Raw genomic sequence first — 115,343 nt, 5'->3', positions numbered from 1 at the left:
AGGATCATCAGCGGGATCGACTGCACGCCCATGCGGCCGGCGACCTCCGGATTGTCCATGATGTCCATCTTGGCGATGGTCACGCGGCCGTCCAGTTCGTCGCTGATCTCTTCCAGCGCAGGAGCGATCATCTTGCAGGGTCCACACCAATCGGCCCAGAAATCCACCAGCACCGGCACATCGGAATCGAGGACGTCGGTCTGGAAGCTGGTGTCGGTAACGGTCTTGGTGGCCATGAAAGGATGCTCCTGTCTATCGTTGGAAGGTGATGTAGGCGCGCATGGGCGGCAGGCAAGCGGCCATCAGGCCAAGCTTTCCTTCGTTGCAGGCAATGTTCCCGCCGACGCGACCGGGTCCAGCGCGTAGAGCACGGGCACCTGGGTGTAGAGGACGGCCGCCTCGACCCGGCGACCCGGGTAGATCTCCGCCAGCGCGGCCACATAGGCCGCCATCTGACGCCGCGTTGCCGCGGGGATCGCGGCGGCGCTGGCAGGCGGGCGGCGGGCGGTCTTGAAGTCGGCCACCAGCACCCGGGTCGGCGTGACCAGCAGGCGATCGGCGGTGCCGGCGATCACCTGGCCATCCACCGTCGCCGCCAATGGCACCTCCGCCAGCGCATCGGGGCCGAACAGCTCCGCCCAGGCGGGTTCCGCCAGCACGGCCAAGGTCGTGGCCAGCATCTCGTGCTGCATCTCCGCCGGCAGATCGGCGGCATGGCGCGCCAGCCACCGGGCGCCCTGCTCTGCCCGCATGGCGACCGGCACCGCCGGCAGACGTTCCAGCAGGCGATGGATCACCACGCCGCGCCGGGCGGCGAAGCTGGGCTGGCCGGGCGGCAAGGGCGGGTCGGCACCTTCCTCGCTGCCGGCGGCAGAGGGTGCCAGCGGACGGGGCGGACGCGGCTCCGTACCGACGGCGCGCAGTGCCCATTGCGGCGGCATGAAGGGCATCGGCAGCTCGGCCTGCCGACGTTGCAGGCTGCGCGGCGCCTCGGGCGGATCGCCCCAGTCACGCCGGCCACCCCAGACCGGATCCGCCGTCTCGTCGCCGAACATCAGCGGCGACAGGCGGGCATACCAGCTGTCCGCCGCCGGCTCCGTCTCCCGCTTGCCCAGAGCGCCACCGATGAACAGCGCCTCTTCCGCACGGGTCATCGCGACATAGAGCAGGCGCCAGTGCTCCTCCCGCTCCTCGGCGCGGGCCTGCGCCTCGGCGGCGGCGATGCGGCCGACCTTCAGCTCTTTCGGCGGATCGGGCAGCGGGATGGCCCGTGTCAACCCACCACCGGGTACCTGCTCTGGCAGGACCAGGTCCCGCATCGGGCTGGCATCCGGGTTGCCCGTCGCATCGGCCAGGATCACGATCGGTGCCTGCAGCCCCTTGGACCCGTGCACCGTCATCACCCGCACCAGCCCGCCGGAACCGGCCTGATCGCGCTTCAGCTCCCCCTCGCCCGCATCGAACCAGCGCAGGAACGCGGTGAGACCCGGCACCTGCGTGGCGGAAAAGGCCAGCGCGGCATTCAGCAGCTCGTCGATCGGATCGTTCGCCTCCTGCCCCAGCCGGGCGACCAGCCGCGCCCGGCCCTGCCACGGACCCAGCAGCAGCCAGTGCAGCAGGACATGCGGCGGTTCGAAATCGGCGCGCGCAAGGAGCGCCTCCAGCTGCACGCGCAAGGCCAGCACATCGGGATGGTCGGACCGACGCAGATGGTCCCACAGCGAGCCCTTGCTGTCGCCCCGCCAGCCATGCTGCAGCAGCTGTTCCTGGCTCCAGCCCACCAGCGGGCTGACCAGCAGGCAGGCGAGGCTGAGATCGTCCAGCGGCTGCGTGGCAAAGCGCAAGGCGGCCAGCAGGTCCTTCACCGCCAGCGGCGCGCCCAGCCGCAGCCGGTCCACGCCCGCGACCGGGACGCCGGCCGCATGCAGGCGCGCCACGATCAGCCCCGCCAGCTCGCGCCGCTTGCGCACCAGCACCATGAAGTCGCCCGGCCCGGCCATGCGCGGCGTGCCCTTCACCAGCGGGTAGAGGCCGATCATCGCCTTGATCTGCGCGGCGATCCGGTCGGCCATGCGGCGCTCCGGCGCGGAGAGCCAGCCTTCGCCGCCCTCGCCTTCCTCGTCCGGCTCCTCGTCCTCGCCGGGTTGCGCGATCACCGGACGCCACAGCGTCACCATGCCGGCGCGCTCGTCCCCCACATGCGGCGTCGGCGGACGATCGAGGCCCATGCTCTCGTGCCCGATCAGGCCGATCGCGGCATCCACGAAGTCCAGCACCGGCTGCGCGGTGCGATAGGACCGGCCGAGCCCGAGTTCGACCAGTTCGCGCGCGTCGATCCGTTCGGGCAGCAGGCGGACATTGTCGACCCGGTCGAGCATGGCCCGGGCAAAGCGGTTCTTCGCCTCCCGGAAGTTCTCGGGACTGGTGCCCTGGAAGCGGAAGATCGCCTGCTTGTAGTCCCCGACGACGAAGATGGTGCGCAGCTTGTTGTCATGCTGCCCCTGCCCCGCGAAGAAATCTTCCGTCAGCGCGCCGATGATGGACCACTGGCTGCTGTTGGTATCCTGCGCCTCGTCCACCAGGATGTGATCGAACCGGCGATCGAGCTTGTAGCGGATCCATTCGCCCATGCTCTCCACCGTCAGCAGCGCGGCGGCGCGGCGGATCAGGTCGTCGAACTCGATCAGCCCTTCCCGCATCTTGGCGGCATCCCACGCGAGCGCAAACCGGCGGCCGAGCGACAGTGCCGGCACCAGCATGTCCGCCAGTTGCAGCAGCGCGGCGCGTTCCTGCACCCGCTCGATGCTCGCCAGCACGCGCGCTGCGGTGGCTTCGTAATTCGCGTCGAGCCTCTCCAGCGACTTCAGGGAACGAGGCTTGCCATCCTTGGTGAACAGCGCGGCTTTCAGCGCCTCGAAGCCCTCTGCCCGCGCCGCGCCATCGCCGCCCTGCCACAAGGTGATGGCGTCGACGCATTTCAGCCCGGTCGCTGCGCCCCAGCTGCGATTTACCTCCAGGCAGCGCTGCAGGGCAGCGCAATCGAACAGTCCATCCGCGCACAGTTCGGCCACGCTTTCCGGTCCGGCACCGGCCGGCAGACCCAGCGCCTGATCGATCCGCGTACGCAACGGCTCCTGCCAGGCGCCCGGTCCCCACCACAGGTCACGCGCGGCGGCGCAGCGCATCAGCCAGCTGCGGGCCTTGTCCGGCCCCAGCCGCAGCGACAGGGCCTCCAGCGCGCCAACCGGCTCGGCATCGCCAGACGCCTGCCATTGACCCAGCAGGTCGGCCAGCACCTGCCGGCCCAGCAGGTCGCGATCGCGATCCTCCATCGGCTGCGTGCCAGGGGCCATCTCCGCCTCTTCCGGAAAGGCACCCAGCAGCCACTGTGAAAAGGCGTGGATCGTATCGATGCGGAGGCCACCGCCCGGCGAGTCCAGTACCGCCGCGAAGCGGGTGCGGGCGCGGTCGCGGGTGGCATCGTCCGTCGGGGCGCCGATCGCCTCCAGGTCGCCGAACAGCACCGTCTCCTCCAGCCGCACCCAGCGGGCGAGCACGGCATTGACCCGCTCCGCCATTTCGGCCGCCCCGGCCTTGGTGAAGGTGAGGCACAGGATCTGTTCGGGGCTGACATCGGGCTGCAGCAGCAGCCGCAGCACGCGGGCGGACAGGACCTGCGTCTTGCCCGTGCCGGCACTGGCGCTCAGCCACACGCTGTCCGCCGGGTTGACCGCGCGCGCCTGTTCGCCGCGCAGGGGATGGACCTTGCTCACAGCTCTCCCATCCATTCGTCCAGCCGCATCAGCTGGTCATAGGTGGCATAGCCCGGCGCATCGGGGTTGAGCCGCGCCGTGAAAGGTTCGTCGCCCAGGATCCAGCGGCTCAGCGCCTCGTGTAGGTAGCGTTCCGCTTCGGGCAGGAAGTCGTCCGGCGGGATGCCGCTGCGCTTGGACCCGACCAGCAAGGGCGTGACCACCGCACCGAAGCCTGTCTCGCTGGTCCGGGCCTTGGCCATCGTCCAGTATTCGAACGCGGTCGGCTCACCCTGCAGATCCGGAAAGCCGCCGGCCCGTGCCATCAGCCCCAGCGTGCCCAGCTGCAGGGCATAGCCGGCCTCGACCTCCCTGCCGCTGGGCGGCTGGCCGGTCTTGTAGTCGATGATCGCCAGCTCCCCGCCGGGGAGGCGGTCGATCCGGTCGACCTTGCCGAAGATGGTGACGCCGCGCACCGCCATTTCGCCCCACTCCTCGAACAGGATCGGCGCGCGTTCCGGGTGGCGGGCGATCTCGGCCCCGGCCCATTCCAGCGCCTTCAGCAGCCGGGGCCGCCATAACGCCAGCATCAGCGGGTGCTGACCCATGCGCGCCAGTTCCGCCTCCGCCACCTGCGGCAACGGATTGCCGCTCCTGTGCCATGCCTCCAGGATCGCGTGAGCCGCCGTGCCACGCCAGGCGGCGTCGGGTTCGGCATCCAGCGGTTGCAGCTCCTTCAGCCGCAGGATGGAGGAGGCGTAGAACTGGTATGGGTCGGACCGCAGGCGATCCAGCGCGGTCACGCTGATCCGCACCTGCCGCTGTTCGGGTGATGGCCGGGGCTGGGGACGCGGATGCGGCGGCTTCTGGCCGGTCTGGTCCAGCTTTCGGGCCAGTTCGGGGATGCGCAGCTCGTGATGCCGGGGCAGCAGGTCCTCACCCAGCAGCGCCTGCACGCGCAGCCAGAAGCGGCTGGCGATGGCCGGCCCGCCGGCATCCCGTTCCGCGCGGCTCAGTACCACCTCGGGCGCGCCCAGTGCCCCGGCAAGATCATGCGCGGCCAGACCGATGCGGAAGTCCGCGCCCGGCACACCCAGCGCACGCAGCACGGCGGGTGCCAGCAGCGGGTCGGTGGAGGGCGTGGCCGGCCAGACACCTTCGTTCAGCCCGGCGCAGATGACCAGGTCCGCCCGGCCCATGCGTGATTCCAGCAGGCCGTAGATGGTGACACGCGGGTGCCCGCCATAGGCTGGCCGCACCGCCACCCGCTCCATCGCCTCCCGCAGCACGGCAGGCAGTTCGGCGGCATCCAGCACCGTGCCGACCACGCGGGCCTGCCCGCGCAGATCCTCCACGAATGCCGCCAGTGCGCGCCCGTCCTCCCGGCCCCACAGCGTCTCACCGGCCAGCGTCTCGCCTGCGCCGATCAGGCGGTCGAGCAGGTCCGCCAGCGGTGCCGACCCCGGCTGCACCAATGGTGTCAGCATTGGCTCCAGTTCCGCCCACCAGCGGTCGAGCCGTGCCTCTTCGGCTACGGCTCCGATGGCATCCAGCCCCGGCGCACGGCGCGGACCCCGCAGTGCCAAATCCAGCCGGCGTACCCGCTCCAGCCATTTCGCCCGTGTCGCGGGATCACCGGCCCGGACCAGCGGATGCTGCAGCAGCCCGATCAGCGGCACGGGCGCGGCACTCTCCGCGCCGACCTGCGCCAGCAGCAGGAACAATCGGCCGGCGGCGGTCTGCGGCAGCGGCCGGCCCGCGGAATCGTCGGCTTGGATGTCCCAGCGGCGCAGATGATCCACCACCCGCCCGGCCAGTCCGCGATCGGGCGTGACCACCGCCACGCGCCGGGCCGGTACCTCCAGCGCCTCGCGCACCAGCAGGGCGATGGCCTGCGCCTCCTCTTCCGGATGCGCGGTCTGCATCAGCCGCACGCCGGCCATGCGGCGCTTTTCCGGCAGCAGGTCGATCCAGCCCCGGCTGGCCGACGGCGGCAGGAACAGGCTGCTGAGCGCCTGGCTGCGCGCCGGAGGTGCCGCGCCCAGGCCGGCGCGGTGCCAGGGCTGCACCTCTTCCCGGCCCACGCCCATGCGATTCAGCAGCAGCTTCAGGTGATATTGCGGGTGCGTCACCGCGTCACCCCGCGCCATCGGCGGCTGAACGTCGGGTGCACCGGCATGTCCCAGCTCGTCCCACACATGGTCCGCGAGTGCGAGATCGAAGTCGGGCAGCACCACGCTGCCCTGCGGCAATTCGCTCACCACGCGCAGCAGCCGCGCCAGCGCCGGCGCCGCGCTGGTCACGCCCGCCGCCACGATCGGCGTTACCGGCGGATTGCTGCGCCAGCTGTGCGCGGCGTGGCGGAACAGCAGGTTGCGGCGGGTGGCGGCATCCACCTGGCCGCGCTCGTCCAGCTCGAACCGCCACATCTGCTGCACGCGGGCGAACAGCGCCAGGCTCTTGCGCCAATGCTCCGCCAGGTCGCCCAGCGTATCGAGCACCAGGTCACCCAGCAGCTCCTCCGGCGCGATCTCCTCTACCAGCAGGCGGTCCATCGTGCGCGCGGTTTCATGCGCCAGCCGCAACAGCGCGGCGCCGGGCAGGCCAGGCCGCTCGCCCGCGATCAGTTCGGCAATGCGCAGCCAGCGGAACGTGGGATCGGCGGCCGGCGGGATGTCCGCATCCGCCGCCAGCGGATCGAGCAATGGCCCGAGCGCCTCGTCCAGATCGAGATCGCCGACCACCACCATGCGTGGCAGCAGCAGCCCGGCGCGGCGTTGTCCGTCAGGCCCCTTGCGGCCGCCATGTTCGCCAAAATGACGGATGAACGCCTCCGTCACGGTGCGGATGGCGCGGGTGCTGGGCAGCAGCAGGGTCAGCCGGGCCAGGCCCAGCTCCGCATCGGCGTAGCGCGGCACCAGGCCGGCCACCAGCGCATCGGCAAAGCCGCGGTGGGCGGCAATGGCATGGACGCGCGGCGCAGTGCGGCTGGGCGCACCACCCGGGCTGGCCTGGTCCAAGGCGGTCAGCCGCCCGCCAGGATCGCTTCGGTCGGCGCGATCGCCTGCGGTGTGCCGACCTCGAACCACTCGCCGGCGAAGGCCATGCCGAACAGGCGCCCGTCCTTGATGGCGCGATCCCACAGCAGGTTCGTGGAAAACGCCCCGCCGGGCGCGTCGCGCAGCAGGCGCTTGGACACCAGCTGCACGCCGGTGAACACGAAGGGGGCAACCCGCGCGGCCCGGCGACGGCTGAGCCGGCCAAGCCCGTCCATGTGGAAATCCCCGGTGCCAACGAAATTGTGCGTGCGGGCGTGGCCGGTCACCAGCAGCAGCGCATCCATCCGTTCCGGATCCCAGGCGCGCGACAGTTCGTGGAAGGCGTCATACGGCCCGTCCAGCCAGATGTTATCGCTGTTCATGCAGAAGAACGGATCGGGCAGCAGCCCGGCCGCATGGGCCAGCCCGCCGCCGGTTTCCAGCAGTTCGGCCCGCTCGTCGGAGATCACCACCTGCGGTGCGGTGCGAGACTTCACATGGGCCTCGATCGCGTCGGCCAGATAGTGCACGTTCACCACGGCGCGCGCGATGCCCGCGGCGGTGAGCCGGTCCAGCGCATGATCCAGCAGCGGCTTGCCGGCCACACGCACCATCGGCTTGGGCTGGCTGATCGTCAGCGGCCGCATCCGCTTGCCCAGCCCGGCGGCCAGCACCATGCAGGTGTCGGATGCCAAGGTCGGCAGCAGTCCCGTTACCGGCGCATTCATTGCAGTTCCCCGCCTTCGGTGTCGCGTATTTCCTGCGGTATGTTGGCCGCGAACCAGGCGGCGACCGGCGCCAGCGCGGGATGGTCCAGATCACGCTCCAGCGCGGCCCAGACCCGCGGGATGAAGGCGAGGTATCGCGCCTTGCCGTCACGCTTCCACAGGCGGGCGAAGATGCCCACGATCTTGGCATTCCGCTGCGCACCCAGCCGGGCATAGTCGGCACGGAAGGCGTCATCTGCGTTGGCCGCGGCGCAGTAGCGATCCAGCATCGCCGCCTCCAGCGCGGGCGGGACATCGCGGCGGGCATCCTGCAGCAGCGATACCAGGTCGTAGGCACGATGGCCGACCAGCGCGTCCTGGAAGTCGATCAGCCCCTGCGCGCCGCCGTCCAGCAGCATGATGTTTTCGGCGTGATAGTCGCGCAGCACGGTGACGCCGGGCGCCTGCCGGGCCAGCAGCGGCTCCAGCACCTGCTCCCAGGCGGCGTGCCAGCCTTCGGTATCTACGGTCAGGCCCATCGCCGGGCAGTACCATTCCACGAACAGCGCCGCCTCCCGCTGGTAGACGGTCAGGTCGTATGGCGAGAACGGGCCGGCCGGCTGCCGGTGCAAGGCCACCAGCGTGTCGATCGCCGCGGCATAGACATCGCTTTCGTCCTGCACGTGATCGTCCAGCCAGTCGCGCATCCGCGCCTCGCCGAAATCCTCCAGCAGCACCAGCCCCTGCTCCGCCCGGGCGGCCAGGATGCGGGGCGCGCGCTGCCCGTGTTCCGTCAGCCACCCGGCGACATGCAGGAACGGGCCCGGGTCCTCGTGCGGCGGCGGCGCGTCCATCAGCATGGCGGTGCGGCCGTCACCGGCACGAATGCGGAAGTAGCGGCGGAAACTGGCATCGCCGGCCAGCGGCTCCACCGCCGCGCCGGACCAGCCGGCGTCAGCAAGAAAATCGTCGAGGCCCGCAGGCAGAGCATCATTCATGGGGCACGGCCATGCCAATCCGCGCCCGGTTCCACAATCGCCCTTCTTGCCTCACCCACTGTTTCGAGCCGGATGGACAGGCACGCAGGTTCATGCGTGAAGCCGCCGGCATGGTCGGGCCATTCGGCGATCAGCGCCGCGCCGGTGCGGTAATCGTCCAGCCCGATCTCCGCCGCCTCGTCGGGCGAGCGCAGGCGATAGAAGTCGGCGTGCACCAGCGGCAGCCGGACATTCGGCGGATCGTATGTCTCGACGATGGTGAAGGTCGGTGACGGCACCTCCCCCAGATGGCCGGCGGCCGCGATGATCGCGCGCGCCAGCGTGGTCTTGCCGGCGCCCAGCCCACCTGTCAGCGCCACCACGTCATCCGCCCGCAACACCGCCGCGATCCGCTGGCCGAGCGCGCGGGTGGCGGCTTCGTCCGGCAGGTCGATCGTGCGGGTCATGGCAGTACGATGCTGGCGATCGTACCGCGCACGCCATCCGATCGCAGGCGCAACTGGCCGTCCTGCGCCTCCACCAGCAGGCGCGCGCGGGACAGCGCCCGGCCGGCTTCGCTACGCGCAGGCGCGCTGCCCAGTGCTTCTTCCATCACGCCCGGGGATAGCGGCACACCGTCATGCGCCAGCACGATACGCTCCGGCTTGCGCGATCCGGCCAGGGTCACCTGGATTCGGCCGCCGTCCCGGCAGTCGGTGATCGCGCGCGCCAGCAGGATCGCCAGCGCATCGGCCAGCTGCTGGGGATCGGCCTGCACCTCGCCCGCGCTGCGGTCGCCGCGCAGGTCCAGCTTCAACCCGCGGGCGACGATCGCCTGTTCCTGTGCGCGGACGCCCCCGGTCACGAATGGCAGCAATTCGATAGTCTCGCGGGCGCCGGACATGACCGGGCCGGTCTCCACCTGAACGGCACGGTCGGCCTGTTCCACCAGATCGGCCCGTTCGCGCAGCACATCCTCGCGCAGCTTCTGCCCGGTGACATCGATCGCGGTCAGCAGGCCGTTGCCATCCGGCAGCGGGATCCCGGCAAAGGCCAGGGTACGGCCATCCGCCAGCAGCACCTGCCCGGCCCGCATCCGCCGGTCCAGCGTGGCCGCGCGCACCACATCGGCGATCGCAGCGACCTGCGCCGGGCGGGCCAGACGGTCGGCGATCGCCTGCAGCACGCTGTCGAAGCGCGGCGCCGAGGGATCGGGGCCGATCCCGGCAGGCAGCAGGTCTTCGGGCAGATCCCACAGCAGGCCGAACCGCCGGTTCCACAATTGCAGCCGGCCATCGGGCGCGACCACCGCGACCGCTTCAAACAGGTTGTCGACCATGGCGGTGCGCACACGCAGCAGCGTGTCGCGCGCGGCCAGCACCGCCAGCTGTTCCGACCGGTCCTCCGCCACCAGCACCAGTCCGCCATCGGGCAGCGGCAGGCCGAGCACCTTCAGATGCATGCCGCCCTTCACCGCCCAGTCCGCGCGCATCGGCTCGCCCGCCTGGAACCAGCCGGCCAGTTCGCGGCGGAACGCAGGGAAGTCGCGCATCTCCGGCAGACGGCCGGCGTCGCGCATCCTGTCCAGCACGCGATCCAGCGGCAGGCTGTCCTGCACGGCGGCGACATCCAGCCCGAAGACGCGGGCGAAGGGCTCATTGATGAAGTCGACGCGGCGGGCGGCGGAGAACTGCGCCACGCCCAGCGGCAGATGATCCAGCAACGCGCGCTGGCTGGACTGGAAGGCAGCAAGCTCGCGCGCCAGCAGTTCGCGGTCCTCCACATCCAGCGCGTAGCCGGCGACGTTGCCGGTGGTGCCGATAGGCAGGTCGGTCACCTTCAACGCGCGCCGATCACCGGCGATGGTCGCCTGCACCCGGCGTGAAAGCGGCGCGCCCTTCTCCGCGGCACGGGCGGCGGATGCGCGGGCGTTCATGCCGTCGACCGGCTCGACCAGTTCCAGCCCGCGTTCGATCGCGGTGCCGGCGTCGGGCGCACCCACCGCATCGGCATAGGGCTGGTTGACAAAGCGCAAGGCGCCATCGCCGCCGCGCACCCACATCGGCAGGGGAGCATGCTCCACCAGGCCGACCAGGGCGGCGAAGTCGGCCGAGGCTTCGGCCGCCTGCCGGCGGGCGGCGACCAGTTCGGCGTCGCTGTCGGACACGTCGAACCACCACAGCAGCGCCGTTCCTTCCGGTGCGACGGCCGGGTCGGCCAGCTGCCCCTGCACGGACAGGCTGCGCAAGGTGCCACCGCGGGCCTGCAGCACGAGGGAGAAGGAAGCGGCGCTCTTCTGCGTGCGGCGGACCTGTTCGGCCAGGCTGTCCACATCCGCCGGATTGAGGCCGGTCGCGTGGCGGCCGAATTCCGGCAGATACTCCGGCAGCCGGTCGAGGCCCAGCCAGGAGGCCAGGCGTTCCGGCCCTTCGATCCGGCCGTCCGACCGGACAAGCAGCGGCAGCGCCGGCGCGGTGTCGATCATGCGCGTCAGGCGCCGCACATTGGCGCGTGCGCTGCGTGCCTGCCGTTCGCGCGAGCGGGCCCCCAGCGCAATCCACGCCGCCCCCACGCTCCAGGCGGAGAGCAGCAGGCCGACGAGGACCAGCGCGAGCGGCGACAATTGCATCGGCCGCCAGCGCTATGGGCGCAGGCGGCGCGATGCAAGCGTCACGGACCTAGTAGCGGTAATGGTCCGACTTGAAGGGACCGCTGACCGGCACGCCGATGTAATCGGCCTGCTTCTGGCTGAGCGTGGTCAGCTTCACGCCGAGCTTTTCCAGATGCAGGGCGGCGACCTTCTCGTCCAGGTGCTTGGGCAGGACGTAGACGTCGTTCTTGTACTGCTCCGCCTTCTGGAACAGCTCGATCTGGGCCAGCACCTGGTTGGTGAAGGAGCAGCTCATCACGAAGCTGGGGTGGCCGGTGGCGCAGCCCAGGTTCACCAGGCGGCCCTTGGCCAGCACGATGATCTTCTTGCCGTCGGGGAAGGTGACGACGTCGGTGCCGGGCTTCACTTCCTGCCAGTCGTAATTGTCCAGCGCGCTGATCTGGATCTCACTGTCGAAGTGGCCGATGTTGCAGACGATCGCCATCGGCTTCATCGCCTTCATGTGCTCGGCGGTGATCACGTCCTCGTTGCCGGTGGTGGTGACGAAGATGTCGCAGCGGGTCACCGCTTCTTCCATAGTCACGACCTCGTAGCCTTCCATGGCAGCCTGGAGCGCGCAGATCGGATCGATCTCCGTCACCATCACGCGGGCGCCGCCATTGCGCAGCGAATCGGCGCTGCCCTTGCCGACATCACCGAAGCCGGCGACGCACGCGACCTTGCCGGCCAGCATCACGTCCGTCGCGCGGCGGATCGCGTCGACCAGCGATTCCTTGCAGCCGTACAGGTTGTCGAACTTCGACTTCGTGACGCTGTCGTTCACGTTGATCGCGGGGAACGGCAGGCGCCCCTGCTTGGCCAGCGAATACAGGCGGTGGACACCGGTGGTGGTCTCCTCGCTGACGCCCTTGATCGCCTGCACCGTGCGGGTCAGGTAGCCGGGCCTGGCCTTCAGGAAGGCGTTGAGCGCGCGGACGAACTCGATCTCTTCGGCATTGCTCGGCTCGAACAGGGTCTCGCCCGCTTCGACCCGGGCGCCCCACAGCGCAAACATGGTGGCATCGCCGCCATCGTCCAGGATCAGGTTGCAGGTCAGGTCCTCGTCCGCCTCGCTCGACCAGTCGAAGATGCGGCCGACATAGTCCCAGTAATCGGCCAGGCTCTCGCCCTTGATGGCGAAGATCGGCGTGCCGCCCGCGGCGATCGCGGCAGCGGCGTGGTCCTGCGTCGAATAGATGTTGCAGGTGGCCCAGCGGACCTCCGCACCCAGCGCCGTCAGCGTCTCGATCAGCACGGCGGTCTGGATGGTCATGTGCAGCGAGCCGGTGATACGGGCGCCCTTCAGCGGCTGCTCCGCGCCATATTCCTCGCGCACGGCCATCAGGCCGGGCATCTCGGTCTCGGCGATCTCGATCTCCGCCCGGCCGTAATCGGCGAGGCTGATATCCTTGATGACGTAATCCTGGGTAGGCGCAATGGTGGCCACGTGGACGAACTCCTGCTGAAATGGCTGGGGGCGCTGCCGGGGCTCCACGCGGCGCCGTGGTGCGGAGCCCCTTAGCGCGGTGAGCACACCCTTGCAAACCGCCGGTTGTCTGGCGGGCGTCACCCATTATGTGCGGTCGCAACATCAAAGGAGTTACAATCGTAATGACCATTGCCAAGGGCGATCGCCTGCCAGACGTGAAGCTGACCAAGGTTACGCCGGACGGGCCGGACGCCATCCAATCCGCCGATTACTTCGCCGGCCGCAAGGTCGCGCTGTTCTCCGTCCCCGGCGCGTACACCCCCACCTGCTCCGCCCGGCACCTGCCCGGCTTCGTGGAGAGGGCGGCCGAGCTGAAGGCGAAGGGCGTGGAAGAGATCGCCTGCACCGCGGTGAACGATGCGTTCGTGATGGGCGCATGGAACGAAAGTGCGGGATCGTCCGACATCACCATGCTGGCTGACGGCAATGGCGAGTTTGCCGAGGCGCTGGGTCTGGTCATGGATGGCAGCAAGTTCGGCATGGGCAAGCGCGGGCAGCGCTTCTCCATGATCGTGGACGATGGCGTGGTGACTGAGCTGAACGTGGAACAGCCGGGCGACTTCCAGGTCAGCACCGCGGAGTACATGCTGGGGCAGCTCTGACCGCAGCCTGATCACGGGTCCGGCAGATGCCGGGCCCGCTCTGATCAGTAATCGACGTAATAATCCTTGCGGAAGTCGCCGCCGCCATAGGCCCGGCGCATCGTCCAGGGCAGCGGCTGGTCCGTCCAGTACGCGGCACTGGCCGGCAGACCCATCGCCAGCAGGCTTTCGGACGCGACATACATGCTGCCGGCATTGGAATAGATGTCGCCCAGCGCCGGCTGATGCCGTGCGAAGCCGATCGTCAGAAAGCCGTCGGCATTGAAATTGCTCGGATCGGCGAAGATCCGCCGCTGCGCCGCCATCGTCGCCGCGCGCACCTGACCCGCCGGCAGGCTGTCCGGCAGCTTGCCGAGCCAGGCCAGTTGGCCGAGCGGCTGGTGCACGGCGGTGCGATAGGTCAGTGAGCGCCCGATGGCAGGATATGCGCCATCCGGCCCGATCATCCGTTCCAGGTGCTCGCAATATCGCTGCGCCCGACGGATCGTGAGTTCATGCTGCTCCGCCAGGTTCAGGCCGTTCAGCCGTGCCTTGCCGCTGCCCAGCGTCGCGAGCGCGGACAGGATCTGCACCAGCATCGGCTGGATCACGTAGCTGTTGTAGTAGTCGAAGTGGAACCGGCTGCCATCGCCGTACCAGCCATCACCGACATACCATTCCAGGAACTTGCGGATCGACAGGGTGACCCGCATCGGATCCCAGTCCTCCCCGATCGAGAACAGGAACGCCTCGTTCATGGCGGCGAACAGCAGCCAGTTGGTGTATGGAGGATCGATCTGGCGCAGCGCCTTCATCTCGGCAACAAGGCGTTGTTTCGTGGTGGCGGATAGCGGCTGCCACAAGGCATCGGGCGCACGCAGCAGTGCGCTGGTCAGATAGGCAGAGTCCACCAGCACCTGCCCTTCCCCCTGCCACGTCAGGTAATCCGGGCTGGCGGGATCGACCGCATGATCCAGGCTGCTCAGCGCCTGATCGCGCAGTCTTGCACGCAGGCGGCCTTCGGGCGAGCCATCATCCGGCAAGGCGAGCCAGGGGGCGATCCCATCCAGCAGGCGGCCGAACGCCTCCAGGTAGCTGACGCCGAGATTGCGCCCGTCCCAGGTCGGGCTGACCTCCGGTGTCCACTCCTGCCGCAAACGTCCGCGTGCCATCCTGTCGAGCACGGGCTGCGCCATCCGCTGCAGCAGGTCGAGCGAGAAGGCCCGGTCGGCTGCGCCAGCATGCAGCGGCGCATCGGGCGGGTTGATTTCGGCCCCGGCCGCCACGCCGGCGGCGCCGATCATGGCCGCACCACCCGCGGCACCACCCAGCACCTGACGACGGTCTAACATGGCTGTTCTCTCCCGGCTGTTGCAGGTCGGGCTCTATCAGCCAGCGTGCGCCTGCCAAGAGGATCGCACCTATGGATCGCGTGGCAGGTTCCACCGCGATGACGGCGTGCGAAACGTGACCGACCAGCGGGGCCGGTCCAGCTCAACGATGCTGTGCTCCCACGCGTGGCGCGCTTCTCCGCTGAGATGATAGGCGGCGCGTGGCACCAGCGGAACGGACACCCGCTCGAACCCGCCACCGTCCCTGCGTCTCCGGAACCGCATGTCCGCGTGAGCGCCGAGCGACAGGCCGACCACATGCTCGTAGATCGGCCGGTCGCGGTGCCAGCCGATGCCGGCCCCCGGATCGTAGCGGATCAGCAATGCCTGGATCAGGGTTGCCGGATCGAGGCCGGCGAATGCGGCCATGCGTGCACGGACCGGCAGCAACCAGTCCGGGATCGGTTCGGCACGGGCCACCTGCTGCGTGTCGAAATCATAGTTCCAGCCGAACGAGACGGTCAGCCGCTTGCCCTCCCAGCCCTGGAACCTGAAGGGTGCCAGATCGGTGCCATCGATGCCGGCGATGAGCATGGCCTCTTCCCCGACCGTCACGAGGTCCGCCACCGTATGCAGGCCGGGAAGCAAGGGTGCGCCGAACAGGTCCATCATGCGGCCAAGATCGTGTGGCATGGCCGCGTTTCCAGCCATCGGGCCGGTCGGAATGCGAGAAAATGCTGCGGTGCACTTTGGCAGCAGGCCCAGCCCTGATAGGGGGCGCGCATGATCACGATCAACGACCTCACCGTGCGGCTTGGCGGCAACACGATCCTGGATGGCGCCAGTGCCTCCATCCCGCCCGGTGCGCGGGCCGGCATCGTCGGGCGCAACGGCGCTGGAAAGTCGACCTTGATGAAGGTGCTGATCGGCGAGCTCGATCCCGATGCGGGATCGATCAACGTGCCGCGGCGCGCCCGGCTGGGCTACATCGCGCAGGAGGCGCCCGATGGCGCAGCCACGCCGTTCGACACCGTGCTGGCCGCCGATGTCGAGCGCACCACCCTGCTGGAAGAGGCCGAGACCTGCGAGGATTCCGACCGGCTGGGCGACCTGTATGACCGGCTGCTGGCGATCGACGCCTACACCGCCCCGGCCCGCGCCGGCCGCATCCTGCAGGGTCTGGGTTTCGACGAGGACATGCAGGCGCAGCCGCTGAGCAGCTTTTCCGGCGGGTGGAAGATGCGCGCCGCGCTGGCCGCCCTGCTGTTCTCCGCGCCCGACATCCTGCTGCTGGACGAGCCTTCGAACCACCTGGATCTGGAAGCGACCCTGTGGCTGGAGAACTTCCTGAAGTCCTACCCCGCCACGCTGATCATCATCAGCCACGAACGTGACCTGCTGAACAATGTGGTCGACACGATCCTGCACCTGCAGGGCGGCAAGATCACGCTGTACCCCGGCGGCTATGACGATTTCGAGCGGCAGCGGGCCGAGCGTTCGGCGCATCTGGCGGCGGCTGCGGCATCGCAGGATGCGCAGCGTGCCCGGCTGCAGGACTACGTGGCCCGCAACAGTGCGCGTGCTTCGACCGCCAAGCAGGCGCAGTCCCGCGCCAAGATGCTGGCCAAGATGCAGCCGATCGCCGAGCTGGCCGACGATCCCAGCCTGAGCTTCGACTTCCCCGATCCCAGCGAGCTGCGGCCGCCGCTGATCACGCTGGACTTGGCGGCGGTCGGCTATGGCGAGACGCCGGTGCTGCGGCGGCTGAACCTGCGGATCGATCCTGCCGAGCGGGTCGCGCTGCTGGGCCGCAACGGCAACGGCAAGACCACGCTGGCGCGCCTGCTGGCGGCGCAACTGCCGCCGCTGGAAGGCGCGATGAACGCATCGGGCAAGATGCAGGTCGGGTACTTCACGCAGTATCAGGTGGAGGAGCTGGCATCCGACGACACGCCGCTGGACCATATGACCCGGGCGATGACCGGCAAGACCGCGGGCGCGGTGCGGGCGCAGTTGGGGCGGTTCGGCTTCTCCGGTCATCGGGCGACGCAGCAGGTGGCGAAGCTGTCGGGCGGGGAGCGGGCGCGGCTGGCGCTGGCACTGATCACGCGCGACGCGCCGCACATGCTGATCCTGGACGAGCCGACCAACCACCTCGACGTCGACGCACGCGAGGCACTGGTGCAGGCGCTGAACGCCTACGAAGGTGCGGTCATCCTCATCAGCCATGACCGCCACATGGTGGAGCTGACGGCCGACCGGCTGGTGCTGGTGGATAATGGTACCGCGCAGGAATATGCCGGCAGCATGACCGACTACATCGACTTCGTGCTGGGCCGCAACCAGCCGAAGGCCGAGGGTGGCGCCAAGCCCGCCAAGAAGAGCAAGGCCGATCAGGCCCGCATCCGCGAGCAGGCCAAGGAGGCCAAGCAGCAGATGGCGGAGCAGGAGAAGCGGATGGACCGCCTGCAGAAGCAGATCGCCAGCCTGGACGAGCGGCTGCTGACCGCCGGCGCCAAGGCGGGCGAGCTGGGCAAGGAGCGGGCGACGCTGGCGCGCGAACTGGCCGACATCGAGGCCGGCTGGCTGGAGGCGAGCGAGCGGCTGGAGACGCAGGCGGCCTAGCACCCGCGACCTTGCGTCGGCGCCGCAACAGTCTAGGCCGCGGCGATGGACTTCGACGATCTGCTACTGCGCTACTTCGGCTCCGCCGACCTTGCGTCCGTGCCACCCGGGGCACAGGTCGCGGGGATCGAGAAGATGCAGGTGGACCTCGGCCTGGAGCAGGACCGGGCAAAGCGGTTCGCCCTGTGGTGCGTGCTGCATCTGCTGGATGCCGCGCCCGACCTGGACGTGGCCTTCAAGGATGCGGCTGACCGCGATGCCGCCCGCAACTTCATGGATCTGGTAGCGGCGACCGGGCAGGAGCAGGATTGATGCAGCTGGACCCGACCCGGTTCGACCACGCGGCCTTCCTGCGTGATACCTGGCAGCAGCGCCCGTTGCTGATCCGCAATCCGTGGCGCGGCTGGGCCAACCCGCTGGAGCCGGACGAACTGGCCGGGCTCGCCTGCGAGAGCGAGGTGGAGTCCCGCCTGGTGACCGGCGGCACGGGCGCGTGGCAGATGGAACAGGGCCCCTTGCAGGAGGAGCGGTTCGCCACCTTGGGATCGGCGCCCTGGACCCTTCTGGTACAGGCTGTCGACTACCACGTACCGGCTGTGGCCGCGCTGCTGGAGGCATTCCGCTTCGTCCCCAACTGGCGGGTGGATGACGTGATGGTCAGCTACGCCACGGATGGCGGCGGCGTGGGTCCGCATTTCGACCAGTATGACGTGTTCCTGATCCAGGGTGCCGGACGCCGGCGCTGGCGGATCGGCGGCCGCCATGACGACACGTCTCCGCTGCTGCCCCATGCCGACCTGCGCCTGCTGGCCGGGTTCGAGGTGCAGGAGGAATGGGTGCTGGAGCCTGGCGACATCGTCTATGTGCCGCCCGGTATCGCGCATGACGGGATTGCGGTGGGCGATGATTGCATGACCTACTCCATCGGCTTTCGCGCGCCATCGCGGGCGGAACTGATGGATGGCTGGTCGGAAAGCCTGCTGGACGGGCTGACCGATGATGACCGGTACGCCGACCCGGCCTTGCCGTTGCAGGACAATCCGGGCGAGATCACCCCCGCCGCGCTGGCGCAGCTGCATGCGATGGCGACCGCCGGCCTGCTGGACATGGACGGGTTCGCCCGCTGGTTCGGCCAGCACAGCACCAGACCGAAATATCCGGAGATCGACTGGCAGCCCGAGCAGCGCATGGACCAGAGCGATCTGGCGGAGATGCTTCCCGCCGGCGCACTGGAGCGCAACCCGGCCGCGCGCTTCGCCTTCGTGCGGCAGGGGGAAACGGACGTGCTGCTGTTCGTGAACGGCCGGTGCATCCCGTGCGAAGGCGCCGCTGCGACCTTGGCGGAGCGGATCTGTGGCGAGGATCACCTGCTGGTAGAGCCGGCCGCCATTGCCGATCCGGCCGCGGCAGAGCTGCTGCTGGCGCTGGTCAACGAAGGCGCCGTCGCCTTCGACGGGTAGCTCAGAGGCGTCCGCCCGGTACTGCGATCTCGCGCCATTGACCCGGCGCGATGCCATCCAGCGTCCAGTCGCCGACCGACCAGCGGACCAGCCGCAGGGTCGGATGGCCGATCGCCGCGGTCATGCGCCGGACCTGCCGGTTGCGACCTTCGTGGATGGTCATCGCCAGCCAGCTGTCGGGCACGCTCTTGCGCACGCGGATCGGCGGGTCGCGTGGCCAGAGGGCGGGATCGGCCAGACGATGGATCTCTGCCGGGCGGGTCGGCCCGTCCTTAAGCTGCACGCCACGGGCGAGGTGCTGCAGGGCGGCGGGGTCCGGCTCCCCTTCGACCTGGACCCAGTAAGTCTTGCCCATCTTGAAGCGGGGATCGGCGATGCGCGCCTGCAGCCGCCCATCATCGCACAGCAGCAGCAATCCTTCGCTGTCACGATCCAGCCGCCCGGCCGGGTAGACACCGGGAATGTCGATGAAGTCCGACAGCGTGGATCGCGCGGTTCCGCTGCCGTCGGTGAACTGCGACAACACCCCGAAGGGCTTGTTAAACAGGATCAGGCGCGCCACCCGGCTGCTCTACCGCTGTCATGAGCCCGCTGTCGAGCGGCGCGGTCGATTCCCGCGTCACCAGCTCGAACGGCAGGCAGACGCGATGCGGGGCGTCGCCGGGGGGCTGACCGCCGGACACCGCCTGCAGCACGAGATCGAAGGCGGTGCGCGTGATCATGCGCGCAGGCGCGCGGACGGTGGTCAGGGTAGGCCAGACGGTGGTCGCCAGCACGCTGTCGTCGAAGCCGGCGATCGAAAGGTCGCCCGGCACCGCCAGCCCGCGGCGATGCGCCACCGCAAGCGTCGCGGCGGCCATGTCGTCATTGCTGGCGAAAATGGCACTGGGGCGGTGAGCGGCCCCCAGCAACGCCTCCGCCGCGGCCAGGCCGGACTGGTATGTGTAAAGTCCCTCACCCACCAGCCCCGGCGGAACAGGGATGTCCGCGTCGCGCATGGCCTGATGGTACCCGGCCAGCCGCAGCGTGCTGGAAGCATGATCGGGATGGCCGGTGATGAAGCCGATGCTCCGGTGCCCCAGGTGGAGGAGGTGCTGCGTCATGGCATGAGCCGCCGCCTGATCGTCTATGCCGACGGATACGACTTTGGCATCCGGCCGCACCGATCCGGAAGCCACGATACCCAGCCCCCCTGCCCGCAACAGCGTGACCAGCACCGGATCGTCGGCCAGTGGCGGCGCCAGGATCACGCCGGTGACCCGTCGTTCGACCAGGTCGGCCACCACCTGAGCATCCTGGTCCGTGGCATGGACCTCTCGTACCTCCAGGTTCGCGTGAGCCTTCGCCGCGCGGTCCAGCAGGTGCAGCAGAAACACGCCCAGCGTGCCCGGGTTCGGGAAGCGGTGCAGCAGGGCGATCCGCTGCGGCGCGCCCATGTTCAGCGCCCTGGCCAGCGGATTGGGCGCGAAGTTGAGAGCTGTGATTGCCGCTTCCACCAGCCGGCGTGTTTCCGGGCGCACGGCGCCGTGGCCGTTCACCACGCGTGACACGGTCATGTGCGAAACGCCCGCCGCTCGTGCGACATCCTGCATGGTGGCGACCCGCGCCGCTTTCCTCCCGTCCATCGTGGCGCCGTACATCCTTTCCCGCCGCACGGCATTTGCGAATTGCCACGCCTGCATGTTCACGTTAACATCGTGACAGATCGACACATAGAGGTCGAGTGACAGGAGAGGATAAGATGCGATCCACCGCCATTGCCCTTCATCGGGCTGCCACCCTGACGGCCGTGTTGCTGGCCAGCACCGCCTGGCCCGCCCTCGCGCAGACGAGCCCGAGCCAGGGCCCGCCGGCACCCACCGCCTCCTCCACCAGCAGCACGCAGCAGAGTGCCGATCCACAGCAGACCGACGGCGCCGGCCAGACTGCGCCCACCGCGATCGACGACGACTCGCCCGCTCCTGCCGACCCGTCTGCCACGGGCAACAGCGAGATCGTGGTTACCGGCTTCCGCGCCTCGCTGCAGAGCCAGACCGCGGCCAAGCGTGATTCGATCGGCTTCAACGACAGCATCTTTGCCGAGGATATCGGCAAGTTTCCCGACACCAACATCGCCGAGTCCGTGAACCGCATCCCCGGCGTCACCATCGCGCGCGAGGTCACCGGCGAGGGCACCAGCGTCGCCATTCGCGGCCTGGGCACCAACTTCACCCGCGTACTGCTGAACGGCGCGCCGGTAGCGGTAGCATCGGTGCGGTTCGACGCGCAGAGCACCAATCGCGAGGTCGATCTGGATTTGCTGCCGACCGAACTGTTCACGCAGCTGACGGTCAGCAAGTCGCCGGTTCCAAGCCAGGTGGAAGGTGGCGCGGCCGGTACCGTGAACCTGCGTTCCGCGCGGCCGTTCGACAATCCGGAGGCCTATCTCAGCTATGGCCTGCAGGGTTCCAAGGTCAGCCAGTCCGACAAGTACGGCTATCGCGCCTATGCGCTTGCCAGCAGCACGTTCGGCGACTTCGGCGTCCTGGTCGGCGGCACCGCAGTGCGCAACCAGTTCAACGTGCAGGGCTACGAGACGATCGGGTGGACCAACCCCAATCTCAGCGCCGCACAGCGGCCCGGCACCACCCGCAACACGACCGGTGGCGGCAACTGGACCATTCCCGCGACTGTGCCCACGCGCCCGGGCGCCGGCCTGACCCCCGGTGCGACGATCGACCAGGGCTTCCTGCTGGCCAACAATCCCGGCGCGACCATCGAGCAGATCGACAACGGCCTGATCCCGCGGCTCAGCCGCCCGCGGGTCGAAGACGGATACCGCCAGCGTTACAACGCGATCGCCTCCTTAGAGTGGCGGCCGAGCGACGCGCTGCATTTCTACATCGATGGCCTGTATGGCGAACGCAAGACGGAGTTCGAGCGCAGTTCGATGAACTGGGTCGGCCGCAACGGTGCCGCCATCCCGCTCAATACGACCTACGACCAGCAGAATTGCGCGACGGGGTGCGTGGTGACCGCCGGCACCTACGCAAATTCGCAGTTCTTCCTGGAATACCGCCCCTATCTGGACGAGGTGGATTTCTGGGGCGTCAATCCGGGTATCGACTTCATCGTCAACGATCTGCTGAAGGGCGATTTGCAGGTCAACTGGTCGCGCAGCAACTTCCGCCGGGAAAGCCCGACCGTGCTGGTCATCACGCCGGCGAACAGCGGCATCGTGGTGGATTACGCCAACGACGGCACGATCCCGCAGGTGGACAGCAATGTCGACCTGAACGACCCCAGCCTGTTCGGCTGGGCCGGCGGTGGCCGCGTCAACCTGAACGGCGAGGAGCGCCGGACCGAGACAAAGGGCGTGCGTGGCAGCCTGCTGTTCGGCGACGAGACACGCTTCAGCGTGCGGGTGGGCGGCGCCTATGATGACGTGCAGCGCCAGATCCGGCCGTTCGACAACACCAATCCGTGGCAGAACCTGATCTGCGGCAACAATCCCAGTGTCACCCTGCCCGGCCCCAACCGACAGCCACCATGCGATGGCGCCAATGCGCCCGGACCGCAGGTGCCCGGTGTGGCGATCGCGCCCGGTTATCCGACCTACCCTGCCTATGGCACGGTGGGTACCGCGGGCGTCCCGCCGCTGAGCTGGGGCGGATCGGTGGTCCCCACGGCGGCCGTGCCCAGCTATCTGCGGCCGGGGGACAGCGGCTTCGTCACCGTCGACTGGGACAAGTTCCGTGAAGCCACCAATTACGACGAGCTGCTGGCCGGCGCGACGGAGACCGGTTCGGGCAGCAGCGGCGCCAATGGCGGCCGGATCCGTGAAAAGGTGCTGGGGCTGTTCGTGGAAGGCAACGGCATTGTGGAGTTCGGCGACGACAAGACGCTCCGGCTGAATGGCGGCGCGCGCTGGATCCGCACGCGGCAACAGATCATCGGGCGGGTTACCGGCGTGGACCCGCGCAACGTGCGTGGCCCGCTGGTTTGCCCGGGCGCATCGCCCGGCTTCACGCTCGATGGATCGTGCTACCCCGCCGTGGTCAGCTTCGTGGATGACCAGCAGCGTTACGACAACTTCCTGCCATCGCTGAGCGCGGCGCTCAGCTTCGGGCAGGAGGCGGTGCTGCGCGCGTCCGTTTCGCAGACCCTGACCCGGCCGGACCCGAACTCGCTGTTGCCCGGCGCGTCGTTCACGTCACCATCGGCCGACATCGGGACCGTTGGTAATCAGTCACTTGATCCGTACATCTCCGACAATATTGACCTCGGGTTCGAATATTACACCGGCGGAGAGGGCGTGATCGCCGTGGCGGCGTTCCGCAAGTCGATCACCGGCTTCACCGTGAACCAGAACTCCACGGTGCCGCTGTCCTTCCTGGCGCCGTACGGCATCACCTTCGCCACCCTGACCCAGCAGCAGCAGCTGGCGCTGACGGATCGTGCACCGGGCGTGGCGCCGGAGAACATCCCGGTCGTGATTACCCAGCAGGTCAATTCGGACGGCAAGCTGATCGTGAACGGGCTGGAGTTCCAGCTGACCCAGCCGCTGGATTTCGCGACCGAATGGGCCGGCATCACCGGCTTCGGCTTCCAGGGCAACCTGACGATCATCGACCAGAAGGGTCAGGGCCAGGGTGCGCCCGCCGTAGCCTTGGGCGTGGCGCCGACCACCTACACCGCGACGGGCTATTACGAAGGCAACGGGCTATCCGCCCGGCTGACCTATGTCTTCAATGAAGGGTCGCAGGGATCGAACCCGAACCAGAACGGCATTACCGAAGCAGCCATCTTCGGCCGTGACTTCGGCCAGCTGGACTTCTCCGGCAATGTGGATCTGGCGGAGATCTTCGGGCGGGAGCAGTTGCCGACGGTGACGGTGAACGTGATCAACATCACCAACGAGCCGATCTCGAGCTACTTCCAGTTCCCGAACGCAACCTTCAACGAGTACAAGCCGGGTACGACCTTCCTGGTCGGCATCCGCGGGCGCCTGTGATCGCCTGATCCAGCAGCGGCCGGGCTCGACCCGGCCGCCTCGCCTGCAGGACTAGCGGGCAGGTGACTCCAGTCCGAGCGCGTCACGCATGATGTAGAACAGATCGGTCTGGTCGATCAGGCCGGCCACGTTCGCCGCCTGGGGGCCGTAGGCGGCGATACGCAGCTGGGTGCCGGTATGCGCCTGCGACCCTTCCTCCGCCGTGGCGTAGTTCACCGTCATCACCGCATCGTCATGCGTGATCAGCGACCGGGTGAGGCCGGGCGAGCGGGTGTCGTTGCCGACGATCTGGCTGGTATGCGCATGATCGGCGGTGACGATCACCAGCGTGTCGCCCTGCTCCCGCGCGAATTGCAGCGCCACCTGCACCGCCTCGTCCAGGTCGACCGTCTCGCCAATCTGGCCGCACGGATTGGCGGCATGGTCCTGCTTGTCGATGGAGGCGCCCTCCACCTGCAGGAAGAAGCCGGCCGGCCGGTCGCGCAGCAGCGCGATCGCCTTGGTGGTCATGTCGGCCAGGGTCGGGATGTCGGCCGTGCGCTGGGCGTTGACTTCGCAGCGGATCGGCGCTTCGTCCAGATTGCCGCGGCGGGCCGCCACCGGTCCCGTCCAGCGGACCGGCATGGTCCCGACAGAGAACAGGCCCAGCAGCGGGCGGGTCGCATCGGCCGCATCCACCGCCGCCAGCCCGGCCGCATTGCGCACGACGTGGTATCCCCGATCAGCCGCCTGCTGGAACAGGGTCTTGCCTTGCCATTCGCCGGCGGTCGCCGTCTCGTCGAAGCTGCGTGCGCCGCCGCCCAGCACCAGGTCCGGCCGCAGTGCCAGCAACTGTTCCGTGATGGAACCCGCGCCGCCATTCTCCAGCGCGTTGCCGGGACAGGTCGCGCTGGTTGCCACAGGTCCGTAGCAGCTACGACTGGTGACATGCGCGACCAGCGCCGCTGGCGTCGCGTCCTGGATCTCGGCCGTGGTCACGTCGCCGGTGGCAAGGCCTGCCGCCTTCGCCAGTTCGAGGATGCTGGAATGCGGGGCGCCGTTGACGTCGACGCCGATCGCGCCGTTGTAGCTCTTGACCCCGATCGCCCAGGCGGTCGCGCTGGCGGCGGAGTCCGTCACGTAGTTGGGCTTGTGATCGTCCTTGTTGAGCGAATAATGCGTGTAGGCCCCGGTGACGGGCAGCGCGTCGATCCCTGCGAAGTAGCCGCCGGCCCCCACCGCATAGTTGCGCGCCACGGTGATCTCGGAATCGCCCATGCCGTCGCCGATCAGCAGGATCACGTTGCGGGGGCGCGCGCCGTCGATCAGCTGCCGGAACTGCTCCGTCCGGTCGCCTTCGATCCGGCGGGCACCGCCCGGCTGCGTCAGGTCACCGTGCGCGGCACGCGACAGATCCGGCGCGGCCTCCTGCGCCAGAGCGGGCGCGGTCAGGAGGGCCGTAGCGAGAAGGAATGTGCGGAAAAGCATGGCTGGCGTCCTCATCAGAACTGCGCCCGTACGCCCAGGCTGTACCGGGCGCCGGAGAATTCGTACATCGTGGGGAAGGAAGGATCCATGGTGTAGCCGGTGGTCGCCTCCTCCGTGACGTTGATGCCCTGCGCCTCCAGGCGGAAGTTGGGCGTCAGCTGGTAACTGACCGCAACGTCAACCTGCCCGTATCCGTCGCGATAGACCGGGTAGTTGTTGTTCTGGATGTATTCCACATACTCGCTCTTGCGGTTGTAGGAGGCGCGCGCCGCCAGTGGCCCGTTGTCCCAGTACAGCGTCACGTTGTAGGTATTGTCGGCCAGGCCGATCGGCGATGTGTCGATGCCGAGATCGGACTGTCCTGTCAGCGAGCTGTCGAGCACCGTGTAGTTGGCGTTGAGGCCCAGTCCGTCCAGCGCCGGCACGAACATGCCGAAGGGCAGCACCGCCGCCAGTTCCACGCCCTTCACCGTGAAGGAACCATCGGCATTGACCGGCTGGTAAACTTCGAAATCGTACACGCCGTCGATCGTGCCGTTGGCATTGTACTTGGTGACGCCGGGCACGGTCCCGGTCAGCTGGTTGTTGATGACGCCCTTGATCTTCTTCCAGAAATAGGACGCGGACAGCAGCCCGCCGCCCGGCAGGTAGTACTCCAGCCCCGCTTCCCACTGGTCGGCGAAGGTCGGCCGCAGGCCGGGATTGCCATCATTGAAGCGAAAGCTGTTGAAGTTGGCGGTGCGCTTGTAGGCGAGATCGGTCAGCGCGGGGCGGATCAGCGTCTGCGAGGCAGCAGCGCGCAGCAGCAGGTCGGGCAGCGGTTCGGCCTGTACGTTCATCGATGGCAGGAACTTGTCGTAGCGGCCGTCGCTCGCCACGGGGGCATCGGTGTAGCCTGTCGAACCGTCGGTGTTCTGGACCTGCTGGAACCCTTCGGACTCAACCTTGGTGTTGACGTAGCGGACGCCACCATTGACGAGCACCGGCACGCTGCCGAGATCCCATTCCAGGTTCGCCTGCGCCCAGGCGGCCCAGGTTTCTTCCTGCACCTTGTAGTAATTGCCATCTCCGAAAGGTGTCTCGAACCCGTCCGGCCGGAAGAAGTCGCGGGCATAGCTGTTGGACACCTGCGCCCAGTTCAGGTCGCGCGCCTGATAGGCCTTGCCGCCGGTGATCGCGGTGACGTCCTCCAGCGGGCTGTCGGCCAGCGTACGCCGGTTCAGATAGGCGGTGCTGCCGCGGGTCGGGCCCTGGATCTTCTCCTCGCCATACTGGCGTTCATTGGTCTTGGACGTGAAGCGCACGCCCAGATTGACCCGCTCCAGCACGCCGTCAAAGAAGTGCGACACATCCGCCTGCGCGGCGTACTTGTCGTCCTGGATCTGCTCCCGCGTGGTCTCGTACGCTTCGAACAGGTAGCTGCCGGGCGCGTTGTACATGTCGATCGTGTTCGGATCGTCGCTGGGGATCGTCTCGCCCCCTGTGGCGGTGTAGCGGGTGCGCGACGGCGCATAGGCGACATGCTTGAGGTTGGAGAAATCGACCGACTTCTCCGCCCCGGAATAGCCGCCCAGCACGTTGATGGCCCAGCGCCCCGGCGTCCAGTTCAGCTCTCCGCCGAACTGCCTGTAATCGGTGCGGTTGAGGTACTCCTTGCTGAGGAATTCGTGCTGCGTGCGGGTGTAGGACACGTCGCGCAGCACCACGATGCCGTCATTGGCCAGCGTCGTGTCGTCGTAATCATGGATGATGCCCAGAGTGGAGGTGCTGGAAGCGGAATAGCCGGCGACGTCATATTCATCGACATCGGTGTCGTAGGCGCCGACGAATCCATCGAAGCTGAGGCTGAAATCGTCACCTGGCTTGTACTGGATGGAGCCCGACAGGCCGTAGCGTTCCTGATCGTCCAGGAACACGCGATCACCCACCTTGTCCAGGAACACGACCCGGTTGACCCCGTCCGGATTGCGGACATTGTCGAACACGATGCCGGCGTCACGCTGCAGAACGGCCAGCGCCTGCCGCGTCTGCGCATTGTTGCGGTCGGTCCAGCGGGAGATCGGGCGGAAGTTGATGCCGGAATTGCTGTCGGTCCGGTTGGTGCGCTGCTGGCTGGCGAACGATACCAGCACGCCGAAATCGCCGAACGTGTCACTGGCCAGCACGCTGAACAGCGGGTCGACCTTTTCGGAAATGGTGTTGTAGGCGCCCTCCAGCGTGCCGACCACCCGCAGGCCCGGATTGTCGAACGGCCGGGCGGTGCTGATCGCGACCGAGCCGGCGATGCCGCCCTCCTCGTCCGACGCGACGGGCGACTTGTGCACGGTGACGGTCTGGATCAGTTCGGACGCAAAGATGTCGAACTCGACATCGCGACCGCCGCTGCCGGACGCGGTCGCCAGCTTGTTGATGGACACGAAGGTGTATTCGGATGGCAGACCGCGCACGTTGACGCGCGTGCCCAGGCCGCGATCCCGTTCGATGGTAACGCCTGGCAGGCGCTGCAACGCTTCGGAAAGGTTCTGTTCCGGGAAGTCCGAGATGTCGGTGGCGACGATGCTGTCCGAGAAGCCGATCGTGTTGCGCTTGATGTCGATCGCTTCGAGCAGGCTGCCCTGGTAGCCCGTAACCATGATGACGTTGTCGTCGGCCGACCCGTCTTCGCCGTCGGCTTCCACCTGGTTGGCTGCCGGAGCGGAGACATCCTGCTGCGCGAAGGCCGGCAGCGTGGTGGCGACGAGCAATGCGCTGCCAGCCAGCAGGCGCGCGATCGCGCCGCTTCTGTTCGAAGATGTCATGGCTTGCGTATCCCTGCCTTGTTCTTGGACCGCCCCGTCGCCGGGCGGTCGCTCGACCCCGTGTTGCGCCACGGCCGGTGGGACCGGTTTGTTACCTCCACGTTACGAAACTTGTGCACTGCAGCAACAATCGCAGGGTACTGCGGCCAGGCAGGCGACGAGCCGTCCCCGTGGCAATGCCGGCGGCACGCCCTATAAAGCGTCTTCGGAAAGCAATTCGTTCAAGGCAGACACGTTGGCCCGCAAGCATCCCAAGCATGGACCTTATGAAGACCCCGCCGAGGACGAGGCACCTGCGCCCGCCGTGCCGTGCTGGCTGTGCGGCCGGCCAACGGGCGAGACGATCGTGTGGCACCATCCTGTGCCCAAGAGCCGCGGGGGGCGCGACACGGTGCCGATGCACCCGATCTGCCAGCAGACGCTGACCGCCAACTTCACCAATTCCGAACTGCAGCGTCACGGGATGGATGTGGATGGCCTGCTGCTCAACCCGGCCGTGCGCAAGTTCGTGGACTGGGTGGCGAACAAGGATCCGGACTTCACCGCCACCATCACGAAGAAGAAGCGCTGATGAGCGTCGCCTTCCGCCGCGAAAGCGACGAGGAGCATCTGGAGCCGAAGTTCGAGCTGCCGATCCCGGCCGGGCCCAACCTCGTGACCGCGCGCGGGCTGCGACTGATTGAAGCGCGCATCGCCGAACTGGAAGCTGATGCGGCAAAGGCGGACGATCCGGCGGCCGTCACCAGCCTGCAGCGCGACCTGCGATACTGGCGTGCGCGGCAGGTGTCTGCCGAACTGGCGCCGGTGCCCGCGGGCGAGAAGGTGGAGTTCGGTACGGAGGTGCGTTTCAGCCTCAACGACAATCCCCGCACCCTGCGGATCGTGGGCGATGACGAGGCGGCGCCTGCTGCGGGCCTGATCTCCTTCAACGCGCCGTTGAGCCGGGCGATGCTGGGCGCCGAGGCAGGCGACCTGCTGCCGTTCGGCGGGATCGAGGATGCGATCGAGATCCTGAGCGTGGCTGTGGCTGCGGACTGATCACCGGGGCAGCAGGCCGGGCACCTCGCCCAGCAGGTCGCGTGCCAGGAAGCCGACCGGGCCGATCCTGACAGCACAGGCATGGCCGGCTTCGGCATGCAGCCAGACGCCCCAGGCGGTTGCCGCCAGCGGATCGGCCCCGCGCGCCAGCAGCCCGCCGATGATCCCCGCCAGCACATCGCCGGAACCGGCGGTGGCCAGCCCGGCACACTCGCTACGGAAGTGCAGCAGCGCACCATCCGGCTCGGCGATCACCGTTTCCGGTCCCTTCAGCGCCACGATCGCGTCGAACCGCTCGGCCATCTTCTGCGCGACCGAAGCCGGGTTGGCGGTGACCTCCGCCTCGCCCAGACCGGAAAGCGCGGCCATCTCGCCGGCGTGCGGTGTCAGCACCAGCCGTTCGGCATAGCCTCGCAACTGGTCACGCAGCGGCGCGGCGCATGCCACGGCCGCCGCGTCCAGCAGCAGGGCCGTGTCGGGGGCCGACACGAGGCCCAGTGCCGTAATCAGCCGCGCGGCCGCCCCTTTGTCGGCCATGCCCGGCCCTAGAACTACCGCGTTGTGCGCCACCACCTGCCCGGCCAGCAGCTCCGGCGGACCCGGCATCAGTTCACCGTCCTGTTCCGGCAGTCCGATAATGCCGGCCTCCGGGAAGAACATGCCCAGCATGGCGGCGTGGGACTGCAGGGTGGCGATGCGTACCCGGCCGGCACCGACCCGCAGGGCTGCCTCGCCGGTCAGGCGGATGGCGCCGGGCAGGCGCTGCGCCCCGCCGATGACCAGCACCCGGCCACGGCTCTTCTTCGTGCTGTCTGCCGCAACTGGCGGCAGCGGGTGATCGCCGCGCCAGACTGCATCGAGCGAGGTCATGCCGGAGGCAGCCGGTGGCGCGGCTCGGCAGTGGGCAGCGCCTCCTCGCCGTCCAGCGCGGCGGTGGCGTTGAAGCGGGTCAGCACCATGCCGCCATCCTTGCCCCCCGCCGCGTCGAAGCGATATTCGGTGATCGCGCAATTGCCGATGTTGCCCGTGCGGTCGATCGCCAGGATCTGTTCCTCGTCCATGCCCTCCAGCACGTAGCGCAGGCAGAGCACGACCACCTGGTGCGCGAAGATCATCACCGGACGTCCGGCATGATGCAGCGCAACCGTGTCCATCAGCGATCGCAACCGCAGGATCACGTCGCACCAGCTCTCCCCGCCGGGTGGGCGATGGTAGAACTTCCCCAGGCTGCGGCGCGCTTCCGCCTGCTGCGGCTCGTGCCGCGCGATCCCGGCGGTGGTAAGCCCGTCGAGGATGCCGAACTCCTTTTCGCGCAGCCGCTCGTCCAGGCAGATCGGCTCGGCAGCATCGCAGCCACCCGCCTCCTGGAACAGGCGTGCCGTGTCCCGCGCACGCAGGTAGGGCGAGGCGAGCAGCACTTCCGGACGTTCCTCGACCGGCCGGCGCGCGAACCACCGGCCGAGTGCCGCCGCCTGCTCGCATCCGTTCGGCGACAGCGGCACGTCCATGTCACGCAGCGTCACGTCGATCCGCTCGGCCCCGGCGGCATAGGCGGCGGCGCGCGCGACATTGCCGGCACTTTCGCCGTGGCGGATGATCCACAATCGGGATGGCCAGGATGCGATCATCCATGTCCAACGACGCAGGCCGGCCATGGTTGCGGCCAGCAATCGGAGGGTCGCCGATCAGACCACCGGCATCTGCTCCACGCGCCCGTCCCGCCCGAAGATCCGCAGGTATCGCGCAATCTCGGCCGGATCACCGGTCGCCTTGGCCGGATTGTCGGACAGCTTCACCACCGGGCGGCCATTGGCGCTGGTTACCTTGGCCACCAGTGAGATCGGCTCCAGACCGGTACCGCCCGCAGGATCGCAGCCACGAAAATCATTGGTGAGATTGGTACCCCAGCCGAAGCTCATCCGTACCCGGCCTTGAAAATGGCGGTAGGTCGCCTGGATGCTGTCGACGTCCATGGCGTCGGAGAAGATGAGCAGCTTGGTGGCGGGATCACGGCCGTGCGCCTGCCACCAGGCCATGATCTGCTCGCCCCCTTCGATCGGCGGCATCGAGTCCGGGCGGAACCCGGTCCAGTCCGCCAGCCATTTTGGCGCATCGCGCAGAAAGGCGGTGGTGCCGAACGCATCGGGCAGCACGACCAGCAGATTGCCGTCATAATGCGCCTGCCACTCCTCCAGCACCCGGTACGGCGCTGCTGCGACACCGGCATCGTCTTGCGCCAGAGCCGCCAGAACCATGGGCAGTTCATGCGCATTGGTCCCGATCGCCTCCAGATCGTTGTCCATCGCCAGCAGGACGTTCGAGCTGCCGACGAAGCGGGAGCCCAGCCCTTCCCGCAACGCCTCCACACACCATCGCTGCCACAGGAAGCTGTGTCGGCGGCGGGTGCCGAAGTCGGAGAGGACGAGGTCGGGAAGCGTGCGCAACTGCTCGACCTTGCTCCACAGCTTCGCCTTGGCGCGGGCATAGAGCACATCGAGCTCGAAGCGGCCCTTGCCCTTCAGCGCCATGCGGGACCGCAGTTCGTTGAGGATCGTGAGTGCCGGGATCTCCCACATGGTAGTATGGGTCCAGGGACCACTGAAGGTCAGCTCGAACTGTCCATCCACTGTCCGGAGTTCGTAATCGGACAGCTGAAAGGTCGCGAGCCAGTCGATGAACTCGGGCGCGAACATGCGCCGCTTGCCGTAGAAGTTGTTGCCCGCCAGCCAGATCAGCTCCTTCTTGGAGAACCGCAACGTCCGGGCATGGTCGAGCTGCTCGCGCAGCTCCGCTTCATCGACCGTCTCCGCCAGCCTGACGGATGTGGTGCGGTTGATCAGCGAGAAGGTCGCCTGCACCTCCGGATGCAGGTGCCGGATCATCTGCAGCATCGGCAGCTTGTAGAAGTCGGTGTCCAGCAGGCTGCGCACGACAGGGTCGAGGCGCCAGCCATGGTCATAGACGCGGGTGGCGATGTCGGTGACGGGCACGATCGATCCTCGACGGTAACAGGGAAAAGGCGGGCACTGCCGTCGCCGGCAATCCCCCGGCATGACAACGCCACGACCGCAGCAAAGGGCCGGGTCTTCTGCAAGCTGGTCGTGCTACCGGCCGGCGTGCCCGGCCGTCTTCGCACGCCGAACAGCCCGGCGACGAACCATTCGCCGCCTTCCGAGTTTACGATGCGAGCCATGCACGCCCGTAGGAGTCGATGATCTTGATAGCTGCCAAATCCGACATGATGGATGACGGCCGCGCAACCATGCATCCGTCGCTGGCGGAGATCGCGGCAGGCCTCGCCGGCATGGCACTGGTCGGGTTTGGCGGCGCCATCCTGCTGCTCCGGACAGGGCTGCCGCCTGCGATGCCGGGCCTGCTGCTGACCGGATGGTCCGCGCTCGCCGGCTTTGCCGGCTTCGGCGCGGCCTGGGTGCTGCGCCGCCGGGCCCCGGCATTCTACGGCGTCCGTCCGGTTGCCCGGCGTTGGCTGCTGATCGGTGCAGGCGCCGGGATCGTCGCCTTCCTGGCGAAGGGATTGCTGGTCCTGCTGGGGGGGTCCGCGATCGGACTGCCGGCCAGCCCGCAGGAGATCTACGCCACCGGCGGCAGCGGAGGAACCGCGCAACTGGTCACGGCAACGATCCTGCTGGGCATCCTGACGCCGGTAGGGGAGGAGTTCCTGTTCCGCGGCGTTGTGACGAACGGGCTGCTGCGGTTCGGCGCGCTGGTCGGGGTGGTTGGCGGGGCGGTGATCTTCGCCCTGATGCATGGCATCAACATCGTCCTGCCGGTTGCCCTGCTGCTGGGGCTGGTTGCCGGCGACCTGTTCCGGCGTACCCGTTCGGTCTGGCCCGGCACGATGGCGCACATCGTCTACAACCTGCCGACCATCCCGGTCATGGTCATGGCGCAAGCGGCCTGACCTCGGCTGATCCTGTCACGGCATACACACATGGAGAGCACAGCATGAAGACGAGCGGCAACACCATCCTTGTCACCGGCGGAGGCTCAGGCATCGGCGAAGCGCTGGCGCAGCGGTTCCATGATGCCGGCAACACGGTCATCATCGCCGGACGACGACGGGAGGCGCTGGAAAGCGCCATTGCCGGCCGTCCGAACATGCACGCGATCGAGCTTGACGTAGAGGACGCGGCAGGAGTGGCCGATTTTACCCGGCGCCTGCTGGCGGATCATCCCGCGGTGAACGTGCTGTTCAACAATGCAGGCATCATGCGGACCGAGCAGCTGGACCGGACCCGCAACCTTGCCGATGCGGAGGCGACGATCGCCACGAACCTGCTTGGCCCGATCCGGCTAACCAACGCGCTGGTCGATCATCTGGTGGCCCGGCCGGACGCCGCGATCATCAATGTCAGCTCCGGCCTGGCGTTCGTGCCGATGCTGGCAACGCCGACCTACAATGCGACCAAGGCCGCCATCCACTCCTATACCGTGTCGCTGCGAGAGGCGCTGCGCGGCAAGGTCGAAGTGATCGAGCTGGTGCCGCCCGCAGTCCAGACCGGCCTGACGCCTGGGCAGGAGACCCGCAAGGGCTACCTGCCGCTGGAGGCGTTCGTGGCGGAGGTGATGAGCCTGTTCTCCCAGGTACCCACCCCGCCCGAGATCCTGGTGCAACGGGTCAACTTCCTCCGCAATGCCGAGAAGGAAGACCGGTTCGGGCAGGCGCTGGCCGCACTTAACCACCCGGCGAGGGAAACCGGAGGCGACTGATCGGTGGCGCAACGTGGCGCCACCGCAGCGGTTCAGCGGCGGGAGTCCTGGAGGAAGCCCGATGCCATGATGCGGAAGGCTGCGATGGCATCGGGCAGCTGCCGCTGCGGATCCTCGCTCGACGCCAGCCACAATGCCGCGTTCAGCGCGGCGCCGTTCAGCAGGCGCGCGGCGGCCTCCACGTCAACCCGCTGCATGGTCCCATCCGCGATCAGGTCGGCGACAGCAGAACGCGTCAGCGCGAGGCAGGCATTCTGGCTGGGCCAGAGCGACGGATCGCCCAGGATCGCCGGACCGTCCAGCAGCACGATGCGGCGGATCTCCGGCTCCAGCGCCATCTCGATATAGGCCGCCGCTTCGGCCAGCAGAGCGTTCCACCTGTCAGGCTGCGCAGCGCCAGCCTGCTGGGCCCGTGCAGCCATCTCGCTGTCGATCTGCTCGACCACGACGGCAAGCAGGCCCGCCTTGCCGCCGAAGCCGTGATACAGCGCGCCGCGGCTCAGGCCGGCATCGGCGGTGAGGTCGTCCATTGATGCCGCGACATAGCCGTTGGCGGCAAAGGCCTTGCGCGCCGCGGTGACCATCCGGGCGCGGTTCTCCTGCGTGCTCTGCGCGCGCCTGCCGGCACTCATCTCGCTCTCCAAACCAGATACATGATGTATGTGGCATTGACCGGCCTGCTCGCAACACCTATTCACATACATGACGCATGTGACATGACGGCGGAGCATTTCTGATCGTCGCCGTCGCACAGAGAAAGGAACATCGATGTCAGACCGCCAGATCATCTTCCCGCCAGATCGCCATGCCCTGTACGAACAGCACGGCTACTCGGCGGCAATCCGGTCCGGCGACCTGCTGTTCGTCTCCGGCCAGGTCGGCAGCCGCGCGGACGGCTCGCCCGAGCCGGACTTCGAGGCGCAGGTGCGTCGCGCCTTCGCCAATCTGCAAGGCGTGCTGCAGACGGCCGGATGCGGGCTCGACGATCTGGTGGACGTCACCACATTCCACACCGATCCCGAACAGCAGTTTCCGACGGTGATGAAGGTCAAGAACGATATCTTCGCCCGACCGCCCTTCCCCAACTGGACTGCAGTAGGCGTGACCTGGCTGGCGGGCTTCGATTTCGAGATCAAGGTGATTGCCCGGATCCCGCAGGCCTGACGGCAGAGTGCGGGCGCGGCCGGAAACTTCCATGGAGGAGATCCGCGATAGCTTCCGGCGCACCTGCTTCTAGCGCCAGGGCTGAACATCCTGACCGCCGAAGATGACGGGCCGCGGCAGGTCGAAGATGAAATACGGGTTCAACAGCGGCAGCGCGCCTGCCGCATCGAGCCGCGCCTGATGGTCGGCATCCAGCACGATATCGAGCGCGGCCAGGTTCTGGTGCAGCTGTTCCGCCCGGCTGGCACCGATCAGCACTGACGAGACGCCCGGCCGGTTCACTAGCCAGGCCAGCGCGACCTGCGCCATCGGACGCCCGAGCTCCGCCGCGACCGCGCGCACGACATCGACCACGGCGAAGTTCTGCTCCGTGAACAGCATGCCGCCGAACGGATTGTCGCCGTTCAGCCTTCCGTCGCTGCCACCTTCCGGCACCCCTCCGGCGCTATCGGGCAGGCTGCCGGCACCGCCTTGGCTCGCCAGCTTGTCCCGCCCGTATTTGCCGGTGAGCAGCCCTGCGCCAAGCGGGCTCCACGCGACCGTCCCCAGCCCCAGCGACCGCCCCGCAGGCACCACCTCCAGCTCGACCCCGCGATCGATCAGGGAATAGCTGTACTGCAAGCCGACCGGCTGCGGCAGTCCGTGAGCACGGGCCAGCGTCGCGATCTGCGCGACGTACCAGGCAGGCGCATTGGAGAAGCCGTAATACAGGATCTCGCCCCGGCGTACCGCATCGGTCAGCCCGCGCAGCACTTCCTCCGGCGGGGTGGTACGGTCCCACACATGGGTCCAGTACATGTCGATGTAGTCGGTGCCGAGCCGCCGCAATGATCCTTCGATGCCGTCGCGGATGTTGCGGGCGCTATTGCCGCCGGCCAGGGGTGTGCCCTGCGTCCGGGCGAAGCCGGACTTGGTGGCGATCACCAGCCGGTCTCGCAGGCCGCGCTCGGCGACGAGGCGGCCGAGCATCTGTTCGCCCGCGCCGCCGGAATACACATCGGCAGTATCGACGAAATTGCCGCCCGCATCGACATAGGCTTCGAAGATCGCGCGCGATGTTGCCTCGTCCGTACCCCAGCGGCCGGTGCCAAAGGTCATGGTACCCAGTGCAAAAGGGCTGACCGCCAGACCCGACCGGCCCAGGGTGCGATAGTGTGTCAGGTCCATTGTTGAATCTCCGTTTTCAATAACGGGAAGGTAGCGGGTGACGTGCCCCGCGATTAGAGGGTGCAACCGGCAAGGCCTTGTGAAGGACATGCAGCAATGAAGCGCGGTGAACTGGATGATCTGGCAGCCTTCGCCGCGGTGGCACGAGCCCGCAGCTTCACCCGGGCCGCAGCCGAGCTGCGCCTGTCACCCTCGGCACTCAGCCACGCGATGCGTGGGCTGGAGCAGCGGCTGGGGGTCCGTCTGCTTGCCCGCACCACCCGCAGCGTTGCGCCGACGCCGGCGGGGGAGCGTCTGCTGCGCTCGCTCGATCCCGCGCTGGCGGAGGTCGCACGCGGCCTGTCGGCCTTGGCCGACTGGCGCGGGGCGCCATCGGGCACGCTGCGGGTCACGACCTTCTGTTCGGCCGCACGAATGGTGCTGGCACCCGCCATGCCCCGGTTCCTGCAAGATCATCCCGATATCCTGCTGGAGGTGATCGTGGACGATCGCCTGATCGATCTGGTCGCAAACGGGTTCGATGCCGGCATCCGCTTCGGCGAGTCGGTCGAGCGGGACATGGTGGCCGTCCGCGTCGGACCGGACCTCCGTACGGTGGTGGTGGGCACCCCCGCTTACTTCGAACGAAATCCGCGACCGGCAACGCCGGCCGACCTGGCGCAGCATCGCTGCGTCAATTACCGGCTGCTCGGCGGCGGCGGCCTGCTGCCGTGGGAGTTCGAGCATGACGGCCGCGAGGTACGGGTCCGGCCGGAAGGGCAGCTGATCGTCAATGACGAGATACTGTCGGCGGCGGCGGTGCGGGGCGGCGCCGGGCTCGGCTACATGCTGGAGGCAGATGTCGCTGACGAGATCGCCGATGGGCGGCTGATCCAGGTGCTGGACGAATGGTGCCCCAGCTTCGCGGGATGCTACCTGTATTACCCCAGCCGGCAGGTCACGCCGGCCCTGCGCGCGCTGATCGACGCATTGCAGGTGCCCGCTGCGTGACGGCGGACGTAGTGCTACTGGCGCACGTCCAGCCGGTCGAAAGTGATTGCATGGCCCTGACTGCCAGACCGTTCGCCGCGCTTGTTGACCCAGTACCAGCCGTCTCCGACGACAGAGGCGCTGATCGTGTAGGTTCCGCGGGGGAGGAGCGGGGTCACGAAGCGGGCACTCGATACCGGATATTTCGAGTACATGTCGATCGTCGCCGACAGCACTTCGTCTCCCTGATCATCCCGCAGGCTCACGCGTGCATAGCCGCCGTCGGGCCGTGCCACGCTGTAGAGGCTGGCTTGCGTGCCGGTGAAGGTCAGCGAGAATGATGCCGTCCGGTCGTCAGTCACGCGATGGGCCGGCAGATCAGCGTCCGCCTGCCGCCACGCACCGGCAAAGCGCACGCGCGGATCGTCATGCGTGATCGTCTCGCCGATCTCCGGCCCCGGCATCACCACGCCATTCGCGGTATCGATGCGCCAGGCCTCGCGGAATGCCGGCATGGCTATCCGGTCATTCTCCATGATGAGCGGCTGCCACACATAGGTTGCGGCGCTGGCCTGACGCGGATAGGACCAGCGATCCCCCATGAACATGAAGGTAGTCTCGCGCTCGCCGGCGATCGGCAGCACAAAGGTCACCTGCGAATTCCAGGTCAGCGTTCCTTCCGGCGCGACGAACCCCTGCCGTGTCCAGGGACCAGCCAAGTCACGCGCAGTAAAGTAGTAATTGTCGTTCCGCTCCCACCCCGTCAGGTTCGATCCCAGGAAGTAGTAGGTGTCGCCCTTCCGGAACATCGCCGGGGACTCGAAGCCGTGTGCCATGGCGACGTTCACCTGCTCCCGCACGCTCCGGTAATCATCTGCCAGACGGTAGATGTCGCCGCCATGCAGTAACACATAGCCCGCGCCATCATGGTCCTGGAACGTGCCCATGTCCCATTTCCTGATCGGGGCCCCGTCGAACAGCAGTGGCCCCTGGTACGTGTAAGGCCCGGTCACGTCCTTTGCGGTGGCATAGCCGACAAACTGCCCGCGATAGTCGATGGCGTCGGCATGCATGAACATGACGTACTCGCCGGTTGTCGGCGAACGCATGACCTTCGGCCGCTCGCCTACGGTTTCCGGCCCCAGCGCACCTGACGGCTGCATCGGCAGGGCCACGCTTTCGAAGCGCCAGTTCACAAGGTCGGTGGAAGAGTAGCAGTTGAACCCGGCAAAGGCGTTGGTCATGTCCCGGTGCGCTTCACCGAACAGGTAAAAGGTGTCGCCTACCCTGATGATGCCGGCACCATGGGCGCTGACCGGAAGGCCGCGCTGATCGAACCAGGGCGTTCCGGAATGCACCGCGTCGTAGCGCGCGGCCTCTTGCCCCAGGGCGGACTGGGACAGGGTCGCCAACACCATCAAGCCGCTGCTGAGCAGGCATGTCCATGGCTTCGTCATGCCGTCGCGCACCTCGAGATATGGAACCAGGCGGAAGCTATCACTTCAGGAAGCCGACCTGCCGCAGCCATGCCTCGCACAATTGGGGCCAGATCGCCACCGGCAGGTCCTGCGTGTCGAGCGCGAAGCCGTGCGGCGCATCGGCGAAGACATGCAGCTCGGCATTGGCGCCGGCACGCTCCCACGCGGCATGCAGTCGGCGGGCATTCTCGACCGGCACCACGGGATCGTTGCCGGCATAGGTGATGAAGCATGGCGGCGGTCCGGCACGCAGCTGCGCATCGGGTTGCAGCCGGTCATACATGGCCTGCTTCTCGACCGGCGGCAGCGGTGGCTTGTCCGCGATGATCGTGCGGCCAGCGGCGTTGGTGGAAATCGGGGCATAGCCGATCACCAGCACGTCCGGCCGTGTGTCATGTTCTGCATGAGGGCCGGTCCGCTCCGTCCATTCCGCCGGATAATCAGCCGCCAGACAGGCCGCGAGGTGCCCGCCGGAGGACAGGCCGACCACGCCCAGCTCCGCCTGCCCCATCCCGCGGATCAGGCGCATTGCCTGGCGCGCATCGTCCAGCGGAGCGGCCGGACCGTGGTCCGCATCGGGGAAGCGGTGGATCAGGACATAGGCGTGATAGCCCAGCCCGGTCAGCCAGCGTGCCACGGCCACGCCTTCACGACCGGCCATCAGCGCGGTGTAGCCGCCCCCGCCAAGCACCAGCATGGCCCGCCCGTTCGGCTGCGCCGGAGTAAAGCCCAGCAACACCGGATGAGCGACCGCGGCGACCACCGCCTGTTCCGGCGTTGCGGCACCATCCTGCAGGGTGAAGGCGCCGGCCGGCGCCTCCCCGTCCCACACGGGCCAGGCCGCATCTGCGCCCAGCATCGCCGGATCGGCGGTCACTTCACCCACTGCACGTCAGCGCCCAGGTTGACGAAATTGTCCACGAAGCCGGGATGCGCGCGCCGGATGGGGTCAGCATCCAGGATGGTCGACTCCCCTTCGATGCTGCTGGCAACCATCAGCAAGGCAATGGCGACGCGGATGATGTAGGGGCTGGTGACGGTCGCCGGCGCCAGCGGTGCGCCGCCAAAGGTGATCAGCCGGTGCGGATCGCACAGCAGGGTATGTGCGCCGAAGAGGCTCAGTTCCGTGTGCCAGGTCAGGCCGCCTTCATAGACCTTGTTCCAGAACATCATCTGTCCCTCGGCCCGCGCGCCCAGCGCGATGAAGATCGGCAGCAGGTCTGCCGGAACGTAGGGCCAGGGCGCGGCCTCCACCTTGGTGATCAGGTGACTGGTGAAATTGCCTTCCACGCGCAGCCGCTCCGGCGCCTGCAGCCGGGACCAGCCATCCTCGTGGCGCACCTCGGCACCGAACTTGGCGAAGGTGCGGTCGATCAGCATGAAGTGTTCGGGATGAGCGTTGCGCACCGCAATGTCGCCGCCGGTTACCGCCGCCAGCGCCAGGAAGGTCGCAACCTCGTGGAAATCTTCGATGAAGGTATAGTCGGCGCCGGTTAGTTCGGCTGTGCGCTCCACCGTGACCATGGACGTGCCCTTGCCGTCGATCCGGGCTCCGCACTGCTCCAGGAAGGTGCACATCTCCTGCACATGCGGCTCGCATGCGGCGTTGACGATCTGCGACGATCCGCTGACCGTAAGCGCGCTGAGGATGAAGTTCTCGGTCGTGGTGACGCTGGCATATTCCAGCCACATGCGCGCGGGTTGGCCTGCGGCACCAGCGCGGAAGATGATCTGCCCGCCGGTCTGGCTGACCTCGGCACCGAAGGCGCGGAACACCGCGACATGCGGGTCGATCTCGCGCGCGCCCAGCGTGCAGCCCTTCACCTCATGCTCCAGGCGGGCCTCGCCCAGGCGATGCAGCAGGCCCGGGATCATCATGATGGAAGCGCGCATCGCTTGCGGCAGGGTGCCCTTGGCCCCTGCGGGGATCGTCGAATGATCGATCTCCAGCACCTTGGCTTCCTTGTCCCAGGCGATCGTGCTGCCAAGCTCGCCGAAGAACGCGACGATCCGGATCACGTCGGTGATCTCCGGCACGTTGCGCAAGGTCACCGGCGCATCGGTCAGCAGCGTCGCGCACAGCACCGGCAGCACCGCGTTCTTGTTCGCCGAAGGTTCGATCCGCCCCGTCAGCGGCTTCCCGCCACGCACCAGCAGCGCCGTCATTTGCAATCCTTCTTCATGTTTCGCGGGCCGATCAGTAACCCATCAGATCAAGCACTTCCTGCCGGCTCTTTGGATCCGATCGGAAGGTGCCCATAACCTTGCTGGTGATCATGGCAACACCCGGCGTACGTACGCCGCGCGCGGTCATGCAGGCATGGCTGGCTTCGATCACCACCGCCACGCCCTGGGGCTGCAGGTGGTCCCAGATGCATTGTGCAACTTCTGCCGTCAGCCGTTCCTGCACCTGCAGGCGGCGGGCATAAGCGTGCAGCACACGCGCCAGCTTGGAAATGCCGACCACCCGATCGGTGGGCAGGTAGGCGATCGCCGCCCTGCCGATGATCGGCGCCATGTGATGTTCGCAATGGCTCTGGAACGGGATGTCCTTCAGCAGGACGATCTCGTCATATCCGCCGACTTCGCGGAACACCCGGGACAGGTGAACGGCGGGATCCTCGCCATAGCCCTGGCAATATTCCTTCCACGCACGGGCAACACGGCGGGGCGTGTCGCGCAGGCCCTCGCGTTCGGGATTGTCGCCGGCCCAGCGGATCAGCGTGCGGACGGCATCCTGCACGTCTTCGGGCACGACGATCTTGCCCTGTGGTTCTTCGTCGTCTGATCCCAGCAGGCTGCTCATGCCCGCCTGCGTCTGCGGAGTCTCTTCATGGACCCAGCCAATAGGCTGCCCGCACGGAAAAGACCACGCCTGCGCGGTGTGATGGCAAACATCTCGGCCGGTTCTTCGGGGTCGAGCATCTGACGGGTCGCCAGGTCGATCTCCAGCTCGCTCAGATCCTGCCGCTGATAGGGTCGCAGGGTATGCACCCGGTCAGGACCCAGCCCGCTGATCATGTCCGCCATCGACCCGCTTTCCTCCAGCAGGCGGGCAACCTCGTCCGGCTGCAGGTCCAGATGCTCCCCCAGCAATCCCAGGCGGACGGAGCGGATCGTGTCGCCGCAACCTTCGTTGCCCGGTCGCGTGCAGTCGATGAACACGTCGCATTCACTGTCCAGCCCCATGGACCGGTTGTTCCAGTTGGCGGAGCCGATGCGGATGATCTGGTCATCGATGATCGTCAGCTTGGCATGGACGTAGATCGACGTCTCGCCGGCATAGGGAATGAACAGGTGAAAGCGGTTCTTGTGGTCCGCCTCCTTCACCGCGCGGAACAGCAGGTCGCGCGCCGGGTCCATCGCCTTCGCCTCGACCCAGCCATCGGCAGTCGCCGGCATGACCAGCACGATCTCGGGCGGATCCGGCTCCGCCATGCGCAGGCAGATCGCCTCCGCGATGCGCCGGCTGGCGAAGTACTGGTTCTCCGCATAGATGAAGTGGCGCGCGCCGGCGATCTGCGAGAGGATCAGTTCTTCGATCTCGCTGATGCCTTCATCGTCCTTGTACGCAGCGCGGGTGCGGGCAATGCCGACCTCGACATCGGTGAAATGCGCGTCCAGCGGATCGGGCCAGGCACTTTCGGCGCAGTTCTCCACCGGCTCCAGCTCGCCCCCGCCCGCCCGGCGCCAGCGGTCACGCGCCAAGTCCTGCAGCGTGCCGGCGATCGGCCCTTCCATGATCATGGTGATGTCATGCCATGGACCATGCAGCGAACCCCAGGGCCGCCGCCGGCGCTTGTCCCGTTCGCGATGTTCGGGTGTGTCCCAGCGGCGATCGGTCATGTCGATCCCGCCGCAGACGGCCACAGTGTCATCCAGGATGACGATCTTCTGGTGATGGCTACACCCGATCGGGTGCGCGTTGTCGAACTTGAAGTCGATCCGCCGATGCGGGAACCAGCGCGCCAGATCGAACAGCATGGTGCCGCGCAGACCCAGCTTCAGCGCGCCGAAGCCCCATTTCAGGATCTTGAGCTCCAGCTCCGGATTGTGCCGCACCAACCAGACGAAGAAGCTACCCAGCCGGCTGGGATATTGCCGCTTGATGCCCTTCTGATACCAGCGCCGGCCGCGCAGCAGGTGGATCCGCGTGTCGAAGTCCCAGCCGATCAGGAGCACCCGACGACGCGCCTTCAGCATGGCCCGCTGCATCAGATCGAAATAATCGGCCGCATCCACGACCACCCGCACACGGCTGGCCTTGGCAAAGCGCCACACACCCGGTTCTACCGGTGCATCGTCGAACGGCTCTGCCACATTAACCCCTGTCAGTTCGCGATTGTGCGATAGCGGTTTATCGCCTGCGCGGTTCCGGCATCCGGCCCTTGCCGGTGGCGCGCACCACCGCCAGCAGCCCCAGGCCAACGAATGTCGCCGCACCATCGGCCAGCCAGTCCAGGCCGCTGCCCTGCCGGTTCAGCATTGGCAGGCCCCATTGCGCAACCTCGATCGCCAGGCCCAGCAGGATCATCGCCATCGCGATCGTGCGCAGCCGGGTTCCCGCGTAGGCCAGCCCAGCCAGGATGGTGAGCGTAAGGAAGGCAATCATGTGTTGCCACTTGTCGGAGAGGCCAGCGACCGGCACCGGCGTGGCCAGCGGCCACAATGCCATGGTGATGGCGAAGATGGTCGCAGCCCAGAAGAGCAGGCGGAGCAGGCGCGTCATGCGCGGCTGCGTAGCGGAGCGAGCCGTTGCGCGAAAGGGCGCATGTTGCAGTGCGGCAGGATTGGCGATGGGGCGGGCGGCAAAGAAGTGGAAACCCTGTGCTCTTGCAGCGTTTCATCCCTGACGAAACCGCGTTACGGCGGCGGCGGCGGGTCAGACCCGTCATATCCCGGGAGACGCAGCTTTGCCTGTCAAGGTTCAACGCCGCACCGTGCTGGCCGGTTCGCTGGCCACGGTGGCAGCAGTCGCCTTCCCGTTCGTTGCGAACACTCAGCAGGAGACCAATTCCATGAGCACCTTCACCCTGCCTCCCTTGCCGTACGCCTATGATGCGCTGCAGCCGGCCATCGATAAGGAAACGATGACCTTTCACCACGACAAGCACCACCAGGCCTATGTCACGGCGCTGAACGGCGCGGTCGAGGCGGATCCCGCTCTGCAGGGCAAGTCGCTGGAAGAGCTGGTCGCGGTTGCCGGCACGCTGGCACCCGTGGTGCGCAACAATGGCGGCGGTCATTGGAACCACTCCTTCTTCTGGGAGATCATGGGTCCGGATGGCGGTGAGCCCAGCGCCGAGCTGACCTCTGCGATCAACGAAGCCTTCGGCTCGCTGGACGAGATGAAGGCCAAGTTCAAGGAAGCCGGCACGAAGCAGTTCGGCTCCGGCTGGGTGTGGCTGATCGTGGGTGCCGACGGCAAGCTGGCGATCACCTCGACCCCGAACCAGGACAATCCGCTGATGGATGTGGCGGGCACCAAGGGCACGCCGATCCTGGGCAATGACGTTTGGGAGCACGCCTACTACCTGACCTACCAGAACCGCCGCGCGGATTATCTGGAAGGCTGGTGGCCGGTGGTGAACTGGACCAAGGTCAGCGAGCACTTCGCGAACGCGAACGCCTGATCGATGCAGGATCCCCGGCGCCTACGGTGCCGGGGATCTTCCCGGTTGCATCAAATATCTGCCAACATGTGGATATCGCGCATTCACGATCAGCAAGATGCCAGCAAGCGGCAACAGTCCGATCATCGATGCCGCATCGAAGCCTAGTCGCGATCCCAGCCACGCCACGTTCACATACTGACAACACTTGCCGAGCACGACGCCGGCGCCGACGATCGCGATGGTTTCAGCCAGCGCAAGTAACGCCGGCCGAACCTTCACCGAAAATTATCGGCGTAAGCCTGGAGCTTCAGCCGCTTGGGCGGGGTGTGATGCACGCTGGCCTCGATCCCGTACTTCTCGGCGTAGGCGATGGCCGCCTCGCACGATTCGAACTTCAGGCTGACCTGCTGCTGCGTGTCGCCGCTGCCGGCCCACCCCATCAGCGGGTCCGGCTTCTTCGCTTCGGCGGGGACAAAATCCAGCACCCAATTGTCGGTGTGGGCCTTGCCGCTCTGCATCGCGCTCTTGGGTTTTTCGTAGATACGGGCCTGCATGGTGCTGCCATTCCCTGAAAAGTGATTCCGATCAAGACCGTTCGAAGGCGTTCCGTGTCCTCAGACTCGGCTTTTCCGCCCATGGTTCCACCGGCCAGCGATGGCGCGGGTAGCGGCCCTTCATGTCCTTGACCACGTCGGCCCAGCTTCCGCGCCAGAAGCCGGGCAGGTCGCGCGTGGCCTGGATGGGTCGGCCTGCAGGGCTGGTCAGCTTCAGCAGCAGCGGCGTTGTGCCGATCAGCGGATGACGTTCCAGTCCGAAACAGGCCTGCACCCGCACCTCCACGCTGGGGGCGTCATCCCCGGCATAATCGATGGCGTGATGCGAGCCGACAGGGCTGACCCACTCGCGCGGGGCGACCCGATCGAGCCGCTGGCGATCGTCCCATGACAGGCTGTTCAGCAGCGCTTCCGCCATCCGGCCCGGCGCCACGTCCAGGTCACGCCGGCCCTGCAGCAGCGGGGCGAGCCATGCCGCCGCGCCCGCGCGCAGAGCATCGGGCCGAAGTGCCTCCAGCCCGGCATATCCACCCCGCGCCAACAGGGTTCTCGGCAGCATTTCCACAAGCTTTTCCACAGCCTTGTCCAGCAACAGCGCATGAATCGCGGCGGGGTCAGGCTGCGGATCAGGCCCGGTGGCGAGCGTGACCGCCCCGATCCGCCGCTGCAGCCGTGCCTCGACCCGCTCACCCGTCCAGTGCAGCACCTGCCGCCGCTCGATGCGGTCGGCCAGCCATTGCTCCACCTCCGCTGTTTCCAGCGGCAGGGCGGCGGTGATGCGCGCACCCTTCGCCAGACCGGTTGCGTCGCCGATCGCCAGCCACTCGCTGCGGGCCAGCGGCGATATCGGATCGAGCACGAAGCCGCGCCCACCCGCCGCCAGCCAGTTCTCGCCGGACGGATCACGCCGTCGGGCCAGGTTGTCGGGCTGCGCCAGCGCCAGCAGGATGCCCGGCGGGTAATTGCCCGCTTGCGTCTCGGCCTGAAGCTTGCGCGCCATGGCGGCCCAGCGCCCGGCCAGCTTGCGGCTGGCCTCTGCCTTGCCGCCGCGTTCCGTGGCGAAGCGCGACAGGCGCTGCGCCAGATCCTCTCCCCGTCCACCAAGGCCCCGCTCCTGCAGCAGCAGTGCCAGCCGAGCGGCGTCCTCCGCCTGGCCGCGCCGCGCACCGTGCAGGACCATCGCCGCCTGCCAGGGGGCCATCGGCAGGGTGGCGACCCGCCGGCCAAAGGCGGTAAGCTGCCCCGCCGCGTCCAGCGCATCCATCGCGTGCAGGCGCGCCTGCGCGGCCTGCAACGACGCGGCCGGCGGCGGGTCGAGCCAGGGCAGGCTCGCCGGATCGCCCGTGCCCCAGCGCGCCAGCGCCAGCACAAGCGGCGCCAGATCGGCCACCAGCATCTCGGGCGGATCGAACGGCGCCCGCCCGGCATGGCCAGCCTGCTCCCACAGGCGATAGGCAACGCCCGGTCCCTGCCGCGCCGCACGTCCGGCACGCTGGGCGGCGGCGGCCTGGCTGGCGCGGGTGGTGACCAGATGCGTGACACCTGCCGCCCGGTCGAACTCCGCCCGGCGCGACAGGCCGCTATCGACTACGACGGCCACGCCATCCAGCGTCAGCGATGTCTCGGCGATGGTGGTGGCCAGGACTATGCGGCGTCGCCCGTCCGGATCACGGCGCAAGGCGGCGCTCTGCAAGGCGGGTTCCAGTTGGCCGTGCAGCGGCAGCACCGGCACACCGGGCAGGCGCTCCTCCAGCCGTTCGCGCACGCGCTCGATCTCGCCCACGCCGGGCAGGAAAGCGAGCAGGTCGCCCTCCTCCGCCCGCCACGCGGTCAGGATCGCGCCCGTCATCGCCTCGTCGGGGCGCAACTCGGCGCGGGCACCCAGCCACTCGATACGCAGGAGATGCGCCCGCCCCTCGCTCTCGATCACCGGCGCGCCTGCACCCAGCAGCCGGGCGAAGCGGGCACCGTCGATCGTGGCGCTCATCACCAGCAGGCGCAGGTCCGGGCGCAGCACGGCCTGGCTTTCCAGCGCGAGTGCCAGGCCCAGATCGCTGTCGAGGTGCCGCTCATGCGCCTCGTCGAACAGCACCGCGCTGACGCCGTCCAGCTCCTGGTCGGCCAGCAGGCGGTTCACGAAGATCGCTTCCGTCACGACCAGGATCCGCGTGGCAGCGGACTGGCGGCTGTCCAGCCGGGTGAGATAACCGACGCTCTGACCCACCGGCTCGCCGAGGCTCTGCGCGATCCGCTCCGCCGCGGCGCGTGCGGCCACGCGGCGGGGACTCAGCAGGATGATCGTGCCGCTGCACCACGGCTGATCCAGCAGCGCGGGGGCAACAGCCGTGGTCTTGCCTGCACCCGGCGGCGCGATCAGCACGGCGGAGGACCGTTCGCGCAACACCGCCAGCACGTCCGGCAGCACGGCATGGATCGGCAGGTCGTGCATTTACCGGCCCAGCAGGCGCTGCACGTCCGCCAGATCAGCCGGTTTGTCCACGTCCACCGCCGCCAGCCCGTCCGCCGCCGGAACCAGCGCGATACGGCAGCCGATGCGCCCGCCCAGCCGGCGCAACGCGTCCGCCAGGGTCAACCGCCCGGACAGGTAGCGCAGCAGCAGACCGGGGCCGAGCCGGGCGACGATCCGCCACGGCCGCTTGCGGTCCGCCTCCACCCGTGTCCATTCGGTGACGGCGGCGCGCGCGGATGGTCCGCGCAGCAGGAACAGGTTGCAGCCGGACCAGTGACCATCGGCAAAACGCAGATAGGTGCGGCGACTGCCCGGCAGCGCGGCCTCGATCGCGTGCCGCTCCGCCAGCATGATCGCGACGTCGCTGCCCTGCGGCGCCCCTTCGATCAGTTCCCGCACCCATGCCGGGCGCAGCAAGGCATGGTCGGCGGTGGTGACCAGCAGCGGCGTACCCGCAACGTCCAGCGCGGCCAGCACGCTGCCGCTGGGGCCGGGCGCAGGTGCGATCACCTCCGCCCCAAGCTGCCCGGCAAGCTGCGCCACCGGTCCGGGCGCGCAGCTGACGAGGATGCGCGGGCAGCCTGCCGCCTGCAGGGCGCCGATCACGCGCGCCAGCATCGGCGCGCCACCCACCTCGATCAGCGCCTTGTGCGCCACGCCCAGCCCTTCGGCGAAGGGATCGCCGCCGGGCCGCGATCCGGCAAGGACCAGCGCAGTCACGCTCATGCCGCGGCGCTCGCACGGCGCAGGACGACGAAGACCAGCAGGCTGAGCAGAAGGTACGCGATCGCGAAGCCGAGTGCCACGGCCCAGCCGATCCCCACCGCCCCCATTCCGGCCAGCTGCAGCACCGCCGCCACCAGCGCCAGTCCGGCCAGCGCGCGGGCGAGCAGCGGCAGGAAAGCATGACCCAGCGAATGCAGGATAGGCTCGTAGGTGGCGCCGGCCAGGTCGAAGGCGGCACCGACGATCAGCGGGATCAGGACGACGCCGCCACGCGCGAACTCCGCCCCGCCGACCAGCGCCAGCAGGTCCGCACCAACCAGCAGGGCCAGGACGGTCACGATGAGCCCAGCCCCACCGGCGATCGCCGTCACCTGCAGCACCAGCCGGCGGAAGCCTGCAATGCCGTTGGCGAGCCGGGCTCGTGCAAATTCCGGGTACACTGCGCGGCTGAGCAGTTGCGAAATCTTGCTGAAGCCTTGCGCCAGCTGGTCTGCCAGCCGGTAGATGCCGGCTGCGCTCGGCCCCAGGAAGTGCCCGACCGCCAGCAGCGGTCCCTGCTTGAACAGCGCATCCAGGAAGGAGCCGGCATAGGTGATGCCGAAGAAGCCTATCACACCCGGATGTTCGCGCAGCGTCAGCGAGAAAGGGCCGAAATTCCGCCGACGCAGGGCATACGGGGCAATCCGGGCGGAGGCGACCCAGTATACCAGCGCGTTGAGCAGGTCGATCAAGGCCCAGGCGATCAGGTAATTGCGCACCGCTGGCGCCGTCACCATGATCGCGAGTGCAGCGACCAGCCGGCCGACCGGCACCAGCGCCTCGACATAGGTCGCCATATCGAACCGGTCGAGCACGCGAACAATGCCGTTGGGTGTCGTCTGCCGCGCCCACAGCAGCACGCAACTGAACAGGAACGCGATGTCGACGAAGTCCGGATTGAGGTCCAGCAGGTCGGCAAAGCCGTAATAGATCACGCCGGCAAGCACGCAACCCAGCGTCGCACCGATCGCATCGATCGTACCGCATAGCCACACCAGCCGCCCGAACCTAGCCCAGTCCTGGCGGTGCACCGCCTCCGCCCCGAAACGGACCAGTGTCTTCCAGGTCTGGAAGCCCACGATCGCAACCAGCGCCTGCCCGGTGCCGAAGATCAGCGCGAAATGGCCGAAGCCGCGCACGCCCAGCGACTGGGACAGCACGGCGAGGTACGCCAGGCTGCACACGGCGCCGAAGCCTTTTCCACCCAGGATCCAGCCGAGATTGCCGAGGATGTTGGACAGGCCCTTGCGCGGCAGCGGGGCGGCGGGGGTCTGCATGGCAGAAGCCTTGGACCAGCTTGGCGCAAGATACAAGTTGGCCCGGGCGGCACCCTTGCGCTAGCGGGCCCCGGTCATGAGCCGCATCTGCTTCCTGTTCAATCACGACCAACTCCACCAGGTTGCGCACAGCCTGCCGATCGCACTGACGCTGGCGGAAGGCGGCGGGGCGGAGGTCACGCTGGCCGTGGCGAGCGATGCGCTGGCGGCGCATGTCCGCCGCCTGGCCGGGGACCGGCTGGCGGCGTGCCGGCTGGTGCAACTGACGCTCGCCAGCCCGGTCACGCGGATGCTGGCCCGCACGCTGGACCGGGTGCTCCCTGCACACAAGATCCTGCTCTATCGGGAGAACGTCGCGTTCTTCCGCCAGTTCGATGCGCTGGTCGTGTCCGAGAAGACCACCCTGCTGCTGAAGACCCGCTACGGGCTGGACAAGCTGAAGATCATCCACACCCGGCACGGCGCCGGCGACCGGGCGATCGGCTTTGGCCGGGAAAGCGCCCTGTTCGATCTGGTGCTGGTTTCCGGCCCCAAGATCGCGCGCCGCCTGGTGGCGGAAGCAGGCGTCGATCCCGCGCGCATCCGCATGGTTGGATATCCCAAGTTCGACCTGTTTGCCGATGCGTCGCCCGTGGCACTTCCCTTCCCTGACCCTTCGCGCCCCGTCGTCCTGTATTCACCGCACCCCTCACCGGGTCTGTCGAGCTGGTATGGCATGGGGCAACAGGTGCTGGATGCCTTTGCTGCCAGCGACCGTTTCAACCTGATCTTCGCCCCGCATGTCATGCTGTTCCAGCGGCACTGGACCGTGACGATCAGCCCGCCTGCGCTCCGTCGCGTGCGGCAGCCGCGCATCATGCACGCGTCAAACATCCTGATGGACCCGGGTAGCCCGGCCAGCAGCGACATGAGCTACACCAACCGCGCTGACCTCTACATCGGTGACGTCAGCAGCCAGATCTACGAATACCTGCTCCGCCCGCGCCCCTGCGTTGCGCTGGATGCGCACGGCGCGGACTGGCAGGGCAACCCCAATTACACCCACTGGCAGGCCGGCCCGGTGGTCGGGCCGGGTACCGACATCATCGCGGCGGTCGAGCAGGCGATGGCAACGCACGCGGACTACCTCCCGGTGCAGCAGGCCCTGCTGGCGGATACGTTCAGCGTGACCGATCGCCCCTCCGCGCAGCGATCCGCGGAGGCGATCACCCGCTTCATGGCAGGGGAGAGCGCCTGTGACTGATCTGGCCGGCCGCCGCATCTGGGTCATGGCCAAGGGCTATGCGGCGGAGGAAGGCGGCATGCAGACCTATGCCGAAGGCGTCGCCCACGCCTATGCCGCAGCAGGCGCGAAGGTAACCGTGTTCACCCAGACGAAGCTCGGCCAACGGCAGGGACAGCATGGCGCGGTGCTGCTGGTCGATGTGGGCGCGCACCGATCCGCCCTGCTGCCATGGCGCCTCGCGCGCGCGATGCGCCGGCAGGCGGGGGAGGAGGGCGCGCCGCATCTGGTGCATGGAACCACCTGGCGCACCTCGTTGCTGCCGATGCTGCTGGACCTGCCCTATGCCACCACCTTTCATGGACGCGAGTTCATGTATGGCGGCACCCTGCGGCTCGCGTTGATGCGGCGCATCGCGCGGCATGCGCGCATGGTCTGCGCGGTCAGTGCGTACAGCGCCGGAAAGCTGCGGGAACGGTTGGGAGCAGCCTGTCCGCCGATTACCGTGGCATGGAACGGCCTGGGCGAGGATGAGCCGCTGCCAGCACCGACGGAGCCGAACGATCTGCCGCTGGTCTTCTCCCTGTGCCGGCTTGAGCCGCGCAAGAACATCGCCGCCTGCGTGACGGCGCTGGCCGGCCTGCGCGATCAGGGACTGGCGTTCCGCTACGTGGTCGGCGGGCGCGGTCCGGCGCTGGACGAGGTGCGCGCGCTGGTCGCCCGGCTGGGTCTGGCCGACCGGGTGGAGGTCGCCGGCTTCATCCCGGCGGATGAGACCGCGCGGCTTTACGCCGCGGCCGACATCTTCCTGCACCCGCAGGTGGCGGCTGATGGCGGACGCGATTTCGAAGGGTTCGGCATCGCCATCGCCGATGCCATGGCCGCAGGCTGCGCCGTCGTCGTCGGCGCCGAAGGGGGCGCGATCGAGCTGATCGAGGAAGGCGTCACCGGGCTGGCAATCGATGGCAATGATCTGAAGGCACTCGAGGCCGCGATCCGGAGCCTCCTGGTCGATGCGCAACGCCGTCGGCAGATGGCGCAGGCGGCACAGGCCCATGCCCGCGCCACCTTCCGCTGGGACCGGCATATCGAACACATCCTGGCGGCCGCCGGTCCGCCGTTCAGCGGCTGAAATCCACCACCTGCCAGCCGCGTGCCCGCGCCTGGGCGGCCTTGCGCGGGTTGCGGGTGACGAAGACCGCCTCGTCCGCCCGGTCCAGCAGCGGGCCATCGGCGAAGCTGTCGCTGTAGAAGCGAATATGCGCCCCGGCGTAACCCTGCGCTGTCAGCCATTCCTCCACCCGCGCCAGCTTTTCCGGCCCGTAGCAATTGGGCTGGTCGCTGCCCTGCCCCTGCCACTCGCTGGCGACAAGATGCTCTATGCGCAGCCCGGCCGCGATGTGCCGGGCATAGAAGGCGTAGGCTGCGGTGGCGATCACCACCGTGCGTCCCTCCTGCCGGTCGCGGTCCAGGGCCGCGCGGGCACCTGGCGCCAGGTCCGCGATCCGGATGACGGCGAAGGCGGCGGCAACCTGGTCCAGCCGCGCCGGCGCGGGCCGCCCGACGAGCAGCCGCATGCCCGCATGTTTCAGCGCGGTTCGCCTGACCAGACCGGCCTTGTACGCCGCCATCAGCAGCAGCCAGACAGGCGCGAACACTAGCCGCCACGGTGCCAGCTGCGCCGCCGCGAACAGCAGGAACGGCGTGAAGGTCGCGCGCGCCAGCAGCGTGCCGTCGAGATCGTAGATGGTCAGCTTCATGCGGGCGTGCACTGCCTTGCGGCCGCCCCATCGGCAAGAGTGCCGTGCAGGCGGTAAAAGCGCCACTGCCTCCTTGCCCTGACGGGCAAACGGGCTAGATAGGCGGCAATACTTTCCTCGGAAATACAATCAGGGACGCGCGCGCACCGCCATGGCAACCTTCACCCTCCCCAAGAACAGCAAGATCACGCCCAAGGGGAAGGCGCACACCGTGCAAGGCGCCAGCCGCGTGCAGAAATTCCGCATATATCGCTGGGATCCGGATAGCGGGCAGAACCCCCGTTACGACACGTTCGAGCTGGACCTGGACCAGTGCGGGCCAATGGTGCTGGACGCGCTGGTCAAGATCAAGAACGAGATCGATCCCACGCTGACGTTCCGCCGCTCCTGCCGCGAAGGCATCTGCGGGTCGTGCTCCATGAACATGAACGGCAAGAACGGCCTCGCCTGCACCACCTCGATCGAGGATCTGAAGGGCGAGATCCGTATTACCCCGCTGCCGCACATGGACGTGATCAAGGACCTGGTGCCTGATTTCAGCCATTTTTACGCTCAGTACGCCTCCATCCGGCCGTGGCTGCAGACCGCGACCACCACACCCAGCGGCAAGGAACGGCTGCAGACGCCGGAGCAGCGCGAGAAGCTGGATGGCCTGTACGAGTGCATCCTGTGCGCCTGCTGCTCCACTGCGTGCCCCAGCTACTGGTGGAATTCGGACAAGTTTCTCGGCCCGGCGATCCTGCTGCAGGCTTATCGCTGGCTGGCCGACAGCCGCGACGAGATGGCGGGCGAGCGGCTGGACCAGCTGGAGGATCCGTTCCGCCTGTATCGCTGCCACACGATCATGAACTGCGCCAATGTCTGTCCCAAGGGGCTGAACCCGGCGAAGGCGATCGCCGAGACCAAGAAGATGCTGGTGGAACGCGCCGCCTGAGGCTGCGCGCACGATCTTGGCCGGAGTACTCGAAGAATATCGCGCCCTGATTCAGCGGGGCGAGCTGCGCGAAGATGCGGAGCAGGCCGCCGCGGCCGGGAAGCTGGATGCGCTGCAGTGCGAGCTGGTGCGGGAGGAGACCGAGAGCGGCTGGCTCCGTCGCCTGCTCGGCGGGCGGCGCGCCCGGGCACGCGGCGTGTACATGTGGGGCGGCGTCGGCCGCGGAAAGTCCATGCTGATGGACCTGTTCCACACCACTCTGGCCATTACCGAAAAGCGCCGTGTCCACTTCCACGCCTTCATGCAGGAGGTGCACGGCCGCCTGCGCGAAGCGCGCCGGTCAGAGACGGGGGACCCCATTCCGCCCGTCGCCGCCGCCATCGCGCAGGATCTGCGCGTGCTCGCCTTCGACGAGATGGTAGTAAACAATTCGGCCGACGCCATGATCATGAGCCGGCTGTTCCGCGCGCTGATCGTGGATGAAGGGGTGACGATCGTCACCACCAGCAACCGTGCGCCGGCCGACCTGTACAAGGACGGGCTCAATCGCGAGCACTTCCTGCCGTTCATCGCCCTGATCGAGCAGGAGCTGGACGTGCTGACACTGAACGGCCCGACCGATTACCGGCTGGACCGGGTCGGCGGGCTGGACCGCTGGCTGTGGCCCCTGGGCGATGCGACGACGGAGCGGCTGCGCCAGGCCTTCTTCCGCATGACCGACTACCCGCCGGAAGATGCCGAGCATGTTCCCTCCTGCGAGCTGGAGGTGAACGGCGGACGCACCCTGCACGTACCCAAGTCGCTGAAGGGCGTAGGTGTGTTCTCGTTCAAGCGGCTGTGCGTGGAACCGCGTGGCGCGGCCGACTACCTCGCGGTCGCGCGCGAGTTCCACACCGTGATCATCGCCGGCATTCCGCAGCTGGGGCCGGAGACCCGCAACGAGGCGGCGCGCTTCGTCACGCTGATCGATGCGCTGTACGAACATCGCGTCAAGCTGTTCGCCGCCGCCGCCGTGCCGCCGGCGGAGCTGTACCGCCAGCCGGCCAAGGCCGATGGCGGCAGTTTCGAGTTCGAGCGCACGATCAGTCGCTTGGAAGAGATGCAGAGCGACAGCTACATGGCGCTGGGCCACGGCACCGAGGACTGATCGCCCGGTATCGCAGCCGGTTTACCGCACGAACAGGCTGGCCAGTTCCACATGCGTCGACCAGCGGAACTGGCCCACCGGGCGCAGCTCCGCCAGCCGGTATCCGCTCGCCACCAGCAGCGCGGCATCCTTGGCCCAGCTGGCCGGGTTGCAGCTGACATAGACGATCCGCGCCACGCCGCTTTCCGCCAGTTGCATGACCTGCTCTCTGGCGCCGGCGCGCGGCGGATCGAGCAGGACGGCGTCGAACCGCGCGAGTTCTTCGGGCCGCAACGGGCTGCGGAACAGGTCACGATGCAGCGCCTCGACCAGCAGGCCATGGCGGTTGGCGGCGGCGCGGCAGGCCAGATGCGCATCTCGCGCCGCCTCGACCGCCGTGACCCGCGCGCCATCAGCCGCCAGCGCCAGCGCGAAGGTGCCTAGGCCGGCGAACAGGTCGGCCACCTGCCCTGCACCCGCCAGCCAAGCGCGTGCCGCAGTCACCAGCGCCGCTTCGCCATCGGGCGTCGCCTGCAGGAACCCGCCCGCCGGGTAGTGCACCGGCGTGCCGCCCAGTGTGACGGTGACAGGCTGCGGCTCTCGGAACGTCTCCGAGCCATAGCCCTGATCCAGCACCAGCCGTGCAAGGCCAAGCTCCTCCGCAAAGGCGATCAGCGTCTCTGTCTGGTCCAGCCCTTCGATGGTCAAGCCCTTGATCGTGCAGTCCAGGCCCTGGTCCGTCAGCGTCAGGGTGATGTCCGCCATGTGCTTGCCGCCACGCTTGCCCAGCATCCGGCGCAACGGTGCCACGGCCGCGAACAGCTCCGGCGCCAGCACATGGCATTCCCGCATGTCGATGATGCGGTGGGAGGCCGCTTCCCGGAAGCCGACCGAACCGCCGCTGGCATGCAGCGTGGCGCGGCGGCGGGTGAGCGGCGGGCTGAGATGCGGTGGCGAGACCACCTCCGGCGCCAGCGCCTCCGCCGGCAGGGTGACGCGGTCGTGCACGAAGCCGGCCAGTGCCGTCTCGTCCAGATGCTGCAGCTGACACCCGCCGCACCGGCCGAAATGGCGGCAGGGCGGAATGGCGCGGTGCGGCCCCGGCCGCACGGTACCATCGGGCAGGACGGTGTCGCCGGGCGCGGTCAGCGGCAGGTGACGGCCGGTGGTGGTGACGCCATCGCCCTTTGCGGCCACCCGGAGGATTGTCTCGGTCATGCGGCCTGCTCCCACGCTGCGGGCAGAGCCGCGATCAAAGTATCCGGCAGCAAGGCCGACCCGGCCAGACGCGCCGCCGTGGCATGGAGCCAGAGGCCCTCCTCTGCCGCTGCGAGCGGTGCCGAACCGTTCGCTAGGCGGCTGGCGACCAGACCTGCCAGCACGTCGCCGGTTCCAGCGACCGACAGCCAGCTGGTCGCAGGCTTCGTGAACACCAGTTCGCCTGCCGGCCCGGCAATGATCGTATCGGCGCCCTTGGCAATCACCACGGCATTCGCTGCCGCAGCCAGGCCCTGCGCCTGCGCGATCTTGCCTTCAGCCACCACGGCGAACGCCCGGCACAAGGCGGCCATTTCGCCGGCGTGCGGCGTTAGCGCCAGCGGCGCATCACGGCCCTGCAACGCCGCCGGGGTCAGCAGGTGCAGCGCATCGGCGTCCAGCACCAGCGGATGATCCGAGGCAAGCGCCGTGCGCAGCCGTTCGGCGGCATCCGTCCCACGCTCCAGGCCCGACCCCGCGAGCACCGCCGCGATCCGCTCGTCTGCCAGCGCGTCCGCCGCCGGCCCCGTCAGCACCACCAGATCGTCCGGCACGCCCTCTGGCCGCTCCGCCGCGAGCAGCCGTACATAGCCGGCCCCGCCGCGCATGGCCGCGCGCGCAGCCAGCAGGCTGGCGCCCGGCATCGCGCCACCAACCACTGCCAGCAAACCGCGGCTGTATTTGTGAGCATCGGGCCGAGGCGCGGTCAGCTCCGGTCGGCGGGCCAACCGCCCCGCCCCGCTCACGGCGTCGATGCCGATTTCCACCAGCCGCCGTTCGCCCATCGACGCGCCTGCCGGCATCAGCCAGTGCGCCCGCTTCCATCCGCCAAGCGCCACCGTCAGCTGGTAATCGGGCATTCCGTCACCCAGCGCCTGCCCCGTATCACTGTCGATCCCGCTCGGGAGATCGATGGCGATGCGGAACGGATGCGCAGCTGCCAGGCGCTGCAGCATCTGTGAAAGCTCCGGCGAGAGGGCCCGCGTCAAGCCGGTACCGAACAGGCAGTCCACCAGCACGGCGCCGGCCGCATCGGCCACCGGCACCCCGCCCCAGCGGCGGCACGCCTGCTGCGCAGCTTCGGTCGCGGGTGGCAGCGGCGCGACCACCTGCACCGGCAGGCCACGTTCCGCCAGCACACGCGCGATGACATAGCCATCCCCGCCATTGTTGCCCGGCCCGCACAACACCGTTACCGTGCGCCCGGCGGCGACGCGCCACACCCACTCGGCAGCGCCCCTGCCGGCATGCTCCATCAGCGCAGACACCGAAGTGCCGGCGGCGATCAGCACGTCTTCCGCCGCGCGCATCTGCGCGGCGGTCAGGACCTGGTCGAACAGGATCAGCGACCCCGCTTCAGTTGCGACAGGTCGCGCACCGCACCGCGCGCGGCGCTGGTGGTCATCGCGGCGTAGGCCTGCAGCGCGAGCGAGACCTTGCGCGGACGCACCTGCGCGGGTGCCCAAGCAGCGTCACCCTTCGCCTCCATCGCGGCGCGACGATGGGCCAGCTCCTCGTCGGTCACCAGCAGGTTGATCGTCCGGTTCGGAATGTCGATCGCGACCGTGTCGCCTTCCTCCACCAGTGCGATGGTACCACCCTCGGCAGCTTCGGGGCTGACATGGCCGATGCTCAGCCCGCTGGTCCCGCCGGAGAAGCGCCCGTCGGTGATCAGCGCGCAGGCGGCACCCAGCCCCTTCGACTTCAGGTAGCTGGTGGGATAGAGCATTTCCTGCATCCCCGGCCCGCCCCGCGGGCCTTCATAGCGGATCACCAGCACGTCACCCGCGACGATCTGCTCTGTCAGGATCGCAGTGACGGCCGCGTCCTGGGATTCGAACACCCGCGCCGGGCCGGTGAAGGTCAGGATGCTGTCATCCACGCCGGCGGTCTTCACGATGCAGCCATCCAGCGCCATGTTGCCATACAGCACGGCCAGCCCGCCATCCTGGCTGAAGGCATGCTCGGCATCGCGGATCACGCCCTCGCTGCGATCCAGGTCCAGGCTTTCCCACCGGCGGCTCTGGCTGAAGGCCACCTGCGTAGGCACGCCGCCAGGTGCCGCGGCATAGAATTCATGCACCCGGTTGTTGCGGGTGCGGCCGATATCCCAGTCGTCCAGCGCGTCAGCCATGGTCGGGCTGTGCACCGTCGGCAGCGCGGTGTTGAGGAGGCCGGCCTTCTCCAGCTCGCCCAGGATGGCCATGATGCCGCCTGCGCGATGGACATCTTCCATGTGCACGTCGTTCTTGGCCGGGGCCACCTTGCTGAGGCACGGCACCTGGCGGCTGAGCCGGTCGATGTCGCGCATGGTGAAATCCACGCCGGCCTCGTGCGCGGCGGCCAGCAAATGGAGCACGGTGTTGGTGGACCCGCCCATGGCAATGTCCAGGCTGATCGCGTTCTCGAACGCGGGGAAGCTGGCGATAGTGCGGGGCAGGACGCTCTCGTCCTCCTCCTCATAATAGCGCCGCGCCAGTGTCACGATCAGGCGACCAGCGCGCTCGAACAGCTGCTTGCGGTCTGCATGGGTCGCCAGGGTGGAGCCGTTGCCCGGCAGCGAGAGACCCAGTGCCTCCGTCAGGCAGTTCATCGAATTGGCGGTGAACATGCCGCTGCACGATCCGCAGGTCGGGCACGCGGCGCGCTCGATCGCCAGCACCTCGTCATCGCTCAGGCTGTCATCGGCGGCGGCGACCATCGCGTCGACCAGATCCAGCGCGACCAGCTTGCCGTCCAGCACCACCTTGCCGGCTTCCATCGGGCCGCCGCTGACGAACACGACCGGAATGTTGATGCGCAGGGCCGCCATCAGCATGCCGGGGGTGATCTTGTCGCAGTTGGAAATGCACACCATCGCGTCGGCGCAATGGGCGTTGACCATGTATTCCACGCTGTCGGCGATGATCTCGCGGCTGGGCAGGCTGTAGAGCATGCCATCATGCCCCATGGCGATGCCGTCATCCACCGCGATGGTGTTGAATTCCTTGGCCACGCCACCCGCCGCCTCGATCTCCCGCGCGACCAGCTGGCCCAGGTCCTTCAGGTGGACATGGCCGGGCACGAACTGTGTGAAGCTGTTGACCACGGCGATGATCGGCTTGCCGAAATCCTCGTCCGTCATGCCGGTTGCCCGCCACAGGCCGCGGGCGCCCGCCATGTTGCGGCCGTGAGTGGTGGTGCGCGAACGATAGGCAGGCATGGGCAATTCCGGTGTGCGAGGGTAGCGGGATCGCTTTGGGCGCTACACTATTCGCCGGCCGCCTTGAACCGGGCAAAATCTTGGGACCGGCGAAGGTCTGGTGCCCCTCAGCCCAGCCGTCGGGCGACTTCCCCTGCGACATGGGCGATGCGGGCGGCCCAGTCCCGCCGGCCGGCGGTGTCGCGGATCAGGTCGTTGCGCAGTTCTATCGCGCAGTATGGCCGGCCATGAGCCTCCGCATGGCGGTTCTGCGTCGCATTGAGCAGCAGGCCGGAGTAAGGCTCGTTGTCGCCCACCATCATTCCGTCCTCGGCGCCGAACAGTTCGATCGCATGGCGCGCCGCCCGGGCATCCTGATTGTAGAGCAGTCCCACATGCCACGGCCGCTCCGCCCCTGCACTGGCGAGGCGCGGGGTGAAGGAATGGATCGCCAGGATCAGCGCCGGCCGGGCCGCGTCCAGCCACTCCGCCAGGGCCGCATGGTAGGGGCGGTGCAGCGTGGCGATGCGCTTTGCGCGATCCGGATTGCCGCTGCCCGACTTGTTGCCGCGGATCGCGAAACCGTCGCTCACTTCGGGGATCAGTCCGGCCGAGTCCTCTTCCCGATGCAGGTCGATCACCAGCCGGCTGACACAGGCGAGAAAGCCGGGGATGGCATGATCGGCCGCCAGATGCTCCGTCACGCCGGCCGCGCCGATGTCCCAGCCCATGTGATCGTCCAGCACCGCTTGCGGCACGCCCAGGTCGTAGCCGGGCGGCACCTGATTGCTGGCATGGTCGCAGATGGCGACGATGCCGCCGGGCTGCGGGTGGCCGATGGTGCGCCAGACGTTCATCGCAGCGCACCTGCCAGGTGCCACCAGCCGGGCTGCTGCGCCGCGATGTGCGCGGCGGCCGCGTCCCGCTCGGCAGGCGTGCGGTAAAGCGCGAAACAGGTCGCGCCCGACCCGCTCATTCGCGCCAGCCAGGGATCGGTCCCCTGCAGCGCAGCAAGCACGTCGGCGATCGCGGGGCACAGCGCAATGGCCGGCGCCTCCAGATCGTTGCGCCCGGCCAGTGCGATGGCGGATGCCACGCCGTCGGGCAGCGGGCCGCGATCCTGCCCGTCCCACCCGGCGAAGACCGGCCCGGTGGGCAATGGTAGCCGGGGGTTGACCAGCAACACCGGGGTACCGCCAAGATCGCTGTCGATCGGGTGCAGCTCGGTGCCGGTACCGCGGCCGATGCAGGTGATGCTGTCGACACAGGCGGGCACATCCGCGCCCAGCCGGCCGGCGCGGACCGGCCAGCTATCCGGCAGGCCGGACATGTCCCGCACCGCCCGGAACAGCGCGCCGGCATCGGCCGATCCCCCGCCCAGCCCCGCCGCCACCGGCAGGTTCTTCTCCAGCAGCACTGCCAGGCCGCCGGCACGGGGCAGCGCGCCCAGTGCCTGCATCACGATGTTGCCGAACGAATCGTCCAGCGCCGGGGCGAACTCGCCCGTCACATGCAGGCTATCCTGCGCCGCCGCGCGCACCGTCAGCCGGTCGCCTGCATCGACGAAGGCGAACAGCGTCTCCAGCTCGTGATATCCGTCCGCCCGCCTGTGTCGCACATGCAGGGCCAGGTTGATCTTGGCATAGGCGGTCACGGTCATGCTCATTCCCCGTGCCTTAGCGGCCGGTGCCACGATTGCCAGATGATCGACAAAGCAGGACGGAACATTGTGCAATGCAGCATCGTTATCGGCCAAAATCGACAACAGGATATACCCGCATGATCAGACTTGCCGTCATCTTCGCCGTTATCGCCGCCGTGCTCGGCATTCTCGGGTTTGGCGGACTGGCGGGCGCGGCATGGGACGTGGCGCAGATCTTCTTCTGGATTGCCGTGATCATTGCTGCGGTGCTGTTCGTGCTCGGCTTCACGATCTACAAGAAGGTTACCTGACACGCAGCGGGCAAACGGGGGGACTGCAAGGATGAGCATCGAGGAGACGCCTGCCGTGCCGCAGGCGCGGCAGGGTGGCGGGCCCTGGACCGTTGGCCGCATCGTCACCGTGGCGGTGGCGATCATGGCCGTGATCGGGGTCGCGTGGCTGCTGGTGAGCCTGTCGCAGTTCCTGCTGCTGGTCTTCGCCGCCGTCGTGCTCGCCTGTATCTTCGATGCCATGGCAGAGGGCGTCGGGCGGCTGACCGGTCTGAAGTCCCGCGGCCTGAGGCTGGCGATCGCGGTCCTCGTCCTGCTGGCGGTGTTCATCGGCGCGTTCGTGCTGTTCGGTGCGCAATTTGCGCAGGAAGTGAACACGATCCGCGACTCCATCCCGCCCGCGCTGGAGCAGATCGAGGGCTTGCTGCAGCGGATGGGCTATGGCGGCACGCTGACAGGTCTGCTGGAACAGGGATCGCAGGATGTTTCCTCCATCGCCAGTCGCCTGGGCAGTTATGCGCTGGCGGTGGGCAGCGGGCTGACGGACTTCGTGCTGGTGTTCGTGGCGGCTATTTTCATCGCCGCCGACCCCGGCCTGCATCGTCGCGGACTGGTGCTGCTGATGCCGCGCCGGGCCGAGGAGCCGGCCCGCGAGTTCCTGGACGATTGCGGCAACGGGCTGCGCGGCTGGATGCTGGGACAGGCGGTGTCGTCCATCCTGGTCGGCACGCTGACCTGGGCCGGGCTTGCCCTGCTGGGGGTCCCGGCGTCAGGCGGACTGGGCCTGATCGCCGGCCTGCTGGACGTGATCCCGCTGGTCGGCCCGGTACTGGCCGGCATTCCCGCCGTGCTGCTCGCCTTCACCGTTTCGCCGATGGCGGCATTGTGGACAGTCGGACTGTTCCTGGTGATCCAACAATTGCAGGGCAATTTCCTGCAGCCGATGATCCAGAAGCAGGCGGTGAACGTGCCACCCGCGGTGCTGCTATTCGCCGTGTTCGGCGCCGGCGTGCTGTTCGGCGGTCTGGGCGTGCTGCTGGCGGCGCCGCTGACAATCGTGCTGTTCCTGTTCGTGCAGCGCATCTATGTCCGCGACCTGCTGGGCAAGGACATCACCGTCGCCGGGCAGGAGGAGCAGCCGGACTGATCGTCCGGCGCCTCCGCCTGCCTCTCACATGTTCGGATAGTTGGGCCCGCCGCCACCTTCGGGCGTGACCCATTCGATGTTCTGGCGCGGATCCTTGATGTCGCAGGTCTTGCAATGGACGCAGTTCTGCGCGTTGATCACCAGTTCCGGCTCACCCTCTTCCACCCCGGCATATTCGTACACGCCCGCAGGGCAGTAGAACTGCTCCGGCCCGGCATAGATCGGCCAGTTGACCCGTTCCGGCAATGTCGGGTCGGTCAGCCGCAGATGGCTGGGCTGGTCTTCCTCGTGATTGGTGCCGGACAGGAACACCGATGACAGCCGGTCGAAACTGATCACGCCGTCGGGCTTCGGATAGGCAATCGGCCGGAACATGCGCGCCGGCAGCGTTGCCGCGTGGTCGGGATGGTGGCCCAGCGCGCCCAGCCTGATGCCGGCGGTGCGCAGCCACATGTCGGCGCCGGCAACCACCGTGCCGATCGTTCCGCCCAGCTTCGCGACCAGCGGCTGCGCGTTCTGCACCTCCTTCAACTCCTCCGCGATCCAGCTGGATCGCACGGCGGCGTCATAGCTGTCGAGCTGCACGTTCTCCTCGCCCGCGGCGATGCTCGCGGCGGCGGCTTCGGCAGCCAGCATGCCGCTCTTCATCGCCGTGTGTGTACCCTTGATCCGTGGCACGTTCACGAACCCGGCGGAGCAGCCGATCAGCATGCCGCCGGGGAACGCCAGCTTCGGCACGCTCTGCCAGCCGCCTTCATTGATCGCCCGCGCGCCATAGGAGACGCGCTTGCCGCCTTCCAGCAGGCTGCGGATCGCCGGATGCTGCTTCCAGCGCTGGAATTCCTGAAACGGGCTGATGTACGGATTGGCGTAATCCAGCGCGGTAACGAAGCCGAGCGCCACCTGACCGTTCGCCTGGTGATACACGAAGCCGCCGCCCCACGCCTTGTCATGCTCCGACAAGGGCCAGCCCTGCGTGTGGACCACCTTGCCCGGCGCGTGCTTCGCGGGATCGACGTCCCACAATTCCTTCACGCCCAGGCCATAGACCTGCGGCTGGCACTCGGCGTCCAGCGCGAAGCGGGCCTTAAGGCGCTTGGCCAGGCTGCCGCGCACGCCCTCGCCGATCAGAACCTGCTTGGCGATGATGCCCATGCCCGGCTGGTAATCGTCCTTGGGCTTGCCATCGCGGCCCACGCCCATGTCCTGAGTGATGACTCCGATCACCGCACCGGCATCGTCGAACATCAGCTCCGCCGCCGGGAAGCCGGGGAACACCTGCACGCCCAAAGCCTCGGCCTGCTCCGCCAGCCAGCGGGTCAGGTTGGCGAGGCTGCCGGTGTAGTTGCCGTCATTGCTCATCAGCGGCGGCAGCAGCAGGTGCGGCATTTCGTACTTGCCGGTGCGGGACAGCACCCAGTGGTGGTTGCTGGTGACCGGCACCTCCGCCAGCGGGCAGCTCTCGCGCCAGTCGGGCAGCAGCTCGTCCAGAGCGCGCGGATCGATCACCGCACCGGACAGGATATGCGCGCCGACCTCGCTGCCTTTTTCCAGCACGACGACTTCCAGATCCGTGTCGATCTGCTTCAGACGGATCGCGGCGGCCAGCCCGGCGGGCCCTGCGCCGACGATCACCACGTCCACCGGCATCGTCTCGCGCTCGATCCCGTCCACTAGCGTGCTATCTTCGTTCATCACGCGGACTTGATCGCTCCCCCCGGCAAGGTCAAGAGAGGGCCTGAATGGATGATGTTGCCCCAGCCAAAGCTCCGCTGAGCCCGACGGAACGGATTGCTGCCGTACTGGACTGGTGGCGGGCGGCCGGCGTGACGCAGACGTTTCACGATGTCCCGCAGGACTGGCTGGCCCCGCCGGAAGACAAGGCGGCGCAGGCGCGCACGGCCCTGCCACCTGTACCCGTGCCGGAGGAACCACCTGCGCCACGGCTGGGCGGCGATCCTGCCAGCTGGCCGACCGACCTGCCCGGCTTTGCCGAGTGGTGGCTGAACGAACCGAGCCTGCCCTTCGCCGGCAGACGGCTGCCCCCGCGCGGGGTGTCCGGTGCGGCCCTGATGGTGCTGCTGGCCATGCCGGAGAGCGAGGACGAGGCCGAGCTGCTGTCGGCGTCGCACGGCCGGCTGGTCGGCGGCATCGCCCGCGCCCTGGGCGTGGGGGAAGACCAGCTCTACATCGCCAGCGCTCTGCCATCCCACCAGGCGCTGCCCGACTGGGCCGCCCTGCGGGAGGGCGGCATGGACGCCGTGCTGCAGCACCATGTCGCGCTGGCGCAGCCGCAGAAGCTGCTGGTACTGGGCGCGGCAGACATCCTGCCGCTGCTGGGGCACGATCCGGCGCAAGCGGCTCCCGGCATTCATGCTCTGTCTGCTGTTGGCATGGACAAGCCCGTGCTCGCCAGCTTTGCGCCCGATGCGCTGCTGGCGCGCTGGCAATTGCGCGCGCAGCTCTGGCGCGCGCTGCTCGACTGGACGAACGGGGACGCATGATCAGGACCATCCTTGCCGGCATCGCAGCCGCGGCCTTGGCCGGCACGGCGGCGCAGGCGCGCACCACCTTTGACTATTATACCGGCCGGGCCGACCTGTCGGCGACCCAGATCCCGGCGCAGCTGACCGCGGCCGATCGCGAGTACTACCGTGCGGTGTTCGCCGCGATCGACCGGCAGGACTGGGCCGGGGCGCAAGGGCTGCTGGCACAGCGCGGCGACGGCGTGCTGCACTGGATGGCGCTGGCACAGCTCTACACTGTCGCGGGGAGCCCGCGGGTGGAGCTGCCGGCGATCCAGGCGTGGCTCTCGCGTGGCCAGAACCTGCCGCAGGCGGAGCAGCTAGGCCGGCTGGCGCTGACGCGCGGTGCCACCACGCTGCCGGGCCTGCCGATGGCGCAGCAGTTCCAGTCGCAGGGCGGCATCCCCAAGCGGATCCAGCCGTCCCCGGTCAATGACGGCACCATGCCGGCAGAAATCAGCGCCGCCATCCTGGAACGGATCCGCAACGACGATCCCGATGGCGGGCGTGCCCTGCTCGACGGTGTGGACGCCTTGCTCAGCCCGGGGGCCCGCGCGGAATGGCGCCAGCGGGTGGCGTGGAGCTACTACATCGAGAACCGCGATGCCGAGGCGCTGGCACTGGCCCGCACGGTATCGGCCGGCGAAGGTGCCTGGGTCGGCGAGGGCGAGTGGACCGCCGGCCTCGCCGCCTGGCGGCTGGGCGACTGCGCCGGGGCCGGCGACGCGTTCGAGCGGGCGGCCTATTATGCCCACAACCCGGAACTGCGTTCGGCCGCGCAATATTGGGGCGCGCGCGCCGCGCTGCGCTGTCGTCAGCCGCAGAAGAGCGCCGAACTGCTGCGCGGCGCGGCGCTGGCAGACGAAACGCTGTATGGCATGCTCGCCGCCGAACAGCTCGGCACCGCCCTGCCCGCGCGGGTCGCCGGGGCCGACTTCTCCGCTGCGGACTGGCAGAATGTCGGCCGGCACGAAAACGTGCGCGTGGCCATCGCGCTGATGGAGATCGGGCAGGACGACCTCGCCAGCAAGGTGCTGCTGCATCAGGCGCGGATCGGCGACGCGGGCGACTATGCGCCGCTGTCGCGCCTAGCGCGTGACCTGGGTTTGCCATCGACGCAGCTCTACATGGCCTACAACGCGCCGCCCGGCGGCCGCAGCGATCCGGCCGGGCATTACCCCGCCCCCCGCTGGGTGCCGCTGAACGGCTGGCAGGTGGATCCCGCGCTCGCCTTTGCCCATACGCTGCAGGAATCGAACTTCCGCGCCAGTGCGGTCAGTCCCGCGCAGGCGCAGGGGCTGATGCAGATCACGCCCATCACCGTGCGGCAGCATGCGCCCCGGCTGGGCTTCGACGCATCGCGGGTGAACATCTTCGATCCGGCAGTCAATCTGGCGTTCGGGCAGCAGAACCTGGCCATGCTGCGCGACAATCCGGCAACCGGCGGCGCCCTGCCCAAGATCATGGCCGCCTACAATGCCGGGCTGACCCCGATCACCCGCTGGAACAGCGAGATCAACGATCAGGGCGATCCGCTGCTGTACATGGAGTCGATCCCCTACTGGGAAACGCGCGGCTATGTCGCCATCGTGACCCGCAACTACTGGATGTACGAGCGGCAGGCGAGCGCCGACGCCTCGCCCAGCCGGATCAGCCTGGCGCAGAACGCCTGGCCCGCTTTCCCGCAGGCCGATGGCCGCGTCTACCTTTCCGCAGGAGGACAACCCTGATGGCGATCGACGAGACCCGCGAGTTCCGCCCGCTGAACATCGCCGTGCTGACCGTGTCCGACACCCGCGATGCCGACACCGATACGTCCGGCGACATCCTGGCGGCGCGGGTCACGGGTGCCGGCCACCAGCTGGTCGCCCGCGCGATCGAGCGGGACGACGTCAACGCGATCATGACCCGGCTGGAAGGCTGGATCGATGATCCGCTGGTGGATGCGGTGGTCAGCACCGGCGGCACGGGCCTGACCGGGCGCGACATCACGCCGGAGGCACTGGGCCGCGTGGCCGACAAGGAGATCCCCGGGTTCGGGGAACTGTTCCGCTGGATCAGCTACCAGACGATCGGCACCAGCACCGTGCAGAGCCGCGCACTGGCCGTGGTCGCCCGCGGCACCTACATCTTCGCGCTGCCCGGATCGAACGGCGCGGTGAAGGACGGGTGGGACGGGATCCTGGCCGAACAGCTGGACAGCCGTAACCGGCCTTGCAACTTCGTGGAACTCATGCCGCGCCTGCAGGAACGCTGACGCAAGCAGGGCGCGGCCTGCTCAGCCGTGAGCCACGTCTACCAGCAGGTACATGACACCCATCCCGGCCAGGGTTGCCAGGGTCACCCGCAGCCGGGGATCGCGGGCATGGCTGCGCGGCACCAGCTCGCATGCGCCGATATACAGGAACACGCCGCCGAACAGCGCCAGCAGCAGGGCCATGTCGGCAGGGGAAACCTGCAGCAGCAGGCCGACCATCGTGCCGGTCAGCGGGGCGGCTCCGTTGATCAGCAGCCAGCGCCGGGCAAGACGCGGGCCGGATCGGGCCAACGACAGGCTGACCGTGTTGATCCCGTCCGCCAGATCATGCGTCAGCACCGCCGCGGCCACCAGCCAGCCGACATCGTGCGACACCTGGAAGGCGATGCCGATCATCACCCCGTCGATGAAGCTGTGCAGCGTCAGGCTGGCCGGTCCCAGATGGGCCTGCCACGCAACCGTCTTGGGCGCCGTGCCCGCCGGCAACTGGTGCAGCAGCAGGTAGGCCGCGATCCCCAGCCCGACACAGGCGAACAGGGCATGCACATCATGCACGCCCGCGCCCAGCTCTATCGCCTCGGGGATGAGGTCGAACACCGCCACGCCAAGCACCACGCCAGCCGCCAGTCCCAGCACCAGCGAGGCCCGCCCTTCCAGCCGCAGGGCCAGCAGACCGCCCAGCAAGGTGGCGGCACTGGCGGCAAGGCCGAACAGCAGAGGCAGGAGGATGGACGCCATGGTGGCGCCAGCGCCTAGAAGATCGTGGTGAATGTGACAACGTCACTCGTGCAGGAGACGGCACATTCCTGGACCGGCAATGACCGTGCCGCTTGTTCCGGATCCATGTTCCCTGTATGTTCCGCATCATGGATCACGATGCACCATCCAGGGTCCACGCACGCGGGGCGCAGTCAGGGGCGCTCTCCTCCCGCTTCGACGCGCAGCAACGCAGCACGGACGGGGACTGGCGCGACCATGTGGCAACGCTGGACGGCCCGCCGGTCAAGCTGCGCACCACCGTCACGGAGGAACATGCCCGCTCGATCCTGAGCTTCAACACGTCGCCGGACATCGGCTTCGATCGGTCGGTCAACGCCTACCGCGGCTGTGAGCACGGCTGTATCTACTGCTTCGCCCGGCCCACCCATGCCTATCACGACCTGTCGCCGGGGCTGGACTTCGAAACGCAGCTGTTCGCCAAGCCGGACGCGGCGCGACTGCTGCGTCAGGCGCTTGCCCGGCCCGGCTACGTTCCCCAGCCGATCGCCATGGGCACCAACACCGATCCCTATCAGCCGATCGAGCATGACTGGCGGCTCAGCCGGGCCTTGTTGCAGGTGTGTCTGGAAGCGAACCATCCGGTAACCGTGACCACCAAGAGCGACCGCATTCTGGCCGACCTCGATCTGCTGCGCCACCTTGCCGACCGGCAATTGGTGGCTGTCTCAATTTCGGTCACAACGCTGGACCCGCGCCTGGCGACGCTGCTGGAACCACGCGCGCCGACCCCGATGCGTCGTCTGACGGCACTGGAACAGCTGCGGGCGGCGGGTGTGCCGGTGCATTGCGCGATCTCGCCGATCATCCCCGCGATCACCGATGACGGGCTGGAGGCGATCATCGCCCGGATCGCGGAAATTGGCATCATCTCCGTCGGTTACATCCCGGTGCGGCTGCCGCACGAAGTGGCGCCGCTGTTCCGCGAATGGCTGGCGGTGCACTTTCCCGACCGCGCGGCGAAGGTCATGAACATCGTGCGCTCCATGCGCGGCGGGCGCGACAATGATCCTGCCTTCTTCACGCGAATGCGGCCGCAAGGCGTCTGGGCCGAGCTGCTGCAGGCCCGGTTCCGGACCGCGTGCCGCCGTGCAGGATTGCAGCCGGAGCGGTTTGTGCTCGACTGCGCCCGGTTCGCGATCCCCGCCGATTGGCCGGAGGCACCGGCGCAGCGCCAGCTGCTGTGATGAATTGGACACAGGCCGCATCCACTGACGCTTGACGCAGGAACAAGGATGTCTGACTTGCGTTGGGCGCATATTCTGCACGCCTGATCGGGCTTGTGGAAGATGGGCAATTCGTCTGGGGGCGCTGGCGCCACTCGCTGGAAGGGGAAACAAGAACATGAACAAGCTGCTATTCGGGCTTGCGACGGCCGGGGCCGTCGTGGCCATGCCGGCTGTCGCACGCGACGGTCAGGCCTATGTCGGACTGGAAGGCGGCGTGGTCGCGCCGGAGGATTTCAACTTCCGGCTGCAGGGCCCCTCTTCCCTGGTTTCTCCCAACGGCGCCGGGGACGCGCCGACGATCCGTGCGCAGCCTGCGGACACCGGCTGGGAAGCCGGCGTGGTCCTGGGCTATGATGCCGGCGTCGGCCGTATCGAGGTCGAAGGCACCTACAAGAACTTCGGCATCGACACCCTGATTGCCGCCGGCGGCCGCAACGGCCTGCCCGTGACCGGCTCCGGCCTGTCGGGCGGTACGTTCGAAACCGACGGCAAGATGGAAGTCGTGACTGCCATGGTCAACGCGCTGGCCGATATCGGCGGCGAAGATGGCATCGGCGTGTCGTTCGGTGGCGGTATCGGCATCGCACGCGCCGACGCCCGCATCGCAGCGGAAACCGGCACGCGCGGGTTCATCAATGCGCAGGATGACGCAGCCCTTGCCTATCAGGGTCTGGCCATGCTGCGCCTGCCGATCAACGATCGGGTCGATCTGGGCGTGAAGTATCGCTACTTCCGCACCGCCGACCTCAGCTACACCGACACGATCGGTCGTGACGTGGAAGCGCAGCTGACGACCCACTCGGTCCTCGCCACGCTGCTGTTCAACCTGGGCGGGTCCGAGCCTGCTCCGCCGCCCCCGCCGCCGCCGCCACCGCCTCCTCCCCCGCCGCCGCCCCCGCCGCCTCCGCCGGTCGCGCAGTGCAACCGTGGGCCGTATGTGGTGTTCTTCGACTGGAACAGCTCGACGATCACGCCGGAGGCTGCGAGCGTCCTGAACAGCGCCGTGACCGCATATGGCAATTGCGCCAATGTGCCGATCATGCTGGCAGGTTACACCGACACGTCGGGCCCGACGCAGTACAACGTCCGCCTCGCCGGTCGTCGTAACGAAAGCGTGCGCACCTTCCTGACCGGTCGTGGCGTTCCCGCAGCGCGCATCACCGCCGAAGCGTTCGGCGAAACCAACCTGCGCGTTCCGACCGCCGATGGCGTCCGCGAACTGCAGAACCGCCGCGTGGAAATCAGCTACGGTCCCGGCTCCGGCCGCTAAGACCGTCGCCTGACGAAAGAAGGGCCGGGGGAGCGATCCCCCGGCCCTTCTTGCATCTGCGACACTGGCGCTCCGCAGCGCCGGCGATCAGGCCACCAGGCGCAGGCGGCCTTTCATCTCGCGACCCTGCCGCCCGGCGCCCTGCGGCTTCAGCGTGACGGACGACAGGCCCGGCACCTCGGCCAGGCGCTCCACCATCTCGCCGTCCAGCGCGAAGTCCCGGCCCAGGCATACCACCGGATCACGCGTGCCGTCGCCGATCCGCAGCGTGGCGACCACCTCGCCACGCCCCTTGTCGCCCGGCTGCAAGGTTTCGCGCAGGATCTGCAACGCGCTCTGGTTCTCGACGTCTAGGGTCAGCAGCATGCGTACGCTGCCGGTCACCTCGCTCAACGGGCGGGCACCACGCACGGTAATACGGGGCGGCTCGTCCGGGCTGGGGCTGTCGAGCTCGACCTGCAGCAGCACGCAGATGTCGTCCCCAGCCCACCGCTCGAACGGCTCGACCAGCGCCTCCTCGAAACAGGCGGCGCTGAACTGTCCGGTCGCGTCGGAGAACTCGGCCCGGATGAACGCCCCGCCCTTGCGCGTGCGCCCCTTGCTGACATTCTCCACCAGCGCCGCCATCACCGCATTGCGGCGACCGCCCGCCACGCCTTCCCCGATGATCGAGCCGTAGGAGCGCGCCCCTTGCGCCGAGGCGACGGCGCGGAACTGCTGCACCGGATGAGCGGCGAAGAAGAAGCCGAAATTGTCCCGCTCCGCCGCCATCTGCTCCGCCCGCGGCCAGACCGGTGCGTCGACCAGCCGCAATGCGGGTTCCACATGATCGTCACCGCCGAACAGCCCGACTTGCCCGCTGGCACGTTCGCGGCTGGCATGGTCGGCCACCGCCAGCAGCATGTCGGCATTGGCCAGCACCTTGGCCCGGTTCGGCTCCAGACCGTCGAACGCGCCGGCCGCGGCCAGTCCCTCCAGCTGGCGCCGGTTCATGCAGCCGGGCGGCATGCGGCGGAAGCAGTCCTCCAGATCGGCGAAGCGCCCATGCGCCTGCCGCTCCGCCACGATCGCGTCCATCGCCTTCTCGCCGACATTGCGGATGCCGGCCAGGGCATAGCGGACCGCCAGCCCGTCGCCGGTCTGCTCCACGGTGAACTCCGCCTCGCTGGCATTGATATCCGGCCCCAGCAGGGTCAGCCCGGCCCGGCGCATGTCGTCCACGAACACCGCCAGCTTTTCGGATTGGTGCATGTCGAAGCACATGGAGGCGGCGTAGAACTCCTCCGGATAATGCGTCTTCAGCCACGCCGTCTGGTACGACAGCAGCGCATAGGCAGCCGCGTGCGACTTGTTGAAACCGTATCCTGCAAACTTGTCGATCAGGTCGAACAGCTCGTTCGCCTTCTTCTTCTCGATCCCGCTGACCGTCAGGCATCCATCGACGAACCGGGCGCGCTGCACGTCCATTTCTGCCTGGATCTTCTTGCCCATGGCCCGGCGCAGCAGGTCGGCATCGCCCAGGGAGTAGCCGGCCAGGATCTGCGCCGCCTGCATCACCTGTTCCTGATAGACGAAGATGCCGTAGGTCTCCGCCAGGATACCCTCCAGCTTGGCATGCGGATACTCGATCGGCGCTTCGCCGCCCTTGCGCTTGCCGAACAGCGGGATGTTGTCCATTGGCCCCGGCCGGTACAGCGAGACCAGCGCGATGATGTCCTCGAACCGGGTCGGCTTCACCGCGGTCAGCGTGCGCCGCATGCCTTCGGATTCCAGCTGGAACACGCCTACCGTGTCGCCGCGCTTCAGCAGGGCGAACACATCGTCATCGTCCCACGGCAGGGTGGCGAGGTCGATGGTAATGCCGCGCCGCGCCAGCAGGTCCACTGCCCGCTGCAGCACCGACAGAGTCTTCAGGCCCAGGAAATCGAACTTGACGAGGCCCGTATCCTCAACCCACTTCATGTCGAACTGGGTGACCGGCATGTCCGATCGCGGATCACGATACAGCGGCACCAGCTGCGCCAGCGGCCGGTCGCCGATCACCACGCCGGCAGCATGGGTGGACGAGTTGCGCGGGAATCCCTCCAGCAGCATGGCCAGGTTGATCAGGCGCTTGGTTTCGTTGTCGTTGTCGAACTCGCGACGGAACTCCAGCACGCCGTTCAAGGACCGCTCCAGCGTCCACGGATCGGTCGGATGGTTGGGGACCATCTTGGTCAGGCGATCGACCTTGCCGTAACTCATCTGCAGGATGCGGCCGCAATCGCGCAGCGCGGCGCGCGCCTTCAGCTTGCCGAAGGTGATGATCTGCGCGACGTGGTCATGGCCGTACTTGGCCTGGACGTAGCGGATCACCTCGCCCCGCCGCGTTTCGCAGAAGTCGATGTCGAAGTCGGGCATCGACACGCGTTCCGGGTTCAGGAAGCGTTCGAACAGCAGCCCCAACCGGATCGGATCAAGGTCGGTGATGGTCAGCGACCATGCGACCAGCGATCCCGCACCCGAACCACGGCCCGGACCGACCGGGATGCCCTGCCCCTTCGCCCACTTGATGAAGTCGGCGACGATCAGGAAATAGCCGGGGAACCCCATGCGGGAGATGACCCCCACCTCGAAGTCCAGCCGCTCGGCATAGATGCGGCGGTCGTCATCCGTCAGCGTCTCGTATCCGGCCAGGCGGGCGGCGAGACCGGCTTTCGCATCCTCGGCCAGCATCCGCGCCTCGCCTTCGATATCGCCGGCCAGGCTGGGCAGGATCGGCTTGCGGCGCGGTGGCGCGAAGGCGCAGCGTTGCGCCACCACCAGCGTGTTCTCGACCGCCTCGGGCAGGTCGGAGAACAGGTCCGCCATCGTCTCGGCATTCTTCACCCAGGCCTCCGCCATGGATCGCGGCCGGTCGGTGCTGTCGATCTGGCTGGAATGGGCGATGCACAGCATGGCATCATGCGCCTTGTGCATGTGCGCCTCTGCGAAATTGGCGGGGTTCGTGGCCACCAGCGGCAGATCGTGGGCATAGGCCAGCTCAATCAGCCCCTCCTCCGCCCCATCCTCGGTGGCATCGCCGCGCCGCGCCAGCTCGACATACAGGCGCCCGGGGAACAGCTGCGCCAGCCGCAGCAGCAACGCTTCGGCCTGATTGGGCCGGTTCGCCGCCAGCAGCCGGGTCACGCCGCCTTCGCTGGCGCCGGTCAGGGCGATCAGGCCATCGGTGCGCCCGGCAAGATCGGCCAGGGTGACATGCGGCTCCTGTTCCAGCGGGCGATGCAGATGCGCCTGGCTGACCAGATGGCACAGGTTCTGCCAACCGGCCTCGTCCTGCACCAGCAACGGCAGGTGGTCGATCGTGTCCTCGCCATCGCGCACCACACCCAGCAGCGCGCCGACGATCGGCTGCACGCCGTCGCCCTTGCAGGCGGCGGCAAAGGCGCTGGCGGCATAGAGCCCGTTGCGATCGCACAGGGCAATGGCGGGGAAGCCATTGGCCTTGGCCAGCTTGGCGATGTTCTTCGGCTCGATCGCCCCTTCCAGCATGGAATAGGAGGAGAAGACGCGAAGGGGAACGAAACTGGCGTGCATAAGCCCTTGATAGGCATGGCCGCGCCCGTGGCATAGGGGCGTCGGCCGGTTTTGCCGGTTCAGATGCGCGGGAAGTCGGGCCGCCCGGCCAGCGCCATGATCTCCGGCACGGTCAGGATATGGTCGCCCGCGTGATAGATCACGTACTGGGCACGCTCGTCCTCCGGCATGTTGCGGATCATGGCGACCATCTGCGCCAGCGTGCCGCGATGCAGCCCGGCGAAGCCTTCCAGGATGCCGCCGCCGCCCGCCAGGTGGATGGACGCGTGCGTCTGCCAGTCGAAGCCCAGCGGGCCGGAGCTTTCACCCTGGATGGTGCCGGGATTGTGGGTCATCGTGTGTCGCCTTTCGAATGGGTTCAGGTGAGCACGCCGTCGTGCAGCCGGACCACCCGGTCCATGCGTGCCGCCAGGCGTTCATTGTGGGTCGCGATCAATGCCGCGCTGCCGGTGCCGCGCACCAGTTCCAGGAACTGCGCCAGCACCCGGTCTGCCGTATGCTCGTCCAGATTGCCGGTCGGCTCGTCCGCCAGCACCAGCTGCGGCCGGTTGGCCAGCGCACGGGCCACGGCCACGCGCTGCTGCTCGCCGCCCGAAAGCTGGCTCGGCCGATGATCCAGCCGATGTTCCAGGCCCAGCGCGGTCAGCAGCTCGCGCGCCCGCTCCTCACCGACCGGCCGGGCGATGCCGGACACCAGCTGCGGCAACAGGACATTCTCCAGCGCGGTGAAGTCGGGCAGCAGGTGGTGGAACTGGTACACGAAGCCCAGATGGTTGCGGCGCATGGTGGTGCGACCGGCGGCATCCAGCCCGCTGGCGTCGGTGCCGGCAATGGCGATCCGCCCGCCGAACCCGCCTTCCAGCAGGCCGACCGCCTGCAACAGCGTCGACTTGCCCGAGCCGGACGGGCCGAGCAGCGCGACGATCTCACCCGGCGCGATCTGGAGGTTCACGCCCTTCAGCACATCGATCCGCACACCGCCCTGTTCGAAGGAGCGGGCGAGGTTTTCCAGCAGGACCACAGGATTACTCATAACGCAGCACCTCCACCGGGTCGGTGCCCGCGGCGCGATAGGCGGGATACAGGGTGGCGAGGAAGCTGAGCCCCATGGCCATGCCGCAGATCATCAGCACCTCGAACGGGTCGGTCCGGGCGGGTAGCTGCGTCAGGAAGCGGATCTGCGGATCCCACAGGTTCTGCCCGGTGATCGCCTCGATCCCGCGCACGATCGGCTGGCGGAACAGCAGCACCGTGAAGCCGAGCGCCAGGCCCGCCAGCGTGCCGATTGCGCCGACTGCGGAACCCGTGGTCACGAAGATCTTCAGCAACGAATTGCGGGTCGCGCCCATGGTCCGCAGGATCGCGATGTCGCGCGTCTTGGACCGGACCAGCATCACCAGGCTGGACAGGATGTTGAACGCCGCCACCAGCACGATGATCGACAGTGCGAAGAACATCGCCACGCGTTCCACCTGCAGCGCCTCGAACAGGGTGCCGTTGATGGTGCGCCAGTCCTGCACCACGGCGCGGCCTGTCAGCTGCTCCGTCAGCGGTGCCAGGATCTCGCCCACACGGTCGGCATCCTCGGTCGTGACCTCGATCATGCCGATGGAATCGCCGGTCAGCAGCAAGGTCTGCGCCTGCGAGATCGGCATGACGACGAAGGCCTGATCGTAATCGTAGACGCCGATCTCGAAGATGCTGGTGATGGTATAGCCGACCTGCCGCGGCACGGTGCCGAACGGGGTGGAGCGGCCCTGCGGGTTGATGATGGTGATCACGTCGCCCACCCGCACGCCCAGGTTCATGGCCAGGCGCGATCCGATGGCGACATTGTCCGCCCCCGGCTGGATCGTGGCGATGTTGCCGGCCACCACGCTGTTGCTCAGCGCGCCGATGTCTTCCTGCGTGTTGCCACGCACCAGCACGGCCTCGACCCGGCCGTTGAAGGTCGCCAGCAGTGGCTGCTCGATCAGCGGGCTGGCGTCGGTCACCCCCGGGGTGGCCCGCACATCGCGCAGCACCGTCTCCCAATCATCCAGCCGCCCGCCATAGGCCTGGATGATGGCGTGGCCATTCAGGCCGACGATCTTGTCCAGCAGCTCCGCCCGGAAGCCGTTCATCACGCTCATCACCACCACCAGCATGGCGACCGACAGCATGACCACGCCGATGGAGATCGACGCCACCAGCGCGATCACCGCCTCGCCGCGCCCCGGCAGCATGTAGCGTTTGGCAATGGTCCATTCGAAAGGGGACAGGATCAAGAGCGGGCTTCTTTGCGGCGAAGGGAGACGCGGCGATCTAGCAGCTTTGTGGCGGAGCGGAAGGGGGCCGCGCCCCACCGCCCCTAATTGGCTCAGCCATCATTGGCCGGATCGGCCGGATCGCCCCCGCCGCCCGATTTCGCCACCGGCAGGTCGTTGCCGAACACGATGGTCCGCGTCGGAAAGGCGATGCCGATACCGGCATTCTCGAACCGCTCCAGAATGGTGAGCAGCAACTCCTCCCGATGGATCAGGCTTTCGGCAAAATCGGGCACGTCGATGTAGGAGAACACCTCGATGTCGAGGGAGCTGGCGCCGAAATCCTTCAGCCGGGCGCGGGAGCCTTCCGCCACCTTCTCGTGTGCCTCCAGCACTTCGGCGACGATCTGGACCGCTTCGCGCACCTTGGCCGCGGGCAGGCCGTATTCGATGCCGATCAGCGGATTGAACAGGAATCGTTCGCGGACGGAGTAGTTCTCGATCTGCTGCGATGACAGGTCGCCGTTGGGGATGGTGACGATCGTGCGGTCATTGGTGCGGATGCGGGTGGAGCGGATGCCGACATCCTCCACCGTGCCGACGACCGTGCCGACCTTCACGAAGTCGCCCACCTGTGCCGGCTTGTCGACGATCACCGTCACGCTGCCGACCAGGTTCTCCACCGTCTTCTGCGCACCCAGCGCCAGCGCGATACCGCCGATACCCAGCGCGGCCACACCGGTGGTGACGTCGATGCCGAACGTGTCCAGCACGGCGATGAACACGAAGGCGAGCAGGATGATCTTGACCACCCGCCGCAGCAACGAGACGACGGAGATGACCTGCCGCCGTTCGTGCCGCTGCATCCGGGCAATGGTCAGGTCCGACACCGCGTTGACCAGTCGCAGCCCGAACCACACCAGCGCGATCAGCGCGACCACGCCGGTATAGCGCAGCAGCAGTTGCCGCGCGACGATGGAGGCCGGCAGCTGCTCCGCCCAGACATAGAACATGCCGCCCGCCACCAGCAGACTCACTGGCGGTAGCGCAGCGTTGAGCGCGCGATACAGCAAGCTGGTCTGCGGTTCGCTGATGACCCGCTTGGCAACCGTCAGCAGCAACCGGGCGATGACGTAGAGCCCGCCGAACAATGCCAGGGCGGCCCCGATCAGCAGCGCCCAGTCCGCCAGGGGTGCGCCTGCCAGCATGAAGCCGTCCTCGGATGGTGCCGCCTCGGCCGCGACCTGGGCGACCTCCCGCGTGGCGAGCTGCGCCACCACCTCCGGCGCCACCCGCCAGACCTGCACCGTGCCGCCCTCTTCCACGGCGGAACGGACCAGCACGATCGGCACCTGATTGCCGCCGATCGGCACGCTGCCGACCTGCTCCTGCTCCAGCGCCAGTCCGTCGTCGGTGCGGCCGGTCGGATCGTTGGACAGGTTGCCGAAGGGCTGCAACGTGCCGCCGCTATCCAGCAGGGTGCGCAGTCGCTGCGTCAGGGTGGAGGCGCGCGCACGTTGCGCATCGGTCTCCAGCGGTACCGTCAGATATTGCGCCGCCCGGTTGTAGTCGCCCTCCCCCAATGCGTTGAGCAGGGCGGTGACGGAAGAGCGCGGCGTCAGCCGGTCATACGGATCGGCAATCGCCGCCACCGCCTCCTCTGCCGCGGCGTCCGCGTCCTGCGCGTAAGCATGCGCCGGCAGCAAGACGAGCAGGACGGCGAGCAGCTGGGTCAACAGGCGCAGGGACAAAAGGCATTCTCCGGATAGTCGCAGCGGCGGCATGGGTGGTGGCGCATCCCATCAACCCGCGGCAAGTCAACCGGGCAGACGGACGGTCCGTTCCAGCGGGCCGCCGGGCCGAGCCGTTCAGCCGCCGCGGAGCAGCTGCACGCCCCAGTCGCGTTCCAGCAGATACAGCAGGATGCGGGCGGCCGCGCCGCGTGATCCGGTCAGGCCACCATCACGTTCCAGCAGCAGCCGCGCATCGTCCTGCGCCATCTGCCCCATGCGACTGGTCTGTTCCAGGGTGGCGATACGGAACGCCTCCTCCCCCGATTGCCGCGTGCCCAAGATCTCGCCGCCCCCACGCAGCCGCAGGTCCTCTTCCGCCAGGCGGAACCCGTCCTGCGTCTCGCGCATCAGCGCCAGCCGCTCGCGCCCGACCTCCGACAAGGCGTCGCCGCGCAGCAGCAGACAGGTACTCTTGCCGGTGCCCCGCCCCACCCGCCCGCGCAACTGGTGCAGCTGGGCCAGGCCGAACCGTTCGGCCTGCTCGATGACCATGAGGGTGGAACTGGGCACGTCCACGCCGACCTCGATCACCGTGGTCGCCACCAGCAGCTTTGCCCGTCCGCTGGCGAAGCGCTCCATGGCGGCATCCTTCTCCTCCGGCCGCAGCTGCCCGTGAACCAGCTCGACCGCATCGCCGAACCGCTCCTTCAGCGATGCATACCGGGCCTCGGCTGCGGCCAGATCGTCGTTCTCGCCCTCGTCGCGCACCATCGGGCACACCCAGTAGGCCTGCGCGCCCGCCTCCAGATGCCGCGCCACGCCGTCGACCACGTCGCTCAGGCGGTCCAGCGCGACCACCCGCGTGTCGATCGGCTGCCGTCCGGGTGGCAGTTCGTCGAGGCGGCTCACGTCCATCTCGCCATATTGCGCCAGCACCAGCGTGCGCGGGATCGGCGTGGCGGTCATCGCCAGCACGTGCGGCGTGCGGCGGCCCTTCTGCGTGAGCAGCAACCGCTGCCCCACACCGAAGCGGTGCTGTTCGTCGATCACCACCAGTCCCAGATTGCGGTAGTTCACCGTGTCCTGAAAGATGGCATGCGTGCCGACCAGGATGTCGATCGTGCCGTCCAGCAGCCCCATCAGGATGCTTTCGCGCTGACGGCCCTTGTCGCGCCCGGTCAGCAGCGCAACCGTCGCACCCGTCGGCGCCGCCATCCGGCGCAGCGTCTCGTAATGCTGGCGCGCCAGGATCTCTGTCGGCGCCAGCATCGCTGCCTGGGCGCCGCTCTCCACCGCACCCAGCATGGACAGCAGCGCCACCACCGTTTTGCCCGCGCCCACATCGCCCTGCAGCAGGCGCAGCATCGGCGATTCCTGCGCCATGTCCCCGGCGATCTCCGCCACCGATCGCACCTGCGCGCCGGTCAGCGGGAACGGCAGCTGCAGCGTGTCCGTCAGCCGCCCGTCGCCCGCCAGCGCCTGCCCCCGGCGACGACGATTGTCCGCCCGAACCAGCAGCAGCGCCAGCGCATTGGCCAGCAGCTCGTCATAGGCCAGCCGGTCGCGGGCGCCGGCATTCTCTTCCCGATGGGCCGCGGCGAGCGCCTCGCGCCATGCGGGCCAGCCGGCCCGGTCCAGCACGCCGGGCTCGATCCATTCGGGCAGATCGGGGCAGCGGGCCAGCGCCTGTTCCGCGAAGCCGGCAATGCGCGGCTGCGTCAGCCCTTCCGCCAGACGATAGATCGGCTCCATCTGCCGGGCCGTTGCGCTCTCGCTGCTTTCGGCGATGTGATCCGGATGCACGATCTGCAGCATCTGGCCATACTGGTCCAGCCGCCCGGCCACCCACCGTCGTTCCCCGATCGGCAGCGCCTTGCGCGCGCTGAAGGCGGCCTTGCCGAACCAGGTGAGCGCGATGACGTTGCCGATCGCATCCTGCGCCAGGATGCGGAACGGTGCACGCGGGCTGGGGCTGCCGCGATGCTCGGTCACGGTCAGCGCGACCACGATCTGCTCGCCCACACCCGCCGCATCCAGGTCCGGCACGGCGCGGCGGCTGACGAAACGTTCCGGCAGGTGATAGGCAACGTCCCGCACCCGCGCCAGGCCCAGCCGTTCCAGCGGCTTCTTCAGCTTGGGGCCGACACCGTCCAGGCCTTCGATCTCGGCAAACAGGGGATTGAGCAAATCGGGGCGCATGGCAGACCCGCCTTTGCCTGCCCGGCGGCCCGATGGGCAAGCGCTTTGGATCATGCCGGCCATTGGCGGCAAGGTCACACCGCTTTCCTACACGGCCCCCGCTGGCTTACGCACTCACGACAGGCAGAAAGCTTCTGGCCGATATTCAAAGGTTTGCACGACCCGGATGGCACACCGTGAACACTGTCAGGAGTGTCAATTTCGCCCCTGAACTGCGTGCCGTCCGGGCGTGACCAGGCGCCCTCGACCTGCTAGGCGCACCTGCATGAACGACATCTTCAAGGCCCGCCTTGCCCGGGCCAGGTTCCGTGCCTGGCACCGCGGCACGCGCGAGGCGGATTACATGATCGGCGGCTTCTTTGACCGCTACCACGCGGAATGGGCCGAGGCGGAGCTCGTCTGGTTCGAAACGGTGCTGGAGGAAGACGACGTGGACATCATGGCCTGGGCGCTGGGGACGCAGGCGGTGCCGGCGGCATTCGAAGGGGCGCAGATGACGGCGTTCCGCAAGCTCGATTACGTCACCATCTGAGGAACCTGGCTGTCGCTGCACGCTTGAACGAACCGCATGCCTGACCTTTCCCGTATCCTGAAGGCCGCCCGGCCGCTCACCCTGGCCTCCCTGCCCCGCGGTGCGCAGCCGCTGGTGCTGGCCGATCTCGCCCGCAGCGCGAAGGCGCAAGGCGGCCGCGCCGTGTTCATCGCGCCGGACGACCAGGCGATGCGCGCCATCACCGACGCGACCGGCTGGTTCGCGCCCGAGTTGCAGGTGATCGAGTTTCCGGCATGGGACTGCCTGCCATATGATCGCGCCAGCCCGGCCCTGTCGGTCAGCAGCCGGCGCCTGTCCGCCCTGCACCAGCTGCAGCGCGACAGCAGCGACGGGCAGTTGCTCGTCACCACGATCAATGCGGTGCTGCAGCGCGTGCTCACCCCCTTCCGCATCCGGGAGGCCGTGCGCGAGCTGAAGCCGGGTCTGCGCATCGGCCACGAGAGCCTGACCGCGCTGCTGCGGCGGCAGGGATACAGCCGGGTCGATACGGTGGTCGATACCGGCGAGTTTGCGGTCCGCGGATCGATCTTCGACATCTTTCCCAGCGGCCTGGACGAAGGCCTGCGGCTCGACTTCTTCGATGACGAACTGGAATCGCTGCGCCTGTTCGATCCGGCGACACAGCGCACCACGAAGACGGTCGAAGGCCATCTGCTGCTGCCCGCCAGCGAGGCATTGCTGGATGACGACACCATTAAGCGGTTCCGTACCCGGTATCGCGACATGTTCGCCGCCCATGCCACGCAGGATCCGCTGTACCAGGCGGTCAGCGACGGGCGTCGGCTGGCGGGCATGGAACACTGGCTGCCCCTGTTCGAGGACAAGCTGGCCACCCTGTTCGACCATCTGGGCAAGAACGACCTGATCGCGGTGGAGACCGCCGCCCTGACCGCGGGTGACGAACGGCTGGGCGACATCGACGATTACCACCGGCAACGCGCCGAAAGCTCCGGCCCGGCCACCGGTGCCTACCGCCCCCTGCCACAGACCGCGCTCTATCTCGACCGGGACGAGCTGGCCCGCGCCGTTGAAGGCTGGCCGGTCCACCGCGTGTCGATCTTCGCGGAGCCGGAAAGCGACCGCGTCGTGGATTTCGGCTTCCGCTCCGCCCGCGACTTCACGCCGGAACGTGGCCAGGGCAGCAATGTCTACGAAGCCGCCGCCGCGCACCTGAAGGCCGTCGCCAAGACCGGCCGTCGCCCGCTGCTGGCCGCCTACTCCACCGGATCTCTCAGCCGCATCACCTCCATTATCGAGGAAGCCGGCACCCGTACCAAGATCGCCAGCAGCTGGCAGGATGCCCTCGGCCTGTCTGCCAAGGGGCAGCCGGTGGCGATGGTGCTGCCGCTCGACACCGGCTTCGCCAATGACGAGCTGGAGCTGATCACCGAGCAGGATCTGCTGGGCGACCGGCTGGTCCGCCGCCGCAAGAAGCGCAAGGACGCCGACGCCTTCCTGGCGGAGCTGTCCGCACTGAACCAGGGCGACCTGGTGGTGCATCTGGACCATGGTATCGGCCGCTATGTCGGGCTCCATCCGATCTCTGTCGGCGACAGCAAGCATGATTGCGTGCAGCTGGAATATGCCGGCGGCGACAAGCTGTTCATCCCGGTCGAGAACCTGGAAGTCCTGACCCGCTATGGCAGCAGCGAGGAAGCCGTCGCGCTGGACCGTCTGGGCGGTGAAGCCTGGCAGAGGCGCCGGGCCCGGCTGAAGGAGCGGATCCAGGCGATCGCCGGCGAGCTGATGCAGACCGCCGCCGCCCGCGCCTTGCGCCGTGCCCCGGTGCTGGAGCCGGAGGAGACCAGCTGGCGCCAGTTCCTCGACCGCTTCCCCTGGGAGGAAACCGAGGATCAGGAGCGCGCCATCTCCGACGTGCTGAGCGATCTGGCCGAAGGCCGGCCAATGGACCGGCTGGTCTGCGGCGATGTCGGCTTCGGCAAGACGGAGGTGGCGCTGCGCGCCGCCTTTGTCGCCGCGATGCAGGGGCAGCAGGTCGTGATGGTCGCGCCCACCACCCTGCTCGCCCGGCAGCATTACAAGAACTTCTCCGAACGGTTCACCGGCTTCCCGCTGAAGGTCGGCCGGCTGAGCCGGCTGGTCACCGCCAAGGAGCAGAAGGAGACGCGCGACGGGCTGGCCGACGGCACGATGGACATCGTGATCGGCACCCATGCGATCCTGTCCAAGACCACCAGCTTCAAGAATCTGGGCCTGGTGATCGTGGACGAGGAACAGCGGTTCGGCGTCACCCACAAGGAAAAGCTGAAGCAGCTGCGCGCCGACGTGCACGTGCTGACGCTGACCGCCACTCCGATCCCCCGCACGCTGCAGATGGCGATGAGCGGCTTGCGCGAACTGTCCACCATCCAGACGCCCCCGGTCGACCGGCTGGCGGTGCGCACCTATGTGATGGAATGGGACGACATCGTGATCCGCGAGGCCCTGATCCGCGAGCATCACCGCGGCGGGCAGAGCTTCGTCGTGGTGCCGCGCATCGCCGACATGGAGCGGCTGGAGCAGTGGATGCGCGACTATGCGCCGGAGATAAAGTTCGTCTCCGCCCACGGCCAGATGGCCCCGACCGAGGTGGAGGAGCGCATGAGCGCCTTCTACGAAGGCAAGTACCAGGTGCTGCTGTCCACCACGATCGTGGAAAGCGGGATCGACATTCCGTCCGCCAACACGATCATCATCCACCGTGCGGATCGCTTCGGACTGGCGCAGCTCTACCAGCTGCGCGGCCGGGTGGGCCGGGCCAAGCTGCGCGCCTACGCCTACCTGACCTATGACAAGGACAACCAACTGTCCGGCGTGGCGGAGAAGCGCCTGAAGGTGCTGGGCGACCTCGACAGTCTGGGCGCCGGGTTCCAGCTGGCCAGTCACGACCTCGACATTCGCGGCGCCGGGAACCTGCTGGGGGACGAACAGTCCGGCCATATCAAGGAGGTCGGCTTCGAACTGTACCAGTCCATGCTGGAGGATGCGATCCTGTCGGCCAAGGCGGGCGAGGCCGGGATCGGCCGTTCGTCGACGGACGGGCTCAGCCCGCAGATCACCGTCGATGCGCCGATCATGATCCCGGAAGATTACGTGCCCGACCTGGCGGTGCGCATGGCGCTGTACCGCCGCCTGAACGATGCCAAGGAAGGTCGCGAGATCGAGGCGATGGCGGCCGAGATGATCGACCGCTTTGGCCCCCTGCCACCCGCGACCGCAAATCTGGTCAAGCTGATCGAGATCAAGCACCAGGCAATCACCGCCTGCGTGTCCAAGATCGACGTCGGCGCGCGGGGCACGCTGGTGTCGTTCCACAATGACAGCTTCCCCGATCCCCTGGCGCTGATCGGCTATGTCGAACGGCTGCAGGGCACGGCCAAGCTGCGCCCGGACAACAAGCTGGTGATCAATCGCGCATGGGGCGACCCGCAAAGCCGGCTGAACGGCCTGTACCAGCTGACCAAGGGCCTGAGCGCGATCGTCCGCAAGGCTGCGAAGAAGGAAGCAAAGGCGGCCTAGGCCGGGTCGTCAGCTGCCCGGCAACGATCTTCCACTCACCCGCCGATCGAACCACGACAAGGAGCAGCGCCTGCTGCAGTCCGGCCACCGGCGACCATCCGGCTGCACGAAGTCCATGTGGAAGAACAGCGTGGCGACGTCCGGCGTCAGCAGGTGAAGCTCCGGCGGGTCCTTCAGCGCGATCGAGGAAGCGCGGCGCGCCTTGCAGTCACGCAAGGCCCGCATCGCGCATACGATAGACTGAGTTGCCCTTAACCCGAAGTACGGGAAGCGGGACTGAACGTTCAAGAACCGCGGGAGCGATGAACATGCTGGCGGAAGCGCCTGTCCAGACGCCACCGCTCGATGCTCAACGGAAGATGAAGTCTCCTGCACCCAACGGCTGCCCCGATTGCGATGTCACCTGCAGGCTGTAGACGTGCCCGGCGGTGTCGGTGACCGTGTAGTAGTACACCAAGGCACTACCCCGGCCCGCCCGCGCGGTCTGGTACAAGGCCAGGCTGCCGCGCCGGAAGCCGGTGAGCGCCAGCACATCGCCGCCGGCCGCGCCTGCGCCCTCAAAGTCGCCGATCACCGCCAGCTGGCTATGGTAGGCGAGGTTCTGGCCCTGCGGCGCACCGGCAGCACGAGCGGACGCCGCGTTGATCATGAACACGTCCGCGCCCATGCCACCATTGTACAGGTTCCACGCCGCATGGCCTTGCAACCAGTCATTGCTGGCGGTGCCCGCCAACTGGTCGGACGCGCCGCCATTGCCCTGCAGGATGCCGGCCGCGTCGGTGAGCTGGCGCATGTTGTCCACCCGCCCGCCATTGCCGCCCGACATCGGCAGATCGAACGCGCCGGCATAGCGGATGTTCGGCCGGGCCGGTGCCGCCATGCCCGTGCCGAGATAGTAGTCGGTCAGCGGCGATTGCAGGTAGCCCTTGATGGTCATGTGGTTTCGGTAGGCCGGGTTATGCGCCATCGTGTACAGGCCGATATTGGTCGGCTGGTTGGTGGTGAAGACGACGATTTCGTCCCAGTTGTTGCCCATCAGCACGACTTCCGTGCGCCAGTCGCCCATGATGTCGCCGATGAACATCGGATCGCGCCCAGACAGGCGGGGGGAGCCGAAGGTGGAACTGGTCATGCTGACCAGTCGCTGCAACGAACCGGTCGCCCGGGGGTTCAGCGGATCCCATTTCTCGATCTTGAAGTCGTTCAGGTTCTCGCCCAGAATATCGCCATCCCACCAGATCATGTTGTGCGGCCAGGGACGCAGGCTGGTGTTCGGTTCCACCAGCTGGCCGGACTCGCCATTGCGCAAGCCGTCGAACGCCCAGACCTCGTAGCCGGGGAATCGCGGGTCATAGTCGCCCACCATGCCGCGGCCGATATCGGTGACGGTGTTCGGCACGCCGAAACTCCACAGCACCTTGCCGGCCGTGGCGTCATAATAATATTCCCGCATGCCGCTGGGATTGTTCTGCTGCACGCCATAGCCGCGGAAGTCGGTGTGATCCGGGCTGAACTTGCCGATATAGAACCGGTCGCCATGGTTCACGCCGGGCAGGATGTAGCGCAGCGTGCCGTCGCCGTTCAGCATGAAATTGCCGGTCGCGACCTCGTCCTTGCCATCGCCATCGACATCGATGATCCGCATCTGGTGCGATGCTTCCTGCTGCGTGCCATCCGGGTTGCCGCCCGAATAGCCTTCCTGCTTCAGCGGCAGCACCCAGTTCTCGGTGATCTGCGATCCGCCCTTCCAGCTCCAACTGGCGAAGATGTCGTTGAACGACTTGTCAGCATTGCGGTTGCGGCCCCAGAAATAGATCGACGGGGTGCCGTCGCCGTAACCGATGCCGAGCTGCGTGCCGAAATCACCCGCCTGATCGTAGAAGAACGCGGGGAACCGGCGCGTCGCCCGTGGCTGGCCCGTCATGCCGTCCAGCACGGCGACGTGCTGCTGGGTCGGATCGGCATCCCGGAAGGTCGTGCCGTCGGGAAAGCGGACCCCGTCAGCCACCTTGAGGACGACCTCCGACCGACCGTCCCCGTCCAGGTCATAGACGGTGACACCGTCATACATGCCGACACTGATCGTGCTCGGCCCGGGGCTGATGTTGTAGATGTTGCGGCTGCCGGGGCCCAGGTCGATCTGCCACAGCCTGGTGCCATCGCGGCGATACGCCTCCACATATTGCGGGCCGGCACCCAGGTCGCCGTTGGTGTTCGGCACCTCCGGCGCCTTGCGATCGATGACGTAGTCATACTCCCCATCGCCATCCAGATCGCCGACCCAGACGAAGCTCGTCGTGTAGCCCTCCGCCGGCGGCGGGGCGATCGGGATGCGCACGACGGGATGCGTGGGCCCGTTGGCATTGATGGCGAAGGGCAGGCTTTCCGTCTGCTCCGCCCCGTTCACCACCGGCCGGACGACATAGGTATAGGTCCCCTCCCCACGTGCAGCGGTAGTATCGAGGAAGTTGCTGACGCCGCTGATCGGTGTGCTGTTCAGCAGCTGCAGCTGACCGTTGTCGAACGAGCGGTACAGGTTGAACGCGACATCCGCCGGATCGAGGCCCAGAATGCGCCAGGTCACCAGCATCTCGCTGGAGTTCCGCCGTACGGCGACCACGCCGCGATCAAGATGTTCCATGATCCTGGCCGGCAGGTCACCTGCCTGTGCGGCGCTCGCGCCTCCCTCCGCGGCGTTCGACGCCAGCCTGGCGGGCAACGGAACGGACAGGTTCAGCAGGCCGGATTGCTGGCCTGCGGTCAATGCGCCGACGGCGAGCACCGGCACGCCCGCAATCGCGAGCCAATGGGACTGAGACATTGTTATCCTCTCCTGATGTCGGTCAACGACGTTGCCGGATCTGTGTCCGGCTTCGGCTCAGGCTGACTTGCGTGTCAGCTCCATGTTGCGACCTGCAAAGTTCTCTCGCCTCCCGTCCCGGGCGCTTGTGCCTCCGCCCTCTTCCCCAACTCAGAAGCTGTAGCGTGCGCCCAGCGTGTAGGTCCGACCGAAGCTGCGATAGCTCCGCACACGTTCCGACGTGCCTTCGTACTCGATGAGATCCTCGTTGGTGACGTTGAACGCCTCGGCCGTGAACGTCAGCTTGTCCGAGACATTGAACTGACCCGACAGATCGAGCTGCGGGCGCGGTTCCACCAAGCGGTCCGCACCGGTGAACGTGCCACCTGATGCCAGAAAATACCCGCTGCGGTAGTTGTAGGCTGCGCGCACGCCGAAGCGCGGCGTCTCATAGTACAGGATCGCGTTGACCGTGTGGCGAGAGATCTCGCTGATGCGGAAGGTCGATTCTGTCTCGAACTGCACGTTGGTGTAGTTCATCTGACCGCCGAAACCGTCCCACGGCGCGGGTAGGAAATCGAGGTTCTGCTGCGCGGTGACTTCGAAGCCCTTCAGGGTGAACTCGTCCTGGTTCGCGATCTGGCTGATGGCAACCAGCGTGCCCACAGGCAGGTCCGGGAACAGCCCGTCCGCACCGCGCGGCGTGGTCGTGCGGCACAGGCCGCTGACGTTGGACAGCGGGCCGAAGCCGAAGCTGCCGCCATCTTCGGGGCACAGCACCTGCGCCGCGGCATAATCGGTCACCTTCTTGTGGAAATAACTGGCGGACAGCACGCTGCCGCTGCGATTGTACCACTCGATGCCAAGATCGATATTCTTGGAAATGAACGGACGCAGCTCGTTCGCCCCGAGGGAGATCTGTACGGAGTTGCTGGCGAAGGACCGCCCGTTGCCGACGGCGAAGCTGTCGACCTCCGGCCGACGCATCGTATGGGTGTACGATCCGCGCAGGATCAGCTGGTCGTCATATTCCAGCGCCAGGTTGACCGAAGGCAACCAGTTGTCGAACGAGAAGTTGATCGCGGGGGGCTGCTGGGCAGAGATGGTGGAACGGCTCGTTCGCTCGTACCGGACGCCGGCATTGCCGCGCAGCCGGAGCAGAGGTGCCAGGTCACCATCCAGCTCGACCATCCCGTACCCGCCATAGATCTCCTGCCGGTTGTCGAAGCTGAGCGAGGGCATGCGCTGGTAGAGATAGCCGTAGGGCCCGACATAGCTGTTCGGCAGTGCCGCAAGGTTCGGCGCGGGTGCCAGCAGCCGGTCGAGCAGCTTGGTGTCCATCTCGGGCCGGTCCGCCGGATCGAAGCTGCCCAGTTGCCCGTAATAGAAGTCGGTCTTGCCGCGGATCGAGCTGAAATCATACGCGCTGTTCGACAGGCCGGCCAGGTTGGTCCCGAACAAGGTGGTGTTGGCAAACCGCTGCTGCTGCTTGGCCCAACGATAGAAGGTGCCAGCCTTGATGGCCTGCAACGGACCCCATTCGATCCGTCGGCCGACATCGAAGCGGGCGACATATTCCTTCTCGCCTTCTTCCTCGTCCGTCCCTTCGGCCTGGAACTGCTGCCCGACTGATGCCAGCCCGTTGACCGAGCGGGGCGAGGCAAGCGTCGGCGCGCTGAAGGGCTGCTGCAGGTCGACCACGAAGGTCCGGGGCTGGATCAGGTCGTAGGTAAAGTCGCGGATGTTGCCGCCGCCAGTGTCGACCAGCAGCGAATATCCGTTGGAGGCTGCCCCGGCGAGGGGGTTCTGCACCGCATAGAAGAACCGCGTCTCGCGGGAGCGGTCGCCGCGGGTGAAGTGGCCAATGGCATTCACCGTCCAGTCGCCATCATCCCACGCGACTTCCGCATTGTAGGCCTGCGTGGTGAAACGATCCTCCAGCTCGCGGCTGTCCACGCGAACCCACGGATCGTCGAACCGCACGGAGGTGAACGTGCGGCCGAAGTCGTCGGTGTCGATCGGGTTGGACTGCGTGCGCGAGGATGCAGCCTGCGATTCCACGGCGAAGTTGGTGTTGTAGATGTCGGGCGCATACATGCTGTAGAACCCGCCCAGGCGGATCGTGAGCTCGGGCTCAGGCCGGTATTCCACCGCGCCGGACAGGGAGTAGGCGTCGCCGGTCGCGATATTGGTGTTGAGCCGTACCTGTCGCGGGACCAGCACATCATCCGAACTGTCGGTCGGCGTCGCGGCGCCGGCGGTGCGGTCATAGGCGTTGATCTGCACCTCGTCATCGCGGAAGTTCAGCCGCTTCCACCCGCCAGCAATGCGCACGGCCAGCGTGTCGTCCAGGATCTCCTGATTGAGCGCAACGGCCGCGCCGGGCGCGAACCCGTCCGCCAGTTCCTCGTAGGAATTGTCGACCGTGATCGTCAGCGAATCCCGGCTCGACAGGGGATCGCCGGTCCGCAGATCGACAACGCCGGCCACGCCCCCGCTGTAGCGATCAGCGCCCTGCGCCTTGATCACGTCGATCCGGCTGAACGCCTCGGACCGCACCGCGCCGAAGTTGAAGCCAGTCACGTTCGGCGAGCTGAGCGGCTGCCCGTTCAGCTGCGTGGCGACGAACCCGCCGGGCAGGCCACGGATTGACACGGAACCCAGCCGCCGCAGCGCGCTGCGATTGATCTGCACGCCGGGTACGCGCTGCAACGCTTCCGCCAGGTTCAGGTCAGGCAGCTTGCCCACCCCTTCGGACGACAGGGAGTCGACCACTTCGGTGGCGTTGCGCTTGGTATTGAGCGCGTCTTCCAGGCTGCGGCGCACGCCGGTAACGACGATCTCGGCCCCGCCTTCTTCCACCGGCGGGGCGACCGTACCGGGGGTCCGCGCCGGTTCGCTGGCGGGGCTCTCCTGAGCATGCGCGGCTCCCGCCGTCAGGCAGAAGAGGGCAGTGGTGGCATAAAGCGCCTGCTTGCTGATCATGGCATTCCCCGACACATCTGCCTTCCCGACAGATTGGTCAGGCCGATATCTGAACTTATCGCGTGTCTGTCAATCCACGGTTTACCAGATACGAGATCCAGTAACAATTTTGCCAGACCAGTGGCAATGCTCGTCTCGCAGGATCCCGCCGCTTCCGCTCAGTCCTGCGCGTCGCTCCGCGCCGCATAATACTCAGCCAGCACGTCGAATGCCTGCTTGCGAACTCCGGTTTCGGATACCAGGCCCTTCCGGTTCCAGCCATTCTGAAACACTGGATGCTCCCGCCGCGGAGAGCGGAAGTCCTTCAGGATCCACGGAGACATGCCGCGCAGGGTGCCGATCTGATCCGCCATGGCCAGCGTGCTGCGGTAATAGGCCGCTTGATACTCTTCCGAGAACTTCCGCATGTCCGGATCGTGGTAGCCCGCCAGGGCGTCAGCGCCGAACTCGGACAGGATCAGCGGACGATCCGCCGGCACGCTCCACTTCAGGCCTGCGACCGCCTCCAGCGCGTCATCACCATACCATCCGGCATAGGTGTTGACCGCCAGCACATCCAGCTTGTCGGCCAATGGATCGTTGATCGCCGTCACTACCTCGCCATTCTCCTCGCGGCGCTCCACCAGCAGGGCCGCGCTGATCAGCCGGGTGGGATCGAGCGCACGCGCATTGTCGGCCAGGGCACTGTGGAAGGCGGTACGCGGACCGGATACAGGCGTTTCGTTGCCGATGCTCCACAGGACAATGGAGGCTCGGTTGCGATCACGCAGGATCGCCTCGGTCTGCATGGTCAGGGCCTTCTGCAATACCTCCGGGTTCTCCCAATCGACCGTCCAGTAGACGGGGATCTCGCTCCATACGAGCAGGCCCATCTCATCCGCCAACCGCACAGTTTCTTCCGAATGGGGATAGTGGGACAGGCGCACATAGTTCGCGTTCAGACCCTCCTTGATCTCCGTCAGCAGCGCGCGCGATGCCTGCGGCGTCATGTTGCGCGCCGGATTGGGTCCGAACTCCTCCTCGTGAAGCGACATGCCCCGCAGGAAGATCGGCTGCCCATTCAGCAGGATCTCGCTGCCGCGCACCGCGATCGTGCGGAACCCCATGCGATCCCGGACTTGGTCCCCCGCAGCCCGGAACGTGACATCGTACAGCGTCGGCGTGTCCGGAGACCACAGCGCGAGGCCGCGCAGGCGGCGGATGTTGATCGCAGCGCGCCCGTCCGCGTCGGTGGTTGCGGAGTACGTACCCAGCGAGCCGATCGCGATCTCCACTCGCTGTCCGGCCGCTTGCGGCCCGGTCAGCCGGACCTCGCCCGTGACCCGGCCATCGGTGCCAAGCGACAGGGTCGCGTCATCAATGAAGGTAGCGGGCGTGTAGACCAGCGTCACCGGCCGCGTGATGCCGCCGTGCAGGTCCCAGTCGGTGATCGGCGTGGGAATGGTTTGCGCATCGAGTGCGGAATCGACGGCCACGACCAGCCGGTTCTCGCCGCTGCGCAGGGCCTCGGTCACCTCTACCACGAAGGGGGTGAACCCACCCTTGTGCCGACCGACCTCCTGCCCATTCAGATAGACATGCGCGCGATAATTGACCGCTTCGAAACGCAGGAATGCGCGGTCACCGTCCAGCGGGCGAGGCGTGAACTTGCGCTGGAACCAGATTAGTCCGTCATAATAGCGCAGCTCCGGCTCGGCCGCGTTCCAGGCACCGGGAATGGTCATCAGCGGCCCGCGATCGAGATCGAACTCGAAGAAGCCGGCACCGCCCTTCGCCTCTTCTGCCTCAACATCGATGTCGCGGAAACGCTGCATGCGCGACTTGGCGACCCAACCATTGATGTCGGTCAGCCCGGTGCGATACAGGTCCTTGCCATACGTCCACTGACCTGACAGCGGCTGGCTTTCACGGCTGGCAGCCGCAGTCAGCAGCACAGGCGGGCGCGTCTCCTGCCCGAGGGCCACGCGCGGGAGCAGCCCGCAGGCAAGCAGAGCCAGGCACATGAGGCGAAACAACGTCATCGGCTATCCTCCTGCGGTCGGACGAACGCCGACCGGTGGTCAGGCCGGTCTACGCAATTGAACCGCCGATGCAAGCCGGTGCGCCACCACACTGACGAAGAAGGCCTTACCAATCCACAGGCTGGCCTAGCCAGCGGAGAGAAGGCCTGCTAGTTGCTGCAACCCTGCACACCTCATTACGGCTCTTCGGGAGTGAATTTTGCCTCGGATGATTTCTACGCTTCGCTGGTTTGGCCCTGCGGATCCGGTTCCGCTGGCTCACATCCGTCAGGCAGGTGCGACCGGCGTGGTGACGGCGCTGCACGAAGTTCCCAATGGCAAGGCATGGCCGCTTGCCGCCATCGAACAGCGCAAGCGGATGATTGCCGAAGCCGGCCTGGACTGGACTGTGGTTGAAAGCGTGCCGGTGCATGAAAGCATCAAGACCGGCGGGCCGGATCGTCAAGGTTGCATCGAGGCATATTGCACCACCCTGCGCAATCTGGCGGCCTGCGGCATCACCACCGTCACTTACAACTTCATGCCCTTGCTGGACTGGACCCGCACGGATCTGGCGTGGGCGATGCCGGACGGCGCCCTGGCCTTGCGGTTCGACCTGGTCGCGGTCGCCGCCTACGACATCCACATCCTCCAGCGCGATCGTGCGATGGAGGATTACAATCCCGCCATCCGCGAAGCCGCTGCCCGCCGTTTTGCCGAGATGGACGATGCTGGGATAACTGCCCTGTCCGGTACCATCCTGGCGGGACTGCCGGGGAGCGAAGAAAGCTTCAGCGATGACGGGTTCCGCCGTGCCATCGCCACTTATGATACAGTGGACGCGGACAGGCTGCGCGAACACCACATTGCCTTCCTGGAAGCGGTCTGCCCGACGGCGGAGGCGGCCGGCATCCAGCTTGTGGTACACCCGGACGATCCGCCCTTTCCCATCTTTGGCCTGCCGCGTGTCGTCAGCACCGAAGCCGACATTCAGCATCTGTTCGATCGTGTGCCCAGCCCGTCGAACGGGCTATGCTTCTGCAGCGGATCGCTTGGCGTGCGGGCGGACAACGATCTATCCGGCATGATCGAGCGGATGGGGACACGCATCGGCTTCCTGCATCTGCGCTCCGTACAACGCGAGAGCGATGGCGCCTTCCACGAAGCCGCGCACCTGGAAGGCAGCGCCGGCATGGTGGAGATCATTGCCCAGGTGCATCATCTGCAGCAGCGCACCGGCCGGTCACTGCCGATGAGGCCAGACCATGGGCACCAGATGCTGGACGATCTGGGTAAGGTCGTGAACCCGGGTTATTCCCTGCTTGGCCGGATGAAAGGCCTGGCGGAGATCCGCGGTGTTGAACAGGGTCTCGCCCACGCGCTTGGCGGCTGAACCGCATCAGCCGCTTACGCTCACGCCAGGAGACGCTTAAGACGATCGTGGACATTGTGCTCGTCGGTGCGACGATGCCGTAGCGAGCTTTAGTCGTGAATTGGTCCCGTTCCGCGCATTCGCTACCGTCCGCCCGCCGGATAGCCGGTCCGCATGGATCGAGTCCGCCGGATTGACGCGATGGTGATCGACCGCCTCATCCCGCCACCCTGGCGATCGTCCGGCATCGGCAATCGCAACCGCCGTAAAAAACGAGCTCTCGCCGGAAGCTGCGCCCGTATTGGGTGGAGCGGCGCCGGTCGCCTGCCGATAGCCTGCTCCTCCAGCAGCAGCTTAGGAGCACATCGCACGGGCGATGCCGCTGCTCTTGCTGCCTTAGCGCAGTGGCCGGGCGCGCCTGGCGAAATCGCTTCCTCGTTCGACAAGCTTCAGGCGCTGACGCTCGCGGGCATTTTCCTCCGTCGCAATCAGCAGGCTTTCCGTTACCTTGGCCAGATGCTCGCACATGGCGACGCGCGCACGTTCGGGGTCGCGGTCACGCAAGGCGGCGATGATGATCCGATGCTGATCCGCCGGCGGTTCGATCCCGTGCTCACGTGCGCGCTGGAAGAAGTAGGCGCATAGCGGTGAATTATAGCGCATGTCCCACAGGTTCTCGACCATGGACACCAGCACGTCATTGCCGGTGATCCTGGCCAGCGCAGTGTGGAAGCCGCGATCGGCACATTCGCGCGCTTCCGGGCTGATGCCAGGATCTGACATCGTCGCCAATGTATCGTCCAGTTCGGCAAGTTGCGGCTCTGTGATGATCCCCGCCGCCACGCGGCAACTTCGCCTTTCAACAGACGTCGCGCTTCCGTGACCTCGAACGGCCCTGCCCCGGGCTGTGGCGACACCGGGCCTGCATCGGTGCGCTGCGCAACGATGAGGACGCCACTTGGTCTGACCGCGACACGGCCGCGCATCTCCACCTCTGTGAGCGCCGGCACTTAGCCAGAATATCGGTCGTGCTGACGCCCGTGCCCCTATGATGATAACGCTTGCATGCTACCTTTCACAGAAGTTCGGAACCCTGATGCGTATTGTAGCTGCAACAATTGTCTTGGCACTGGTGGCCTCGCTCGCCACCGCCTGGATCAGCCCCGCGACGGACGAGCGGGCCATGTACGGCCTCGAAGGCCCTCTTGAGGCGAACTGGCGTTCACGCAAAGTCGCAGGTTGGCCGGCGCCTTTCCTGGCCGATGATCCCGGCACTTCGGTTCCGCATCATATCGGGCTCGAGGACACCTTCCGTCCGGGCCCGTTCATCGCAACGTTCAGCTTCTGGTTTCTCGTCATCTCGGCAGTCGTCAGGCTGGCACGGTGGGGCACCCACACTCTCCGGCAACGATTGTAACGCTGGGCTTCGTTTCACTGCTCTCAACCCGGAGTAGGCCCTACCGACCAATCCTGCCGCAGCTCAACCAACCACAGGTTCCGGTTTATCGGCTCTTCAATGCTTCAGCCATGCTCTCCAGCACGAGTCGACGATGAATCGTTTCGTTCAGCAGGCAGTTCGGCGACTCGAACATGTCGCCCGTACCGCCCGTCATCTCTGCCTTACAGTCGGCATCACGCCGGCACCCAGACTGCGTCTGGCGCGCGCCGCGGCGCCGATTTACGCAGCAGGTCAGGCGTCGGCCAACTCGGCAAACGCATCCGCCGTCAACGGCGGCGCACCCAGGAAGCCCTGCCAGATGGCGCACCCCTCGTTCGCCACCGCAGCCCGCTGCGCCTCCGTCTCGATCCCTTCGGCCACCACGATCAGGTCCAGTGCCTTGGCCATGGCGACGATCCCGCGCAGCACCGCCAGATCGCGGGCATCCTCCACGATCCCTTCTACCATGCTGCGATCCAGCTTCAGGTAATGGATCGGCAGCAGCTTCAGGTAGCGGAAGTTGCAGAAGCCGGCGCCGAAATCGTCCAGCGCGACCCGCACGCCGCTGCCCGCCAGCTGCTGCAATTGCGTCGCCGATCCGTCGAGGTCCGACACCAGCAACTGTTCGGTGATCTCCACCGTCAGCCGATCCGGCGTGAGGCCGCTTTGCGCCAGCATGGCGTGCAACCGCTCGGAAAAATCGGAAGACGCCAGTTCGTCTGCCGTGATGTTCAGCGACAGCCGCAGGTGATCGGGCCAGCGGGCAGCCGTCGCCAGCGCCATCTTGGCCAGGTGACGGGACAACGGGGCGACGTGGTCGGTCCGCTCGGCAATTGCGAACAGGTCGATCGCGCCCAGCCGGCCCAGTTCGGGATGACGCCACCGTGCCAGCGCCTCCGCCCCGACCAGCCGGCGATCGGCGGAACTGTATTGCGGCTGGAACAGCACCTCGATCTCGTCCCGGTCCAGCGCGTGCAGCAGATCGGCCTCCAGCTGCCGGGCCAGCGGTTCGGCCAAGGCCATTACTCCGTCGGCCCACAGCAGCCGTCGCGCCGGCTGTTCCCGTGCGCGGTCCAGCGTGTTGGCGAGGCGCCCAAGGATCAGGTCCGGGGTCATGTCGGACCGGCTGCGCAACAGGGCGATGCGCGGCCACAGGCGGACCGTGCCGCCGCCCGCATCCACGATCGGTTCGGCCATGATCAGAGCGATGTCTTCCGCCAGCGCCTGCCATTGTTCGCGCCCCATCAGGCCGTGCACCGCCAGCAGGAAGCTGCCGCCGCTGATCCGCGCCAGCAGGTGATCGGGCTGGCAGTGCCGCTCCGCAAAGTCGGTCAGCCGGGCGGCGATACGCGCCAGCGTCCGATCACCCGCCGCGATGCCATAGGCCAGGTTGACGGACGAGAAGCGACGGAACCGCAGCAGCATGGCATGGACCGGTGCTGCACGATCGGACAGCTCGACCGCGGCCTCCTGCCATTCGGACAGGCGCCTGCGCGCGGCATCCGGACCGATCAGGCCGGTCAATCTGTCTCGTTCCGCGCGTACCATGGCAGTCTGTGTCCACATGCCATGCCGCAACCCGGCACGCATTGTGGCCAGCATAGTATGGTGCGTTGCAAAACGACACTGGCGAGATAGGGTTGTGTCCATGGGAGACAAAGAGCGCGAAAGCGCCCCGCCGCCGCGCCGCCTGGCGCTGTTCGCCTCGCCTACCCCGCGGGGGCAGGAGGTTGCCGCGGTGGTACGCGGCACAGCCGAATGGTGCGCGCTGGAGGAGGCCGACATCGTCGTCGTGATCGGGGGCGACGGCACTATGCTGGATGCGTTGCACCACATGATCCGCACCGGGCGCGTCCGCCCCGTCTATGGCGTGAATGCCGGCACGGTCGGCTTCCTGATGAACCGGTATCACCGGTCCATGAACATCATCGAACGGCTGCACCATGCCCGCAGCATCGCCGTCTCCCCGCTCGCGGTCGAGGCGGTGATGCAAGGGGGCGATACCCATTGTGTCTATGCCATCAACGAACTGTCGCTGCTGCGCGAGACCCGTCAGACCGCCAAGATCGAGATCAGCGTCAACGGACGGGTGCGGATCGCGGAACTGGCGGGTGACGGGGTGCTGCTGGCGACACCTGTCGGGTCCACGGCCTACAATTTCTCCGCCAGCGGCCCGATCCTGCCGCTGGATTCGCAGATGCTGGCGCTGACGCCGATCAGCCCATTCCGGCCCCGCCGCTGGAAGGGTGCTATTCTGCCCGATCGCAGCCGGGTGACGTTCCGGGTGCTGGAGCCCGACAAGCGCCCCGTTTCCGCCGTCGCGGACCAGACGGAGCTGCGCAACATCGCCGAGGTGCGGCTGGCCATCGCCCGGGAACGGGAAATGACGCTGCTGTTCGACCCCGGCCACGCACTGGACGAGCGGATCGTGGCGGAACAATTCGCCCATTAGCCAACGATGGGCAAAAAAGGGTGTTGCCAAAGGCCGCCACCCTTCATATTGCGCACCCCTGCCCGGCAACGGGCTGCTCCCCGATAGCTCAGCGGTAGAGCATTCGACTGTTAATCGAATGGCCGTAGGTTCGAATCCTACTCGGGGAGCCACTTTTCACCAGCACGAACCGGCAGGGTGCCCGCTCCACGAGCGGGCGGCGATCTGCCTGCAGGATCAGCGCTCTCCCGTGGCGGCGAAGCGCAGCGCATCCGCATCCCCGACCGCTTCCTCGCCTGCAAACAGGGCATCCAGGCGGTTGTAGACGTCGTTACGGAATTGTGTCCGCGGGATCGAGCGGGGGCAGGTCAGTGCGACTTCTTCGGCGATGGCGGTCTTGATCCGGTCAATCGCCGGATCATCCAGGCTGCCTGCCTGCCGCAGCTCCTTGCACAATTGCACGAACCCGGCGGCGGTCGCTTGCGCACGCAGGCCGACATTCACCAGTTCGAAGTGCACGTCCCGCTGGTTGACTTGCCTTTCCACGACATTCTCCTCCGGAAAACAACAGGTCGACACATGGTCCTCCTGTTATGTGCCTGAGGCAAGCGGCTTTTCTTCCGCGCAGCCGCGATCACCAGCGTGGCGCGGGTGATCTGCAGGCGCGCGGCCTGATGCCCGGGTGGACGTGGAAGCAATACAAGCGTGCGGCGACAGACCGCCAGCCGGCCTACACCCGCATCGGCATCAGCACGTACAGCGCCGGCGACTTCTCGTCCTGCCGGATCAGCGTGGGAGCGTTCGGGTCGGCAAGATGCATCTCCACCGTATCGCCGTCGATCTGCCCCAGGATGTCCTTCAGGTAATTGGCGTTGAAGCCGATCTCCAGGCTCTGCGCGGTGTAGCTGGCGGGCACCTCTTCGGCGGCCGTGCCATTGTCCGGGCTGGTGACGGACAGGGTCACCCGGTCCGTGTCGAGGCCCATCTTCACCGCACGCGTCTTCTCCGTCGCAATGGTCGCCACGCGATCCACGCCTTCGTAGAAGGACCTGGGATCGATCTTCAGCAGCTTGTCATTGGCGGTCGGGATCACGCGGCTGTAATCGGGGAAGGTGCCGTCGATCAGCTTGCTGGTCAGGATCACCCCGCCCTCACCACCCAAAGTGAAGCGGATCTTGCTGGCGGACAGGTCGATCTCGACATTGTGCTCCAGCGCTTCTTCCAGCAGCTTGCGCAGCTCGGCCACGCATTTGCGCGGGACGATCACGTCCGGCATCCCTTCCGCGCCGTCAGGCCGCGGCAGGGTGAAGCGGGCCAGCCGGTGGCCGTCCGTGGCCGCCGCCCGCAGCAGCGGACCGCCGCTGCCGCCATCATCGCTGACATGCAGGAAGATGCCGTTCAGGTAGTAACGCGTCTCCTCGGTGGAGATCGCGAACCGGGTCCGGTCGATCAGTTCGGCCAGCTGCTTGGCCGGCAGTTCGAAACTGGTCGGCAGGTCGCCTTCCACGATGGACGGAAAATCGTCACGCGGCAGGGTCGGCAGCTGGAAGCGGCTGCGCCCGGCCTTCACGGTCATGCGGTTGTCCGCCGTTTCCAGGCTGACCTCGGCACCATCGGGCAGCTTGCGGGCGATGTCGAACAGCAGGTGCGCCGACACGGTGATCGCGCCGCCGCTTTCCACTGCATTCGCCTGCACGCTTTCGACCACCTGCAGGTCCAGATCGGTGGCCATGATCTTGACCGTGCCGTCGCCTGCCGCCTCGATCAGGACGTTGGACAGGATCGGGATCGTGTTGCGCCGCTCCACCACCGATTGGACATGGGACAGGCAGCGAAGCAGTTTCGCGCGTTCGATTCTGGCCTTCATGACGTGACTTCAACCCCTCTCAGGCCGGGCGATGCACCTGCCGCAGCCCATAAAAGACGGCCTCCATCCTTAACGCGGGCGCATGTGGCGGCAAGCCGGAATGGCACGCGACGCGCATAGGCTGGGGATAACAGGACCGCGCGACCGGTCAGATCATCGCCATGCCGCCATTCACATGCAGCGTCTGCCCGGTGACATAGCAAGCCTCGCGGCTGGCAAGGTATGCCACGGCAGCGCCGATCTCCTCGCCCTCGCCCATCCGGCCCATCGGGATCCGCTCGGCCAGCTTGGCCTTCTGCGCATCGGGCAGCGCATCGGTCATGGCGGTGCGGATGAAGCCGGGCGCGACGCAGTTCACCGTCACGCCCCGGGCGGCGAGCTCCGCTGCAAGGCTCTTGCTCATGCCGGTCAGCCCGGCCTTGGCCGCGGCGTAGTTCATCTGGCCGGGATTGCCGGTGGTGCCGACGATGGATGTGACGGAGATGATCCGCCCGAACCGCGCCTTCATCATCGGCCGCGATGCGGTGCGCATCAGGCGGAACGCCGCCTCCAGGTTGATGCGGATCACCTCGTCCCACTCCTCGTCCTTCATCCGCATGGCGAGGTTGTCGCGGGTGATGCCGGCATTGTTGACCAGGATGTCCAGCTTGCCGAACGTATCCAGCGCGGCGGGCACCAGCTCCTCGACCTGCTTCGTGTCGGACAGGTTGCAGGTGATCTCCACGTGATCCTCCGCCTCGCGTGGCGGATGCGCGGCGTTCAGCTCCTCGCGGAAGGCGCGCAGCTTGGCAGGGTTGCTGCCGCTGAGCGCCAGCCGCGCGCCATTGGCGGCAAGCGCCCGCGCCACGGCCGAGCCGATGCCGCCGCTGGCGCCGGTGACGAGGGCGGTCATTCCGGTAAGATCGAACATGCTGGTGCTCCTTGTCAGAGGGTCTTGGCGAAGGTTTCTATGTCGGCCATCGTCACCACGCTGGTGACGGTGGCATCCGGCAGCGTGCGGCCTACCATGGGGCCGACGACCTTGCCGCCCAGTTCCACGAAGCGTTCGACGCCCGCTTCGCCCATGGCCAGCACGCTTTCGCGCCAGCGGACCCGGCCGGTGACCTGCCGGACCAGCAGCTCGCGCTCGGCGGCGGGATCGCTCACCAGCGCGGCGGTGACATTGGCATAGATGGGCAGCAGCATGGGCGCGGGCGGCGTACGCTCCAGCGCCTCGGCCATGGCATCGGCCGCCGGTGCCATCAGATCGCAATGAAACGGGGCCGACACCGGCAGCAGCACGCCGCGCTTGATCCCGTGATCCTTCACCATGGCCACCGCCCGCTCGATCGCGGCGCGATGGCCGGACAGCACGACCTGCCCCGGATCATTGTCGTTGGCGACCTGGCACAGGGCCGGCTTGCCGTTCTCCAGCGGCTCGGCCGCGGCCGCCTCCGCCAGCGCGGTCGCCTTGTCGAGATCGGCGCCGAGCAGCGCGCACATCGCGCCCTCGCCCACCGGCACTGCCGCCTGCATCGCCTGCCCACGCAGCTTCAGCAGCCGCGCCGTATCCGCCAGGGTGAAGGCGCCCACAGCACACAGAGCAGTATATTCGCCCAGCGAGTGGCCGGCGACGCACTCGCCCCGTGCCTGCAGGCTGAAGCCGCCCTCCACCTCCAGCACGCGCAGCACGGCGATGGCATGCGCCATGATCGCAGGCTGCGCATTTTCCGTAAGGGTCAGCTGATCTTCCGGCCCATCGAACATGATGCGCGACAGGTTCTGGCCCAGCGCGTCGTCCACTTCCTGGAACACCGCGCGCGCGGCGGTGCTGGCGTCCGCCAGTTCGCGGCCCATCCCGATCTTCTGGCTGCCCTGACCGGGGAACAGGAATGCACTCATGATCTGCCTCTCCTTCTGCGCTGGCCGCATCCGTGGCGGGCGCCGTTATGGTGCGGGCGGCGGCGATGCAAGGCCGAAGGGGACAACGCGGTTCGCGGCATCATGCCCGATATCGGCCGGGCCGAGGAACGGCACGCCCGCCCGCCGGCACCACTCGCGCGCGATCTGCTCTGCCGTGACGCCGAACGGGCGATCGTTCTCCGGCACGGCGCTGACCCGCCCCAGCCGCAGGCCGGCAATCCCCGTCAGATGTGGCATGAGCGTGAAGAACAACCGGTCGATCGCATACAGATGCTCGGCCACTTCCTCCACCATCACGACATGACCGGCAAGTTTTGGCATCAGCGGCGTGCCCGCCAGCATCGCCAGCGTGGTGAGATTGAACGCGACAGCGGGCTGCCGGTCCAGCGACGGCTCGAGCATGTCAGGCACGTCATCGCCGCACAGCCAGCCCAGCGCACGCCGGACCGCTTCCTCCCCGCCGGGCTTGCCGCAATCGACCGGCATCGGGCCATGCGCCGGCCGCCCGATCCCCGCGCGATACAATTCCGCCAGCAGGTAACCGCCATCGGAGTAGCCGAGGAACGCCTTCTCGCGCGCCGCTGGTCCCATTGCCGCGACGGCTCCCGCGGCAATGCGGTTGGAGCCATAGCCGCCGCGCGCGATCCATACCGCTTCGAAGGCGGGATCATCCGCGCATTGCAGCAGCGCGCCCAGCCGGGTCGCGTCGTCCCCGGCGAAGTGCCCCTGCTCCACGAAGCATTGCGGATGGAACGACAGCTCGGCCCGGGGCACCGCCATCGTGGCCAGCGCGGTGACGGCGTCGGCGATGGCCCGCGTGATCGGCCGGGCAGGCGCGCAGATCGCGATGCGGGTCATGGCCAGAGCGTTAGCCGCCGTGGTTGCAAAGTCCACTGCCAGTGCATAGCCCATGCCGCATGACCGACACGCCCCCTTCCGACCTTACCGCCCAGCCCTGGTTCTTCTGCGGCATCGGCGGATCGGGTATGCTGCCGCTGGCGCTGATCCTGCGGTCGCAGGGGGCACAGGTCGCCGGCTCCGACCGCAGCTTCGATCAGGGGCGTGCGGAAGCCAAGCGGAACTGGCTGGCCGCGCTCGGCTTCGGGCTGTTCCCGCAAGACGGGTCGGGCATCACCAGCGCCGCGCAGGTGCTGGTCGCCAGCGCCGCGATCGAGGACAGCGTGCCCGAGATCGTCCGTGCCGCAGCCCTCGGCTGCCCGCGCATGAGCCGGGCGCAATTGCTGTCGACCTTGTTCAACGCGGCGCCGCGCGGCATCGCGGTGGGTGGCACCAGCGGCAAGAGCACCGTCACCGGCATGCTCGGCTGGATCATGCAGGCGACCGGTCGCAACCCGACGATCGTGAACGGCGCGGTGATGAAGAACTTCGTGCTGCCCGGCCTGCCGTTCGCCAGCGCCATCGCCGGCACGGGAGACGCCTTCGTGGCGGAGGTGGACGAAAGCGACGGATCCATCGCCCTCTACGATGCCGCCGTCGCGGTGCTGCTGAATGTAAGCCTCGATCACAAGAGCATCGAGGAACTGCGTGTTCTGTTTGGCAATTTCGTCGGCCGCGCAGGGGTGGCTGTGCTCAACATCGATGACGAGGAGGTTTCCTGGCTGGCCGATCGGGTCGCGAGTGCGCTGACCTTCGGCATCGACAATCCGGCCGCCACAATCGGCATCGAACCGGGCACGATCGAGGACAGTTCCGACGGTATCGCGGCGCTCGTGGTCGACCGGCGGGAGGACGTCGCGCATGCCCTGCGGCTGCAGGTCCCAGGCCGACACAATCTGTCCAATGCGCTGGCCGCCATCGCCGGTGCCGCGGCGGCGGGCGTGCCCGTGCACGAGGCGACGCTGGCGCTGGGCAGCTTTGCCGGCCTGGCCCGCAGGTTCGATGTGCTGGGCACCAGTCCAGCCGGCATTACCGTGATCGACGATTTCGGCCACAATCCGGAAAAGTGCGCCGCCACCCTGCGTACGTTGAAGGCGCATCCGGGCCGCGTGATCGCGTTCTTCCAGCCGCACGGGTATGGCCCGTTGCGCCAGATGGGGCAGGAACTCGCCGCGACCTTCGCGCACGAACTGGGGCCGGACGACCGGACCATCATGTGCGACCCGGTCTATTACGGCGGTACCGTCGATCGCAGTCAGGGGACCGAGCAGGTGGTATCGCGCATCAACGCCTTGGGCGCCCACGCGGAACATGTATCGACGCGCGAAGCCTGCGGCGACCGCATCCTGGCCATTGCGGAGCCGGGCGACCGCATCATCGTGATGGGCGCTCGTGACGACACGCTGACCAGCTTCGCCCAGGGTCTGCTGGACCGCCTGCCCTAGTCGCGCCAGCCGCGCCACCAGCCATGTCCGCCCTGGCTGTCGGCGACGGCAGCCACCTCCGCGGTGCGGCCCAAGGTGATCGCCAGACCGCCTGTGCGCGCCAGGCTCCAGCGGTCGGCCTTGAGCCAGCGGGGCACGCAGGTACGCGGCAGGCGGCGGTCTGCGACCACGATGTCGGCGGTGGCGCAAGCGATTGCCAGTTCACCGGCATCCACCAGCCGCCGGGTGCGGCTCATCAACACGCGCCAGCGCCGTCCATCCCGCAACAGGTCGATCGTGCAGAAATCGATGCTGCACCGGGCGCCAGGCCAGTCGTTCAGCGGCAGCGGCTCTCCACCGTTGGCCGCCAGTTCGCCCAGCACCTCGCGTGCGAAACCCTCCCGCAAGGGACGCAACACCAGCAGCCGGTCGCCCTCTCCGCTGATTGCGACATGCCGGCCATCGCCTGTCACCAGCAGGTCCGGCACCGGGGTCGTCAGCAACAGGATCGTGGCAGCAGCGATCGGCAGCAGGCCTAGCAGGCGGACGCGGCCATGCCATAGCGCCAGCCACAGCCCGCCAGCGACGAACAGCGCGAAGGTACCGTCGCCCATCTGCGGCAGCAGGTGGACGGCATTCGGCTGGCCTGCGGTGAAATGCGCCAGCGCCAGCATCAGGTCTAACGATCGGCCTGCCAGCCACCACAGCGGCGCACCCAGCCCTGCCAGATCGAGCAGCAGCGCCAAGGCGATCAGCGGCATGGAAACGAACGTTACCAAAGGGATGGCAACGACGTTTGCGAATGCGCCATAGATGCCGGCCCGGTGGAAGTGGAACAGGACCACCGGCATCAGCGCCCACTCGATCACCAGCCCGCTTGCGAGCAGCATGACCAGCCGCCGTCCCGATCGCTGCCAGCCAGCCTCGTCACGCGGAGCGAGGAACGCGCGCACCGGGGCGCTGTCATGCAGGGCAACGATGGCGATGACGGCGGCGAAGCTCAGCTGGAAGCTTGGGCCGATCACTGATTCGGGCCAGATGAGCAGCACCAGCATCGCTGCCACCGCCAACATCCGCAGACTCAACGGCTCACGCCCCAGCGCCAGCGCGCACAGCACCAGCACCGCACCAAGGCAGCTGCGCACCGTCGGCACTTCCGCCCCGGTCAGCAAGGTATAGCCGACACCCGCCAGCGCCCCGGTCGTCGCCGCCAGCAAAGGCAGTCTCACCCGCAAGGCCAGCCACGGGGACAAGGCCAGCAGCCGCAACGCAAGGAGGTAAGCCGCACCCATCAGCGCACTGACATGCAGCCCGCTGATCGACAGCAGATGCGTCAGCCCCGCATCGCGCATCGCCTCCTCGTCCGTCGGCGCGATCGCGCCACGATCGCCGCTGGCCAGGGCGGCGGCGATGGCGCCGGACGATCCGCTCAGCTGCGCCCGCACATGGTCGGCCAGGTTGCGCTGCGTTCTGGCGAGGACGCCATTCCGGGGCGCAGGTTGCAGCACTGTTACCGGCCCGCTGGCGGCACCCGTCGCGGCGAGGCCCTGAAACCAGGCCGTGCGCGCGAAATCATAGCCTCCCGGTACCATCGGCGACCCTGGCGGCATCAGACGTGCATCCAGCCGGATCAGCGCGCCCTCGACCAGTTCCGCCGCGTCATCCTTCAGCGGCAGGTTCACGCGGACTTTCACTGCCCGGCCGGTCTCCCGCTCGCGCGTCGCCAGCACCAGCCGGATGCGTCCTTCGGCCGGCTGCTCGATACGCTCGATAATGCGGCCGCTCAGCGGCCGGGCGACGGGTCGGGACAGCGCCGGTGTGCCGACCGCTTCCGACCTGAGCCAGATCAGCGTCACACCACCAGCAAAAACCAGCCCGAGCGCCACGCAGGCGGACAGCAGGTGAAAGCGATCGACACGCCCGCGCCACAAGGCGGCGGCGCCACACGCCAGCAGCAGGCCGCCGGCGATCGCCGCCACCCACCAGCCGGGGTCCGGTCCGGCAAACCAGCAGGCGATCCCGGCAACCAGCGCCACCGCCAGCCAGGGCGCACGGTCAAACCCTGCTCCGGCCAGGAAACGGTCCGCACCGGAGACACCATCTTCCGCCATGCTGGACAAGCGCAGCCGCTTTCGCCAATGCGGGTGCTGCAACGCAGCAACGGCATCGTCACCGATCATCGGAATCGCGGGCCATTGCGGAATTGCCATGAGAACGGGTTGGAAAGGACAGAGGCGCGGATGGCAAGCGGGAGTGTGACGCAGAGCGGATCCGCCCGACCGGTGGTGACGCGTTTCGCACCATCGCCGACAGGCTTCCTGCACATTGGCGGTGCGCGTACCGCGCTGTTCAACTGGCTGTTCGCCCACCACCATGGCGGCAAGGCGCTGCTGCGGATCGAGGATACCGATCTGAAGCGCTCCACGCCCGAAGCGATTGCCGCCATCCTGGACGGTCTCGACTGGCTGGGCCTGTCCTTCGATGGCGAGACCGTGTTCCAGTCCGAACGTGCCTCGCGCCATGCCGAGGTGGCGCAGCGCCTGCTCGACAATGGTCATGCCTACCGCTGCTACGCCACGACTGAAGAGCTGGAGCAGATGCGGGCCGAGCAGCGCGCCGCGAAGCAGCCTCTGCGCTATGACGGCCGCTGGCGCGACCGTGACCCGGCAGAGGCGCCGGAAGGTGCGCCGTTCGTGGTACGCCTGAAGGCGCCGCAGGATGGCGAGACCGTGATCGAGGATGCCGTGCAAGGCCAGGTCACTGTCCGCAATGCGGAGCTGGACGACTTCGTGCTGCTGCGCGCCGACGGCACGCCGACCTACATGCTGGCGGTGGTGGTGGATGACCACGACATGGGCGTGACCCATGTGATCCGCGGCGACGACCACCTGAACAACGCTTTCCGGCAGCTGCCGATCATGCGCGCGATGGACCAGATCGAAGGCGGCTGGCCCGATCCGGTCTATGCCCATATTCCGCTGATCCACGGCAGTGATGGCGCCAAGATGTCCAAGCGTCACGGCGCCACCGGCGTGGACGCCTATCGGGATGAGCTCGGCATCCTGCCCGAAGCACTGTTCAACTATCTGCTGCGCCTCGGCTGGGGCCACGGCGACAAGGAACAGTTCACGCGGGACGAAGCGGTTGCGCTGTTCGACCTGGCCAATGTCGGCCGCAGCCCGAGCCGCTTCGACCTTAAAAAGCTGCAGAACATGAACGGCCACTACATCCGCGAAGCCGGCGACGCCCGGCTGGCGCAACTGGTGGCACCCCAGCTTGGCAGCGATGCCGGCGGAGAGGCGGGGCTTGACCTGCTGACATCTGCCATGCCGGTATTGAAGCCGCGGGCCAAGGACGTGGCGGAACTGGCGGACGGGGCCAGGTTCCTGTTCGTGCAGCGTCCCTTGCCGCTCAGCGAGAAGGCGGCCACTCTGCTCGATGACACCGCGCGCACCCTGCTGCGCGAAATTGCGGATCGTTTGCGCGATAGCGACGTCTGGACTACGGACAGTCTGGAAACAGACCTCAAGAGTCTGGCGGAACAACAGGGTCTCGGCCTCGGCAAGCTGGCGCAACCTTTACGCGCAGCGTTGACCGGGCAGACGACCTCCCCGGGGATATTCGACGTGCTGGCATTGCTGGGTCGGGCCGAGAGCCTCGCCCGGATCGATGACCAGGCGGCAAACGGACACAATCAGGCGTAAGGAGACACGCTTTGGCGGACAATCAGGCGAAGCTGACAGTAGACGGGGCCGGTTTCGACCTTCCTGTCATGCAAGGCACCACCGGGCCGGACGTGGTCGATATCCGTAAGCTTTACGGACAGACCGGCATGTTCACCTTCGATCCCGGCTACAAGTCGACGGCATCGTGCGAAAGCGCCCTGACCTATATCGATGGCGAGGAAGGCGTCCTGCTCCATCGCGGCTATCCGATCGGGCAGCTGGCGGAACAGTCCAGCTTCATGGAAGTGTCGTACCTGCTGCTCAATGGCGAGCTGCCCACGGCCGACGAGCTGGACAAGTTCACTTACACGATCAGCCGTCACACCATGCTGCACGAGCAGCTGGCGCGGTTCTATCAGGGGTTCCGGCGTGATGCGCACCCGATGGCGATCATGTGCGGCGTGGTCGGTGCGCTGTCGGCCTTCTATCATGACAGCACGGACATTGCCGATCCGGAACATCGCCGGATCAGCAGCCACCGGCTGATCGCCAAGATGCCTACGATCGCGGCGATGGCGTACAAGTACTCCATCGGCCAGCCCTTCATGCAGCCGAAGAACTCGCTCAGCTACACCGGCAACTTCCTGCAGATGACCTTCGGCGTCCCGGCGGAGGAATATGAGGTGTTGCCGGCAGTCGAGCGGGCGATGGACAAGATCTTCATCCTGCATGCCGATCACGAGCAGAACGCCTCCACCTCCACGGTGCGGCTGGCGGGTTCGTCAGGCGCCAACCCCTTCGCCTGCATGGCGGCCGGGATCGCCTGCCTGTGGGGCCCGGCGCATGGCGGCGCCAACGAGGCCGCGCTGGAGATGCTGCGGGAGATCGGCACGCCCGACCGCATCCCGCATTATATCGAGCGCGCCAAGGACAAGAACGACCCGTTCCGCCTGATGGGCTTCGGTCACCGCGTGTACAAGAACTACGATCCGCGCGCGACCGTGATGCAGAAGACCGTGCGTGAAGTGTTCGAGGCATTGAACGTGCAGGATCCCGTGTTCGAGACCGCCCTGCGGCTGGAAGAGCTGGCGCTGAGCGACGACTACTTCATCGAGAAGAAGCTGTTTCCCAATGTCGACTTCTACTCGGGCGTGATCCTGTCGGCGATCGGCTTCCCGACCACCATGTTCACCGTGCTGTTCGCCCTCGCCCGCACCGTGGGCTGGGTGGCGCAATGGAACGAGATGATCAGCGATCCCGCGCAGGTCATCGGCCGCCCCCGTCAGCTCTATACCGGGCCGACGGAACGCGATTACGTGCCGGTCGCGCAGCGTTGAACACGGAACGGCCCGGACACGCAGTCCGGGCCGTTCTGCTATCCGGCACGAAGCGTGCTGGTCCGGCGGGCGACAAGCCGGTCACTGATCAGCAGCAGCAGCGCCAGCGCCATGGTCAGCACTTGCGCCAGCCCCAGCGCCGTGCCGAGCGACAACAGCGCCGCCAGTGCCATGCGATCTCCCATCCAGCCGACCTGCCATGGGCGGCAATCGGCCTCCGGCGCGTGCAGAGCCGCAAGCAGCACCAGCGGGGGGAACAGCCGGTTGGTCCAGTCGCCATCGATCGCGCTCGTCAGCCCGATCAGCAGCGCCATATCGACGGCAACCGAGAAGTACCGGGCGATCCGGCCATGCTGCCCCTTGGGTGCGAACGGCCCTGCGGCCATGCGTCGCAAGCGGCTGGCGAGATCCCGCAGCATCACCGCCGGCGCGAGTGCGGCCAACCCCCAGGCGGGCAGACCAGCCAGCGGCAGCACCAGCGCCAGTACCAGCAGCAGTAGCGACAGGGCCAGGGCGCCGCTTGCCTCGCCCCCGCGATAAAGCAGTGGGTCGAGCCACCGGCCGATGACGGTGCTCGCCGCCCGGCCGGTCACGTCCTGTCGGCCGCGCCAGAGCAACTGACGCCGCAGCCACGCTTCGCCCGACAGACGTCGCGCCCGTCCGCCGGCTGCCAGCGACCAGCAGCCCTGCTCCATCACGGCGTCGTCCAGCTCCCGCTCCCGCACGCCCGCCTGCAAGGCGATGCGCAGCAAGGCGGCGGCGGTGTCGCAGTCGGGTGGCAGGTCGGCCAGCCGCTCGACCAGTTGCCCGGGAATGATCGCCACCCCGGCCCAGGCCCGCTCGCCATCGATGCGTTCGAAGCCGGCCTCGACCGCGCCGTCCGCCGGCAGGGTCAGGATGGCAGTTCCGTGCTGCAGCTGCCCGGCCACCTCCGGCGCCTCGGGCAGCAGTTCGGGTGATACGACCAGCAGTTCCTCGGCCGCGCTGACCGCGCCCAGCAGGCCATGCGCATCGCGCACGAAACGCACCGTCAGCCCCAGCACGCGCGCCTTGCCAGCCAGCGTCAGCGATTCGGCGCCTTCCCGCTCCGCCACCACGATGATCTGCCGGCAGCCCATCGCCGCCGCAAAGCTCAGCTGCTGCAATGCCAGCGGCCGCGCGCCCGCGGCATCCGCCAGCGACGGCTCCACGATGGTCAGGACCGCGGTACGCATGCGATCAGGCCGGACAGGATGGAACAGCAATCATCCTGCACCCCTGCCAATCTGCCGGGTATGGGGCAATGCCCTGTGCGCCGAACGCCACGTGATTGTGGATGGCGCGGGCGCCATGCGGCAAAGCGGGTGCCGCCACCCGGCACTTGTGCTAGGCAGCGGCATGGGGAACGGACGAATGATCTTGAGCCACGGGACCGACACAGAACAGACCGACAACGTGCCGGTGCAGCGCCCGCAGGTTGCGGCCGACATGCACGACTGGTCCGCTGCCGAACCGGCGGACGATGTCGGTGCCCGATCGCGGGCCCCTGCTGCACTGGCGCTGATCGCAGCAGCAGGCTGGACCGCGTTCTTCCTGTGGGCCAACGCGCCGCATCTCGGCATCGCCACTCCACCGGCGATGTGGGCCGGGCTGGTGGCCGAATGGGCGATCGTGCCGGTGCTGCTCGCCGCATTGTGGCTGCTCGCCATGCGCAACAGCCAGCGAGAGGCCGTACGCTTCGGCGGCACGGCACGGTTGCTGCAGCAGGAGGCTGCGCTGCTGGAACAGCGCCTCGCCACGGTGAACCGCGAGCTCAGCCTTGCCCGTGACTTCGTGGCCGGCCAGTCCCGCGATCTCGAGAGCCTGGGCCGTGTTGCGGTCGACCGGCTGTCCACCAGCGGACAGAAGCTGCAATCGCTGATAGGCGACAACATGCAGGAGGTCGAGGCGATCGGCCGCATCAGCACAAACGCTGCCGCCAACATGGAGAAGGTCCGCAACGACCTGCCCGTGCTCGGTGCGGCAATGCGCGACCTGACCAACCGGATCGGCCTGGCCGGACAAGCCGCTGGCGATCAGGTCGGCGTGCTGACCGAAGCGGTCGAACGGCTGGGTATCAGCGGTGACGAGACGGAGGCGGAAGTCGCCAGCCTGCGGTCCGCGCTGGAAGGCACGATTGCCGAACTGACCCGCCAGAGCAACCTGCTGGCCGGCGTCGCCGAACACCGCATGGCCACGCTGGAAGATCGCTCGAGGGGCTTCGTCGCGCAGCTTCGTGCCAGCGAGAGCGAGGCTGGTGCGACCTGGACGGCGGCGCTGACCGCGTTCGAGGCGCGGATGACCGATACGCTGCAGCGGGTTGGCCGACTGGACCAGCAGACTGCGCAAGCAGCGCGCGAGCGCCTGGCCGCGCTGCACGAAGATGCGCTGGCGCTGGAACGCTCGGCCGCCGAACGGCTGGCGCTGTTCGAGGGCGAGCGCCGCCAGCGCGAGGTAGAGGCGGCGGAGCGGGAGGCCGGCGCCACCATCATGCTGCGCGAGCATTTCGAGATGCTGGATGCCGATATCGCCCGGCGTCAGCAGGAACATGTGGCACAGGTGGAACGCCTGGTGGAACGGGGCGAGGCGGTCGCCGCCCGCCTTTCGGCTGCGCGCGGCGAAGGCACCGCGACACTTGCGCAGATGGACCTGCTGGAACAGCGCCTGTCCGCCCTGCCCGCCCATGCAGAAGCCGGTGCCGGCGCCGCCCGCTCACAGCTGGCCGCCACCATGGTCGAGGTGGAAGCGCTGGCGGAGGCGCTGGAACAGCGCATCGCTGCAGCGCGGGAGCAGGCCCTGGCGCGGATCGACAACGGCTTTGCCGCGAGCATGGCTGCCATCCTGCAGCGGCTGAACAGCGAAGCGATCGACCTGACCCGCACCTTCGCGGGGGAGATAGAGGAAGCCGACTGGAACGCCTATCTGGCGGGCGATCAGGGTCGCTTCACCCGCCGGGCGGTGCGCCTGCTGGACGCCGGCGACGCGGACCGGATCGCCGGCCTGCATGATGGCGATGCCGCCTTCCGGGAGGCGGTGGACAATTACCTGCACGATTTCGAACTGCTGCTGCGGGAGGTGCTCGCCACCCGCGCAGGCAATCCACTGGCGGTGACGCTGCTGTCGTCCGACATGGGGAAGCTCTATGTCGCACTCGCCCAGGCGACGGAGCGGCTCGCCGACTGATGGGCATAACCCTGCCCGGCCCGTGTCAGGCCGGGCGGTCGATCTTGCGGTAATCGGCGCCGGCAGGCGGCTCTCCGAACAGGTTCAGGTCCTGGGCCGTGATCCAGCCCTGCGTGTAGTTGAGCACGTATAGTCCGCACAGCAGCGTGGCCAGCAGCGTGGCACGCGCCATCAGCCGCCCGGGCCGGAAGGTCGCCGGCGCACTGTCGGCCTGCCCCGGCACCTTCTCCACACCTGCCTCCTCATGCGTACGAACCCCGAAAGGCAGCAGCAGGAAGGCGCTGAACACCCAGAACAGCGCATAGATCGCCAGGATGGAGGTCCACTTCACGCCGGCGATCCCATCCTTAGCGCGGGTGGATGATGCGCATCTGTGGCTTCTTGCCGGACCAGCGCTGCGCCGCACGGCGGGCCGCCAGCCTGGCAGCCTCCTCCTGCGCTGCCGCATCTGCCCGGTCCCGGCCCTTCAGCCGGCCCAGCGACGTCGCGATGTCACGCTCCGCCTCTGCCACGAAGGCGGCGTAATCCTCGTCCAGGGGCAGGCCCAGACCCTGCACCTGCGCACCGCCGCGCCCGTCCAGCACCACGATCACCAGACCGTCACGCGCGAGGCGGCGACGGGTGACGATCGCCTCGCCATCAGCCGGCACGATGATGTCGCCATCCAGCACCAGCCTGCCGTTCGGCACGCGGGCCAGCTTGCCCGGCTTGCCGGGGGCCAGTCGCACGATCTCGCCGTTCACCTGCACCACCTGATCGGGGATGCCAGCCGCCTTGCCGACCCGCGCCTGCTCCTGCAGATGCCGCAGTTCGCCATGCACCGGCACCAGGATCTGCGGGCGGAGCCAGCCATACAGCGCCTCCAGCTCAGGCCGCCCGGGGTGGCCGGAGACGTGGATCAGGCTCTGCCGATCACTGACCATGACGACGCCGCGCGCGGCAAGCATGTTCTGGATGCGGCCGATCGCCAGTTCGTTGCCGGGGATCTGCCGGCTGGAGAACAGCACGACGTCGCCCGCACTAAGCTCCAGCTGATGCGTGCCTTCGGCGATGCGCCCCAGCGCCGCCCGCGGCTCACCCTGTCCGCCTGTCGCGACGATCAGCACTTCGCCACGCGGCAGGCCCATCGCGGTATCGAAGTCGACCGTCTCGGGCAGCTTGGACAGGTAGCCATTGTCCTGTGCCACCTGGATGATCCGGTCCAGCGAGCGGCCGGCAACAACCAGTTGCCGCCCCGTCGCCCGCGCGACCTCGCCCAATGTGTGCAGACGCGCCACGTTCGAGGCGAAGGTGGTGACCAGCACCCGCTTGCCCTTGTGCCGGGCGACCTCTTCCATCATCCCGCGCAGCACCTCGCCCTCGGAGCCGGATGCGGTCTGGTTGAAGACATTGGTCGAATCGCAGATCAGCGCCAGCACGCCCTCGTCGCCGATCTCCGCCAGCTCCTCGGCTGTCGTGGGTTCGCCGATCAGCGGCTGATCATCCAGCTTCCAGTCGCCCGAATGGAACACCCGGCCAAAAGGCGTTTCGATCAGCAAAGCATGGCTCTCGGCAATGGAGTGCGCCATCGGCAGCCACTCGACTGCGAACGGCCCCAGCTTCAACGGACCGTGATCATCGTCGATGATGTGCAGCTTGACCTCACCGGCCAGCCCCGCCTCCTGCAGCTTGCGCCGCACCAGGTCCGCGGTGAACGGCGTGGCATAGAGCGGCACGCCCAGGTCGGCGGCGAAATAGGGCAAGGCGCCGATATGGTCCTCGTGCCCGTGGGTGATCACGATGCCGAGCAGCGACTCGGCACGGTCCTCGATGAACTGGATGTCCGCGAACATCAGCTCGGTGCCAGGATATTCGTTGGCTCCGAAGCTCATGCCCAGATCGACCATCAGCCATTGCCCGCGGCAGCCATACAGCGTGACGTTCATGCCGACCTCGCCCGACCCGCCCAGGGCCAGGAACAGCAACTCGTCTTCAGGCGCGAAATTTTTCTTCATTCAAACTTTCCGCTCGGGCGGCGAGGATCGCCAGCCCCTTCAATGTAAGATCGGCATCCACCGCGTCAAAGATGCGCGTGTGCCGTTGAAACAGCAAGGCCAGCCCGCCGGTTGCAATCACCCGGCAAGGTCGGCCGATCTCGGCCTTGAGGCGGGCGATCAGCCCTTCCATCATGGCGACATAACCCCAGAAGACGCCGATCTGCATCTGGTCTTCAGTGTTGCGTCCGGTAACGGATGTGGTGCGCGGATGGTCGATCGCAATGCGCGGCAGCTTCGCCGTGTTGTTGACCAGTGCATCCAGCGACAGGTTGATGCCCGGCGCAATGATCCCACCCTGATACGCGCCATCACCGCTGATCACGTCAAAGGTGGTCGCCGTACCGAAATCGACCACGATCAGGTCGCCGTCGAACCCGGCATGCGCCGCCAGGGCATTGACCGCTCGGTCCGCGCCCAATGTGCGCGGCTCGTCCACATGGATCGGGAAGTCCCAGGCTGCGGCGCCCTCGCCGGCATGCAGCGGGTTCAGGCCGAAATATTTCTGGGCCAGCACTTCCAGATTGTGCCGCGCCCGCGGCACGACGCTGGACACGATCATCGTGGCGATGGCCGAACGCTCGACCTCCTCGATCGCCATCAGCTGCAGCAGCCACACCGCATATTCGTCGGCCGTGCGCCGCACATCCGTGGCTATGCGCCAGCGGGTACGGATCGTCCCCGCCTCGATCAGGGCGAACACCACATTGGTGTTGCCGACATCCACCGCCAGCAGCATGTCAGGCCTCGCATCCTTCCAGCACCACATCGCCGGCCCGGATGACCCGGATGGCGCCAGCATCCACCGCCAGCCGCAATGCGCCATCCGGCTCCAGTCCCGCGAACCGACCGCCGATCCGCAGCCCGGCATCATCATGCACAGCCAGCGCGCTGCCGACCGGGTGCGCTGCGGCCAGCCACCGAGCGATCGTGCCCGGGGCACCCTCGGCGCGCCAGAGTTCCAGCGCGCGGACGAACGCAGTTGCCAGATTGCGGGCAAAGCTGTCCCGGTCGGGCGCCGGCCCCACCTTGCCGAGTGTGCCGACCTGCCGATTCGCCACCAATGGCGCAGTCGCCAGGTTCACGCCGATGCCTGCGATGATCGTGTCACTCTCCCGCTCCAGCAGGATGCCGGCTATCTTGCCGCCACGCAGCAGGACATCGTTAGGCCATTTCAGCTGCAATTGCCCGGGAACGGGTACCAGCGGCACCAGCGCCTCCAGCACGGCCAGGCCGCAGGCAAGCGGCAGTGTGGTGGCCGGCGGATCGCCAGCCCGGGCAACGATGATCGTCGAACCCATGAAATTGCCGGGAGCATCGAGCCAGGCCCGGCCCTGCCGACCACGCCCACCATGCTGGCGATCGGCGACCAGCCAGCATCCTTCCCCCGCCGGCAGCCCCGACCTGCGGCGCTGCAGCAAATCCGCGTTGGTCGAGGCGGTGTCCGCGACAATCTCTATCATGCCGCGGTCCCAATGCGGCGCAAGGCCGTCAGGCAAGCAGCAGCAGCGATGCCGCTGCCCGATCTGCCACGGCCCCCAGCCAGCCGGTCGCCAGGAAGCCGAACGGCGAAATCATCAGCGTGGACAGCGCCAGCAACGTGCCCAGGGATCTGTCGCCACGCTCACCAACGCCGGACACGACCGCGCCCGATGGCTCGTCAAAAAACATGACCTTGACGATCTTCAGGTAATAGAACGCGCCAATCACGCTGGCGGCGATGCCGACGGCGGCCAGCACGACCATGTCGGCCTGCACGGCTGCCTGGAACACCACGAACTTGCCCCAGAATCCAAACATCGGCGGAATTCCGGCAAGGCTGAACATCACGATCATCAGGCACCAGGCCACGGCCGGCCGTACGCGTGACAGACCCGCCAGGTCCGCGATCCGCTCGATCGGCTCACCCGCGGCATTCCGCAGCATCAGCACCGCAACAAAGCCGGCAATGGTCATCGGCACGTAGATCGACAGGTAGACCAGCATGGCACTCGTACCAGCGCTGCTCGCCACCGCCAGGCCGATCAGGATGAAGCCGACATTGTTGATGGAGGAATAAGCCAGCAGGCGCTTGACGTTGTCCTGCCCGATTGCACCCAATGCGCCCACCACGATGGATGCAAGCGCCAGGAACACCACGATCTGCCGCCAAGAATCAACCTGCGAGCCGAACGCCTCCATCAGCACACGCGTGAGCAACGCAATCGCCGCCACCTTGGGTGCGCTGGCGAAGAATGCCGTGACCGGCATCGGCGCGCCTTCATAGACATCGGGAGTCCACATGTGGAACGGCACGGCGCTGATCTTGAACGCCAGACCTGCCATCACGAAGACCAGCCCGAACAAGGCGCCAGTGCTCAGATCGCCGCCCAGCGCAACGCCGATGGCGTCGAATGCGGTGCTGCCGGAAAAGCCGTACGTCAGGCTCATGCCGAACAGCAGGATGCCGGAT

The 115,343-nt window shown here is 67.5% G+C and carries 93 protein-coding genes and 1 tRNA gene (2 of these 94 cut by a window edge); 33 read left to right on the top strand and 61 right to left on the bottom strand.

The genetic code is table 11. The features are described 5' to 3' along the window. The 8 genes from trxA to ahcY form a co-directional block, all read right to left on the bottom strand. Positions 1-236 carry the 5' portion of a thioredoxin gene (trxA, locus tag PK98_RS04385; RefSeq protein WP_039094579.1) on the bottom strand. 85 nt of this gene lie to the left of the window's left edge, so the window shows 236 of its 321 coding nt (coding positions 1-236); its start codon is at positions 234-236; its stop codon lies off the left edge, out of view. Between the two features lie 66 nt (positions 237-302). Then, positions 303-3,788: a double-strand break repair helicase AddA gene (gene addA / locus PK98_RS04380; protein ID WP_039094577.1), complete on the bottom strand. Its 3,486-nt coding sequence runs from the start codon at positions 3,786-3,788 to the stop codon at positions 303-305. Then, the gene (addB, locus tag PK98_RS04375; protein WP_052208018.1) at positions 3,770-6,772 is read right to left on the bottom strand and encodes a double-strand break repair protein AddB; all 3,003 of its coding nucleotides are present in this window, start codon (positions 6,770-6,772) and stop codon (positions 3,770-3,772) included. The genes addA and addB overlap by 19 nt, the downstream gene beginning before the upstream one ends. 5 nt (positions 6,773-6,777) lie before the next feature. After that, on the bottom strand, positions 6,778-7,518 hold the full coding sequence (locus PK98_RS04370) for a nucleotidyltransferase family protein (protein WP_039094575.1): 741 nt from the start codon (positions 7,516-7,518) through the stop codon (positions 6,778-6,780). Next, positions 7,515-8,495 carry an aminoglycoside phosphotransferase family protein gene (locus PK98_RS04365; protein ID WP_039094573.1) on the bottom strand — a complete coding sequence of 327 codons (981 nt, stop codon included), beginning with the start codon at positions 8,493-8,495 and terminating at the stop codon, positions 7,515-7,517. Before PK98_RS04365 ends, PK98_RS04370 begins: the two co-directional genes overlap by 4 nt. Further along, the gene (gene tsaE, locus PK98_RS04360) at positions 8,492-8,941 is read right to left on the bottom strand and encodes a tRNA (adenosine(37)-N6)-threonylcarbamoyltransferase complex ATPase subunit type 1 TsaE (protein ID WP_039094571.1); all 450 of its coding nucleotides are present in this window, start codon (positions 8,939-8,941) and stop codon (positions 8,492-8,494) included. Before tsaE ends, PK98_RS04365 begins: the two co-directional genes overlap by 4 nt. Further along, positions 8,938-11,103 carry a PAS-domain containing protein gene (locus tag PK98_RS04355; RefSeq protein WP_039094569.1) on the bottom strand — a complete coding sequence of 722 codons (2,166 nt, stop codon included), beginning with the start codon at positions 11,101-11,103 and terminating at the stop codon, positions 8,938-8,940. The genes tsaE and PK98_RS04355 overlap by 4 nt, the downstream gene beginning before the upstream one ends. Before the next feature lie 49 nt (positions 11,104-11,152). Then, positions 11,153-12,562 carry an adenosylhomocysteinase gene (ahcY, locus tag PK98_RS04350; protein ID WP_407637614.1) on the bottom strand — a complete coding sequence of 470 codons (1,410 nt, stop codon included), beginning with the start codon at positions 12,560-12,562 and terminating at the stop codon, positions 11,153-11,155. Positions 12,563-12,735: 173 nt separating this feature from the next. Here ahcY and PK98_RS04345 point away from each other — a divergent pair, with 173 nt between their 5' ends. After that, a complete protein-coding gene (locus tag PK98_RS04345) occupies positions 12,736-13,215 on the top strand; it encodes a peroxiredoxin (RefSeq protein ID WP_039094567.1) in 480 nt (159 codons plus the stop codon). A 44-nt stretch (positions 13,216-13,259) separates the two neighbouring features. On the opposite strand, the gene PK98_RS04340 is transcribed toward PK98_RS04345, so the two are convergent. Continuing rightward, positions 13,260-14,546, bottom strand: a complete 1,287-nt coding sequence (locus PK98_RS04340) for a DUF2264 domain-containing protein (RefSeq protein ID WP_039094565.1) — start codon at positions 14,544-14,546, stop codon at positions 13,260-13,262. Positions 14,547-14,615: 69 nt separating this feature from the next. Continuing rightward, complete coding sequence (locus PK98_RS04335) at positions 14,616-15,218, bottom strand: alpha-ketoglutarate-dependent dioxygenase AlkB (protein WP_235425393.1); 603 nt, start codon at positions 15,216-15,218, stop codon at positions 14,616-14,618. Between the two features lie 90 nt (positions 15,219-15,308). Between PK98_RS04335 and PK98_RS04330 the strand changes: the two genes are divergently transcribed. From PK98_RS04330 to PK98_RS04320, 3 genes are read left to right on the top strand one after another with little or no spacing between them, the layout of a single operon-like run. Continuing rightward, positions 15,309-17,150 carry an ABC-F family ATP-binding cassette domain-containing protein gene (locus PK98_RS04330; RefSeq protein WP_039094561.1) on the top strand — a complete coding sequence of 614 codons (1,842 nt, stop codon included), beginning with the start codon at positions 15,309-15,311 and terminating at the stop codon, positions 17,148-17,150. Positions 17,151-17,195: 45 nt separating this feature from the next. Beyond that, positions 17,196-17,462 carry a hypothetical protein gene (locus PK98_RS04325; protein ID WP_039094559.1) on the top strand — a complete coding sequence of 89 codons (267 nt, stop codon included), beginning with the start codon at positions 17,196-17,198 and terminating at the stop codon, positions 17,460-17,462. Next, positions 17,462-18,610, top strand: coding sequence for a cupin domain-containing protein (locus PK98_RS04320; protein ID WP_039094557.1), 1,149 nt, complete (start codon positions 17,462-17,464; stop codon positions 18,608-18,610). Before PK98_RS04325 ends, PK98_RS04320 begins: the two co-directional genes overlap by 1 nt. Before the next feature lies 1 nt (position 18,611). Here PK98_RS04320 and PK98_RS04315 read toward each other — a convergent pair whose 3' ends face one another. Further along, positions 18,612-19,172: a pseudouridine synthase gene (locus tag PK98_RS04315; protein WP_039094555.1), complete on the bottom strand. Its 561-nt coding sequence runs from the start codon at positions 19,170-19,172 to the stop codon at positions 18,612-18,614. Further along, the gene (locus tag PK98_RS04310; RefSeq protein WP_161792399.1) at positions 19,150-20,235 is read right to left on the bottom strand and encodes a LacI family DNA-binding transcriptional regulator; all 1,086 of its coding nucleotides are present in this window, start codon (positions 20,233-20,235) and stop codon (positions 19,150-19,152) included. The genes PK98_RS04315 and PK98_RS04310 overlap by 23 nt, the downstream gene beginning before the upstream one ends. A gap of 116 nt (positions 20,236-20,351) precedes the next feature. On the opposite strand from PK98_RS04310, the gene PK98_RS04305 reads away from it, so the two are divergent. Further along, on the top strand, positions 20,352-23,603 hold the full coding sequence (locus tag PK98_RS04305; protein ID WP_081996033.1) for a TonB-dependent receptor: 3,252 nt from the start codon (positions 20,352-20,354) through the stop codon (positions 23,601-23,603). A 51-nt stretch (positions 23,604-23,654) separates the two neighbouring features. Here the strand turns inward: PK98_RS04305 and phoA are convergent, their stop codons facing one another. Both phoA and PK98_RS04295 read right to left on the bottom strand, forming a co-directional pair. Beyond that, on the bottom strand, positions 23,655-25,070 hold the full coding sequence (gene phoA, locus PK98_RS04300) for an alkaline phosphatase (protein WP_039094553.1): 1,416 nt from the start codon (positions 25,068-25,070) through the stop codon (positions 23,655-23,657). A gap of 14 nt (positions 25,071-25,084) precedes the next feature. After that, the gene (locus PK98_RS04295; protein WP_039094551.1) at positions 25,085-27,868 is read right to left on the bottom strand and encodes a TonB-dependent receptor; all 2,784 of its coding nucleotides are present in this window, start codon (positions 27,866-27,868) and stop codon (positions 25,085-25,087) included. A 235-nt stretch (positions 27,869-28,103) separates the two neighbouring features. On the opposite strand from PK98_RS04295, the gene PK98_RS04290 reads away from it, so the two are divergent. Continuing rightward, positions 28,104-28,439 carry a hypothetical protein gene (locus PK98_RS04290; RefSeq protein ID WP_039094547.1) on the top strand — a complete coding sequence of 112 codons (336 nt, stop codon included), beginning with the start codon at positions 28,104-28,106 and terminating at the stop codon, positions 28,437-28,439. After that, complete coding sequence (locus PK98_RS04285; RefSeq protein WP_039094546.1) at positions 28,439-28,906, top strand: GreA/GreB family elongation factor; 468 nt, start codon at positions 28,439-28,441, stop codon at positions 28,904-28,906. The genes PK98_RS04290 and PK98_RS04285 overlap by 1 nt, the downstream gene beginning before the upstream one ends. On the opposite strand, the gene PK98_RS04280 is transcribed toward PK98_RS04285, so the two are convergent. Genes PK98_RS04280 through pncB form a run of 3 tightly spaced genes read right to left on the bottom strand, consistent with a single transcriptional unit; the run spans position 28,907 to position 31,896 of the window. After that, positions 28,907-29,776, bottom strand: a complete 870-nt coding sequence (locus PK98_RS04280; protein ID WP_039094545.1) for an NAD(P)H-hydrate dehydratase — start codon at positions 29,774-29,776, stop codon at positions 28,907-28,909. Beyond that, entirely contained in the window at positions 29,773-30,534 is a 762-nt protein-coding gene (locus tag PK98_RS04275) for a histidine phosphatase family protein (protein WP_039096224.1), read from the bottom strand. The genes PK98_RS04280 and PK98_RS04275 overlap by 4 nt, the downstream gene beginning before the upstream one ends. Positions 30,535-30,591: 57 nt before the next feature. Beyond that, on the bottom strand, positions 30,592-31,896 hold the full coding sequence (gene pncB / locus PK98_RS04270; RefSeq protein ID WP_039094544.1) for a nicotinate phosphoribosyltransferase: 1,305 nt from the start codon (positions 31,894-31,896) through the stop codon (positions 30,592-30,594). A 227-nt stretch (positions 31,897-32,123) separates the two neighbouring features. Here pncB and PK98_RS04265 point away from each other — a divergent pair, with 227 nt between their 5' ends. After that, on the top strand, positions 32,124-32,828 hold the full coding sequence (locus tag PK98_RS04265) for a CPBP family intramembrane glutamic endopeptidase (RefSeq protein WP_200884970.1): 705 nt from the start codon (positions 32,124-32,126) through the stop codon (positions 32,826-32,828). A gap of 44 nt (positions 32,829-32,872) precedes the next feature. After that, on the top strand, positions 32,873-33,637 hold the full coding sequence (locus tag PK98_RS04260; protein ID WP_039094543.1) for an SDR family oxidoreductase: 765 nt from the start codon (positions 32,873-32,875) through the stop codon (positions 33,635-33,637). A gap of 32 nt (positions 33,638-33,669) precedes the next feature. Here PK98_RS04260 and PK98_RS04255 read toward each other — a convergent pair whose 3' ends face one another. After that, positions 33,670-34,269, bottom strand: coding sequence for a TetR/AcrR family transcriptional regulator (locus tag PK98_RS04255; RefSeq protein WP_039094541.1), 600 nt, complete (start codon positions 34,267-34,269; stop codon positions 33,670-33,672). Between the two features lie 136 nt (positions 34,270-34,405). On the opposite strand from PK98_RS04255, the gene PK98_RS04250 reads away from it, so the two are divergent. After that, positions 34,406-34,801 carry a RidA family protein gene (locus tag PK98_RS04250; protein WP_039094539.1) on the top strand — a complete coding sequence of 132 codons (396 nt, stop codon included), beginning with the start codon at positions 34,406-34,408 and terminating at the stop codon, positions 34,799-34,801. Positions 34,802-34,870: 69 nt separating this feature from the next. Here PK98_RS04250 and PK98_RS04245 read toward each other — a convergent pair whose 3' ends face one another. Continuing rightward, positions 34,871-35,968: an aldo/keto reductase gene (locus tag PK98_RS04245; protein ID WP_039094537.1), complete on the bottom strand. Its 1,098-nt coding sequence runs from the start codon at positions 35,966-35,968 to the stop codon at positions 34,871-34,873. A gap of 96 nt (positions 35,969-36,064) precedes the next feature. Between PK98_RS04245 and PK98_RS04240 the strand changes: the two genes are divergently transcribed. Beyond that, positions 36,065-36,958 carry a LysR family transcriptional regulator gene (locus PK98_RS04240; RefSeq protein WP_039094535.1) on the top strand — a complete coding sequence of 298 codons (894 nt, stop codon included), beginning with the start codon at positions 36,065-36,067 and terminating at the stop codon, positions 36,956-36,958. A gap of 14 nt (positions 36,959-36,972) precedes the next feature. On the opposite strand, the gene PK98_RS04235 is transcribed toward PK98_RS04240, so the two are convergent. The 6 genes from PK98_RS04235 to PK98_RS04210 all read right to left on the bottom strand — a co-directional run bounded on the left by PK98_RS04235 (position 36,973) and on the right by PK98_RS04210 (position 43,144). Further along, a complete protein-coding gene (locus tag PK98_RS04235) occupies positions 36,973-38,355 on the bottom strand; it encodes a family 43 glycosylhydrolase (RefSeq protein ID WP_200884969.1) in 1,383 nt (460 codons plus the stop codon). Between the two features lie 79 nt (positions 38,356-38,434). Beyond that, the gene (locus tag PK98_RS04230) at positions 38,435-39,301 is read right to left on the bottom strand and encodes an alpha/beta hydrolase (protein ID WP_235425392.1); all 867 of its coding nucleotides are present in this window, start codon (positions 39,299-39,301) and stop codon (positions 38,435-38,437) included. After that, positions 39,289-40,581, bottom strand: a complete 1,293-nt coding sequence (locus PK98_RS04225; RefSeq protein WP_039094533.1) for a UDP-N-acetylglucosamine 1-carboxyvinyltransferase — start codon at positions 40,579-40,581, stop codon at positions 39,289-39,291. Before PK98_RS04225 ends, PK98_RS04230 begins: the two co-directional genes overlap by 13 nt. Positions 40,582-40,612: 31 nt before the next feature. Beyond that, positions 40,613-41,221 (bottom strand): GTP cyclohydrolase I FolE, encoded by a 609-nt coding sequence (gene folE, locus PK98_RS04220; protein ID WP_039094531.1) that lies wholly within the window; start codon positions 41,219-41,221, stop codon positions 40,613-40,615. Continuing rightward, positions 41,218-42,735 (bottom strand): phospholipase D-like domain-containing protein, encoded by a 1,518-nt coding sequence (locus tag PK98_RS04215; protein ID WP_039094529.1) that lies wholly within the window; start codon positions 42,733-42,735, stop codon positions 41,218-41,220. The genes folE and PK98_RS04215 overlap by 4 nt, the downstream gene beginning before the upstream one ends. A gap of 37 nt (positions 42,736-42,772) precedes the next feature. Beyond that, complete coding sequence (locus PK98_RS04210) at positions 42,773-43,144, bottom strand: VanZ family protein (RefSeq protein ID WP_039094527.1); 372 nt, start codon at positions 43,142-43,144, stop codon at positions 42,773-42,775. Between the two features lie 289 nt (positions 43,145-43,433). On the opposite strand from PK98_RS04210, the gene PK98_RS04205 reads away from it, so the two are divergent. Beyond that, on the top strand, positions 43,434-44,048 hold the full coding sequence (locus tag PK98_RS04205) for a superoxide dismutase (protein WP_081996145.1): 615 nt from the start codon (positions 43,434-43,436) through the stop codon (positions 44,046-44,048). A gap of 257 nt (positions 44,049-44,305) precedes the next feature. Here PK98_RS04205 and PK98_RS04200 read toward each other — a convergent pair whose 3' ends face one another. Genes PK98_RS04200 through PK98_RS04185 form a run of 4 tightly spaced genes read right to left on the bottom strand, consistent with a single transcriptional unit; the run spans position 44,306 to position 49,096 of the window. Next, complete coding sequence (locus tag PK98_RS04200) at positions 44,306-44,584, bottom strand: ETC complex I subunit (protein WP_039094521.1); 279 nt, start codon at positions 44,582-44,584, stop codon at positions 44,306-44,308. A gap of 31 nt (positions 44,585-44,615) precedes the next feature. Continuing rightward, entirely contained in the window at positions 44,616-47,033 is a 2,418-nt protein-coding gene (gene hrpB, locus PK98_RS04195; RefSeq protein WP_039094520.1) for an ATP-dependent helicase HrpB, read from the bottom strand. Next, positions 47,034-47,780: a molybdenum cofactor guanylyltransferase gene (gene mobA / locus PK98_RS04190; RefSeq protein ID WP_039094517.1), complete on the bottom strand. Its 747-nt coding sequence runs from the start codon at positions 47,778-47,780 to the stop codon at positions 47,034-47,036. Further along, the gene (locus PK98_RS04185) at positions 47,777-49,096 is read right to left on the bottom strand and encodes a lipopolysaccharide biosynthesis protein (RefSeq protein ID WP_039094514.1); all 1,320 of its coding nucleotides are present in this window, start codon (positions 49,094-49,096) and stop codon (positions 47,777-47,779) included. Before PK98_RS04185 ends, mobA begins: the two co-directional genes overlap by 4 nt. 76 nt (positions 49,097-49,172) lie before the next feature. On the opposite strand from PK98_RS04185, the gene PK98_RS04180 reads away from it, so the two are divergent. After that, on the top strand, positions 49,173-50,339 hold the full coding sequence (locus tag PK98_RS04180) for a hypothetical protein (RefSeq protein ID WP_039094513.1): 1,167 nt from the start codon (positions 49,173-49,175) through the stop codon (positions 50,337-50,339). After that, on the top strand, positions 50,332-51,450 hold the full coding sequence (locus PK98_RS04175) for a glycosyltransferase family 4 protein (protein ID WP_052208012.1): 1,119 nt from the start codon (positions 50,332-50,334) through the stop codon (positions 51,448-51,450). The genes PK98_RS04180 and PK98_RS04175 overlap by 8 nt, the downstream gene beginning before the upstream one ends. Here PK98_RS04175 and PK98_RS04170 read toward each other — a convergent pair. Then, positions 51,440-52,078: an HAD family hydrolase gene (locus PK98_RS04170; RefSeq protein WP_039094511.1), complete on the bottom strand. Its 639-nt coding sequence runs from the start codon at positions 52,076-52,078 to the stop codon at positions 51,440-51,442. The two genes, PK98_RS04175 and PK98_RS04170, sit on opposite strands and share 11 nt — an antisense overlap. A gap of 151 nt (positions 52,079-52,229) precedes the next feature. Between PK98_RS04170 and PK98_RS04165 the strand changes: the two genes are divergently transcribed. Further along, positions 52,230-53,012: a succinate dehydrogenase iron-sulfur subunit gene (locus PK98_RS04165; RefSeq protein WP_039094509.1), complete on the top strand. Its 783-nt coding sequence runs from the start codon at positions 52,230-52,232 to the stop codon at positions 53,010-53,012. Positions 53,013-53,028: 16 nt separating this feature from the next. Continuing rightward, positions 53,029-54,159, top strand: a complete 1,131-nt coding sequence (gene zapE / locus PK98_RS04160) for a cell division protein ZapE (protein WP_039094507.1) — start codon at positions 53,029-53,031, stop codon at positions 54,157-54,159. A gap of 21 nt (positions 54,160-54,180) precedes the next feature. On the opposite strand, the gene PK98_RS04155 is transcribed toward zapE, so the two are convergent. The 5 genes from PK98_RS04155 to PK98_RS04135 form a co-directional block, all read right to left on the bottom strand. Beyond that, the gene (locus PK98_RS04155; RefSeq protein WP_039094505.1) at positions 54,181-55,356 is read right to left on the bottom strand and encodes a class I SAM-dependent RNA methyltransferase; all 1,176 of its coding nucleotides are present in this window, start codon (positions 55,354-55,356) and stop codon (positions 54,181-54,183) included. Beyond that, positions 55,353-56,720, bottom strand: a complete 1,368-nt coding sequence (locus PK98_RS04150; protein WP_268745940.1) for an NAD(P)H-hydrate dehydratase — start codon at positions 56,718-56,720, stop codon at positions 55,353-55,355. Before PK98_RS04150 ends, PK98_RS04155 begins: the two co-directional genes overlap by 4 nt. Before the next feature lie 17 nt (positions 56,721-56,737). Next, complete coding sequence (ilvD, locus tag PK98_RS04145; RefSeq protein WP_039094503.1) at positions 56,738-58,597, bottom strand: dihydroxy-acid dehydratase; 1,860 nt, start codon at positions 58,595-58,597, stop codon at positions 56,738-56,740. Between the two features lie 107 nt (positions 58,598-58,704). After that, the gene (locus PK98_RS04140) at positions 58,705-59,433 is read right to left on the bottom strand and encodes an N-formylglutamate amidohydrolase (RefSeq protein WP_039094500.1); all 729 of its coding nucleotides are present in this window, start codon (positions 59,431-59,433) and stop codon (positions 58,705-58,707) included. Then, on the bottom strand, positions 59,430-60,242 hold the full coding sequence (locus tag PK98_RS04135; RefSeq protein WP_039094499.1) for a 4-(cytidine 5'-diphospho)-2-C-methyl-D-erythritol kinase: 813 nt from the start codon (positions 60,240-60,242) through the stop codon (positions 59,430-59,432). Before PK98_RS04135 ends, PK98_RS04140 begins: the two co-directional genes overlap by 4 nt. A gap of 113 nt (positions 60,243-60,355) precedes the next feature. Here PK98_RS04135 and PK98_RS16245 point away from each other — a divergent pair, with 113 nt between their 5' ends. Continuing rightward, on the top strand, positions 60,356-60,529 hold the full coding sequence (locus tag PK98_RS16245; protein ID WP_039094497.1) for a DUF1328 domain-containing protein: 174 nt from the start codon (positions 60,356-60,358) through the stop codon (positions 60,527-60,529). 31 nt (positions 60,530-60,560) lie between these two features. Then, on the top strand, positions 60,561-61,655 hold the full coding sequence (locus PK98_RS04125) for an AI-2E family transporter (RefSeq protein WP_052208008.1): 1,095 nt from the start codon (positions 60,561-60,563) through the stop codon (positions 61,653-61,655). Between the two features lie 24 nt (positions 61,656-61,679). On the opposite strand, the gene PK98_RS04120 is transcribed toward PK98_RS04125, so the two are convergent. Continuing rightward, a complete protein-coding gene (locus tag PK98_RS04120) occupies positions 61,680-63,350 on the bottom strand; it encodes an electron transfer flavoprotein-ubiquinone oxidoreductase (RefSeq protein WP_039094495.1) in 1,671 nt (556 codons plus the stop codon). A 47-nt stretch (positions 63,351-63,397) separates the two neighbouring features. On the opposite strand from PK98_RS04120, the gene PK98_RS04115 reads away from it, so the two are divergent. From PK98_RS04115 to moaB, 3 genes are read left to right on the top strand one after another with little or no spacing between them, the layout of a single operon-like run. Then, positions 63,398-64,159: a uracil-DNA glycosylase family protein gene (locus tag PK98_RS04115; protein ID WP_039094493.1), complete on the top strand. Its 762-nt coding sequence runs from the start codon at positions 63,398-63,400 to the stop codon at positions 64,157-64,159. Beyond that, positions 64,156-65,910: a transglycosylase SLT domain-containing protein gene (locus tag PK98_RS04110; RefSeq protein WP_039094491.1), complete on the top strand. Its 1,755-nt coding sequence runs from the start codon at positions 64,156-64,158 to the stop codon at positions 65,908-65,910. Before PK98_RS04115 ends, PK98_RS04110 begins: the two co-directional genes overlap by 4 nt. Then, a complete protein-coding gene (gene moaB, locus PK98_RS04105) occupies positions 65,910-66,437 on the top strand; it encodes a molybdenum cofactor biosynthesis protein B (protein ID WP_039094489.1) in 528 nt (175 codons plus the stop codon). The genes PK98_RS04110 and moaB overlap by 1 nt, the downstream gene beginning before the upstream one ends. A gap of 21 nt (positions 66,438-66,458) precedes the next feature. On the opposite strand, the gene PK98_RS04100 is transcribed toward moaB, so the two are convergent. Then, positions 66,459-67,175 (bottom strand): ZIP family metal transporter, encoded by a 717-nt coding sequence (locus PK98_RS04100; RefSeq protein WP_052208006.1) that lies wholly within the window; start codon positions 67,173-67,175, stop codon positions 66,459-66,461. 116 nt (positions 67,176-67,291) lie between these two features. Here PK98_RS04100 and PK98_RS04095 point away from each other — a divergent pair, with 116 nt between their 5' ends. Then, positions 67,292-68,401 (top strand): PA0069 family radical SAM protein, encoded by a 1,110-nt coding sequence (locus PK98_RS04095; RefSeq protein ID WP_235425391.1) that lies wholly within the window; start codon positions 67,292-67,294, stop codon positions 68,399-68,401. A 157-nt stretch (positions 68,402-68,558) separates the two neighbouring features. Beyond that, the gene (locus PK98_RS04090; protein WP_039094487.1) at positions 68,559-69,713 is read left to right on the top strand and encodes an OmpA family protein; all 1,155 of its coding nucleotides are present in this window, start codon (positions 68,559-68,561) and stop codon (positions 69,711-69,713) included. Between the two features lie 87 nt (positions 69,714-69,800). Here the strand turns inward: PK98_RS04090 and dnaE are convergent, their stop codons facing one another. The 6 genes from dnaE to recG all read right to left on the bottom strand — a co-directional run bounded on the left by dnaE (position 69,801) and on the right by recG (position 79,467). After that, complete coding sequence (gene dnaE / locus PK98_RS04085; protein WP_039094485.1) at positions 69,801-73,289, bottom strand: DNA polymerase III subunit alpha; 3,489 nt, start codon at positions 73,287-73,289, stop codon at positions 69,801-69,803. Positions 73,290-73,348: 59 nt separating this feature from the next. Next, the gene (locus PK98_RS04080; RefSeq protein ID WP_039094483.1) at positions 73,349-73,624 is read right to left on the bottom strand and encodes a hypothetical protein; all 276 of its coding nucleotides are present in this window, start codon (positions 73,622-73,624) and stop codon (positions 73,349-73,351) included. A 23-nt stretch (positions 73,625-73,647) separates the two neighbouring features. Beyond that, positions 73,648-74,322, bottom strand: coding sequence for an ABC transporter ATP-binding protein (locus PK98_RS04075; protein WP_039094481.1), 675 nt, complete (start codon positions 74,320-74,322; stop codon positions 73,648-73,650). Further along, positions 74,315-75,556, bottom strand: a complete 1,242-nt coding sequence (locus tag PK98_RS04070) for a lipoprotein-releasing ABC transporter permease subunit (protein ID WP_039094479.1) — start codon at positions 75,554-75,556, stop codon at positions 74,315-74,317. Before PK98_RS04070 ends, PK98_RS04075 begins: the two co-directional genes overlap by 8 nt. Positions 75,557-75,648: 92 nt before the next feature. Beyond that, a complete protein-coding gene (locus PK98_RS04065) occupies positions 75,649-77,286 on the bottom strand; it encodes a mechanosensitive ion channel family protein (protein WP_200884968.1) in 1,638 nt (545 codons plus the stop codon). Positions 77,287-77,403: 117 nt separating this feature from the next. Then, positions 77,404-79,467 (bottom strand): ATP-dependent DNA helicase RecG, encoded by a 2,064-nt coding sequence (gene recG, locus PK98_RS04060; RefSeq protein ID WP_039094477.1) that lies wholly within the window; start codon positions 79,465-79,467, stop codon positions 77,404-77,406. Between the two features lie 265 nt (positions 79,468-79,732). On the opposite strand from recG, the gene PK98_RS04055 reads away from it, so the two are divergent. Both PK98_RS04055 and mfd read left to right on the top strand, forming a co-directional pair. Then, the gene (locus PK98_RS04055; protein ID WP_039094475.1) at positions 79,733-79,999 is read left to right on the top strand and encodes an FAD assembly factor SdhE; all 267 of its coding nucleotides are present in this window, start codon (positions 79,733-79,735) and stop codon (positions 79,997-79,999) included. Between the two features lie 36 nt (positions 80,000-80,035). Beyond that, positions 80,036-83,539, top strand: coding sequence for a transcription-repair coupling factor (gene mfd / locus PK98_RS04050; protein WP_039094473.1), 3,504 nt, complete (start codon positions 80,036-80,038; stop codon positions 83,537-83,539). 9 nt (positions 83,540-83,548) lie between these two features. Here mfd and PK98_RS04045 read toward each other — a convergent pair whose 3' ends face one another. The 4 genes from PK98_RS04045 to PK98_RS04030 form a co-directional block, all read right to left on the bottom strand. After that, entirely contained in the window at positions 83,549-83,755 is a 207-nt protein-coding gene (locus PK98_RS04045) for a hypothetical protein (RefSeq protein ID WP_152608529.1), read from the bottom strand. A gap of 133 nt (positions 83,756-83,888) precedes the next feature. Further along, positions 83,889-86,360 carry a rhamnogalacturonan lyase family protein gene (locus PK98_RS04040; RefSeq protein WP_152608528.1) on the bottom strand — a complete coding sequence of 824 codons (2,472 nt, stop codon included), beginning with the start codon at positions 86,358-86,360 and terminating at the stop codon, positions 83,889-83,891. A gap of 150 nt (positions 86,361-86,510) precedes the next feature. Beyond that, positions 86,511-89,324, bottom strand: coding sequence for a TonB-dependent receptor (locus PK98_RS04035; RefSeq protein WP_039094469.1), 2,814 nt, complete (start codon positions 89,322-89,324; stop codon positions 86,511-86,513). Positions 89,325-89,482: 158 nt separating this feature from the next. Next, the gene (locus PK98_RS04030) at positions 89,483-91,345 is read right to left on the bottom strand and encodes a glycoside hydrolase family 2 protein (RefSeq protein ID WP_081996029.1); all 1,863 of its coding nucleotides are present in this window, start codon (positions 91,343-91,345) and stop codon (positions 89,483-89,485) included. Positions 91,346-91,553: 208 nt separating this feature from the next. Here PK98_RS04030 and uxuA point away from each other — a divergent pair, with 208 nt between their 5' ends. After that, on the top strand, positions 91,554-92,717 hold the full coding sequence (gene uxuA, locus PK98_RS04025; protein WP_039094465.1) for a mannonate dehydratase: 1,164 nt from the start codon (positions 91,554-91,556) through the stop codon (positions 92,715-92,717). Between the two features lie 375 nt (positions 92,718-93,092). Here the strand turns inward: uxuA and PK98_RS04020 are convergent, their stop codons facing one another. Beyond that, positions 93,093-93,719, bottom strand: coding sequence for a FadR/GntR family transcriptional regulator (locus tag PK98_RS04020; protein WP_268745939.1), 627 nt, complete (start codon positions 93,717-93,719; stop codon positions 93,093-93,095). A 73-nt stretch (positions 93,720-93,792) separates the two neighbouring features. On the opposite strand from PK98_RS04020, the gene PK98_RS04015 reads away from it, so the two are divergent. Next, a complete protein-coding gene (locus tag PK98_RS04015; protein ID WP_152608527.1) occupies positions 93,793-94,113 on the top strand; it encodes a hypothetical protein in 321 nt (106 codons plus the stop codon). A 273-nt stretch (positions 94,114-94,386) separates the two neighbouring features. Here the strand turns inward: PK98_RS04015 and PK98_RS04010 are convergent, their stop codons facing one another. After that, complete coding sequence (locus tag PK98_RS04010; protein ID WP_052208001.1) at positions 94,387-95,700, bottom strand: bifunctional diguanylate cyclase/phosphodiesterase; 1,314 nt, start codon at positions 95,698-95,700, stop codon at positions 94,387-94,389. 82 nt (positions 95,701-95,782) lie between these two features. Here PK98_RS04010 and PK98_RS04005 point away from each other — a divergent pair, with 82 nt between their 5' ends. Together PK98_RS04005 and PK98_RS04000 are read left to right on the top strand one after the other, a co-directional pair. After that, a complete protein-coding gene (locus PK98_RS04005) occupies positions 95,783-96,586 on the top strand; it encodes an NAD kinase (RefSeq protein WP_039094461.1) in 804 nt (267 codons plus the stop codon). Positions 96,587-96,663: 77 nt separating this feature from the next. Next, positions 96,664-96,738, top strand: a tRNA-Asn gene (locus PK98_RS04000). Between the two features lie 64 nt (positions 96,739-96,802). Here the strand turns inward: PK98_RS04000 and PK98_RS03995 are convergent. From PK98_RS03995 to PK98_RS03975, 5 genes are all read right to left on the bottom strand, one after another. After that, complete coding sequence (locus PK98_RS03995; protein WP_039094459.1) at positions 96,803-97,111, bottom strand: hypothetical protein; 309 nt, start codon at positions 97,109-97,111, stop codon at positions 96,803-96,805. A gap of 184 nt (positions 97,112-97,295) precedes the next feature. Next, entirely contained in the window at positions 97,296-98,432 is a 1,137-nt protein-coding gene (dnaN, locus tag PK98_RS03990; RefSeq protein WP_039094457.1) for a DNA polymerase III subunit beta, read from the bottom strand. A 148-nt stretch (positions 98,433-98,580) separates the two neighbouring features. After that, positions 98,581-99,342, bottom strand: a complete 762-nt coding sequence (fabG, locus tag PK98_RS03985) for a 3-oxoacyl-[acyl-carrier-protein] reductase (protein ID WP_039094455.1) — start codon at positions 99,340-99,342, stop codon at positions 98,581-98,583. A gap of 14 nt (positions 99,343-99,356) precedes the next feature. Continuing rightward, positions 99,357-100,313, bottom strand: a complete 957-nt coding sequence (locus PK98_RS03980; RefSeq protein ID WP_039094454.1) for an ACP S-malonyltransferase — start codon at positions 100,311-100,313, stop codon at positions 99,357-99,359. 45 nt (positions 100,314-100,358) lie between these two features. Beyond that, positions 100,359-101,192: an LD-carboxypeptidase gene (locus PK98_RS03975; protein ID WP_039096212.1), complete on the bottom strand. Its 834-nt coding sequence runs from the start codon at positions 101,190-101,192 to the stop codon at positions 100,359-100,361. 59 nt (positions 101,193-101,251) lie between these two features. Here PK98_RS03975 and PK98_RS03970 point away from each other — a divergent pair, with 59 nt between their 5' ends. Continuing rightward, positions 101,252-102,676 (top strand): glutamate ligase domain-containing protein, encoded by a 1,425-nt coding sequence (locus tag PK98_RS03970; protein WP_039094451.1) that lies wholly within the window; start codon positions 101,252-101,254, stop codon positions 102,674-102,676. Here PK98_RS03970 and PK98_RS03965 read toward each other — a convergent pair. After that, positions 102,673-104,865: a ComEC/Rec2 family competence protein gene (locus tag PK98_RS03965; protein WP_052207999.1), complete on the bottom strand. Its 2,193-nt coding sequence runs from the start codon at positions 104,863-104,865 to the stop codon at positions 102,673-102,675. The genes PK98_RS03970 and PK98_RS03965 overlap by 4 nt on opposite strands. Positions 104,866-104,895: 30 nt before the next feature. Here PK98_RS03965 and gltX point away from each other — a divergent pair, with 30 nt between their 5' ends. Together gltX and PK98_RS03955 are read left to right on the top strand one after the other, a co-directional pair. Then, positions 104,896-106,359 (top strand): glutamate--tRNA ligase, encoded by a 1,464-nt coding sequence (gene gltX, locus PK98_RS03960; RefSeq protein WP_200884967.1) that lies wholly within the window; start codon positions 104,896-104,898, stop codon positions 106,357-106,359. Positions 106,360-106,370: 11 nt separating this feature from the next. After that, the gene (locus PK98_RS03955) at positions 106,371-107,657 is read left to right on the top strand and encodes a citrate synthase (RefSeq protein WP_039094449.1); all 1,287 of its coding nucleotides are present in this window, start codon (positions 106,371-106,373) and stop codon (positions 107,655-107,657) included. A 38-nt stretch (positions 107,658-107,695) separates the two neighbouring features. Here the strand turns inward: PK98_RS03955 and PK98_RS15905 are convergent, their stop codons facing one another. Further along, positions 107,696-108,871, bottom strand: a complete 1,176-nt coding sequence (locus tag PK98_RS15905) for a hypothetical protein (RefSeq protein ID WP_052207997.1) — start codon at positions 108,869-108,871, stop codon at positions 107,696-107,698. A 184-nt stretch (positions 108,872-109,055) separates the two neighbouring features. Here PK98_RS15905 and PK98_RS03945 point away from each other — a divergent pair, with 184 nt between their 5' ends. Then, the gene (locus PK98_RS03945) at positions 109,056-110,858 is read left to right on the top strand and encodes a coiled-coil domain-containing protein (RefSeq protein ID WP_152608526.1); all 1,803 of its coding nucleotides are present in this window, start codon (positions 109,056-109,058) and stop codon (positions 110,856-110,858) included. 25 nt (positions 110,859-110,883) lie between these two features. On the opposite strand, the gene PK98_RS03940 is transcribed toward PK98_RS03945, so the two are convergent. The 5 genes in view from PK98_RS03940 to nuoN are tightly spaced (at most 28 nt apart) and all read right to left on the bottom strand, a layout consistent with a single transcriptional unit that may run on beyond the window. After that, positions 110,884-111,189: a DUF1467 family protein gene (locus PK98_RS03940; RefSeq protein ID WP_039094444.1), complete on the bottom strand. Its 306-nt coding sequence runs from the start codon at positions 111,187-111,189 to the stop codon at positions 110,884-110,886. A gap of 16 nt (positions 111,190-111,205) precedes the next feature. After that, positions 111,206-112,852 carry a ribonuclease J gene (locus PK98_RS03935; protein ID WP_039094442.1) on the bottom strand — a complete coding sequence of 549 codons (1,647 nt, stop codon included), beginning with the start codon at positions 112,850-112,852 and terminating at the stop codon, positions 111,206-111,208. Next, on the bottom strand, positions 112,830-113,630 hold the full coding sequence (locus PK98_RS03930) for a type III pantothenate kinase (protein WP_039094440.1): 801 nt from the start codon (positions 113,628-113,630) through the stop codon (positions 112,830-112,832). Before PK98_RS03930 ends, PK98_RS03935 begins: the two co-directional genes overlap by 23 nt. Before the next feature lies 1 nt (position 113,631). Then, complete coding sequence (locus PK98_RS03925) at positions 113,632-114,354, bottom strand: biotin--[acetyl-CoA-carboxylase] ligase (protein ID WP_039094438.1); 723 nt, start codon at positions 114,352-114,354, stop codon at positions 113,632-113,634. 28 nt (positions 114,355-114,382) lie between these two features. Then, on the bottom strand, positions 114,383-115,343 hold the 3' portion of the coding sequence (gene nuoN / locus PK98_RS03920) for an NADH-quinone oxidoreductase subunit NuoN (protein ID WP_039094436.1). It continues 515 nt past the right edge of the window; the window shows 961 of its 1,476 coding nt (coding positions 516-1,476); the start codon falls outside the window, past its right edge — the gene reads right to left on this strand; the stop codon is at positions 114,383-114,385.

This window comes from Croceibacterium mercuriale (assembly GCF_000802385.1).
Taxonomy (GTDB): Bacteria; Pseudomonadota; Alphaproteobacteria; order Sphingomonadales; family Sphingomonadaceae; genus Croceibacterium; species Croceibacterium mercuriale.
Note: the sequence above shows the minus strand (reverse complement) of the source record. Positions and strands in the feature narration are given on the sequence as shown.

Coding starts and splice junctions, on each gene's coding strand:
- addA (WP_039094577.1), bottom strand. CDS start 3,788: ATGGATGGGAGAGCTGTGAGCAAGGTCCATCCCCTGCGCGGCGAACAG.
- PK98_RS04370 (WP_039094575.1), bottom strand. CDS start 7,518: ATGAATGCGCCGGTAACGGGACTGCTGCCGACCTTGGCATCCGACACC.
- PK98_RS04365 (WP_039094573.1), bottom strand. CDS start 8,495: ATGAATGATGCTCTGCCTGCGGGCCTCGACGATTTTCTTGCTGACGCC.
- tsaE (WP_039094571.1), bottom strand. CDS start 8,941: ATGACCCGCACGATCGACCTGCCGGACGAAGCCGCCACCCGCGCGCTC.
- PK98_RS04355 (WP_039094569.1), bottom strand. CDS start 11,103: ATGCAATTGTCGCCGCTCGCGCTGGTCCTCGTCGGCCTGCTGCTCTCC.
- PK98_RS04345 (WP_039094567.1), top strand. CDS start 12,736: ATGACCATTGCCAAGGGCGATCGCCTGCCAGACGTGAAGCTGACCAAG.
- PK98_RS04340 (WP_039094565.1), bottom strand. CDS start 14,546: ATGTTAGACCGTCGTCAGGTGCTGGGTGGTGCCGCGGGTGGTGCGGCC.
- PK98_RS04335 (WP_235425393.1), bottom strand. CDS start 15,218: ATGCCACACGATCTTGGCCGCATGATGGACCTGTTCGGCGCACCCTTG.
- PK98_RS04330 (WP_039094561.1), top strand. CDS start 15,309: ATGATCACGATCAACGACCTCACCGTGCGGCTTGGCGGCAACACGATC.
- PK98_RS04325 (WP_039094559.1), top strand. CDS start 17,196: ATGGACTTCGACGATCTGCTACTGCGCTACTTCGGCTCCGCCGACCTT.
- PK98_RS04320 (WP_039094557.1), top strand. CDS start 17,462: ATGCAGCTGGACCCGACCCGGTTCGACCACGCGGCCTTCCTGCGTGAT.
- PK98_RS04310 (WP_161792399.1), bottom strand. CDS start 20,235: ATGGACGGGAGGAAAGCGGCGCGGGTCGCCACCATGCAGGATGTCGCA.
- PK98_RS04305 (WP_081996033.1), top strand. CDS start 20,352: ATGCGATCCACCGCCATTGCCCTTCATCGGGCTGCCACCCTGACGGCC.
- phoA (WP_039094553.1), bottom strand. CDS start 25,070: ATGCTTTTCCGCACATTCCTTCTCGCTACGGCCCTCCTGACCGCGCCC.
- PK98_RS04295 (WP_039094551.1), bottom strand. CDS start 27,868: ATGACATCTTCGAACAGAAGCGGCGCGATCGCGCGCCTGCTGGCTGGC.
- PK98_RS04285 (WP_039094546.1), top strand. CDS start 28,439: ATGAGCGTCGCCTTCCGCCGCGAAAGCGACGAGGAGCATCTGGAGCCG.
- PK98_RS04280 (WP_039094545.1), bottom strand. CDS start 29,776: ATGACCTCGCTCGATGCAGTCTGGCGCGGCGATCACCCGCTGCCGCCA.
- PK98_RS04275 (WP_039096224.1), bottom strand. CDS start 30,534: ATGATCGCATCCTGGCCATCCCGATTGTGGATCATCCGCCACGGCGAA.
- PK98_RS04260 (WP_039094543.1), top strand. CDS start 32,873: ATGAAGACGAGCGGCAACACCATCCTTGTCACCGGCGGAGGCTCAGGC.
- PK98_RS04255 (WP_039094541.1), bottom strand. CDS start 34,269: ATGAGTGCCGGCAGGCGCGCGCAGAGCACGCAGGAGAACCGCGCCCGG.
- PK98_RS04250 (WP_039094539.1), top strand. CDS start 34,406: ATGTCAGACCGCCAGATCATCTTCCCGCCAGATCGCCATGCCCTGTAC.
- PK98_RS04245 (WP_039094537.1), bottom strand. CDS start 35,968: ATGGACCTGACACACTATCGCACCCTGGGCCGGTCGGGTCTGGCGGTC.
- PK98_RS04240 (WP_039094535.1), top strand. CDS start 36,065: ATGAAGCGCGGTGAACTGGATGATCTGGCAGCCTTCGCCGCGGTGGCA.
- PK98_RS04235 (WP_200884969.1), bottom strand. CDS start 38,355: ATGGTGTTGGCGACCCTGTCCCAGTCCGCCCTGGGGCAAGAGGCCGCG.
- PK98_RS04225 (WP_039094533.1), bottom strand. CDS start 40,581: ATGACGGCGCTGCTGGTGCGTGGCGGGAAGCCGCTGACGGGGCGGATC.
- folE (WP_039094531.1), bottom strand. CDS start 41,221: ATGAGCAGCCTGCTGGGATCAGACGACGAAGAACCACAGGGCAAGATC.
- PK98_RS04210 (WP_039094527.1), bottom strand. CDS start 43,144: ATGACGCGCCTGCTCCGCCTGCTCTTCTGGGCTGCGACCATCTTCGCC.
- PK98_RS04205 (WP_081996145.1), top strand. CDS start 43,434: ATGAGCACCTTCACCCTGCCTCCCTTGCCGTACGCCTATGATGCGCTG.
- PK98_RS04200 (WP_039094521.1), bottom strand. CDS start 44,584: ATGCAGGCCCGTATCTACGAAAAACCCAAGAGCGCGATGCAGAGCGGC.
- hrpB (WP_039094520.1), bottom strand. CDS start 47,033: ATGCACGACCTGCCGATCCATGCCGTGCTGCCGGACGTGCTGGCGGTG.
- mobA (WP_039094517.1), bottom strand. CDS start 47,780: ATGAGCGTGACTGCGCTGGTCCTTGCCGGATCGCGGCCCGGCGGCGAT.
- PK98_RS04185 (WP_039094514.1), bottom strand. CDS start 49,096: ATGCAGACCCCCGCCGCCCCGCTGCCGCGCAAGGGCCTGTCCAACATC.
- PK98_RS04180 (WP_039094513.1), top strand. CDS start 49,173: ATGAGCCGCATCTGCTTCCTGTTCAATCACGACCAACTCCACCAGGTT.
- PK98_RS04170 (WP_039094511.1), bottom strand. CDS start 52,078: ATGAAGCTGACCATCTACGATCTCGACGGCACGCTGCTGGCGCGCGCG.
- PK98_RS04165 (WP_039094509.1), top strand. CDS start 52,230: ATGGCAACCTTCACCCTCCCCAAGAACAGCAAGATCACGCCCAAGGGG.
- PK98_RS04155 (WP_039094505.1), bottom strand. CDS start 55,356: ATGACCGAGACAATCCTCCGGGTGGCCGCAAAGGGCGATGGCGTCACC.
- ilvD (WP_039094503.1), bottom strand. CDS start 58,597: ATGCCTGCCTATCGTTCGCGCACCACCACTCACGGCCGCAACATGGCG.
- PK98_RS04140 (WP_039094500.1), bottom strand. CDS start 59,433: ATGAACGTCTGGCGCACCATCGGCCACCCGCAGCCCGGCGGCATCGTC.
- PK98_RS04135 (WP_039094499.1), bottom strand. CDS start 60,242: ATGAGCATGACCGTGACCGCCTATGCCAAGATCAACCTGGCCCTGCAT.
- PK98_RS16245 (WP_039094497.1), top strand. CDS start 60,356: ATGATCAGACTTGCCGTCATCTTCGCCGTTATCGCCGCCGTGCTCGGC.
- PK98_RS04125 (WP_052208008.1), top strand. CDS start 60,561: ATGAGCATCGAGGAGACGCCTGCCGTGCCGCAGGCGCGGCAGGGTGGC.
- PK98_RS04120 (WP_039094495.1), bottom strand. CDS start 63,350: ATGAACGAAGATAGCACGCTAGTGGACGGGATCGAGCGCGAGACGATG.
- PK98_RS04115 (WP_039094493.1), top strand. CDS start 63,398: ATGGATGATGTTGCCCCAGCCAAAGCTCCGCTGAGCCCGACGGAACGG.
- PK98_RS04110 (WP_039094491.1), top strand. CDS start 64,156: ATGATCAGGACCATCCTTGCCGGCATCGCAGCCGCGGCCTTGGCCGGC.
- moaB (WP_039094489.1), top strand. CDS start 65,910: ATGGCGATCGACGAGACCCGCGAGTTCCGCCCGCTGAACATCGCCGTG.
- PK98_RS04100 (WP_052208006.1), bottom strand. CDS start 67,175: ATGGCGTCCATCCTCCTGCCTCTGCTGTTCGGCCTTGCCGCCAGTGCC.
- PK98_RS04095 (WP_235425391.1), top strand. CDS start 67,292: ATGTTCCGCATCATGGATCACGATGCACCATCCAGGGTCCACGCACGC.
- PK98_RS04090 (WP_039094487.1), top strand. CDS start 68,559: ATGAACAAGCTGCTATTCGGGCTTGCGACGGCCGGGGCCGTCGTGGCC.
- dnaE (WP_039094485.1), bottom strand. CDS start 73,289: ATGCACGCCAGTTTCGTTCCCCTTCGCGTCTTCTCCTCCTATTCCATG.
- PK98_RS04080 (WP_039094483.1), bottom strand. CDS start 73,624: ATGACCCACAATCCCGGCACCATCCAGGGTGAAAGCTCCGGCCCGCTG.
- PK98_RS04075 (WP_039094481.1), bottom strand. CDS start 74,322: ATGAGTAATCCTGTGGTCCTGCTGGAAAACCTCGCCCGCTCCTTCGAA.
- recG (WP_039094477.1), bottom strand. CDS start 79,467: ATGCGCCCCGATTTGCTCAATCCCCTGTTTGCCGAGATCGAAGGCCTG.
- PK98_RS04055 (WP_039094475.1), top strand. CDS start 79,733: ATGAACGACATCTTCAAGGCCCGCCTTGCCCGGGCCAGGTTCCGTGCC.
- mfd (WP_039094473.1), top strand. CDS start 80,036: ATGCCTGACCTTTCCCGTATCCTGAAGGCCGCCCGGCCGCTCACCCTG.
- PK98_RS04040 (WP_152608528.1), bottom strand. CDS start 86,360: ATGTCTCAGTCCCATTGGCTCGCGATTGCGGGCGTGCCGGTGCTCGCC.
- PK98_RS04035 (WP_039094469.1), bottom strand. CDS start 89,324: ATGATCAGCAAGCAGGCGCTTTATGCCACCACTGCCCTCTTCTGCCTG.
- PK98_RS04030 (WP_081996029.1), bottom strand. CDS start 91,345: ATGACGTTGTTTCGCCTCATGTGCCTGGCTCTGCTTGCCTGCGGGCTG.
- uxuA (WP_039094465.1), top strand. CDS start 91,554: ATGATTTCTACGCTTCGCTGGTTTGGCCCTGCGGATCCGGTTCCGCTG.
- PK98_RS04015 (WP_152608527.1), top strand. CDS start 93,793: ATGCGTATTGTAGCTGCAACAATTGTCTTGGCACTGGTGGCCTCGCTC.
- PK98_RS04010 (WP_052208001.1), bottom strand. CDS start 95,700: ATGTGGACACAGACTGCCATGGTACGCGCGGAACGAGACAGATTGACC.
- PK98_RS04005 (WP_039094461.1), top strand. CDS start 95,783: ATGGGAGACAAAGAGCGCGAAAGCGCCCCGCCGCCGCGCCGCCTGGCG.
- dnaN (WP_039094457.1), bottom strand. CDS start 98,432: ATGAAGGCCAGAATCGAACGCGCGAAACTGCTTCGCTGCCTGTCCCAT.
- fabG (WP_039094455.1), bottom strand. CDS start 99,342: ATGTTCGATCTTACCGGAATGACCGCCCTCGTCACCGGCGCCAGCGGC.
- PK98_RS03980 (WP_039094454.1), bottom strand. CDS start 100,313: ATGAGTGCATTCCTGTTCCCCGGTCAGGGCAGCCAGAAGATCGGGATG.
- PK98_RS03975 (WP_039096212.1), bottom strand. CDS start 101,192: ATGACCCGCATCGCGATCTGCGCGCCTGCCCGGCCGATCACGCGGGCC.
- PK98_RS03970 (WP_039094451.1), top strand. CDS start 101,252: ATGACCGACACGCCCCCTTCCGACCTTACCGCCCAGCCCTGGTTCTTC.
- PK98_RS03965 (WP_052207999.1), bottom strand. CDS start 104,865: ATGGCAATTCCGCAATGGCCCGCGATTCCGATGATCGGTGACGATGCC.
- gltX (WP_200884967.1), top strand. CDS start 104,896: ATGGCAAGCGGGAGTGTGACGCAGAGCGGATCCGCCCGACCGGTGGTG.
- PK98_RS15905 (WP_052207997.1), bottom strand. CDS start 108,871: ATGCGTACCGCGGTCCTGACCATCGTGGAGCCGTCGCTGGCGGATGCC.
- PK98_RS03935 (WP_039094442.1), bottom strand. CDS start 112,852: ATGAAGAAAAATTTCGCGCCTGAAGACGAGTTGCTGTTCCTGGCCCTG.
- PK98_RS03930 (WP_039094440.1), bottom strand. CDS start 113,630: ATGCTGCTGGCGGTGGATGTCGGCAACACCAATGTGGTGTTCGCCCTG.
- PK98_RS03925 (WP_039094438.1), bottom strand. CDS start 114,354: ATGATAGAGATTGTCGCGGACACCGCCTCGACCAACGCGGATTTGCTG.